We start from the raw sequence: 110,510 nt of genomic DNA on the forward strand, positions 1-110,510 counted from the left end.
AACCAAAGATATAGGGGTAGTTCGGTTAAGTACCAGTACCCGCACATTGAATGAAGTGACGGTCGCCGGGAAGAAAGCCCTAGTGGAAGACAAAGTAGATCGACTGGTCTATAATGCCGATAGCGACCTGGCGGCTAAAGGCGGTGATGCCACCGATATTCTCAAAAAAGTACCGATGCTCTCGGTTGACTTGCTGGGGAACGTAACCCTACAGGGCAGTTCCAGTGTACGGGTTCTGATCAACAATAAACCGTCGTCCATCCTGGCCGGGAATCTGGCCGATGCCCTGCGACAAATACCCGCGGATCTCATCAAAACGGTCGAAGTGATTACGTCACCCTCAGCTAAATATGATTCGGAAGGCAGCGGAGGTATTATTAATATCATTACCAAAAAGAATACGCTCCAGGGTTTGCATCTCGATGTCGATAGCGGCCTGGGCAATCGCAATGCGACGCTGGGCCTGAACGGTAGTTTTCGAAAAGGCAACCTGGGCGTTAATCTCAATGGGAATGGCCGGGTTATTTATAATCCATCGGCTTCTGATTTAAATCAAACGACCTTTCTGGCAGCGGGAGCAGCGCCGGTTCGCACCAACCAGCACATTAAAGCCTTTGACAAAGGCGTATTTGCGCAATATGCCTTAGGGCTGGATTATGATCTGGCGAAAAACCAATCCCTGACGGCGGGCGTTCGGCTGGGTATTCGGAACTTAACGATGGATCAGCACCAAACGACGACGCTGCTCTCCGGCGAACGGCTTAGCTTACCTTCCAAACGGGATGTAAATAGCCAGAATCTATCGAATTCGATTGATGTCAACGTTGATTACCTGCATACATACCCCAGCACGGCAAACCGCGGGAAGAAGGAGTTTAGCCTGTCGTCGCAATACAGCCAGAATAAGCTGACCAACAATTTTGATGCGAATCAACTGGATACTCTTGGTTTGATCAGCTCTCGGCAGAAAAATCTGAACGATGCGACGAATCAGGAATTTATCCTTCAGAGCGACTATCAAATGCCGCTCAGTCAGCGCGTTCAACTGGAGTTCGGGGGGAAAAACACCCTTCGCCAGGTTACCAGCCTCTACCAATATCTGCTGGCCAGTCCCACCTCGGCGTTTGATCCGGATGAAAATCGTCCGTCGGGTTCGCTTCATTACGATCAGAATATTGCAGCGGCTTACCTATCGACTACGTTCACGACGCGCAACAAACTAGCCATTATGACGGGCTTACGGTATGAGTATACCAGCATTCAGGCCTGGACTGGAGGGTCTAAGGCCGGTGGACAGGAGCCCATCTCGATTCCCAATTACGGACGGCTATTACCCAGCATCAACCTGGCCAAGAAAATCAGGGAAAACGCCACGCTAAAACTGGCCTATACCCGGCGTATTCGTCGCCCCTTCATCGATGATTTGAACCCTAACTTCAATACGGTCAATCCCCTCAACATCCGGCTTGGCAATCCGTATTTAAAACCCGAAACCGTTGACCGGATTGAAGTTGGCTATAGTACGCAGCTAAAGAAAACGTATTTGAACTTTACGCTCTACACCCGGCTCAACACCGATGACATTCAATCGATCAGTCAACGCTCGGATACCCTGGTGGGGGCTGTCGTGACGCGCGTAACCAACCTGGGGAAAGAATATAATTACGGCTCCAATGTGTTTGCCACGGTTAACCTAACCCCCCGGTGGAGTGTGAATGCCAATCTGGACGTGATGTACCGGTTTATTCAGGGTCTGGCCCTGGATGTGAACGGTTTATCGACCCAAATCAGCAACCAGGGATTCCGCTGGGGTGGGCGCATAGATACCCAATTGCAACTCGATAAAGACTGGGCCGTGCAGGCCAATATTGGTTATCGGGGCAAGGACATTAATCTGCAGGGCTACCGGATCGGCTTTGCGCAATATTCGCTGGGTGCGCGGAAAGACTTTAGCAATAAACGAGGCAGTCTAGGGTTAGCCGCCGAGAATTTTCTCACCCGGGGCATGGGCTTTACGTCGGTGTTGACTTCGGCCCAGTTTAATCAGGATTTTCGGCAATACATCTATAACGCCAGTGTTCGAGCCACGTTCAGTTATAAGATTGGTAGTCTGAATGGCGCGAAGGTGAAGATGAATAAATCCCTCGGTGATGAGAATTGATTGCCTGTAGTTAAGGGCTCTAGCCTCTGGTTTTAGGCAAGTCCGGATTATCAAATCTGAAGGTGACACTAAAGAAGAATGCAGTTTATAGTTACACGAAAAAATCAAAAACGCCAGATCGTGCCGATCTGGCGTTTTTGATTGAGCTACGATACGTCTCGACGGGAGATCATTTGAAAACCAGCTATCGCTCCTATCAAAAAGGTCAGCATCCCGATGTATACATAGCCGTACTGCCAGTTATTGACCTGAATGGAGCGGTTAAAAAAGGAAACTGGCCATAGATACGGAGAAAACCGGCTTATGGGCAACGACCGGGAGATGGCTCCTGCCATGGTCACCATCAACCCAAAACCCGCCGGAACGATAAAACTACTGAACCTCAAGCCGATATAGAATTGAATGGCACACAGGCCCAGACCACTCAGCAAACCAGCGAAACATCCTTCAGCCAGGACCCAATGGAGCGAAAACAATTGGAAGCCGTATGACGGCTTCAGTACACCCAGCAGATAGCCACCTGCTTCGGCTAAGCCAAACAGCAGCAAGTGACTGAACACGATAAGTCCGGTGAACAAAACCAGTTTGGCTGCATAGATACTCCATTTTGGCATTGGAAGGCTATAGACGGTTTTCCAGGTATTGGACTGGTGTTCGATGGCGTGGACCAAAGCCGACAGAAGACTGACGTAAATGGGAAATACAAATAACGTCCAGCCAATTAGAATATGACCGGAATAGTCCAGCCACGGATTGATGCCCTTTTGATAAAGGTTATGGCCATCAAGGTAACTGGCCATAAAGGCCACTACTGCCACAAAAACCGGTGCCACAAGAGCCAGCCAAACCACCAGCGTACCTTTGAATTTTAGTCTTTCCTGAGAAAGACTTCGGACAAAATAAGACAAGGTCATCATCGGTTAGGGTTCGCGGCTTCAGATTGACGAGTTAAGGTAAAAAATAGATCCTCCAGTGTTTGTTGATTTGTTTGCAAAGCGTAAACCGCCACTCCCTGATCCATCAGTAAGCGGTTAATGGCCCCAATTTGCTGACTATCCTCAATGGAGATAGTCAATTGGTCGGGTCCATGATCCAATAACCGATACCGGGCGCGCTGCAACAGATCACGGGCGAGCTGATTGTTATCCGTTTCGACCGAAAGAACGGGCAACTGAAGGTGCTGCAATTGGGCCATCGTTCCCTGGAATAACAGATGGCCTTCGTTGAGAATGGCCAGGTGGGTAGCGATCTTTTCCATTTCGCCCAGCAAATGGCTCGACACAAAAATGGTTTTCCCGTGTTGCTGGCTCAATTCAACTAGCAATTCCCGAATCTGCCGGATTCCGGCGGGGTCTAGGCCGTTGGTCGGTTCATCCAGAATAAGCAAGTCCGGATTGCCCAGCAAAGCCATAGCGATCCCCAGCCGTTGGCGCATCCCCAGCGAATACTCACGCACTTTCTGACGGGTATTCCCCGTTAGTTGCACCAGCTCCAGCACCTGATCCAATTGCTTTTTCTCCACCTGCCGGGCATACCGGATCACTTCCAGATTGTCGCGGCCCGAGAGGTGATTATACAGAGCGGGTGATTCGATCAGCGCACCAACCCGGCTTAAAATCTCCAGCCGGTGAAGGTTACTATCCTTGCCAAATAACCGGATGGCGTCTTTTCGACTCCGAATGAGACCCAGCAACAACCGGATGGTGGTGGTTTTACCTGAACCGTTAGGGCCCAGAAAACCGAAGATGCTGGCAGAAGGAACCTGTAAATTGAGATCATGCAGCACCGGACGGTGTTTGAAGGCATGGCTGAGGTGATGGGTTTCGATGCTATAAGGGACCATATTTTTTTGTTTCCCAAATCAATGCCCCCTCAATCGGACTAAAAAATAAAATAGACCGAGAACCTTCCTGGCGCATCAGAACCCGGCCTTTCCCGAACAGAAATTTTTGTCGGTAAAAATAGCCGGTCTGGACCCGCCAGAGGCCTTTCTAAGGCAAATCACGGTGAGCAATGGGTTCTTTCGTAACTTGTAGCGATGAATATTACCCCGCAATGGAGCTTCCGGCAAACGCATTGGTCAGCGTGGCTACATGGGGCAATCTGGGCACTTTACGTGGCGGTGATTGTGTATGTGGCCGCTTATCATGGCACCCCGGTTCTGGTATCGCACCCGAGCGTCCACCTGCTTGGGCAGATGGCTATTTTTTATTTGAACTATGGCTACTTTATCCCCCGGTTTTTGGGTCGGATGCACCTGACCCTGTTTTTGCTTTTCAACCTGGGAAGTATTTTTTTGCTGGAAGTCACGACCATTCAGCTTTACCATTCCCTCAGAGCGTGGTATCTGGGCCCGATCATCTCCGATTTTCCGCTGTCGTACCCCAACCAACTGGTGCTGCGGTTTTTTGAATTGGTGTTCTTTGTCATATTGGCGGGTATTGTCCGGTTTACGGGTGATTGGTTTATTAATCAGCGGAAAGCAAAAGAACTGGAAAATGTACAGCTCCGAACGGAATTGGCATTTCTTAAATCGCAGCTGAACCCGCATTTTCTGTTCAACATTCTCAATTCCCTCTATGCGCTCTCGCTTCGGCAGGCCCCCGAAACCTCGCAGGGAATTATGCATTTGTCGCAACTCATGCGCTATATGCTCTACGAAACCAACGAAGAGCGAATTATCCTAAGCAAAGAAATTGAGATCATTCGCCGGTATCTGGATTTACAAAAACTCCGGCTCCCCGCCCACTTTTCGATTCAGTTTGACGTCAATGGGGAGGTGGGGCTAATCCGGCTGGAGCCTTTGCTGCTGCTACCGATTATCGAAAATATCTTTAAGCACGGCGATGATCCGGTTGGCATCCAGGTAGACGTTACGGATCGGTTTGTACAGATGCGCACCGTCAATAGATTACGAAACCGAAAGCCGGAGTCGGTCGGGGGAATTGGTCTGGCGAACCTGCGTCGGCGACTGAACTTTTTGTACCCCAACCGTCACCAGTTGGTTCTGGAAGAACGGGAGGGGTCTTTTTTCACTACCTTTTTGGTAAATTTATAGACGAGTTATGATTCGATGCCTGGTGGTCGATGATGAGGGGTTAGCCATGGAAGTGATGGAAAACTACATCGAAAAGGTACCCTTTCTACAGTTGGTTCAACTTTGCACCAGCCCAATGAAGGCTTTGCAAGTGCTTGCCCAAACCCCAATCGATTTGCTGCTACTGGACATTGAGATGCCGGAACTAACCGGTCTCCAATTTCTGCGCACCCTGAAAGACCCACCTTTTGTCATTTTGACCACGGCCTATCAGGAGTTTGCCCTCGAAGGGTTTGAAGTGAATGCCATCGACTACCTGGTTAAACCCATTCCTTTCGAACGGTTCCTCACCGCGATTCATAAAGTGCAACAGCGAATGATAATACCCGCTAAAGAAATGACTTTACCAACCCCACCGGAAGCTCCTGGAGCGGAAAGCCTCTTCATCAAAAGCGAGTCCCGGACGGTTCGGGTCGACTTAGCGGATATTCTGTATGTAGAAGGACGGAAAGATTACGTACTGGTTCATACCCGGAACCAGAAATGGATGACGCAGCTCTCCCTAAGCCGGTTGGAAGATAAACTGCCGTCCAGTCACTTTGTACGAATTCACCGTTCCTACATCGTAGCCCTGCACAAAATGGACAGCGTTGATCGCAACCGAGTTCAGATTGGCGGTAAGGAGATCCCCATCGGGGATTTTTACCGGGAAAATCTTCTGAAGAGAATTGGTTAAACTGGCTTATCAATGGTGTTCCCGAACGGACGGAAATTCACAAGGACATACTATACGCAGGGAATAGCGCAGTCCAGGCTAAATATCAAACTTTTCCAGTTTCCCTTTGCGAAACACATAGACTTCGTAGTAGTGTTTATTGATCCCGAATACCTCTTCCAGAATGATTCGATCCGCCCCACGGCTTAGAGATTTTACCCGGGCTTTTTGGGCAACCGGCAGGTCGGACAGCGTAATTCGATGCTCGTATTCGAAGCCTTCGTCGTACTCAAATTCCAGTGCAAAGATGCCCTGACGCCATTGCACCTGGGTTTCAATTCCTCCTGAGATTGGCGTATAATTGGTATCTAATTGATTGGCAGCCGCCAGACGGCTGCCCGCTCCGCCAAACAGGCTCAAACCCGACACCACCATTGCCCCGTAACCGATTCGCCGAAACCGGTTTTCACTCAGCCGGGGTAACAGCCATTTCATTCCCCAGGAAGACAGCAAGGCTGCCAGTGCGACTACAGCACCCACTTCAATCGCCTTGCCGGACAGCAATCCAAAAGAAGCATACAGACTCAATTTTACCACATGGAGCAGGAGTTCATTAGCCGCCCGCGTGACTACGATCTGCTCTTTACGGAGCCCATACCGCAGGTAAAATCGGTTGAAAAGCAGGCCAACTGCTCCGGTCAGGCCCGAGACAAAACCGGCAGTTGCACCGATCAGCAGCAAATAGAATTTGGGAAGAGCATGCGGAGTCTGCATCTCAGCGTTTGGCCGAAAGATCAACGGCAGATTTGCCACCAGAAACAGGCCCATTAACAGCTCAATATAAAGGGGATTGACGAAGCTGAGCAACCGGGCTCCCAACCAGACGGCGGGCAAGGCTGGGGGCACGAACCACACGACCAGATCCCAGCGCACCTGCGAACGAAAAACGACAATACGGGAAATCGAACTCGAAACCGTACCAACGGAAAGCGCTGCCGGAACTTGCGCACCGGGCAGCAATGATCCCAATACCGGCATTAGCAACAAACCCGCACCGCCACCACACACCGCACTGAGCGCAAAAGCGACTAATGCACAGACAAACAAAATAAAAAAGGACAATGACATACCGGTCAAAAAACGGAGGTTAAACAAAAACCACCCCAATGGCCCTGATAAATCGGAACGAGGGCGGTCTGTTTTCGGTGAATAACCAAATGCTTCAGCCAGGGATAAGCCAGATAAACGGCTTCCGTTGCCGCCATACCCACGCCCGCCCCAAAAAGCACATCAGCCAGCCAATGGCGGTTTTTGATGATTCGAAAGCCGCCAACCGTGGTCGCAGCTGCGTACCCGGCTACCGTGTACCAGCCACTGCGTCCTCCGTATTCCTTGGCCAACAGGGTAGCTCCCGTAAAAGCAGAGGACGTATGACCCGAAGGAAACGATTCTTGGCCATTCCCATCCGGCCGGGGATAAGCAACCGTATATTTGAGGGTAAACGTAATGCCTTGCGCTACACTGTTCGCCAGCAGGGCCAGCACGAGCTGGTCGTCAAACGGATGTTTTCCTTTTACACCCGCAGCCCCTAAACCCAGCATGACGACCGTTGGAGCGAATTGCAGGTAGTTATCCACAGGTGACGTAAAGCCGGGATAATGGCTCACTACTTCACGCTGAACCCGCTGGCTCAACTGCCCCTGAACCAGCAAACCGGCGGTCATCAGGGTGGCTGGAATAATGAATGCCTTCGGCCGAAAGGTCGATTGGTCAGTTTCAGCCAGAATCTGACTGGGGGATGGTCGTTGGAGGGTACTGGTGGTATCGATCAAAACTGGCGCGACCTGCGCCTGAACGCGGTTATTTAAACTGAAAGAACCAATGAAAAACCAGAGAATAAGTTGTTGCTTCATTCCATGCAAAAACGCAGGCCCGTTGATGAATGCCCGTTTGCCACGAAGGTATTCTTCGATTCTGAAGCAATCCTGAAGGCAGGTTTTGTCCCGGTCAGCTTTAGAAAATCAGCACCAGTGTCCCGCCAATAATCAACCCAGCCCCCAGGGCGGTTTTCAGGGTTAGTGGTTCGCCCAGGACAAGAACCGCTAACCCAATCGTCAAAGCGATACTCAATTTATCAACCGGAGCCACCTGAGAAACCGTTCCCAATTGCAACGCCTTGAAATAACACAGCCACGACAAACCCGTTGTCAGGCCAGAAAACACTAAGAAAGTCCAGGTTGATCCCGTTAGCAGTGGCAGTTGTCGCCACGCGGCCCGGACCAGAACAATACTCCAGGCCACCAGGAGGATAACCACCGTGCGAATGGCTGTTGCCAAATCCGAATCCACGCCGTTAATCCCTAGTTTGGCCAGAATAGCCGTTAGTGCGGCAAAAAAAGCAGACAATAATGCATAAATCCACCACATAGGCCTGATTTGTTAGGGGTAAAATGAACAAAAAGAAATCGGGAAAGTAAATGGTCTGGCATCATTTGAAGTCAACGACTTGCGTACTTCAGAAAGACTTCAGAATTAATTCTTTATTTGGCGGGTAGGGAATCCATTTATGAAGTATGAAAATACTACTGATTGAGGACGAACCTCAATTGTTGTCGAGCATGAAAGCCTACTTGGAAACGGAAGGGTACGTCGTTACCACGGCCTCTACCTTTCGGCAGGGAATGGTGAAAACGTATGATTATGATTACGATTGTGTGGTAGTGGATATCGGATTGCCCGATGGGAACGGTCTGGATCTGATCAGGCAACTGAAGACGACCCATGCACAAACGGGCATTATTATCGTTTCGGCCAAGGACTCACTAAATGACAAACTAACGGGACTGGAGTTGGGTTCGGATGATTATCTGACCAAGCCTTTCCATTTGTCCGAATTAAATGCCCGACTTAAATCCGTACTGCGCCGACGCTTATTTGGCGGGCAAAACCTGATTCATTTTGCCAAAATCACCATTAACGCCCACACCCATCAGGTGAATATCGAGGGTCAACCGGTGATCTTAACTGAAAAAGAATACCAAATTCTCCTGTTTTTTATAGCCAATCCAGACCGTTTGCTCACCAAAGGTGCTATTGCTGAATTTGTCTGGGGAGATCACATGGATTTGGCTAATTCGCACGATTTTCTGTACACACACATCAAAAATCTGCGTAAAAAATTGATCGAGAAAGGTTGTCCGGATTACTTGCGGACCCGCTATGGTGTGGGCTATCTTTTTTCGGCTACGCCATGAAACTACTTCACAAAATGATGCTCAATCTGGTGCTGGTAGCAATACCGGTGGCGATTGGCGGAGTCTGGTTATTTTATACGATGATTCACGCCGGAATTCAATATGAAGTCGATGAACAGCTTAGCAGTGATTTGCTGACCATGAGGCAACAGTTCCAGCGAAGTGGACAATATATCGGAAGAATCAATCCATTTCGGGTCGAAATCGACTCAGCTTCCTTACCCATTCCTGCCACCTTCGCCGATACAACTGAATTTGACCCGCGGGAAAATGAAGTGGTACCCGTTCGTCGGCTCGTAGTGACCGTCCAGGCAAGTGGTAAACCAGGACGTTTGTATCGGATTTCTATCCGTCAACCGGTCGGTGAATTTAACGAAATCGCCCGGCTTTTGTCAATTGGCGTCACGCTTACCTTCCTGGTTCTAGTGGTCGTGCTGATGGCGCTGAATGGCTGGTTAATCCGGCGGCTGTGGCAACCTTTTTACCAGCTAATTGACCAGTTACGCCATTATCGGCTGGAAATCCGTTCCAATAGCGAACACCAACCCGTCTCGTTCTCCGGCAGTACTACGGATGAATTTAATCAGTTAAGTGCTGCCCTCAATACCATGAGCCGGAATTTACAGGAACAATTTATGACCCAGCGGCAGTTTACCGATAATGCGGCCCATGAGATGCAAACTCCACTGGCCATATTGAGTCATGAACTGGAAAACCTGTTGAGCATCGAACCCCTTTCCATGGAGCAAATGACCGGGATTGAACGGGCGCAGGACTCGATTCGTCGTCTGGTTCGACTCAATAAAAGTTTATTGCTGTTAACGCGCATCGAAAACCATCAATTTGCCGATGAGCAAGTCAACATCAGCCCGATTGTGGATGAACTGGCGCGGGTTTACCACGATTTTGCCAACCACCATGAATTAAAATGGGAATACAATCTGGCGCCAGATGTTTACCAAACGATGAATCCTTACCTGGCCGAAGTGCTTTTTAGTAATCTCATGCAAAATGCCGTTCGGTACAGTGAACCGAATGCCAAAGTGGAAATGACTCTGACCCCATCGTATTTTCAGATTCAAAATCCGGGGACACCGCTTCCTTTTCCCTCCCATCAGGTCTTTGACCGGTTTATCAAGAATCCAGCCTTCCCTGATTCAACGGGTTTAGGGCTGGCTTTGGTGCAACAAATCGCCCAGCTTCATGGTATGCGGGTTAACTATGATTATTTGGCCAATACCCAAATCCATCTTTTTCGGGTCGATTTTCCAAAGGCAAACCTATTAAGTACCAATGGATATACCATTACCTAATTTACCTCATCGGTTAAATTAAGTATTATCTTCAGAGGACATATATCAAAAATCAATATAGAGGCTGATAGCCTGTTGCCCAGCACTTTAAATAAGCACGCTTAGCGAAGTTGATCCGATTGCTCCCGATACGAAATTTACCAATCTGATTGGACAAATTGACATCCTTTTTTGCGTGGGCAGGAATTAACCCAACTACGGTCTGGTGGCGACTGGACCGATCAACACCCCTCGATTCAGCTATTTTGAGCTCCGAAGTTCGGATATTAATAGGGCAATTAAATCTAAATGCACTAGTGCTTCAGCCATAAATGATTGACGGGTAAAGGCGTTTGAGTTGTATACGGGCATACGCTGTGGTGAACTGCCAGTCCACTTTCGACGATTTATCATTCCGTTGACCAACCTAGGCGGCAACCTGACGCTCAAATTCAACTCGACTTGCCACACGTTGAGTTAGTCCTTGCCGGGTTAATATAATCAGTTCGATCTCCGCTATGTTCAGCCACGAACCGTGTTTGGGGATGTACACAAACTCGAGCTTATGCAGGATCGCCCGCGCCAGTCTTGGCTCATAGACCTCATAAAGAGCCGCTTTGCGATGCGCCGACAGATTGTCTTCAACCAGCGTGATCCGATCCGCATCGGCGTACCATTCCTCCACCAGGCGGCCCACCACTTTGGCCCATTCTTGGCTGTTATGGCTATCGGTAACGACAACCTCCCGTCGGCCTGCCAACGGCTCAGCGACCATAAAAATCTCGGCAACGCCCTCCCGTTTGTACTAGTAGTCAACGTGTTGTATCCCGTGTTTATCTGTAAAACCGGTTCGGGTTTCGCTCACCAACTGCCGCCGGGTTTCGTCTAAGCAGACCACCGGATGAGCCGGGTTGTAAGCACGTTGGTAAACCTCCCATAAGTCCTCCATCGTGCACACGAACTGGGCCGAGGCTTCGGGGATCACCCATGACTTGACCCGCCAAGGCTTAATTTCGTTTTTTTAAGCATCTTCCGCACCGTCTCCCGCCCGATGGTCTCGACGTAACTTAGTTCAACCAGCTGCTGAGCCAACAAACGTATTGTCCAGCGTGCATAATCCGCCGGGGGCTGGCTACACCGCAAGGACAAAACATGTGCATCGACGGCCCCGTCGAAGATTTTCTCCTTATATTTCTCGCGCTTTTTGCCGTTGAGAGCCATCTCCAGACCCTCCTCTACAAACCGCTCGCGCAAGCGTTTGATGCTGCGAATGCTGATTTGATAGGTCTTTTCAATCTGCTCATCTTTCAACCAAGCGAGTTGGTTTTCGTCAGCAGCCAGCAGGACATAGGCTCGCTTAACAGATTGACTATTTGCTTTCCGTTTGGCGATGATAGCTTTAAGTCGGTCGCGCTCAGATTCGGTCAGGGTGACGTGATATTTTTTCATCTTTGTGAGAGTCAGCACACGAAGATACCCGTCAGACTAATCAAGTCAATACACTAGCCCCAGCATCCATGAAACTGTACAAACTGAAGGATAACTTCACGGAAATCAGAAAATTAACCACTACCGCTTGACAACAGTCTAATAAACAGATACTTGACAGACTCCAGTCGCTTTTAGCTCGGATGATTTACTCTTTTTTTTAAAAATCCTTTCACGTCAGTTCCCGCGAAACTAAGAGTCTTGTACAGCGTTGGTTGGCTCTTGATTCCGAAGATTTTACGAATCTGATCCGTGCTTTGTTGCTTTTTCTCGTACATCTCCCGCACATCCCCTGTAATAAACTCGTAGCGACTACTCAAACCTATAGGTTGTCCACCATTGAGCTCTCCGTAAAATAACATTTTGAGTTAGGTCAACAGCTGACCACCGATATCATGAGTACTTTTCAGATTAGAAGTCGTAGGACATTCTACAAAGTGCTTCGTTAAGCAGAAGCAGCCATCAATCATTTGACAAAGATCGCAAAGAGGGTTAATATTCCTTACCGCCATTCTTTACCGTCAGCGGCTGCGGTCCAATTACTCTAAGAAGCCTGTCCAGCAATGCATCGATTGCCGTTGGGGAGAGCAGCTTGTGCTCCCTGGCGGGTTTGTGATGGGACGGGAGTGATGGTTTGGGATTGCTGGCTCATCAGGAGTAGGGCCAAGGTAGCTCTGAAAACAGCCTTTTTTATCCAAAACTGAATTCACTAACCGTATCCATTTGGAACGAGAACCTCTATTTAACGAATACGTAATCAAAAAAGACTAAACGATTGTTCGGCTTCAGCAACGTAAACCTAAATCTGAATAAGGTCTGCTGAGTAGGTAAAAGTACATTTATTTCACCCGCATAAACTGGAGGCTCCGACCCAGCCACACAAACTTCCAGTACCCCCGCACGCTCAGTTGATCCGACGACACCAGCCTAACGTCTGCATCAAATGTATGACCTGAATTGGGATCATATACCTTACCATCACCCCATTTATCGTGGCCCTGATACGTCAAATTTTCCACCACTTGCAACCCCAGCCAGAGACGATTTCGCAGGGTAGGATCGGGATTTTCTGTGTCCAGATAATACTCCATCGGCGGAGTTCCCGGTGGGCAGTAAAACCAGACCGTCTTGCCAATATAATGGTCTTTTTGTTCCCGTATTTCGATCCGCATATCATGATCAGCCGACTCCCAAATGCCGACAATCCGATCAGCCGAATTAGGATTGGAAAGGCTCATGAGAGTCAGTACCATAGCCGTAAAAAAGAACTGATTTACAATTCGCTTTTTCATGAACATCTTGGTTATAGTTATTTAGAATTGAAGCCGAACCCCGGTATAAATGCCAAAACGGGTAATCCGAACCGCGTCCGCCCCAGTCAAATGATTCAGCCGCCAGATGCAATCCACCGAAAACAGGTTAAAAATATTCTCGATACCCACACCAGCTTCGGCGTACGGCGTCCGGCCTGTGGTCCGGAACGGATTTACCTGATTGAAATCCTGATTGGCCGCCGTCAGATCGCCCCAGAAAAAATTGGCCGTCAGGCGTTCCCGCAGATTAAACCGGTTCAGCAACGGAATCTTATTGAGGATCAAACCACCCAGCGAATACCGGGTGAGCAGGCTCACGTACCGGTCGGCGGCAAATTCGTAGGGACTCATGCCGTAGTAGGCATATTTGTCGGCAATGTAATACGGATTACCGCGGGGAATGTGCAGCAGCAGCAGCGGAACCGTACCCAAAACCGCTCCGCTGGTCAGGTTATAATACAAATTTCCCTTCAGGGGCATCGGCAGATCCTGCGACAAGCTGAGGCTGAATTTCAGGTAATCGAAATACGTATTTTTGAAGAATGGCACCCCACCTGCCACGTGAATTTGCCAGATCGGATACCGGGTAAACACCCGTAGCTTGTCGTAGTTGAGAAAGGTCGTCCGTTCGTTGCGGGCGTACCGAAGATAAAGCCCCGCTTCCGAATTGGTCAGGGTATGCAGCAAAGCCACCGACGAATCGGCAGTATTGACAATATCGTCGGAGGGCGCGTAACTGAAGCGAAAAGTGGGCGCCATTGAACCGTAGCTTAAGTACGTTTTGACGGACCAGTTGGGGCTCAAATCCCGTTCGTGGCTCAGCCGAATCTGCCGTAGAAAATTCTGGTAAACCGGGATCGGCTTGCGCAAGGCCAGGGTAAACAGATTGTCATTGTCCAGTTGGTCGTCATATTCCACCAGGGCGTCATAATCGTTCTTCAACGTCAGTTCATACTTGCGATAGGGAGTCCGACTGGGCACGTATTTGATGCCGACCGTTTCCTTAAAGCGCCGATCACGGGTTCCATAGGCCAGATACCCCCAAACGCTCCAGTGCGGATTAATGCCTTCCATCGACCAGACGCTGGTCCGAAAGCGCATCCCTTCGGTTAGGTTAGAACTTAGCAGGGAGCTTAAGGGACCAAACCGCCAGCGGTTGCCCACGTCCCAGTACCCGCTGGCGATGAAAGCCGCCAACCGGGTCGTTCTGCGAAACTGCTCGTTTTTTTTGAGTGAATCGGCAGCCCGGTAGATAGCCAGTTCGCGGCCTGTAAGCCCCTGAAGCCGGTATTCTTCTTTAAAAGGTTGCGAAGACACTGTAGAGGAGGCCGCTAAGTCGGTGTCGGAAAAATTTCCGGCGGTTACGCCCGGTGGGTTGATCTGATAATGGTCATAAACGCTGGTATTGATCAGACGCAGCGTTCGACCGGTTGAATCCACGCGGGTAGGCAGTCCCAGCAAACCGAGTCCATTCTGAAACTGATAGTTTAGACTGCTTTCCGTTACGGCCCAGGCGGTTCCTTTTTCCGTATCATCCACCGGCATAAAGGCCTGGCGAATCAGCAGGCTCTGGATAAAATTCAGATTGGCACCCGAACTGGTCTGTATTTCGACCCGTCGGAGGGCATAACTCCCCGCATCCACCCACAGGCTACCCTCAAACGTATTCTCATTGCGTCGTTTCGGCTGGAACTTCAATCGGTAGACGGTATTACCGTTTTCTACCAGGGTGTCGGGGATTGCAAAAGCGTAGTAGGCCAGCCCCAGATCCGACACGGGCCCGACAAAAGATTGTTTTAAGATTGGAATTACGCCATCATACAAATTGACTGGTACATTGAACCGATCCAGTTTGGGGGCCAGCCCATCCGTTTTCAATCCCAGATTTTGCTCAGCAACTAAGTAAACTGCATTGCTTTGGGGCAAGCGGGTGTGAAACTCGCGCCAATACTGCTCCCGGAAAAAGATCGGCAATGCGTTGGTCGCCACCGAATCCCGCTGATAGTGCTGATATACCTTCAGCATGGTGCGCATCAACTTCTGGCGCTGATCGGTGGAAAGGTTTTCAATATCCACTTCCGTGCGGACATACCCGTTGCGCATCCAGCGGTTCAGCCGTTGCGGATCGTTGGTTCGTTTGTGAGCAATGATCTGATGCATGAGGGCTTTTCCCGGATCACGAAACCCGGTCACGACCACCTCCTGCAGCTGGCCAGTGGTTGCCTTCATTTTTATTCGAATGGTATCCGCCGGTATCCGACTCAGGGGCATCGTCACGGTTTCGTACCCCACTTCGGACAACAACAATGTGTCGGGTAATGGACCGACCGTTAGGGTTAGCTTCCCGGTTTCGTCGGCAGCATTTCCGGTTTTGCTTCGTTTAAAATATCCGCTGACAAACGGCACAGCCGCACCGGTAGCTGCATCCGTTAATTGGATTTGGATCGACGGAAGTGGCGTCGAACTCCGTTGCGCCCAACTATAGAAGCCGAAGCACAACAGAATAAAGATCAGCAGTCCGCGTATCATCGGAGCGGTTCGGTTGATACCGGTTGGGCATTCACTTCCGGTGCCCAGTCCAACTCCTCTTCCGGAATACCGTCCTGAAAAGGTTGTTGCAGCAGGTGCTGGAAGGATGCGCCGTCGGCGGGTTCGGGGTGCGTATCCAGGCCAAAAACAAGTTCGTTGGCGGGTAATGTGTAGAATGTCCCAAAGAGCCGGTCCCAGATGCTCAGGACATCGCCATAATTGCTGTCGGTATAGGGTAGTTGATGATGGTGATGCACGTGATGCACATTGGGGGTCACCAACACGAAGCTCAGAATCCGGTCGAGTCGTTCGGGTAAGCGGTAATTGGCATGAGCCGCCACATTAGCCACAATCTGAATGAATTGACGGGCCATCAGCGCCCAGAATGTAGAACCACTGATGAAAACCCACACCAGCAGAAACGTCAGTCGGATGAAGGTTTCGCCGGGATGTTCCCGTAAAACCGTCGAAACATCGACGTGCGGATCGGCGTGGTGAACGGCGTGAAACCGCCACAAATACCCGTAGCGGTGCATGACCACGTGGTAGAGATATTCCAGAAAATCAAGAACGACAAACACGGCGATAAAATGGACAACCGGCTGGTTGGCAAACGGCAACTGACGAACCAATCCCCAGTTATGAAACTCGATCCAGTCCAGTTCCCGCAAAAGTGCAAATCCAAGAAGCAACTGAACCAGTCCATCGACCAGCGTAAACCGGGCGTTGGTCAACGCATGCCGCCACCGACGGAAATCGAGCCGCCAGGACTGGCGGTTTTCCAGGTGCCAGAAGAGTCCGATGGTGAGCAGTAAGAGTCCGATCCGGTGCGAATCGGGGACATGAGCGAAATAATTGGTGATGGAAAACATACAATTCGGGGTTAAACTACCGCCGAGATGGCTGGCAATAGGCATAGATATCTTAGGCCAATAAAATATTTGGCTGACTCAGAGTTCTTTATCGATTTTAGCTAGATTTTGATCATTTAAATAAGTCGATCCACACGGAAGCCCGGAATCCCAGGTTGCTGCCTTTGGGCGTATTGATTATACTTCGAAAATCGTACAGGTAGTAAGGCGAAAGTTGAGCGGAAAGGCGCGGCCGGCGGTATTGAACCCCCGCTCCAAACATAAAATTATGAAAGACCCGGGCTTTGGCATCAGTTTCAAACGAATGGCGTCGCTCCTCCGCATTGAGATAGCTCTCGAAATCGACTTGCTGAAAAGCGGATACATCGAAACTGGTTCCGGCTTGAAAAAACAACGAAAAAGACGGTTTCCATGGCAAATAATACTTCAAACTAACGGGCAGACTGATCACCGACGTTCGGATCGAAATATCGGCAATGCGGTCGAACTGGGCGGGCAGATAAGGCCGATACAATTCAATAAATTCCTGCCCGGTAGCCGCGTTGAAATCTTGCAGTGCGTGGAGGTTTTCGCTATTTAATTGACTGGCTTGCAAGCCGATAGAGAGCCCTAAGTTTTCCTCCGGAAAAAATTCAAATGCGGGTCCGGCACCAATACTGCCGCTCAGAAGTCCCATACTTTCAATCCCCACCCGGGGCTTCAACGCCGAGAAACGGAATGGCTGCCGAACCCTGGGTGATGCGATTGCAGCTACTGGCGGTATCGACGCAGATAGTTTCTCGGGGGTAACTGCGATTGAATCCGGTGTGATTTTCGCTACATACACCGAGTCGGTGGACATCCTTTCCGGCGGGTTCGACATCGGGTGGTTTTGAGGCATCCCAGACGAGAACACTGGTGATTGACCGGCGGCACGATCACGGGTTGGAAAGTTGTTTTCCGTCGATTTTTTTGCAGACCTGGCAGATAGTACGGTTTTTTCATTGCTACGTGGATTAGCAGAACGATGACGGTTAGACGCAAACCGACCCGCATCCTGCGACGTGGATTCGCCGGTTCGCCGACTCGCGTTGCCTTCCATAGCTGGTTGAGCCGCTTCTCCCCCAGTCTTCAACGGTTCAGTGGTCCATTGTCCCTGTTCCGACTGGTAATAATGGCGGTGTTCCATCACCGTTCGTTTGACGATATAAACCGTATCGATCCGATTGGTGGATGGTTTGGACGGGGCGTTAGAAACCGGGGTGACCGGTTTATTGAGCATGGCCATTTTGCTGCTCAAGTGCTTCATAACCCGTTGATTTTCAAACAACACATAAAACGTGGTCAGCCAACCCACCAATAAGAGTCCACTGACCACCCAGCCACCATGCTGAATGAATTGTTGCCAGGAACTAGTGGCTGGAAGCGAGCTCCGGATCCGATCCAGCGCCCTGGGCTGGTAGTCCGGTTTAATCGATTCCAGATTCTTCCTGAATAATTTATCGAAACGTTCGTTAGACATAGTTTCGCGGGTTTACCAATGGGGTAGTGTTCCAATTCATAAGCAACTCCTGAAGTTTTACCCGCGCCTTTGTCAGATTGGAGCGGGATGTACTTTCATTGATACCCAATAGCTGGGCAATTTCGGGATGGGTGTATCCATCCACCACGTGGAGCGAAAAAACAGCCCGGTAAGCGGGAGGCAATTGTTGGACGATTGCCAGAATCTCTGCGGCCGAAATTCGTTCAAATAAATGATCCGTTTCCCCCACGTCGTAGGCTTCATCAATATCCGTCAACTTCATTTTGGGCTGGTTCCGGCGATAGTAATCGACGGCCGCATGCACCATGACTGTCCGAAACCAGGCGTCAAATGGCTTCTCCGGATCATAATAATTGATCTTATTGAATATGCGCAAAATACCATCATCGAACATTTCCTCGGCCTCTTCACGGTTCGATGCATAGCGTAAACAAATGCTTACTCCGAAGCTGTAATAAGCTTCAAACAACTGCTTTTGAGCAGATTGCTTCCTGTTTCGACATCCTTCAATAATGTACGGCAGCGACAGCGATTTATTTTTTCGGAAGAGCACAGTGCAATGGTTTAAAATGTCATACGCCAATTCACACACCAATCGCTGCTTAATCAATTGTATTATTTTTTCAGGCAGCGGTTTGTCCACAAATATTCGTATGGCATTCTGAATACATTCTGTACTTCTTCAAATCAATCAACTAATGCGTGCACTTACCCTTTTAGCGGGTCTATTAATGACCACCCTGGCCTACTGTCAGGACAATATCATCCTTCGCAATGGCGCAGAAATCCCGGCTAAAGTGCTGGAGGTGGATCAAACCAATTTAAAATACCGCAAAACGGACAATCCTGACGGGCCCGTTTACACCACTCCGCTTCGGGATGTGCTGTTAATCAAGTATGGAAACGGTACCAAAGACACTTATGGCCCGCAGAATCAGGCTTTAGCCACCCCGGCAACTACCGATTTAATGCATTTACCGGCCTCTCCCACTCCCGGCAGCAGGCCTGCAGGCCTGGGTTACCGCCGAAGTGCGTTCGCCCGCTATTACGTTGATCCTTCCGGTCAGCGCATCAGTTTGTCCCAAGCCCAGGCAGTATTTCAAAACCAGCCCGATGCATTGACGGCACTCGTCCGTGGACGGTCACTGCGCACCTGGTCACTGGTGACAGCCATTCCAGCCGTTGCCGTGATTGGGACTGGTATTGGCCTGGCGGTTTTGGAGCATGGTGGAAGTGATGGCCGGAATGAGTTCATAGGCGGCGCAGACCAGAAAGACCCCAATGACAAAGAAACCGGTTCGGATCGAGGTGGTCGCGGTGGCAACGATGGGTTTAACGAAGTCGGCGCTGTTCTGGCCGGAGGGGGGGTGTTGCTGGGTGTAGCTTCGATCTGGCTCAATCACCAGGCTTCAGTCCAGTTTCGTCGGGCTGCCGACCGATACAATGGGCGGCAGTCAACGAGTTTACAATTCGGCCCGAGTCAACGCAGCTTAGGAGTCGGACTGAAACTAACTTTTTGATCATTGAACGTTCGATTGAATTCCCCAACAAAACCACTGGTCATCAACCTATCATTATGAAAACCATCCTTATTGCGCTGACAATTTGCCTGCTGGCCATGGCTTGCTCAAAGTCGAATGATCCGGCTCCCGATGCGGGTACGCAGGTTGCAGGCACCTACCAGATGAGCCATATCCGATCGGATTCGGCGGGCGTCAATCTCTATGATTTCGTTCTGCCACTCACCCAGGGGACAACCACGTTGTCTGGTACGCTGACCGCCCGGCGCGATTCGGCGGCTGCCGTGTTTCTGACGCAAACCGTTCAGATTACCGGACAGTCTGACCAGACGTCGGTCATCGGTGAAATTCATCTAAAGAGCAGCGGAAGTGCATACGATGTGTATCTGAACAATCAAAAGATTGGCACAGCTGATGGAACTCATCTCAATCTCGACGATCAGTTTACGGATACGCAGACGAATATTACGTACCGCACCGTCATTACGAGCCAAAAAGCGAACTAGGCAAACCGGTTTTATTTTCTGACTATGTCAATCCTCTTCGTTTTTCTGCAGCAGTATTTGCTGATCCACTTTGGTATCCGGCCTGAACTAGTCGGGCTGGATACCAACTTTCGCCATGACCTGAATTTATCGGAGGAAGCAATCGAAAAGCTCCTGGCCACGGTCGGAGCAATGACGGGAACAACGCTTCCGGCGGATGGAGCCCTATACCTAACCGATGTATTCGATTTACTAATCCACGTTCTGCTGCGGTCGAAGGATGTGGAGTTTGACCCCGAATCCGGTAATCCTTCCAAGGATTGCGAATCCGACTGGGACTGGTTTCATTTCCAGTATCAAGGCATGCTGTTTCAGCTTCAAACTCATCTTAACTAAACACCGTATGCGCCTTTTGCCCGGTTTGCTGCTTCTACTGAGTTTCCCGGTACTGGCCCAATCGATCACGTTCAACGGTTATGTTCGGGATGAGCGTACGGGTGAGGTTCTCATCGGAGCCAGCGTAGCCGTTCCTTCACAGAAAATCGGCACGACGACCAACCATTACGGCTTTTATTCCCTACTGGCCCTAACGGCTGACTCCTTGAATCTGGTCGTCAGTTATGTGGGCTATCGGACCTCTAATCTACGGCTGCTGCACCCTACGAGTCAGCAGCTCAACCTGACCTTGACGGAAGCGGCCAGCCAATTGAACGAAGTATTGATTTCCGATCAGGTCACTGATCAAAACATTCGCCAAACGCAAATGGGAAGCCTGAATCTCTCTCTAAAATTAAATAAAACGCTGCCTGCTCTCTTTGGCGAACGCGATATTCTTAAAACCGTTCAACTTCTGCCGGGTGTTCAGGGCGGTCAGGAAGGGACAACCGGGTTTTATGTTCGGGGCGGCAATAGTGATCAGAATCTGGTGCAACTGGATGAAGCACCCGTGTATAATCCCAATCATCTGTTTGGCCTGTTCAGTACCTTCAATACCAATGCACTAAACCGGGTAACGCTGATCAAGGGCGGTTTTCCGGCTCAGTACGGCGGACGTCTTTCTTCTATCCTGGATGTCACCATGCGGGAGGGAAATAGCAAAAAATTCAGCGGACAGGGCGGTATTGGTCTGATTGCTTCTAACCTGACCCTGGAAGGCCCAATTAGCGGGGGACGTGGTTCGTACATGATCTCGGGTCGCCGGACGTATCTGGATCTGCTGCTGAAGCCATTTCTGCCCAAAAATGGAAAGACGAACTATACCTTTTATGATTTCAACGCCAAGATCAATTACCGTCTTGGCGAACGAGACCGACTGTTTCTGAGTGTTTTCACCGGCCGGGACAACGCGCAGTATACCGGAGCCAGCAGCCTGAACTATGGCATCCGGTTTGGCAACAACACCGCAACCTTTCGCTGGAATCACCTGTTCAGCAACACGCTTTTTGCCAATACTTCCCTGATTACCAATACGTATCAATTGAGTTTGTCTACGCTTCAGAGTGGCTACGTGGCTCAAATTTATACGGGTTTACGGGATTACACGCTTAAATCGGATTGGGAGTATTACCCGTCTCCAAAACACACCCTGCGCTGGGGGGGAATTGTAACCAACCACGCGTTCGCACCCCTGGCATCGTCGGCCAGGCTTCCGAAAAGTGGGAAAATACCGGTTTTCCCGACGGACAGCATCACCCGGCAGTATGCGACCGAAGCAGGATTGTATCTCAATGACGACTGGATACTGACTGAGCGGGCCGCGTTATCGGCAGGCCTTCGACTTCCCCTGTTTCGCAATCCTACGGCAACGTATGCCCGGCTGGAACCCCGTCTGTCGGTTCGTTACCTGCTGGGAACCGTCACCTCTCTAAAGGTTTCCTATTCCATCATGAACCAGTTTCTGCATTTGGTTCCCAATTCAACCGCCTCTTTACCCGCCGACATCTGGTTGCCCAGCAGCGCCGTGGTCCGACCTCAAACGTCTCAACAAATTGCCGTGGGCTGGTTTCGTAATAGCCGAAATAATGCCTTCGAAATGAGCATTGAAGCCTATGCCAAGGAGATGCGCGGGCAGGTGCTTTTTCGGGAAGGAACTCAACTCCTGAAATCTTCTGAGATTGAACAGAATCTGGCTTTCGGGCGTGGCTGGAGTATCGGTTTGGAATTCTACCTGCGCAAAAATGCTGGCCGGTTTACAGGCTGGCTTTCCTACACGTTATCAAAGACGATGCAGCAATTTGCCAATCTCAACCGCGGAAAAGCCTTTCCTTTTGCTTACGATCGGCGGCATAATCTGGCTCTGGTGGGCAGCTACGAGCTATCGTCCCACTGGACCGTAGCCGGAAATTTGACGTTCTACACCGGGCGTCCTTACACACTGCCCGTCGGTCGGGTGCAAATTAACGGAGGAAGCACGCTCTATAATGACATCTACGCCGATTACACCAGCCGCAACAATTACCGGTTGCGTCCCTACCACCGGCTGGACGTCAGCGTAACGCACAAGAAGAACAGAACGTGGTTTGGCCATCCCGGCACCTCTGAATGGGTTTTTAGCACTTACAATCTGTATAGCCGCCTGAATCCTTATTTCGTATACGCAACCACCGATGATTTTACCCGTCAGCCGATTGCCCGGGAGGTTTCGCTGCTGCCCATTATTCCTTCTGTTAGCTATCAAATTTCGTTTTAATATGGATCATTCTGCCCGTTTATCCATTAAAGTGGGTTTGCTACTGGTCTTCCTCGGGCTGATCCTGATCGCAATAGTATCCAGTTGTGAAAAAACGATCAACATCCAGGTACAGCCTTACAATGGCCCTGTTTCGATCGAATGTATGCTGGTGTCCGGTGAAGTCCCGATACTGTATCTGAGTCGATCAACAGCTTATTTTTCAGCGCAAACCAACACCCAGGATTTATTCATTCCGGATGCCCGCGTGGTGATTAGCTCATCAGAAAGTCGCGACACGCTCGCCACGGCCATGGCCCGGGACTCATTTCTGTGCCAGCCGACGTATTTTTATCGGGGCAAACTACCGACCAGACAGGGATTGACCTATTCGCTCGAAGTGACGTATCAGGGGCAGGTATACCGCGCCCAAACGACCATCACCCAAACGAAACCAACGATTGCCAAGGTAAAGTACGTTTCGGTTTTTAAGGATCTCTACGGCGAACACGAGGGTGTGGTGGTGGATTTTACCGATACACCGGGTCAGGCCAATGCTTACCGCTTCGAGATGCGCCGGACCATTGACAGCAGTGCCAGAAAAACCGAAACTACTTTCAAGAGCGAATGCAACGGGGCCAATCCATTCGGCGTGAGCGAGGTTGGCCGAGCGATTTATTTTGATACCGGTAGTGGCGATGGGCGCCCCGTGAGTGTCACGACGGAACCAACCTACACGCATCATAAAGGCTCATTTGGCGTGGTGTATCTGCAGACGATGGACCCGGCATCAGGCAAGTTCTACGACCAGTTGGACCGTCAAAAACTGGCCACGTTCAATCCCTTTGTCGAACCCGTCTTTCTAACGTCGAACATCCCGGGATGCATGGGTGTCTTCGGGCATTTCGTCCGCTCCGAACCGGTTTCGTTCGAATTTCCGGAATAATTATTGGTTGTTCCCCTTCAGTAACCCCTTAGTGTAAACCAAAAAGCGAAAGTGCCGGGTGCTGCCCGGCTACTTTTTAGATCTCTTTTTTATCAACTAAAATATGTCGAATCCCAATTACCATCCCATACTACTGATTCTACTAGTTAGTTTGAACAGTTGGGCGCAGTATCCGCAACTCAGCACGTCCCCCGCCAGTCGGGCCAAGCTAACCGAAACCGTCAACCAGATTTATAATTTTCAGTTTACGAAGGCTGAAGCAACGCTGTCAGAACTCAACCGAACTTACCCCGATCATCCGGTTATTCCACTGCTGCAGGCCGTGAACAGCTATTGGCAGTGGTTTCCCGCCCGCACCGACACGCGACTCGAACAACGCATCCGCGACCAATTGAGCAAAGCCGCCAACGATTCGGGGGCCTGGCTGAACCAGCAAAAACGTCGCAATGCCAAGAACAATCCCGAGGCCCTTTATATCTATTTCTCGGCGGAGGCTTTGCTGGCCAAATTAGACAATTTCGCCCATGCCAAGCTCGCATCCGTCGGCCATGCTAAAAACGCTTATCCCTATATTCATACCTGCATCGATTTGCAGCAGCAATACCCGGATTTTTTGCTGGTGGCCGGTTTATATGATTATTACCGGGAAGAATACCCGCAAATCCACCCGTTTTACAAACCGCTGGTGTGGTTTATGAAGCCCGGCGATAAGCAAAGAGGCATTGCGCAACTGACCTCGGCCTCCCGGCAATCGCTGTTTTCACGGGCCGAAGCCGGGTATTATTTAGCGCACGTTTTGGCTGATTTCGAGCAAAAACCGGCCTTGGCGATAGCGCCCCTGCAAGACCTGCTGAAAGTGTATCCAGACAATCACTATCTGCGGGCCAAACTAGCCGAAGTAACGTTAAGTGCCAATCGCCCGGCTCAGGCGCTACCCTATATCAAGGCGTTGCTGGTCGATTCCTTACCCGCATACCGTTTGTTTGGCAAACTTGATCAGGCGCGGTATTGGCTTTTGACCGGCCATTTGGCTGAAGCCCAGGTCGGTGCCCTGGCGATATTGGCGGCCAATCCCAAAGACGAAACCCTGCTCGCTTTCGGCAATCAGGTATTGGCTCAGGTTTGCAAACAACGCGGCCAGAAGGAACAGGCTCGTGCGTATTACCAGAAGGTTATTGATGGATCGGAGTATCCGATCCTGCGTGATGAAGCGGAAGAGTACTTAAAAAACAACTAATCCGTATCTACCATAACAAAATTGATCCCGGTATTCCGGTTCGGTTTCACGCTGATGCTGGCGACTGGCTTGCTGTTGATTTCCTGCAATAAGTCGGTCAATGAGCCGACCACCCATCGAACCCCAATCCCTTACCCAATTCCATGAATTTCTTTGCCTTGGGCGATTGGAGTGTTTACGACCACTTGCATCAGCAGGCCGTAGCCGACCAGATGGAATTGGTCGCGACCGATTTAAATCCAGCTTTTGTGATCATGGCCGGTGATCATTTTTATTCGCGCGGGGTGAGCAGCCTAACGGACACCCATTGGCAACTCTCCTTTGAAAATGTGTACCGGGGAACCCACCTTCCGGCTTCATTTTATGTCGCCCTGGACAATCACGATTACGAGAACCCTTGCAACCAGAACTGGATTACGGCAAATAACGCCCCCGCTGGATTGTGCCTGACCGGTATTACTCCCAAGTTCTTTCGTTGAACGGAAAACCGATGCTGTGGCTGGGGGTGGACGACACCAATCCGTTTGTGCAGGTTTACCGTCAGGCTCAGGCGACCTATCCCGATATTTTGCAGGATACCGGACGGCAGCTTCAGTGGATCGACAATGTGCTGGCCCGCTCGACTGAGATATGGAAACTGGTGGTCAGCCATCATCCGCTTTATTCCGTGGGTAAAGACCACGGCGATCAGGACGAACTGGTTCAATTAGGTCCGCTGTTTCAGAAGTTTGGGTCTCAAATGAATTTATCTGGACATGCTCATACGCTTCAGCATTTGCCACCAGTTGGCCCAACATACTTAGTTATTTCCGGTGGTGGGGGCGCTTTTTCAGGGCCCTATTGCTGATTCTACCCAAGCGAAATTTGCCTGCGCAATGCGCCAGCAAGCAAAGCAAACACGCTAAAGCGGGGGACACATAGATTGGGATTGTTTAACAAAGTTGTGATTCCTTCAGCCCCTATACTGATTTTTCTTTTGGATGGATGTGTACAGAATCAGTCCCGCCAGGATGCCAAATAAGATGAGCGAAGAGCCTTGTGTGCCAAAGCCCAAACCACCTTGTTCGGTTGATTTCGTCAGTAAATCGCCAAAGGTTGCCCCAAATGGACGCGTCAACACAAAGGCAATCCAGAACAGAATCACCGACGAGATTTTCGTAAAATAATGCAATAGAATCACCAGGCCAATCAGGCTACCAATAAGCAGGGCACCCCCGCCAAAACCAAGTCCCGAATCATCGGCCAAAAAATCACCCAGGGCCGTACCAAGCGTGTTTGAGAATAGAATAGCTGTCCAGTAGAATAGTTCGGGCCGGGTGGTTTTGATATCCGTGACCGACAAGGTTCCTTCCCTTCGGTACCAGACCACCAGAATAATTACCAGTATCGTGACCAGAATGGCCGAGCCGGTAGCATAGCCCAAGCCGAGTGTCCGATCCATATAGTCTGACATCGTTGTCCCGGCTGTACTGGTGGCCAGAATTACCGCCCAGTACAAAGCCGGAATATATTGGTTGGTCTTTAACTGGGCAATCAGGGTTAAGGCGAAAATGCCGATTAATAGCAGCGAACTAACCGCATAGCCCACATTCAGGGTTTGGGCCAACAGATCTCCCGCCGTCTCGCCCAGGGTAGTGGCGCAAATTTTCATCACCCAGAACAGCAGTGTGATTTCGGGTACTTTCTTCATATTGATTTTTTTAGACGATTGTGAAATAAGGCCCGCAAGGCCGTTGGAAACACTAACAGCAGTAACGGTAACCCTGCCACAAAACCGCCGATTACCGCCACGGCCAGCGGTTGCTGCATTTGGGCTCCCAGCCCGAAACCCAATGCCAGTGGCATTAGGGCCAGTATCGCGCCGATGGCCGTCATCAGCTTAGGGCGCAACCGCAGGGCAATCGCATAATTGACTGATGCGTCCACTTCTCCGGTGCGGGCCAGCGTGTGCTCAAACTGATTGACCGTGAAAATAGCATTCTCGGCAATAATGCCTACGATCATGATGATGCCCGTGTAGCTGCTTACGTTCAAGGCAATACCCGTCAGGTAAAGTGCCATGATACTGCCCGTAATACCTAGAAGTGACAGAACGAGCACCAGCACCGAGAGCCACCAGTCTTTGAAGAGAAACATCAGTACGGCCAATACCAACAGGGAGGCCAACGTCAGAATCAGTAGTAGTTCGCTAAAGGATTGCTGTTGCTCGGCATAGGCTCCGCCATACCCAATAGTGTAGCCTTGGGGCAGGGGCATTTTCTGAGCCAGTTTGGTTTGTATTTCGGCAATGGCACTGCCCAAATCACGCCCGTCCAGCCGGGCCGTCAGGACTACTGTGGACTTAAGGTCCTCCCGACGCTGTTCCAGTTCCCCACCGATTACACTCACCCGGCAGAAAAACGACAAGGGCCTTGTGGTACCATCCGGCAGAAAAATTAGCACGTTGCGCAGCTGATCCAGATCATTCTGGTCGAAATCGGCAAACCGAAGCACCATCCGGCGCATCTGTTCGCCGTCCTGAAACGAACCCACCTGAATGCCGGCCGTCAGAGCCGCCTGAGCTGGCGAAGGTACGGGCTGGGCCGCGTTGGGCCCCAGTGCAACGCCCCCCATATAAGCGGTTAATTGCAGTTGAAAATCGGTTAACCCTATTTTATATTGACTCAGTTTGGTCTGGTTCGGCTCAAAAACCAGGGACGGCCCGGCTTCAATCAGGCCATCATTCACATCGACTACGCCCGGTACGGTTTCCAGAATCCCGGCCGCTTGTCGCGACAAATTCTGCAGCAAGGCGTAATTGTCGCCAAACAGCTTGATTTCAATGGGTTGGGGAGTACTCATCAGATCGCCCAGCAAATCTGCGATACGTTGCCCAAAGGAAATATCCAGCACGGGTTGCGAGGCACTGATGCGGGTTCGCAGCTCGTCAATCACCTCGACGGTAGATTTGGTGCGGTTGGTTTTCAGTTGAATCGAGTAATCCCCAAAGTTGGCGGGTACGCCCCGAAAGGCCATGCGGATGCCCGTCCGCCGCGAATACGTTGCTACATCGGGATGCGCGACGATGATTTTTTCGGCTTCGCGCAAAATGCGGTCTGTTTCGGCAATGGCCGTACCGGGGGGTGTGAAGTAGTCGAGTACGATTGTCCCCTCGTCTAAATCGGGTAAGAAACCCGTTTCCAGGCGATCGTAGGAAAACCATGCACCCAGCCCCAATAAAGCCACAAATACCAGCGATACCAGCGGCCGGCTAAACTGATTGGTTAGCCAGCGCAATTTGCGGACATTAGCCGCTTCATCGACGGCCTGCGCATTTTTGGCCGAACGCGGCCCCAGTGGTTTAAACCCAATCAACAAATGCAATACGGGCAGCAGCAGCCAGGTGACCAGAAAGGAGCAGATCATCGTAATCTGCATCGTATCGGATAGCTCCCTAAAGAAACTACCCGCCAGCCCGCTCATCAGCCGGAAGGGGAAGTGAATCACAATCGTGCTCAGCGACGAGCCGACCATTGCCGGAAACAGGTTATGAATCGCTTCCTGCACCACGACAAACCGGTTCTTTTCGGGCTCCTCCTCATGAACGCGGTAAATTTGCTCAATAATGACAATGGCGTCGTCGATAATCAACCCGATGGATGCGGCAATGGCACCCAGCGACATGATGTTGATAGTAATGCCTATTACATAGAGCACTAAAATCGTAAACGCCAGGGTAACAGGGATTGTCAGCAGTACGACCGTAGAGGCCCGCCAGGAACGCAAAAACACGATCATAACTAGAATGGCCAGCAACAGCCCTTCATAAATGGTTTTTTCCACGCTGTGGATACTGTCGCCCACGAAAGCGGACTGGTTGTAGTAGGGTTTGAGCCGCATCCCTTTGGGCAGCACCCTGTTGATTTCGACAGCTTTCGCTTCAGCGTTTTTGGCGAAATCAATCAGGTTTACGCCCGGCTGTTTCACCAAATCGATCTGTACGGCATCCTGGCCGTTGGCGTTGATAACCAAAAACTCCTGCTGCTGTTCCTGCACCTCGACACGGGCTACTTCCCCCAGGTGAACCACCCGTATGCCATCGTTTTTGACGATCAGGTCCCGCAGGGCATCGACATCCAGTACCCTAGTATCGGTCAGGGTCAGGTAGAGCCGCCGGTAATCGGCCACGTAGCCGTTGGAGAGTACGTTGTTACTCGCGTTAATGGCCGTCATCAGCGCCGAGATGGACAAATTAACCGAAGCCAGTTTGACCGCATTCGGTAGCACCACAATTTCTTTGGCTTTTCCACCCCGCACGACTACGTTAGAAATTCCCGCTACTTGCGAAAAAATGGGTCTGACCAGCATATTCGCCCGGTCGCGCAGCGCCACCAGACCGTGGCGCCCGCCCGCAGACCGGTCATTTTCCAACGTGTACCCGTAGACAGGAAACAGCGACTGGTTCATGGCCTCGATGGATAGATTCACGCCCGGCGGCAGGAAGTTGCGAATCTCGTTGATGCGGCTTTCGACCTGGGTTTTCTGAGTATAGATGTTTTGGCCCCACTCAAAAAACACATCAATGGTGCAGTTGCCCCGGCTGGTACTGCTCTTGACCACCGTTACCCCGTTAACTTTCTTAACGGCACTTTCGAGCGGCTTGGTGACGGTAATCATCATCCGGTCGCTGGGCTGTTGGCCATTATCGGCGATGATGGAGATGCGTGGGAATAGCACTTCGGGAAACAGGTTGGTCTGCATCCGGGTGAAGGCAAAGACCCCCGCCAGGAGCAGCAATACCCCCGTAAACAGAATCGGGCGGCTAAAAATCTCGAAGTAGGACCGGCGGGGTGGATTCGGCTCATCAGGCCGACTGACCGGAGCCGATACAGAGTGTGGCGGCTGGTCGATCATGGTTTCCGGGGATTTACCTGCACCCGGGCCGTGTCGGGCAGGCCGTAATTGCCCTCAATAATAATGCGGTCGCTAGTCCCGAAAATGGGCGAGCGAACCTCGACCGTCGAGGGGGTGCGCTCACCGAGTTGCACCGGTACTTTCACGGCGGTGCTATCATTGACTAAACGCATCACCCAGAACTCCCGCAACATTTCATCGGTCAGTATGGCCGTTTTGGGCAACAGTTGCGCATGGGCGTTGGCCTGGCTGGTCACATCTACCTGAACCGTTAGGTTTTCGGGTAACGGCACGGGCTGGGTTATCCGGGCCAGTACGCTCTGGGTCTGGGCCAGTGCGTTGACCGTTGTCAGGGGCGTAGTGAAAATGGCCGTGAGCGTTCGCCCATCGGGCAACCGAACCCGGCAGCTTCGACCGGGTCGGGCCAGTGCCTGATATTCATACGGGACGTTGACCTGAACGGCCAGCGCATTGTCTTCCGCGATGGTGCACAGTTGGGTGCCTTCCAGCACGTAGTCGCCGGTTTGCTGTTTATCAAACGTAGTGATCAATCCACCCGAAGAAGCTTGTACCGTTACCCGGCCAATAAGGGCGGAATCCCCCGCAATGGCTAAGGTACCTAAGGCCCGGCGTTCTTTGGTTTCGAGTTCATAGAGCGGTTGCCCAGTCTGCACCCGTGCCCCCAAACTTACGTAGACCTTCGTAATAAAGGCCGCAACCGGCGCAGTAACCGCGTTTCGGCGGAGGTACAACGTGGTGCCAAACAGGGTCAGGCTGTTGCTAATACCCCCGTGTCCCACGGTTTGCACCACGACAGGCGTGCGGGCAATGATCTGCACGGGGGCTGAATCGTTGCTCTCCGAAGAGCCGCAGGCCGACAGCCCCAGTAGCAGAGCGATCCACCCGCTACCAGTTATAATAGTTGTACGCATTGATGAGTAGTTGACGGTTGGATTGCAGCAGCAGCATGTCCCGCCGGACGGCCACCATATTTTTAAGCACGGTGATGTAGTTGATGATGGAGAGTTGACCCTGTAGTAATTCCCGGCGGTAGGACGATAAAACGCTTTCGTATCCAGTCAGCTGCTGACGGAAGACCGTTAATCGTTCGGCCAACCCGCTTAGTTCACCCAACAGCCGTTCCCGGCGTACCCGGTTTTGCGTGTCAATGAACTGACGGTAGTTACCGAAACTTTGCTGCAGAATAGCCGTCCGCTGACTGTTCAACCGTTTCTGGTGACCATCATAAAGTGTCCAGACCAGCGATACCCCCGCGCTGAACCCCAGTCGGCGGGGTAAATCGGGCAAGTACGATGTATTGAGCCCGCCATTGGCAATAAAATTCCACTGGGGCTTATAGCGGAGTTCGAAAATTGTTTGCTGAGCCAACAGGGCTAAACTATCCAGGGCATACCGACGGGTGAATCCTGATTCCAGTGGGCCAATATCAGCCGCTAGGGTTAACTGTAATGGAGCCAGATCGACCAGGGTTGTATCGGCCAGGCCACTCAGCGCATTCAGCTCCAGAATATCGCGCCGGTAGGCTGTCTGGTAACCCACTCGTAGGTTGTGCTGGGTTTGGGTTTCAATATCCACCAGCGTCAAATCGGATTGTTTTAACAAACTCGATTCGACAAATTTTTGCACGATGCCCCGTTGTTCATTCAACAGCCGGAGTAAACTATCCGTGTATTGAACCTGTAAACGATCCTGTAAACACAGGATGTACTGGTCGGTCACGATACGCTCCACATCGTGCTGCCCCAGACCAATGACGGTCTGCCCAATCTGCGAGGCTAACACAAAGGGTTCGGCAAAGGCTTTCGCTCGAAATAGATTGGAAATGGGCTGAGTAACATTGACCAATCCCTGATAGAGCCCCCCGTTGGAAACGGCCAGGTCATACCCATAATAGCGACTGGCCCCTTTCGAGTTAAGCTCGGGCCGTACGCCCCCATTATCCGTGGAGAAAATAGGCGCAAACTGCACTGCCCCCGTTACCTGCACCAGCGGTTTGGTATATAAGGCCTGTAACCGCTTTGCTTCGAGGGCGTTGCCCAGAAGCTGATTCTGGTTGTCGCGAATAAGCGGGCTGCTCTGGCGGGCGTTTTCGAGGTAGAAGGACAACGCCTTTTGTGCTGGCCGGGGTGAATCGGCAATTGGCGGTTGGGCCAATCCGGACACTTGCGTCATCAGCCCCACCAACCCAGTCCAGCAACCGAACCCGGCCGATACGAATCTCATAAGCTATATACGTGAATAAACATAAGGCAAGCTAGGGGGCAATCCTGGAGATAATCTGGAGTCAGCCCATGGTCAGCAGGAACAGGTGTTGACTGGCTTCGTAGCGGTAGCTCAGCGAATAGCCGTTGATATCGGCAACCTTCTTCGCGATGGCCAACCCTAACCCAACCCCTCCGGTTTGAGCCTCCCCTTTCTGAAAACGGGCAAATAACTTGTCGGGGGGAATCGCCAGCGGTTCACCCGTATTAGCGACCGACAAAACCTGCGGCTGTAAATCGACCGTAATCTGGCCGCCGGGTGAGGTGTAACGAATGGCATTGGTAAGCAGATTGGCCAGCAAAATCTCCAGTAAAGACCGGTTTGTCTGCAGGATTGGCCCATCTTTCATTCCAGTTCGCACCAACCCTATCCCTTTAGCCTCTACCGATTCAGCGGATTGATTCAGCAGGTAATCCAACAGTATCGCTGCGTTCACCGATTCGGTCTGACCGTACAGATGATTTTCGATCCGGGCCAGCAGCAACAGACTTTTATTGAGCCGGGACAAGCGAACCGTGACCCCATTGAGTGACCCCAATAAGTCGGCCTGTTCGTTGGTCAGGGGCTGAGTCTGGGAAAGTCGTTCGAGTTTTGCCTGAAAAATGGCCAGGGGGGTTTGCATCTCATGCGCTGCATGTTCGGTAAACTCTTTCTGACCTAAATACGTCTGGTGACTGCGCGATGTAAGCCCCCTAAGGGTCTGATTTAGTACATCGAACTCAACAATGTCGGATGAGGATAGGTGAAGAGGTTCATTTCTATCGACTTCAAATTGCCGTAATTTTCCCAGGGTTACGTAAAAAGGTTTCCAAAGTCTGCGGGCGATACGTCGGTTTAGGAGCAAGAATCCGACGAGCAACAGGGTCAATAGGCCTGCCTGGGTCAGCACAACCGCCTGTAATAGGTCTTCCCGTTCCACTAAGGAAATGCGGGTGATCAGGTGCACCGGATGAGACCGGTAGATCAGCCGGGTTGATAATTCCCGAAAGGGTTCAGGCTCTGTGATATTGGGGGCTACCTGTTCCGTATATACGGCATTGTAAATCGAATCTTGGGCGGGGGTTTGGCCATCGACTGGCCGAAGTATCGTGTTATTTTCCAGGTCGCGCCAGCTAAACAGCACCTGCTCGTTGGTAAATCGTCCCAGTTGTTGTTGAATGGTTTGCTTGCGCAGTAGCAGGGCTTCATCGACATCATCAATGAAGAGTTTTTCGATCACTCCGTAAAAAACAGGTGTGCTGATTAGGATAACCACACCGGAATAAACTAAATAGGTACGCAGGGTGCGGTCCAGGAGTTTCATTTAGCCCTCGAATTTATAGCCCAGTCCATAGATGGTTTTGATGCCATCGGCTTCGCCCCGCTCATTGATCTTACGCCGGAGGTTTTTGATATGGGTGTAAATAATATCCAGTGAATCAGCCTGATCCATGTTATCGCCCCAAAGATGTTCGGCAATAGCTTCTTTGGTCAGCACACGCCCCGGATTGGCCATAAAAAACAGCCATAAATCATACTCCTTCCGGGTTAGTTCGAGCGGTTGATTGCCAATAAGCACCAAATTCTCATCAGGACGAATCGTAATACCCCTTACCACGATTTCTTTTCGCCCGTTAAATTGCCGACGACGGAGAACCGATTGGAGCCGCGCGCTGAGTTCGGCCAAGTGAAAGGGTTTAGTCAGGTAATCGTCGGCTCCTAGCTGCAGGCCGGTCACCTTGTCGGATAAGGCGTCTTTGGCCGAGATGATAACGATACCCGTTAGGTTATTGAACTTCTTTAAGGTACGAACCAGATCCAGACCGTTACCGCCAGGCAGAGTAATATCCACAATGACGCAGTCGTATTCATACAGCACGATTTTTTCAGCCGCCGTCGCGAACGTAGAAGCCAATTCACAACAGTACCCTTCCTGCCCCAGATAAGCCAACACATCCTCCGACAAGTCCAGCTCATCTTCAACCAACAGTAGTTTCATACCCCTAAGATGCCTCTAAATTCTGGAGTATTTCTGGAGCCAATTTAGATAACCTATGACCTTTAGAACAATTCGACTCCAGACGAACTCCACAATTGGTTTTTAGCTTTGAATCGGTTAACCAATTAACCAATCAAACGCAACGAATCATGAAACGTCAACTGTTCACTAGTTTATTCAGTATGCTTACCCTGGCAACGGTTTCTTTCGCGCAGACGGGGTCGGTTCCGACCGCGGCTAAATCGACGTTTGCCAAACTCTATCCCAGGGCTACAGGGCTTAAATGGGATCAAGAAGATGGTGGTTACGAAGCCAGTTTCAAGGACAAAGGGAAAACGATGTCTTTACTCTTTGATGCCAAAGGCCAATTGAAAGAGACAGAAACCGAAATTGCGGTTCTGGAACTACCGGCTGTTGTCCGGGATTACGTAGCCAAACAAATGCCGGGGAAGAAAATTAAGGAGGCTGCTATTATTGTGGATGCTGCTGGGGTAAAAAAGTACGAAGCTGAAGTGGATGATAAAGACCTGATGTTCAGCGCGGATGGAAAACCGATCAAGTAAAAAAGAAGTTATTGATTCGGGCCGAAGCAAATTCTCCGGCCCGAATCTTTGATAATTGCAAGGTTATCATCAGGCTGTTTTTCTTCAATGTCTAGCACTAAGTGTGCCTATTATTGTAAAAGTTCAAAACCATAGCTATCAGTCTATTCTAGGGCGTGTTGACAATTAGGTATAATAGATCTGTCTTGCAACTTTGTTGGATGCGACGATATGAAATTACAAACTAACAATGGTAATGATTGTGCCTATTACTACCCGTAAAACTGGGGAGAGAGGTGGAATATGTTCAATAATGTGTGTCATTTTTTAGACCCTCAGATATGACTTCACTCGGTTACAGTATAAAATAGCCAGTTGCTGCACCGTCAATGACCAATTTGCCAACGGGATGGTCCAGTTTTCGATGATTCGCTGAGTAGTCAAATAGCGTATTTTCACCAAGGCTGTTTCTGCAGGAAATGCGCCTGTTGATTTGCGGGGCCGCCCGCGCTGGCCGATGTGCTGTGACTAGTCGCCAATGGTGAACTTATCATGGCGGTAGCCCGTAAGATGAGGAGAGCATAAAAAAGCCTGGGGTAAATCAGGTTAAGCGGCCATGGACAATGCCGTACCTGATTTACCCCAGGCTTTTTTATGCTCTCCCGTACCCGGCTACCGTGTACCAGCCACTGCGTCCGCCATATTCCTTGGCCAACAGGGTAGCTCCCGTAAAAGCAGAGGACGTATGACCCGAAGGAAACGATTCTTGGCCATTCCCATCCGGCCGGGGATAAGCAACGGTGTATTTAAGGGTAAACGTAATGCCTTGCGCTACACTATTTGCCAGCAGGGCTAGCGCGATCTGATCGTCAAACGGATGCTTTCCTTTTACACCCGCAGCCCCTAAACCCAGCATGACGACCGTTGGGGCGAATTGCAGATAGTTATCCACCGGTGACGTAAAGCCGGGATACCGTTTCACTACTTCACGCTGAACCCGCTGGCTCAACTGCCCCTGAACCAGCAAACCGGCCGTCATCAGAATGGCCGGAATGATGAATGCCTTCGGCCGAAAGGTCGATTGGTCCTTTTCAGCCAGGATCTGACTAGGGGCTGATCGTTGGAGTGTGCTGTTGGTATCGATCGAAACTGGCGCGACCTGTGCCTGAACCCGGTTATTTAAACTGAAGGAACCAATGAAAAACCAGAGAATAAGTTGTCGCTTCATTCCATGCAAGAACGTAGGCCAGTTGATGTATGCCTGTTTGCCACGAAGGTATTCTGCGATTCTGAAGTAATCCTGAAGGTGGGTTTTGCCACCGGCTGCTTTAGAAAATCAGCACCAGTGTCCCACCAATCATCAACCCGGCACCCAGGGCCGTTTTCAATGTTAGTGGTTCGCCCAGGACAAGAACCGCTAACCCAATCGTCAAAGCGATACTCAATTTATCAACCGGAGCCACCTGAGAAACCGTTCCCAATTGCAACGCCTTGAAATAACACAGCCACGACAAACCCGTTGTCAGGCCAGAAAACACTAAGAAAGTCCAGGTTGATCCCGTTAGCAGTGGCAGTTGTCGCCACGCGGCTCGGGCCAGAACAATACTCCAGGTCACCAACAGGATAACCACCGTCCGGATAGCCGTGGCCAGATCGGGATCAACGCCCTTAATACCTAATTTGGCCAGAATAGCCGTTAGTGCGGCAAAAAAAGCAGACAATAATGCATAAATCCACCACATAGGCCTGATTTGTTAGGGGTAAAATGAACAAAAAAGAAACCGGAAATGTAAATGGCCTGGCATCATTTGGAGTGAACGGCTTGCGTACTTCAGAAAGACTCCAGAATTAATTCTTTATTTAGAGCGTAGGGAATTCATTTAATGAATATGAAAATCTTACTGATTGAGGATGAACCTCCGATGTTGTCGAGCATGAAAGCCTACCTGGAAATGGAAAGGAAAATACGGTTGATGAATATGTTAAGCCGATTGAGCAAAATACGTGTGCAAAAATAGTAGTACGCTTCCTGCACACATTCGGAAGCGTACTGCCGGGCGTCGAAAGGAAATCTCACTTAATCAACGTACCCCGTTCATCAAAAATCAGGTCTTTACCTCCCACTCGTGCTTCAAAGGTTTTTTTGCCAGTAGCATCCAGCATTTCGGCGGCTTCTTTGATCTTTTTCCCCGGCATTTTCTTAGCTACGTAATCGCGTATAGCGGCTGGGGTGTTGTCGGTCAGGTGGATAGCCGCCGATGTAGTCATGAGTGTCGCTAAACTTAGAAGTCCAGCAAATAGGATTTTTTTCATGTAATGAGATTGGTTAGTTGATTAGAAACCTTCCCAAACCTACCCCCTGATTCTGAAGCTATTCTGAAGAACGAAATACAGTAAACTACCAGCAGAACGACATACTGGGCAAACTTCAGGAATGCTTCAGATTCTTGTCCTTGTTTTGCCCAACTCAACGGGTACATCTGCCCCTTAACAACGGTATGGAAAAATATCCCCTAAATATACTTTTGTTTAACACGGCTTGGCTGGAGTGGGGCGGTACCACCCTAATTGCCGCTCTGGTGTTTATCGAGACGGGCTTTCTGCTCGGCCTGATTGTCCCCGGTGGAGAAACGCTGCTGTTCACGGCGGGACTGCTGACGGGTGCCCGCACCCTCAACCTGCCCGTATTTGCCCTCATTGGGGTCCTGATCGTTGCCGCCGTAGCGGGCGATCTGACGGGCTACTGGATTGGCCGCAAACTCGGGGACCGGCTCCGCCACCAGCCCGATACCTTCCTCTTCAAACGGCGTTACCTCGATAAGTCCGATGCCTTTTACCAGAAACATCCGAAGTGGGCCTTGCTGGTGGGCCGGTTTCTGCCCATCATCCGCACCTTCAACCCACTACTGGCGGCCAGTAGTGGGTTGCCCTGGCCGCGTTTTCTGCTCCTGACAGCCACGGGTTGTGTAGCCTATATTTCGGTGCTGGTATTGGCTGGGTATTGGCTCGGCCAGCAGTTTCCACAGGTCGGGCAGTATGTGGAATACATCTTTCTGGGCGTGGTGGCGCTGGTCATTGGAACGCTCGTCGTGCAGCGGTTACGGAAGATCGATACCCTACCCCAACCGTAGTGGGTAAGGCCCCGCAAGAAACTCTATGAATTTAGTATCAATCTGTGGTTTTCAATTACTTACTCAATGAAACGATTACTTTGCTTCATCACGCTAATCGGGGGTCTATCTCAGACAACACTGGCCCAGACGACTGATAGTCTCTACACCGACAGTCTTTCTTTTATCCGATCAAAGCGCATGTCGGATGCTGATCTGGCCAAAAAACGGGAAGGCCGGTTCACAACGGGGCTCCCCGACCTCTCATCAGACCCCGTCACGGGTTTTGGAGTAGGTATTCGAACCAACACCTACTGGAATGGCACCCGCGCCAACCCACTCTTTGCGTACACGCCTTATCTGATCAGACTACGAGCTAACGTCGCTTACTACACGACCAACGCCCGCGAGCTTACTGTCGGATGTTCCCTACTACCGAGGTTCCCGCTGGCGTTTCAGAGCGGACTTTAAGGCCCAGCAAAACCCGTCTAACCTTTATTTTGGGTCCAACCAGAGTACGTTGGGTCCGCTCCGCTTACCCTCTAATCCCAACGAAACGTTTGACACGTACGCAGCCTACAATAACGCTCGCAGCGCCCTGCGGCCCGGTCAGGCCGGTGAAGCCGCTTTCGTGAGTGATGCTTTGTCCAATCGGTTCAGGGAAACGGAGTTTATGCTCAACCTCAAAGCCGATTACGCCTTAGGTAAGGGCAAGTGGCGGGTGATGGGTGGATACGAAATCCAATCCCTCGCTTACCGGACCTTTCAGGGAACTCAAACGGATGCGGTAAACCCGGTGAACGGAGAAAAAACGAAAGCACCAAATGGTACCTCATTGCTGGCCCGTGATGCCGAGCAGGGCCTGATTTTTGGCCTTGATGGGGGTCGGGTTTCACTCCTACAGACTGCCCTGATCTACGATACCCGTGACTTTGAACCAGACCCAACCAGGGGTATGTCCTTTGAAGCCGCTAACGAGTTCTCGAACCGGGCCATTGGGTCGAAGTTCAATTTCAACAAGCTGTTTCTACAGGGCCGTGTTTATCAACGGCTGCCAGTGGGTATTCGGACCATACTAGCGGGTCGGATTGGTGCCGGGACTATCTTCGGCAGCAAAGCCCCCTTCTTTGAATACCAGGACCAGTGGAGTCCGGATGGCAGCATCAATGCGTTGGGTGGGCGGCAATCGTTGAGAGGGTATCGCCAGAATCGCTTCCTGGCTCGTTCGCTCGCGTTTGCCAATGTGGAGGTTCGGGTCCGGCTGGCCGATCTGAAAGTTGGTCGGCAAAATTTTGGGTTAGGCGTTGCTCCGTTTTTCGACGCGGGCACCGTCCGTGACCGTTGGCAGGACCTGAATTTCAGCAATATCAAGACATCGTACGGGGCTGGAGTCAGGGTGGCCTGGAACCTCTCGACCATCCTGTTTTTCGACTACGGACAGTCTACAGAAGACCGGCTGTTCTACTTTGGCATCGGGCAGATTTTTTAATCGGACGGCCACGGCACATTACCAAACGGGCGGCCCCGGCTGCCGCGGGACCGTCGCCGATGCGGGGGCGTTTTGGCTTTATTTTGGCCATACCAGCAACCCCACTGAAACTAACCCTCCGCCAATCAGTAATTTCGGTGTAACGGGTTCGCGCAACAGTGTAACCGACAGCAGAACCGTAATCATGATGCTTCCGCATCGGCCAGCCCTAAATCTGAACTGATGCCTCTAAGACCCATTTTGGCGACAACCACCGTCAACCCGGCGAAAAGCATCGAAATGAGACTGTAAAAAACCCAGGTTGGCATTGGTATCGTTAGTTAGGAAAGAAAAGGGTAAAGGTGTGCAGTCGGCCCCGCTCGTCGTAGCAATAGTCAACGGTCATGCCGTAGCGGTCGGCGATTTGTTTGACCAACGCCAGGCCCAAACCGGTTGACTCCGGGCGGGCCGGGTTTTTCACGAAACGGTCGAAGAGTTGGTCCGCCGGAAAAGGTAGCGGAGGGCCAACGTTTGTTACCGTAAATTGCGAGTTGGTCAGGTCCAGTTGGGCGAACGTACTGGGCAATGCATGGGTAAGCGAGTTCTTGAGCAGATTGCTGATCAATACCTCGGCTAAGTACGGATTCATCAACCGGGAAACGTCCGGTTCGATGAGCGTTGTCCAGTTTAAGCCCCGGTGCTGGGCATAGGCGGCAAAGTTGAGATGCAGCCGATTGACCAGTTCGCTCAGGTTTACCCGTTGCTGATCGGCAAACTGGTTATTTTCTATCTTGGTCAGTAGCAACAGGCTTTTGTTTAGTTGTACCAGTCTCCGAACCGACTGTTGAGCCTGTTCCATCAGGTTGACCTGCTCCTCGGTGAGCGGTTCGGTTGTCAGGAGCCGGTCTAACTGCGTCGTAACGACGGCCAGGGGTGTCTGCATCTCGTGGGCAGCATGGTCGGTGAACTCCTTCTGCCCTACGTACTGCCGGTGCAGCGTCAGGCTCATGTCGTTGAGTGCCACGCTCAACTGATCGAACTCGTCAATTCCACTCCGGTCAAATGTGTCCGGGGTACGTTCGTTCAGGCGGTACGTTCTCAACTGATCGATGAGTCGGTAGAACGGTTGCCAGAGCCGACGTGAAATCCAGCCGTTCAGCAGGGTCAGCAGAATAAGCAGGAGGACAAAGGCGACCATAACCCCCAGGGAAAGCAAATGAGCGATTTCTTCAAACTCACCCATCGCCTGCCTGACCACGATCAGGTACATGCGGTCCCCGATCTGGGCCGTTGCCGTTAACCGCCGAACCGGAACGGGTTCCTGCTCCCGCCGGTCGAACTCTACCGTGTCAGAGTACATGCGGCCGATCGGATGTCCCGATGGCAGCAGCGCGATATAGGGATTGTCTAACAGATGGTGCCCCCGGTTCAGGGGTACCCGGGCCGTTTGAAGCTGATGCTGAATGAAAGCCAGATCACTGCTGAGTTGCTCGTCTACTTCATACCGGATGACTCGGTTAATCAGCGTACCAAAAAACCACACTCCACCGAGGGCAACCGGAATGGCCGCCAGCATAAGGTATAGTAACGTTTTGCGGAGTAAGCTCATGTCGTGGTAAACAGGTATCCGGCTCCGTACCGCGTTTTGAGGTAGTCCGGGCAACCCGCGTCCATGAGTTTACGCCGGAGGTTCTTGATGTGGGTGTATAGAAAGTCATGCGAATCCGCCATATCCATGTGATCGCCCCAAACGTACTCGGCAATGGCTGATTTGGTCAGGAGCCGGTTTGAGTTGGCGATGAAGAAGAGCAACAGGTTATATTCTTTTTCGGTCAGCTCAATCCGTTGGTCCGCAACAGTCACCCGATGCGAGAGCGGATCAACGACAATCTCCCCGTAGCGAATCAGGTTGCTGCCACCGAAAAACCGCCGACGCAACACCGACTTGATGCGGGCGTTGAGTTCGGGCAGGTGAAAAGGCTTGGTGATGTAGTCGTCCGACCCCAGTTCCAGGCCCGTCAATTTGTCATCGAGTGAGTCTTTGGCCGATATGATAATGAGTCCGCTTTCTTTATCAGCGGCTTTTAACTGGCGGATCAGGTTCAGGCCGTTGCCGTCGGGCAGGCCGATGTCCACCACCACACAATCATAGTCGTAGTCATTGAGTGCCATTGAGGCTTTGGCGAACGTAGCGGCTGTCGTCATAACGTACCCCTCTTCTTCGAGGTACTGCCGCATGGCCAGCAGCAGGCTTGGCTCATCTTCTACCAGCAGGATTTTCATAGCTAATGCCCGCTATGGGCCAGTTAACCCGATGATTCAAAACTTATGGCTGTATCCGACCCGGAAGACCTGGGTTTCGTAATAATCGGTGCTGACGAAACGGAAGCCTTCCCCTTGTACCTGCCGACGAATCCGCAGGGTGTTGGCAATATCGGTGGCGTTCAAAAACCATTCGCCTTTGCCGCCCTGAACCACTTTCTTTATCCCACCATCGATGGAAAAACGGGAATCGATCCGGCCCTGTGGCACCAGGTCAGGCGCTAAGTAAATGGCCGTCAGTTGAGCCTCCACCTGCTTTTCAAATCGAAGCAGCCCGTTGACTTTGGCGTTGCCCGACAGCAGTTGTTGCCGCCCGGCGGAGAACGTGTTGCGAACGGGGTACAGGTTGGTAACTGCAAAGGCATCGATGGTCGACTGGTAGCCATTCAGATTCACGTTGACGGTAACGCGCGGGCTAAGTTTCTGAGACGCGGCCACTTCCAACCCGGTGTTGCGGCTGCGCCCCGCGTTCTGGAAGATGTTGTAGATCAACGTACTGCCCGGCACCATACTGCCAATCCGGGTGATGGTTGCCTGCATCTCCTTGTGATAAGCCGCCGAGTACAAATACCCCGCGTTCCAGCTTGTCTTATAGCCCAACTCGAACGATGTGGTGAATTGGGGCCGCAGCGCCGGATTGCCAACTTTGATAATTTCAGCATCGTCGTACTTGGGGAAAATGCGGATGTCCACCTCGTTGGGCCGATCCACCCGGCGGTTGTAGAACAGGGAAAAGCGGTTGTTGTCGTCTAATTTGTAGGTCAGCCTGACATTGGGAAACGGCTGGGCGTAGTGGTATCCGTCGCTTTTATACGTGTTGTGGTTTGGGTTGACACGGTATTGCAAATCCACGTATTCGTAGCGCAGTCCGGCCTCCACCTCTACCCGCTTGCTCTCGAAGACATAACTGCCGTAGAGAGCCGGAATCACCTCGCTGTAAGTAGCCTCGCCACCGGCGTTCACATCCAAGGGGGAGTTCAGGCCCGGAAAAAACTGCATATTGGTGGGGATGTAGCGTCGTCGCAGTTTGGCCCCGGCCTCCACACGCCCGTAGCGCAGCGGCTGGACGTAATCAATCGTCAAATCGCCCACGTGTTCGTCCGACAGCAATTTAAACGAGTCGGTGCCGGTGAAGCTGGGCAGACTATTGGTAAAAAAGTACTTCTCGTCTTCGCGGTGAAAGGTGTAGTTCAGCCCTACGTTGAGCAGCCGCCCCGGTTGGCTGAATTTGTGCTGCCAGCCTGCGGAGGCCGTTACGGTGGTCTTTAGCTCATCTTCCAGAAACTGCCACAGCCGCAGCCGCTCGGAGAGATTACCGTTAAAAAACGGCTCGTCGCCCCGATCAATGATTTTCTCACTGCTAAACAGACCGGATACCGAAATCGTGTTATTGGCATTGGCGAACCAGTCAAAGCCTGCTTTACCCGTGATGATGTTGGTGTTCCGGTTACGTTTGAGTTGTTGCCGGATGACCGGTCCCGTGTCGTAAAAACGGTCGGTAAACTCGTTTTTGTTGAGCGTCTGGGTGTAGAGGTTATCACCCTGCAAAAACAGATTTACCTTATTTTTTCGATAGTTGAGCGAAATCGACGGATTCAGCTTGGGAGTGGCCTGGTACTGAGGGCGGATGCCGGGAAAATTCGTGGCTTTTTGCCAAAGTGCCCCAACGCCTACGGCCATGCCTACTTTGCCGTTGAAGCCTTCTTTTTTCTCCTTTTTATAGATGATGTTGATAATGCCCGCGTTACCATTGGCATCGTAACGGGCCGACGGATTGTTGATGATCTCGATTTTCTCGATGGCCGAAGCCGGAATATTCGCCAGCCCCGACTGCCCTCCAAAGCCCGTGAGGGCGGTTTGTTTACCATCGAGCAGCACCATCACACGGTCGTTACCCCGTAGCAGCACCTTCCCGTCCCCATCGACGGTCACGCCGGGGAGGTTTTTCATCGATTCAAGCACCGAGCCGCCCGCCTGACTAATGTTGTCGGCTACGCTGAACGTTTTTTTGTCCATCGTGCCGGCGATGGCTTCCTGCTGAGCCGTCACGACCACCTCCCCCAACTGCGCCACGTCTTCGGTCAGTTCCAGCGTACCGACGTTGAGAAATTCACTCAGTTGCCCCACGCGAACCGCCTGGACACGGGGCCGGTAGCCAACATAGGTAACGCGGAGCAGGTAATCGCCCGGTTTGACGCCCACCATCGAAAACAGCCCGGCTTCATTGGTAATACCCCCGGTCACAAAGGCACTGTCCGCTGGCATCAGCAAGGTGACGTTCACGTAAGGAAGCGGAGCTTTTTGGTCCATTTCTTTAATCGTTCCTGACAGCGTAACCACGTTTGTTTGCGCCGCCACGGCTCCGGCAGCAAGCACGAAAAGAGCAAGAAAGAAGGCTGATTTCATTAGGCAGTTTTTAGGAGTAAACGCACAAAGCTACCGGATAAATCTATAGCAATTCTGAAGTCGAAATAATGCCCTGATCTCTATTTAGGTACGTGCTGATAGAACAGATTGCTTTTTTGGTGAATGATTAGCAAATTGCTCAACACATCCATTTGTCAGGTATCAACCTAGATAGTCAAAGGAAGTAGTTTGTGTTCCGCCGTTCCGTCGGCGTTGGCTACCTGGAGTTTAGAAGCGGAGGGACCAATTCGGTTCATCGGCATAATGGGCTTCTCGCCGACCCCACTTTGGCTAAAGTCGGACTGAGCAGCACCGTTCAAACTCAGTACCTTCAGGAGAGGTAGCAGGAAAGCCAGGGTTGTTTTGGTTTTCATTGCATTATCAGTGTAAGTGTGGCAGAACCGAGCCTACCGCTATACTCCGTTGCACGACTCAGCCCTCACAAGCCAAAAGTAGAATCGGCCCGGTGCGTCCAAAAAAGAATCGGGTTGAATAGCGGGTTTCGCCGGTTAGACAGCACGTTTTAGCGGATGGATACTTGGGTGTTAAATGGCCTGGACCCTGGCCGACTTGATGGAGGTTTCAGACAGGGGAAGTGTCACCGTGAACTCGGTAAACGTTCCGACTTCGGTCAGTACGGTCAGGGTGCCCCCGTAGCCTTTTGTAATGATGTCATAACTGAGCGACAGGCCCAGTCCCGTTCCTTGTCCGGTGGGTTTAGTCGTGAAGAAGGGCTGAAATATTTTGGCCCGAACCGATGCCGGAATGCCCGTCCCGTTGTCCCATACTTTCAAGCTGACCTGTTGTCCCGCACGGCTGGTTTGCACCACAATTTCAGGCTTAAAAGCGTTTGAATCAGTGGTCCGCTTCTGTTCGAGGGCGTAAAACGAGTTATTGAAGAGGTTGAGTAACACCCGACTTATTTCCTGTTGCGCTACGTTAATAGTGCCAATTTGCGGGTCGAATTGGGTAATGAGTTTGGCCTCGAAGGAGCGGCATTTGGCCTGTATTGTATGGTAAGCCATCAGCAAATGTTCCTCAACCAGTCGGTTCAGATCAGTCGGCTCCCGTTCGCCCGTGATGGTTCGGCTGTGTTCGAGCATTCCTTTGAGGATGGTAGAGGCCCGCGCGCCGTGCTGAGAAATTTTTTGCAGGTTCTGCTTCAGGTCAGTCAGTAATTCGGCTTGCAGTTGGTGATCCAGCTTTTCTTCTTCGTGTAGCTGGGTCAATTCCTCCACCAGTTCGGCAGATACTTCGGAGAAATTATTGACAAAATTCAGCGGGTTCTGAATCTCGTGAGCGATGCCCGCTGTCAACTCGCCCAGAGCGGCCATCTTCTCGGATTGAATAAGTTGGTTCTGGGTCGTTTTCAACTCACTCAACGTGGTTTCGAGCGTTTCCTTCTGTTCGTTTAGCTGGCGATTGGCCCTTCTTCGTTGGCGGTTTGCCCGGATCAGCGTGATCGAGAACGCCAGTAGCAGCCCCGCTAAACCCAGCACGGCAAACAACACCTGTCGTTGTTGGCGGGCTTGTTGGTCGCTCAATTGCCGCTCGGTGGTTAGCAGTTTAATCTGCGTTTCCTTTTTCTGAGCCACCTGCCGGAATTGCAGGTCGGCAACCTGGCGGGCCGTGACCTCAGCGGCAAGGTTGTCCTTGTAAGCAGTGTATTGCACGTAATAATTGTACGCCTGTGCATAATCGCCCCGCTGGGCAAATCGCTGACTTAATTGCTGACTGGAGTCCCGTATTTTCTTCTTTTCGGTTAATTGCTTCACATCAGCGGAAGGCTGGTCTCGTCTTCTGACTAAGCTATCGAGCCAACGTTCGGTGAAGTGGCCGGAAGCACGCAAGTTAACCCGTATCACTTCATCGGGTGTCACCCCGGTTCCAAACGTGCGCTGGAAGGGGGATGAGGTAGTCCTGAATGGTATTTTGATACTTTGGGGATTACCCGGTCTGGGTACTCTGTTGCCTTCCCGACCATTGAGGGTAGCCCGGCTCATCGTCTCGCCCAATGCCGCCAGTACCGGAGCCAATTTATCGCCATTTGGCTGGCTCATCAGTTCGCTTAGGCGGGCCATTGCCCAACCCACTTCGCGCTGGTCCTGTAGTTGCGGGACCAGTGCCAGAACTTCGGCCTGAACCGTAGCCGCCTGGGGCTGATTTTCTCGCCAAGCCATACTGGCTAACTGGCTTAAAGCCACCAGTTGCCCGGCTGAATCGTTTAGGCGACGGGTTTCCCGAAGAAGTGAATCGGTTATCGCCCCGTCAGGAAAGCGGTTGTTTTGCTGCAAACTTCTTTTGACTCGTCTGATCTGAGCCATGTCAGAAGCTTTCACTTGTAAGCTATCCGTTCGGGTATCCTGCCCACGTAGCATTGACATCGTCTGAAAAACGACGATCAACGTTAGGAATAGTTTGCCGACGAAGCCCCTTACTTGCATGGCCGCATTGAATAACTTAAGATTTGGGAATGACCAGAAAAGGTACAAAAATTACTTGGAACAATCAGTTGTACAGGGCTTTCACTTGCCCAGCCACTCCTTAAAACTGACAACCTAATTTCAGGATCAGACAAAGTGTAAGGCTATTTCAGTGTAATACAACCACCGGAAAGTTACCCGACTTTATATCTTTACTTATGCCGTTGGGCTGTATTATTGGAGACCATAAAAAAAAGGCTGGGGTAAACATGACCGAAAGGGGGTCAGTACCGTACTATAAAAAGGATTGTTAAGAAAACGAAAGAAAAATAATGTAAACCACTTCGGTGTAATTAGTGGTTTACATTGATAATCATTTCATCTTCATATCCTTATGCTCGTTTTTCATCTGAAGACAGTGCATAGCGCAGGCTCCATACTGCTTATAACTTTCATGAACCAAAAGAACAGTTTTACCATTTTTATCTTTGACTTCACAAATCCCATTCATGGGAACAGATACGGTTAAACTGTCACTGGCACCGCCATTGACATGATAAAGATAGTTACCGTTTTTTGCGGCTTTGCCTAGCTTTTCGCCCGTTGTGGCATCAAATGCATTACCCTGATTATCGATGTGGGCGATTTTTATCCCTGCCGCATTTTTGATTATCCCGTCACTAGTGACCCAGCCAATGTGTTTTCCTTCTGCATCAGTGATCTTTCCCTTCGCATCAACAGACGGTATTGGCTGTTTGTAATTTTGAGCATAGCCGTTTGGTGCAGCTGTTAAAGTGACAACTGCCAGGAAAATAAAAAATAGTAGCTTTTTCATCGGAGAATTTCGTTTATTTAATTTCATACCAAGTTTAAGTGTTTACTAATCAGCAAACTATGATCAAGATCAATAGCAGAGATGACCTAAGCCTGCTTAGGAAGACACACCGAAAATTCAGGAACTCCCGATATCGGTATATCATCACTATAGGCACTATACGTTAGCCGTTTTTTGTTAAACCGGGGTAGCCATTTCTTCACAAGCTTTGGCGCATCTGCGGCACGCTTCTGCACACCGCCGGCAATGATCCATCCCCATAGCGGCGTGTTTTTCGCACTCCTGAGCACAGGCATTACAAGTATCTGCACAAACGCGGCACAAGTGTGCGCTGAAACTACTTCCCAGGCTCATTACTTCGGCGGCACTGCGACAAATCGCGGCACATTCAATATCAAGTTGGATACACTTGGCCAAATGCCCCACGTTTTCTTCACTTAAACAGGCAGTTGCACAATGACTGCAAGCGAGCGCACAGGCTACACAGGCATCAATACAGTCTTTAAATTGTTTATTTTCCATTATTTGACCATTTAAGGATGAATTTATTTACTTCTGTTTACTAATAACCAGGTCTGAAATTGAGCTATTTCTTTATTTTGATCTTCGACGATCATCGATGACAGTGTTTTATATTGTATATTCTTTTCCATCAATAGCTGCATTTGCGCCATTTCGGTAGCGCTCTGATGATGACCAATCATCAGCGTCGCAAAATCCTGATCGATGTTTCCGGTGATGATCTGTAAGTTGGCCTGTTTTCCCATCCGGTCCATTCCATCCATCATTTGCAGGTGAAATTCCATGTTCATCGTTATCGGGGTACTCGTGGCCAGGAAGGAATCAAGCTGGGTAATTTCTTTCTTTTGTGCATCGATAATGGCTTGTGCCATTGCTTTCATTTCACTATTGCTACCTGATTTCAATTCCAGCTCAGCCATTTCAATGGCACCCATATGATGCATTTTCATCATCGTTGCGTAGTCGATATCCGGATCCTGGGTCGTTTTCATCGTTTCCATTTCAGCCATCATATCATGCATCACAGTCATCATTTGATTCTGGTCATGGGCCTGGATTTTAACTGCATCAGCGTCTTATATAGAACATGAAGTTGTAAAAGCAAGGAAAGCAGCGTTAAGATTCTGAAAGTTGTCTTCATCGTGTTTAATTTTAGTATTCTAAAAATATAAACTGGGTATTCTATAAATTCTATTTCACCCGGAGTAGCTTCGCATTTACCGCTACGACAATGGTGGATGCACTCATTAGAACCGCGCCCATGGCCGGGCTGAGCATGAATGTTGGATACAGAACGCCAGCTGCTAGTGGAATTGCGATGACGTTGTAACCAACTGCCCAGGCCAGGTTCTGTACCATTTTCCGGTAAGTTGCCCTTCCGAAGGTGATCATCTGCACCACATCCATTGGATCACTATTAACCAGGATGATGTCAGCGGTCTCAGCGGCAACATCTGTTCCTGAACCAATGGCAATGCCCACATCGGCCTGGGCCAACGCCGGTGCATCATTGACACCATCGCCGGTCATTGCAACGACTTCTCCCTTGTCCTGAAACTCTTTTACCTTGTCCTGCTTCTGATGCGGCAGCACACCCGCCAGATAGCCATCCATGTTCAGTTTTTTGCTTACCGCTTCGGCAATTTTTTCATTGTCCCCGGTTAGAAGAAAAGTTTTAATGTTCATCCTTTTCAAGGCGGCAATCGCCTCAGACGCACGCTCTCTGATGGAATCAGCGAAGGTGATCATGCCTGCCAGCTTTCCATCAACGAGTATAAAGTTTATTGTATCCGTGGCCTGGTCAACCTGATCCGGGATGGCAGGTATTGGTTTGTTTTCCTGATTAAAGTAATTTGGTCCGGCCGCGACTACTTTTTTTCCATTCACAGTCCCCATCACGCCGATACCAGGCATGTACTTAAAATCAGCAGATGCCCAGAGTTGTAATCCTTTCTCGTTTAATTTTCGGATCACCCCGTGCGCGATATGATGTTCGGAGTTTTGCTGAACAGCTGCTGCATATTGCAGGATCTGATCTTGTGAAAACTGCTGGTCCTCAATGATGATCTGCTGGATTTCGTGGGAGCCTTTGGTAAGTGTACCCGTTTTATCGAAAATAATGGTAGTCAGCTTACGTGCATTTTCGAAAGCGGTGCGGTTACGGATTAACAGGCCGTGCGTTGCTGAAAGGGTTGTTGAAATGGCAATCACGAGTGGAATAGCCACGCCCAAAGCGTGGGGACAGGAAGTTACCATCACGGTGACCATTCTTTCCAAAGCAAAAGACAGGCTCTGCCCGCTGGAAAACCAAACAATAAAAGTGACGACTCCGACCGTAATGGAAATTAATGTTAGCCATTTGGCAACCTGATCAGCCAGATTCTGTGTATTGGATTTAGTGCTCTGGGCCGTTTTAACCATACCAATTACCTTTTGCAAATAGGTGTCGTCCCCTGCACCGGTAACGTGGACTTTCAGGACCCCATCGCTGTTAATTGCTCCTCCAATTACTTTATCATCTTTCTTTTTCTGCACCGGCACACTCTCGCCGGTCAGCATACTTTCGTTCACCTGGGAGCTGCCTTCCAGGATCACACCGTCAGCCGGTATCTTTTCGCCCGGCTTAACGAGCAATACATCACCGGAGCGAAGATCTTTTAAAGCAATATCAGTTACCTGGTTATCTTTTTCCACGTGCACGACGGAGGGCAGCAAAGCCACCAATGATTCCAGGGCGCGGGATGCTGCCATTTGGGATTTCATTTCCAGCCAGTGGCCGACCAGCATAATATCAATCAGGGTGGCCAGTTCCCAAAAGAAATCCATCCCTTTCAGGCCAAACACAACCGCTACGCTATACGCATAGGCCGTCGTAATCGCCACGGCCACCAGGGTCATCATTCCCAGGTTTTTGCTTTTGACTTCACTGATCAGGCCCGTCAGAAAAGGCCAGCCCCCATAGAAATAGATGACGCTGCTAAGGATCAAGAGAACATATTTGTCCCCGGTAAATGTCCAGTCAAACCCGGCCATCTGCTGAATCATATGGGAAAGAAGCAGAACCGGTACGGTAAGTACCATGCTTATCCAGAAGCGTTTGAGGAAATCTTCTGTGTGATGCCCGGCATGGATATGCCCCGCATGTTTGTCATGGCCTTGATGCTGATCCATTTGCTTCGCAGCATCATGATGTTCATGCATGGAAGCCTCTTTTGGCATGGGGTGGTGACCGTGGTGATTTTCCATTTTTAACGGATTTATGTGAAAGGGCAAGCCCCTTTATGGATCAGTAATTCATAGTCAATCCTACACCAAATCCCATATCACTATCATAATGCGCGGTAACACCCGCATTTTTAGTGAAGATATATTTGAGTGCCGCCATGTATTCTTTATCGGTATTGACCATCAGGTTCATCCGCAGGCGTTTAGAAACGGGTATATCCATCCGTTCTAATTGAAACCGGACATTGCCGTCGGTAAAGATCTCAGCTTGTGCCGAAACCAGCATGGGCAACGTATAATTTACACCGGCACTCAGGATGGACCGTTTGTCTTTGGTATTTCGTTGACCAAACAGATTGGTCTCCACTTCATCCATACCCATTTTTCTATATCGCCAGTCAAATCCGATGAAAGGCATCAGCCATTGCATTTTGCCGAGATAGCGTCCAACATGCGTTTCTACCTCGTAACCATGGTAGTCGTTATAACCAAGACGCCACTCCGTGCCAATATTCCACCGGGTATTTTGCAGCATGGCTTCTCCATCGTTTCCGTTGGTGGCCACATCGTTTTCAGCCATGAAATGAAATTCACGGTCATCGGCAAAGAGTTTTCGCTGTGCTAAACGGGGATTAGGTATTTCCGGGTTAACCGGTGAATTTTCATAGGAGAAAACAGCACCCATTCCACTCATCATGTGGTAGAGAATATGGCAATGAAAAAACCAGTCTCCGCTTTCCGTAGCCGCAAATTCGAGGGTGTCGGTTTCCATGGGCATGATGTCGATGCTATTTTTCATCGGTGCATTTTCTCCCTGGCCATTGAGTACCCGGAAATCATGGCCGTGAAGGTGCATCGGATGCCGCATCATGGAATTATTGTAGATGATCATTCGAATATTCTGGCCTTTTTTAATCAGGATTTTATCCCTTTCTGAAACTACTTTATTGTCCATACTCCACACATAGCGGTTCATGTTGCCCGTCAGTACGAACCGGAGCTCCTTAACCGGGGCATTTTTGGGAAGCGATGTATTGACAGGCGATTTGAGCATGGCATAGTTCAGGGTCGTAATTGCAGAGAGGGCATTGCTGTTATACCTGTTATGGTCTGTATGACCGCTTTCCGTAAGCTGCTTTTTATTGTCCATTTTCATGCCCTCCATATTGTCCTTCTTTCCCTGTTGACTCGTTTCTTTCATTTTCTTACTTGGCAATGGGCCCGTAATTTCCGGGTACATGACCAGGTTCATATCCATTTGGTTGAGGCTCATATTCATGCCCCTATCATCCAGGTTCCCGTCCATTTTCATCATGCCGTTCATCATTTTCATTCCTTCAAAATAGTTGAGTCTGGGGAGTGGGGTTGCCAGTTGTTTTACGCCTTCACCCAGATATAAGGAGGCCGATCGGGTCCGGTCTTCCGAGGTTACCAAAAACTCATAGGCGGTTGGTTTGGCTCCCGGGTTTACTTGTGGAATGGTAACAATCACATCATAGGTTTCCGAAACGGCGATAATCAACCTATCCACAATCACGGGCTCTACATCATTGCCGTCATTGGCTACCACCGTCATTTTTCCGCCTGCATAGGTGAGCCAGAAATACGTGGAGGCTCCGGCGTTTGAAATTCTCAAACGTACTTTATCCCCTGGCTTGAACTGTGCAAGCTGGCTCTCGTTTTTTCCGTTTATTAAAAACTGGTTGTAATACACATCACTCACATCCATCGCTGTCATCCGTTTCCATTCATTGGCTACTTTGGTTTTTAAGTAGCCTTGTCGGATTGCCTCAGAATAGCTTTGCGTGGTACCCTTTTTGATGGCAAACCAATCACTGGCGTTGTGCAGCATCCGGTGCACGTTTTTAGGGTTCATGTCCGTCCATTCGCTCAATATGATGGGAACCGTGGGAATAACCGGCTCTTTTTTCTTATTGAGGATCATGGATCCATACATGCCAATCTGTTCCTGTAATCCGGTATGACTATGGTACCAATGCGTCCCGTTCTGAATAATAGCAAACCGGTACAAATGGGTGGTATGCGGTTTGATTGGCATTTGGGTTAGATTGGGAACCCCATCATACTGGTTCGGTAAGAACAGTCCATGCCAGTGTAATGAGGTTTCCTCCTTAAGCTCATTATGGACATAAATCTCAGCCGTATCCCCTTCTGTGAACGTTAGCGTGGGCATGGGTATCTGCCCGTTTACCGCGATGGCCCTGCGTGGTTTACCAGAAAAATTCACCGTCGTGTCCTTTACGTATAGGTCATACCGGACAATTTTCTGGGCCTGTCCCAGGTTAGAAAACAGAAGTAAAATAATAATGGAGAAAATAGCCTTTACGCCAGCAATTTTACCAAAATCCATAAGGTGTTTTGCGTTTTAGAACAAGAAGGAATATTCTGCCCAAGCAGCTGGCTGCTTGGGCAGAATTGATGCACGACCTAGCAGGCCGCCTATTATTATTTGATGGTTTCGGTGGTTTTGCCACAGGTTAACATCTGTGCCCCGAAGTATGGATTTTTTATGGCCGGTATCTGGCTGAGCCAGTTGGCCCCTTTACCCTCTTTGGCCATTGGGCAATGCTGGTAATAAACCGTTTCAGAGGGCTTTGCCGATTTGATGAGCTGATACATACTGTCTGAAAGCGAAGAAAAATGATCTCTCTGGTGGCCTATATCCTTGGTTTCAGAAATATGGTCGGCATCAAAATCAAGGTCTTTCATTACTTTCATCCAGATTAAATGCTGCTGTGAACCGAGCTGCTCCATTTTTACCGCTTTGATAGCTTTGACAAGACGGGTAGCATTTGATGAGGCGGCATTGCCGTCGGAATTTACCAAGGCATCTTTAACGGCATAATAGGCCTCCAAAACAGGTTGCAACGGATCGGCGTCGGCAGCTTTCTGTGAACTCGCCACAGCACCGTGCTGATGTTCTGGCATTTTTTTCTCTGCCAAGACTTCATTTTTGACGGTCCGCTCATAGTTGCAGCAATCCGCAAGTTTTGCGTAAGCATCAGCAGGGGCTAAATAGCTTTGATTATCATATCCCGCCAGCGCAACCTTTTTAAGAACCGCATCAATCGACGTTTTCTTGTTGTCGTAGGTGACCAAGGCCATTTTTGTATCCTTGTCCCAGCTGGCTCTAGAAATGTTTTTTTGAAATGCGGCTGCTTCAATGCCTTCCTTGCACAGGGCACATGATCCCGAAATTTTTACATTTTCTGTGGATGTATTTTTTATCTCTGCCGGTGACAGAAAGGAGGATAGCAATAACACGACGGCTATCAATATTTTTATTGATTTCATTTGATTAAACTTAAACTGTTGGTAATAAATTGATCACTCGAAAGCAGGGATACTTTCGAGAAGACGCACTTGTGGCGTCATGCAACTTAACAGCTTATGTTTGGAGGCATCCAAAGCGATAGGTATACCGGTTTGGGAGTAGAGTCTTTGTAAAACCAGACATTAGCCTGACTGATTGTAAAAACAGGATTTTGAAGGAGTCCGGTTTGAGGGGTGTTCAATGCAAACACCGAAGCCGAATGAGCGCAGTCACAGCCGGAGCTGCTGCCATTATGCTCACACATTTCCTTTTTTCCACCGTGCTTCTGGTGGTGATTAGGACGGTCACAACAGGTTTTTTTGTTGGAAGCGTGTTTTGTTTCAGTCTTCACGCAACTATGCTTAGTGCCACAGGCATAACTGTACCCTACCGGCAGGACCAGTAAGCAAGTCATCATCAGTAGCCTAAAAACATACCCTCTCATACGGAACCATACGGTTTTCAACGTTACAAAGATTGCGGATCACTTGACATTATTAGTACATAATTGCGGAAATAACTTACATAATTATGGACTTTTCAATTTTGGAAGAGTACTAGTGGCTACGGTCCGCCGTTCGATTGCACACCTGAATCTCAGACGGACGAGGTACGTAAAACAGCTAACAAAGACTGAAAATGGATAAGGTTGCCGCAAATAGCCGCCCTATTAAAATCAGTTATCCCCGGACAAAAAGCCAGTCTAAGTTGTGCAACAACCACGGGCGTTTAATGAGACACGATAGTCTTTGCGGTATGCAAGATGATGCTCAGGGAGTCGACACTTCCGTTCTCAATACCTTTTTCAAAATCCTGACCGTCCTGGCCCATCGTGTTGGTCAGGTGCGCATAGCAAATCACTTTTTTGTTTTTCGCCATAGCAAACGCATAAAGGGCGGCAGCTTCCATTTCAACGGAAATAACGCCCTGTGTTTTTGCCAATTCTATGGCGGTTTTCGTTTCCCGGTAAGGCGCGTCAGTGGTCCAGCTTCTTCCAACTTCAACCATCAAGGCATTACCGGCGAACGAATTAATCAGTTTTTGCTTTAATACTGGATTGAGCGCTGCGGTCTGGTCAGCGGGAAGATAATGATAGCTTGTTCCTTCATCCCGTAAGGCACTTTCGATCAGGATAAATTTTGTTTCTTTTGCGGGAGTCTGGATAATCCCCGCCGAAGTAATACTGATCAGCAACTCACAACCTGATACAAACATCTGTTCTGCCAATAGGACGGCATAGGAAGCACCCACGGCGCAGCCTACAATCCCAAAATTCAATCCCCCGAACCAAGCATTATAGAGCGTTGAATGATAACAGGCCCAATGGGGGTCCACGTGGCATAGGCCGTTTTTGATCAGGTAGGATACGATATCTCCGTCCGGGTCCAAGACACAGGCAGCGGGTATTTGGCCGGCAGGGATCTGTTTTTGTCTTCGGGCTTCCCGCAACAGGTTTTCAGCCCAAAAAACGGATGGCTCATTAAACCCCTTCCCTGAAATAATGGTCAGCTTCACGATCTCACTGATTTTAGGCTGGCAGATTTAATAATGCGCATTCAAACTGGTTAAATGCGCAAGTTAACTTTTGAGAATTTAACGATCAGTGGGCGGCATTGGCATTGATAAATTGGGAAATTGCTGGACCCATGTCAACCACCTGAAGGAAAGGAAATTGTTTTTTCAGGAGGCTGGCCGCCGCGGCTGACCGGTAACCCGAACCGCAGTGAATCAGTACCGGTTTGGCTGTCGGGATCTGGGATAAGCGGCTCTCTAATTCGTGCAGCGGAATATTCAGGCTATTCTTGAAAACAGGTTGGTTCTTTGCTTCCTTCTCGGTCCGTACGTCCAGGTAAGTGTATTTATTCTCTTCCGGACGGAAGGTATTTTTGTCAAAAGAAGCCAACTTATTTCCGTTGGCAGCATCATACAAAAACGTCCCCAGGACATTGATTTCGTATCCAATGGAAGCGGCTTTTTTCAGCGCCGTTTGCAAGCCGGCGTCATCGGCGGCAATCAGATAAAACTTTGATTCCGGCGCAATCAGGCTGCCTAGCCAGGTCTCCATGGAACCCGTAGCGGGAATGTTGATGGCTCCGGCGATATAAGATGCCTGGAAAGCCTGGGAAGGACGAGTATCAATGATCAATGCCCCGCTTTCCGGCTGGTAGTTTTTCGGCCAGTGTTTGATCCTGGCCAGACTCGGCTTGAAGGCCGGTGCTCCCTGGTTATTCAGGTGAACATCGTGCGCAAAATATTTAGGGATGAACGGCTGATCACTCAACAACACACTGACGAATTCGGCCTTCGTCCGTTTTTCAAACGCATAATTGCTTTGCTTCTCATAGCCAATCGTCGAACTGGTAGCCTTCCGGATCGATTTTCCGCAGAGCGAACCAGCCCCATGTGAAGGATAAACAATGACATCGTCGTCCAATTTGGCAAACTTCTGATGAATGGTATCATACATCATTTCAGCCAGATTTTTTCGTTGCCTGTCACTTTCGCTGGAATAGTCCAATAGGTCGGGACGTCCAACGTCACCCAGAAACAGCGAGTCACCGCTGAACACTATCTTATCTTTCCCTTCCGCATACAAAACCGCTGCAATGTGGTCAGGGGCATGTCCGGGGGTGAACAGGGACCTGAGACCAACCTGATCCGTTAGCTTAATGACCTGGCCTTCGTCGAAAGCAGTGAACGGATAATTGGACTTCGTTAAACTGCTGGCATAAATGGGGACATTCAGGTTTTGGTGGATTTCCAGGTGTGAGCTGACGAAATCAGCATGAGGGTGGGTTTCAATGATGCCAACAATTGAAGCCCCATTCTTCTTGGCAAAGTCGTAGTACACGTCTGGATTCCTCTGCGGATCAATCAAGATGACTTTCTGACCGGCCATCACCGCATAGGAGAAATGCGCCAATCCTTTGTCTTCGAATTGCTCCACCGTATAAGTAGCCGGGCTTTGCAGCGCTTTTCCCATCGATTTAAAATTGCTGGCTAACGAGACAACGCCCACACTAGCGAGGTTAATGATGAAATTTCTTCTTTCCATCGGTTAATTCATATTTGAATAAATTGATTTCTAAAAACGGACGGTGATGGGATTGATAAAGCTATCCTAAGACTATTCGTGAGTCAAACTTACTCAATCTGCACGGTTGACAAAGCAAAAGTACGAGACATATTCAATTATTCAATAATTCTATTGAATAATTGAATAACAACATTACCTTTGTCCCATTCAAAAAGCATCACTATGCAGAAACAGGAATTTAAAACCCGAATCTACACCGAACTAGCGTCCCTGGCGAAAGCGATGGCCCATCCTTTTCGTCTTCAAATCATTGATTTGTTAGCCCAGGGGAGCCGGACAGTCGAGGAGATTTCCGACCAACTGGCGATTAGTATCGCCAACACCTCCCAGCACCTGCAAGTACTCAAAGGGGCGAATCTGGTTAGCCTACACAAAGAAGGGCACTACGCCCATTATCGACTGGCCAACCAGCAGGTGTACACCGCCTGGCAGTCTCTGCGAGATTTGGGCATCGACCGGATGGCCCAGATCGAGCGTACGCTGCGGGAGTTTCGGGAAGAAAGAAATTCGTTTCACTCCGTTTCGATTGATGAACTGCTGCAAAAGATTGACCAGGACAATGTACTGATCCTGGACGTTCGGCCTGAAAAGGAATATAAAGCGGGTCATATTCCTCAAGCTTTGTCCGTACCGATCGACCAATTAGCCCAACGCATTGTCGATCTGCCGTTTGGGAAAGAAGTAGTCGTTTATTGCCGGGGTCCCTTTTGTGTATTTGCCGATGAAGCGGTTGAAGTACTACAGCAACACCGGATTATGGCTTCTCGCCTGGAAGAAGGTTTCCCGGATTGGGCGGCCCTCGGATTCCCCTTTCAAAAAACAATGCAGACTACCTAACTATGAAAGACGATAGCATCACCGCAAACGAACTTCAGCATTTTCTGGATAATAACCGTCCGGTTTATATCCTGGATGTTCGGCCTAAAGAGCAACGGGAAGAATGGCATATTGCTGAAAGTGACCACGTAGATGCTTATAGTGCCTTAAATAATGGGGATGCTTCGGTATTTGATTCAATGGACCTGCCAGACGATAGGCCCATTGTTACGGTTTGTGCAGCCGGTCGAACGAGTCAGCTAGCCGCAGACGCACTCCGCCAGAAAGACCATGAGGTCTATTCGTTGGAAGGTGGCATGAAAGCCTGGAGTACGGCCTGGAATACCGCGCTCATTCCTACGAATAACGACCACGTAACGATTCTACAAATTCGGCGCACCGGCAAAGGGTGCCTTTCGTATATGATTGCCTCTCAAGGAGAAGCCTTAGTCATTGATGCTTCCCTGGATGAGCGGGTCTATTTTGGTTTAGCGTACATGCATCAATGGCAGATTCGTTATGTACTGGACACGCACCTGCACGCCGATCATTTGTCCCGTTCTCGCCAGCTAGCTCAGCGAACCGGGGCCAGACTGTTGCTTCCAGCTTCGGACAAATTTCAGTTTTCTTACGAACCCATCACTGAGCAAACCCGCCTTCCGTTGGGAACGACTACCTTACGGGCCATCCCAACGCCGGGTCATACCCTGGAAAGCGTTTGCTATCTGCTCAATGAGGATACCTTGTTTACGGGCGACACGTTGTTTGTGGATAGTGTCGGTCGGCCTGATCTAAAAGCGGCTCCCGCTGAGTTGATGCAAAAAGCCTCACTACTCTACCAATCGGTTCATCGTCTATTGGCTTTCCCGGCGGCCACGCAGATTTTGCCAGGGCACTCCTCCCAGCCTATTCCTTTCGATGGGCAGCCTATCCTAACGACTCTTGGCCAGCTGGCTCATCGCTTGTCCTGGCTGGCCCTACCGGAGTCCGAGTTTATCGACCGGATACTCGACCATATCCCCCCCACTCCACCCAATTACCTGACCATCAGTGAACTGAACCAACAGGGTAAATTTGCCACCATTGATCCGGTGGAAGTGGAAGCCGGGGCGAATCATTGTGCCATCCGCTAAACTGAATACCTGTGAAAAGCAATCCATCGGCTCCCTTGGCACTGGGCCTTCGCCAAAACTGGGCACAGTTTACCTTATTGGTCGTTGTTAATGTGTGTGTGGGTGGCATGGTGGGGTTGGAGCGAACCCTGGTGCCTTTGGTGGGAACACAGGAATTCGGCATCGGCTCGGATTTGGTGGTATTTTCCTTCATCATTGCCTTTGGAGTCGTCAAAGCCTGTACCAATTTGATTTCCGGCGTGTTAGCGGATCGGTACACGCGCAAGAAAGTACTCATTCTGGGCTGGCTGATGGGGATTCCAGTACCGTTTCTATTGGCATGGGGGCCAAGCTGGAACTGGATTATTCTGGCCAATTGCTTATTAGGGGTAAGCCAGGGACTGGCCTGGTCGATGACCGTCAACATGAAAATTGACCTGGTAGGCCCCTCCAAACGCGGGTTTGCAATGGGCCTCAATGAAGCGGCTGGCTATGGATCGGTGGGCCTGACGGCGTTAGGGACGGGTTACCTAGCCGTTCAGTACGGGCTACGACCGCAACCCTTCTATCTGGGCTTCTTCTTCACGCTGGCCGGTCTACTCCTGTCAGTGGTAGCGATTAAAGATACGAAAGCCTATACCCAACTGGAGTCTACGCAGGGATTAACCAAAGAGGACAATGGAGTGGACCATCAACCGACTTTAGCCTGGGTATTCAGCCAAACCAGTTGGCAAAACAAAAATCTATTCGCCGTCTCCCAGGCGGGGCTGATCAATAACCTCAATGATGGCATGTCGTGGGGGGTTTTTCCCCTGCTGTTTACAGCCGCCGGTGTTAATCTGGAAGGTGTTGGTTGGATCAAAGCTGTCTATCCGGTCGTTTGGGGCGTTGGTCAGCTCGTCACCGGCCCCCTGGCGGATCGGGTGGGCCGAAAACCACTCATCGTTTGGGGCATGCTCCTACAAGCGGTGGCGCACGGGTTGATTGGTCTGGGTGTTCTCCCCGCTCTTTGGTCGGGCCTCATTGGCTCAACACTCCTTGGTCTGGGGACTGCGATGGTTTATCCGGCTTTACTGGCGGCTGTCAGCGACGCGGCTCCCCCGCTTTGGCGGGCTTCGGCCCTGGGGGTATATCGATTCTGGCGGGATATGGGCTATGCCATTGGGGCTTTGATGGCGGGGTTGGTGGCGGCTTGGCTGGGACTGATCTGGGCGGTTCACGCGGCCGGACTGCTCACGCTCTGGTCGGGCCTGTTAGCCTGGCTGCGCTTACAGGAAACCCGGCCTACCTCCTTGGGTCGCACATCCAATAAGGCCCTGATACTTCGACGGGCCCGCAGAACAGCCGCATCCTAAACAGTTCACCAATGGCGTAAAACAGCATCACGGCCACGGCTTCCGGGTATTCTGGATGGCAAAGGAGCCCAGGGTCGCCAGCCCCATCAGGAAAAATTCGGTAAATACCTCCCCGCGAAGGATGTGCTCCACGCCCGCTTGAGCACGGGCCAGACATCGGGTATGTCGTGGCAAACTGATCCAACGCGATACCTCCGGCGTCCCGGCGATAATTTCGAGCATTTGCAACCCATATAGGTAATACCAGGTTTAAGTATACTGCATTAGCCAGGGCAAGCTAGTTACACGATTGTGATCAGTGGTTCGCCGTCTTGTGGTTTTAACCAACCCAAACTATGGAAATGATGGCCTTGATTCGAAAGTTTCCGTTCAAAATTAATACAACTTTCCTCGGCAACGGCGACCAGCAAACCACCGCTGGTCTGGGGATCGGCCAGAATATATTTTTGCCCTTCGGTCAGGGGGCCAACTTTATGTCCGTAGCTATTCCAGTTGCGCTGGGTTCCACCCGGAAAGCAACCCTGATCTAGATAGTAGGGCAACGAATCCATGACGGGTACCTTGTCAAATTCGATCACGGCCGATAAGCCGCTGCCTTCGCAGAGTTCAGAAAGATGGCCAAGCAAGCCAAACCCAGTCACATCCGTCATCGCTTTGACGCAGTCGAGTTGCCCGAATACTTCGCCCAGCTTGTTTAGCGTGACCATACTTTGTAGTGCGATAGCCGCATCCTGTGGTAACAGCAGCCCTTTTTTCTGGGCCGTGGATAAAATACCCACACCCAAAGGTTTGGTTAGATATAACCGGCAAGCCGCTGTTGCCGTTGAATTTTGTTTGAGGTGCTGGATGTTAACTAAGCCGTTGACCGCCAAGCCGAAAACGGGTTCGGGGCAATCAATGCTATGCCCCCCGGCCAGGGTGATGCCCGCTTCGGCGCAAATCGCCCGGGACCCTTCCAGGACTTTTTGGGCGACTTGGGGCGGAAGCTTATCAATGGGCCAACCTAGTATGGCGATGGCCAGCACAGGTTTACCCCCCATGGCGTAGACGTCACTGATGGCATTAGCGGATGCGATGCGGCCAAAGTCATAGGCATCATCCACGATGGGCATAAAAAAATCGGTGGTCGAGATCAGCGCCGTCCCATTCCCCAAATCCAGCACGGCAGCATCATCCCGTTTGTCATTTCCGACCAGCAGGCGCGAATCGAACCGGGGTGCCAGCGGGCTATGCAGGATTTGATCCAGAATGGCTGGGCTAATCTTACAGCCGCAACCGGCACCGTGCGAATAGTGCGTGAGTTTAATCGGTGATCCATTCATTCGATGATGAGCCTGCTTTCGGTTCAAAAATAGTGGCGGTAAACGTTAAAAGTTGGCGGGCATGGCTGGCCACACTCGGGCTGGTAATGTCCACCGAAAATAGCCTGTTGGTCGTGCGCTGGCTTAACGCCGTACGGTAGGTTTTGTCATAGTAAACCAGGACCAGCCGGATAAAATCTTCCATTCGGTTTTCCCGAATGGCCGCAATGGCGCGTGTGGTTTGCTGCGGCCCGAGCCGCTTATGGATTCTCTCGGTAGAGGCTATTAGGAAATCCTTATCCAGTCCACCATATTCCTCAACCAGAGCGGTAATGCGTTGCGCTAAATCAACCTTTAGTTCAATTAAAATGGCGTCCCGCATCTGATACCAGAACGGGTTCGGGATGGAAAGTTTGCCGATGTTCAGGCTTTCGTCCTCCACCCAGATGGTCCGCTGGGGATCTAGATTTTTTAATCCATCCGCCAGATTGTTTTCAAACTGTTCCTGAGTTGGCTGCACCAGTTTATTCATCGTTCCGAAAGAAGAGCCCTGGTGCTGGGCCAGGTTTTCCAGATCGATCACCTGTTCTCCCATGGTCTGGAGTTGGTGCAGAATTTTCGTTTTTCCCGAACCGGTCATACCGCCGATGATCCAAAGCGGATAGGGCGCTGCAAACTGACCACGTACCCAGCTTCGGTATTGTTTATAGCCTCCTTCAATCAGGTAAACGTCAAATCCATAGAGATCCAGTGCCCAGGCCATAGCACCACTCCGCATACCACCCCGCCAGCAATGAACCCCGATCTTTTTATTGGGTGCAATCACCAGTGCCTGCCGGATAAATCCCGACCACTTTGAACCGGTCAGATCGAAGCCCAGTAAAATAGCTTCTTCACGCCCAATTTGCTTATAAGTCGTGCCGACCTGTACCCGTTGCTGGTTGCTAAATAAGGGCAGGTTGAATGCGCCCGGGATATGGCCCTGGGCGAATTCAGCCGGGGTTCTGACATCAGCCAGCGCCATTCCATTTTTTAATCCCAGGAAATCGCTGATAGGTATGTTTTTGATCATTCGTATGGCTTGCAAACGTACGATCCGTCAAAGAGAAGATCGGCAAGACGGACCAAAAAACTCTGACTTAGTAGCCGCATTCAAAAATAAGGTCATTATATGCGCTGGTTTGACAACCTGAAGGTAGTGGGAAATAATCCAGTTAAGGTAACTCGCCAACAAAATTAACCAAATGGAGTAGTTCTGACCTTCAGGGTCGCGGCTGGTTTGCCCGGGCTAGCGTGGGTGGTTCTCTTTTAAGGAAGAGCCGGAAAATTTTTGAAAAATCGAGGAATGCTGCCACTGGTAGTGGTCGCTACTGAACCGTTGCTCGTCGAGAGCGAGATGTGCGATTTTTGGATAGTCACGGACGATTTGAAACGGGTTCAAGTTTTTCTTTTTCAGGCACCAGGCCATTTAAAAAGAAATAAAAAGAGCCAAATGCACCGAAAAGTCGATCAAGCCTAGTCGCAACCGTTCATAAACTTGCTATAAAATTCATGAACTAGTGGACCCCATTATAAAACTTCCCAAAAAACCGGTATCTTACTGACTCTTAGGCCCTATCCAGTGACTGCACTACACTCGATCCGTCGACCGTTAGCGAGCCTGCTCTTCGCGTTTTATGCGTTGATCCTGTTTAATAACGTCTTTTTCCAGCACGCCCATCGGCTGGCGGACGGACGAATTATTGTGCACGCTCACCCCTATTGGCCAACGAAAGGGAACTGTCCTTACCTGCCAAACAATCACACCCGAAACGAGCTGACCTTACTGCAATCGTTCAGCCACGTCAGCTACCTTCCGTACGATTTTCTTCAGTTTGTGATCACTCCGTGGGTGACCGACACGACTATCCTTCGGCTTTTTCAGTATGCAGCCAGCCGTTGGGCACCTGTTTTCTTCACTTTTTCACCGCGAGGTCCTCCGATTCTCTAATTCAGTTTTTCGATCTACTGCTGGACCTTATCTGCATCCTTTTCTGGTGTGGCAAAAAGCCACGTCCTGAGTTGAGGTGGTCCAGACCATTTTGCTGTACCCGGGCAAAAGTCACTCCCGCTTTGTCCGCACTTACCACTATAGCCTGGTTATCCAGTACTCGTATCAAGGGAGAATACCTTATATCGACTCTTTATGAAAACCCTATCCGTTTTGCTCATCTTGAGCAGCCTGTTCTGGTTGGTCAGTGCCTGTGATGCCCTGCTGCCCGGAACACCGGCCGACGACCAATTACTTGACGGTCCGATCGGCGATTTGACTCCCGAACAAAATGCGCAGTTTCTGCGGGGCGATGTCGCCTTCAATAACGAAGTTTTTACGGCGGCCACTGGCCTGGGACCTACTTTCGTGGCCACCTCCTGCGGGAGTTGCCATGCCGGTGATGGGAAAGGTCACCCGTTTACCACCCTGACCCGTTTCGGTCAGATTGATGAAACGGGAAATACATTTATGCAGATGGGGGGGCCACAGCTCCAGAACCGGGCCATTGGCGGACATACGCCGGAAATGATTCCTGCCGGAGCCACCTCTTCTAAATTTACGCCACCAGCCAATACCGGCCTGGGATTATTGGGAGCCTTATCGGACGATCAGATACTGGCCAATGCCGATCCTAATGACCAGGATGGCGACGGTATTTCTGGGGTCCCCAACTGGATCGATGCACCAGTTTATTTTCGGCCCCAAGGGTTTCATAAGCCGCAGACAACGGTTAGCCAGTCAACGCGTTACATCGGACGTTTTGGAAAAAAAGCAGCCGCTGTGGATCTACTGCACCAGACCGTCAACGCCTATAAACAGGATATGGGTATTACCAGCGATTTCGACCCCGTCGATCCGATCAATTACGCGGTATCCGGACAAGCGGGCGACGGTGTTCCCGATCCGGAAGTACCGGGTTCGCGGATCAACGATGTAGTTTTTTACCTGCGGACGCTGCGCGTACCGGTTCAACGCAATGCCGGTGATGCCAACGTGATAGCAGGTAAGCAATTGTTCGTGCAGATTGGTTGCGCCAAATGCCATACGCCGGAGTGGACGACGCCCCAATCGGACGTGGCCGTCTTGTCCAAAAAAACGTTTGCCCCCTACACGGATTTACTGCTGCACGACATGGGTAAGGGGCTAGACGATGGGTATACCGAAGGCACGGCCAAAACCGCCGAGTGGCGAACTCCTCCGCTTTGGGGACTCGGTTTATCGAAAAACTCACAGGGTGGGCAGGAATATCTGTTGCACGACGGCCGGGCCCGGTCGGTAGACGATGCCATCCGTCTACACGGTGGTGAAGCCGCCAAAACCATTGAACGCTACGGCCAACTCGGTGCCGATGATCGTTCAAAACTCCTCCAATTTCTTAATTCACTATAAGCACTCCTAATTGAACCTTCCTATGCAATCAACTCGTACCATCGACCGCCTGACTTTTCTGAAATCCTGTGGTGCCACCTGCGCCGGTCTCATCGGCCTTTCGCTGTTCACGGCGGGTTGTAAAAGCGTGTATTACGCCCAACTCCCGGTTTTAAACGGCAAAATTATCCAGATCAACCGCAAGGAATTTGAAGCCGTTTCCAAAAAAGGCGAAGTCAGCATCCGTCCGTTTATTTTGGTGGAACTCAAAGGCCAGTCGCACCCGATCTACCTGTATCGCCGAAGTGCCGAGGAATACACGGCAGTTTTGATGAAGTGTACCCACCAGGGAAATGAACTCAACGCGCACGATGGTCACCTGACCTGCCCGGCGCACGGCAGTGAATATGACAGCAACGGTAAGGTCACCGAAGGTCCCGCCGAGAAAAATCTGACCGCTTACCGCGTCACCACCGACCCCCAAACTATTTTTATCTACATCGGCTAACCATGAAAACCATTTTACGGCTTATAGTCGGGCTACTGGCGTGGAGCGTGTCGTGGGCTCAGACTGATACGACAAAAACGAACCCAGGGGCACTTGATCAGTTGTTTGGCCGGGATACGACACTGCAAACCGCTAATGATGTTCAGCTCAAACTGAATATGGACGCCACGTATGACCGACCGTTTCTGTCGGTGGGCAAATCGCCCGTGTCGGTCGGTGGCTATCTAGAGGCCAATACACAATACATGCAGACGGACGGCGTCACCGAAGGGCTTTCGTTTCAGATGCGCCGGATGACGATATTCCTGGCTTCGACGATTAACCGGCGGATCAAATTTTTGACGGAACTGGAATTCGAAGACGGAACCAAAGAGATCAACATCGAATTTGCGGCTTTGGACATCGAACTAAATCCGATGCTGAACCTGCGTGGGGGCATCATCATGAACCCCATCGGATCGTTCAACCAAAACCACGATGGCCCCAAGTGGGAGTTCATCGACCGGCCACTTTCCTCGACAACCATTATTCCTTCCACCTGGAGTAACGTCGGATTCGGAATCTATGGGAAAGTGTACCGACGCAACTGGGTTTGGGCTTACGAAGGCTACGTGACCAATGGGTTTGATGACCGGATCATTGTCAACGGTGAAAACCGTACCTGGCTCCCCGCCACCAAAGCCAACGAGGACCGCTTTGAAGAAAGTTTCAACGGGGTACCCATGGTTACGCTGAAAACCGCTCTGAAACGCCGTCGGGTTGGTGAGATCGGCATTTCGTGGATGGGCGGGGTGTTTAACAAATTTCAGGACGATGGTCTGGTACTGGACAAACGCCGTCACGTCGATGTATTGGCAATCGATTTCAACAGCGTTTTGCCCACCAAAACGGTTATCAATGGCGAATGGTGCTGGGCTAGCGTTGACGTGCCGACCACGTTTTCCCAGCAATTTGGGCGGATGCAACAGGGCGGCTGGCTGGATGTGGTTCATCCGATCGTCAGACGCCGGGTTTTTGGCTGGAACACTGCCGTGCTGAGCCTCGCGCTGCGGGTCGAACGGGTAGATTACAATGTCGGGAAGTTCACGGAAACCAACGACCCCATTTTCGATGAACTCTGGTCGGTGGTACCGGGAATCAGCTTCCGGCCTTCACCCACAACGGTCATCCGGGCTAATTATCGCTACCTCTGGCACACGGATTTATTAGGCAACCCACCCGCCCGAACCGCTGGGTTTCAATTCGGCTTTTCGACGTATTTCTAAAATCAGCACGCCCGAAGGATACTCCTTCGGGCTTATTTCCCGGTTGCTACACCATCAATCCTGTCAGATTTATAAGTTTGCAGATTAACTATATGCTGTTCATTAGGATATTATATGAAAGCACTTCTGTTCTTTGCGGTATGCATAACATCCTGTCAACGTGTATCGTTTCATTCCTCTTCCCATTGGTGCGAGAACCCGGTTGAACAATTGAGTTGGCTCCATCAACTTGTGGACAATGTTCAGGCGTATGCCGAGCGGGCTGGTTGGGAAATGCACCAGAATCGGTACAAAGGTCGTGAAGTATTTGTCCTGTACCTGATTATGCCAAGGTCTGAAAAAAGCACATTTGTCATGTACAGTCACCACGGTGAGATTCTCCACCAAGGTCCCTTGGCGCAGAGTACAATCCTGCTAAAATGGGAAGAAGACCGCTTATTAATTGGAGCTAATGGAAAGTTAAATTACAGGTAAGCATGCCATTTGGGATGGCGACATCGATACTCTAACCAATGATTGCAATGGCAGAGAGGTACATTTGTTCCAAAGCAAAAGTGTCAAGCGAAAAAAGATCCCATCGGTCTGGACTTCTGCATTTTGAAAATACGGATACCACAGAGTCGGATCACACCAAAAGTTACACAAATTGCATCAGCGCTTTTTCAGTTATGCGGGGAGGTCAGGTGCAAATTGGACTATTTGGTCCGTAACCACTGAAACGGGCTAAGCGTTCATTATACAGATCGAGGGCAGCATCGCTACCGTTACCCTCCTTTAATCTCTGTTGAATCATTTCCCGTCGTCTATCTTTCTGCTGAGTCGCAACAAGCTCAAAGCCTAATTCACTATTAATCCACTCCATGGACTTATCCAATTCGGTCGCTTGATTGACAATTTCTATAAAAATGGATGCCGCCACGTCAAGATTACCTACTGTAATCCAAAGGCGACCCAAGGTTGTCGCGTATCTGGTAAAGCACCTATAGTTTAGGTCAACCGGATGGTCATTAACAAGCTGCTTAATGATGAGTTTAGCTTCTTCCTGGTTGATGGGTCTAGGTTTATCCTTAGTACGGTTCATTTTGAATGTTCATATTCTTTCCCTTGGTGGTTCGTAATCTACTTACGCTGGTGGTTTAGCTGCTTAAATTCTTCCCATTGCTGCCATTGGCTTTATCAGGCATCTCAAAAGATTCATTTCTAAAAAGCATGAAGGAAAAAATCAGCGTCTCATTCAAACTGTAGGTCCAATAGATTCCATGTCTCAGCTTGTATGACTAAAACTGATTCTTGTAAACCGGCAAACATTGGTTTGAACGGAACTACAATCTGTAAATCTATTTATGAATGTCCGAACATTTCCCCTTTCAGGAAGTTATGGATCAACAACAAAACCTGTTTTATAAAATGGCTCACGATCATCACAAAGAAGCTGCTTACCACTTTGGGGAAGCCGCCAAGCACCACCAGAAAGCCCAACAATTGCACGAATCGGGCGACCACGAGCAGGAAGCCCACGAAGCGTATCAAGCCTACGGTCACCATAACCTGGCGGATCATCATGCGAGTGCCGCTGCCGAACACCACGCGGAAGGGCATGATAAAACCCACAGCGATCCCATTGATTAACCTGCTGGAATGTTCATGAAACAGGGCAGAAAGCCTACCCTGTTTCATGAACGTAAATCGCTTAGCCGCTTCTAACTAGGAAAATGGATGAACACTTTCATGCTCTGGCTACACCATTAGTCAACTTGTAAGGAGAGGGCATGCGCTATTCTCACGACAGGATAATCTTTGCCTTTGTATCGACCGGGCGTTTTATCAATTTGCTCGGTTTCCACAATATACAATCCTGGTCCTGACGAGGTAAAGTGGGCCGTTCCATCATCACCTGTGGTAAGGGTCTTTTCCCAGCCCTTTGGGTTCAATACGGTCAGTTTGGTTTTCGCCAATGGCTGTTGCCGTGCGTAAACAGTTAACATCAGCTGCCCACCTTCATTCCGGGCCAATATGTCCAGATCAGTTTGTGGCTTTGTCTCGTTAGCCGATCTTCCATTGCCAACCAGATAGTTGGCGCGGAGATACGCGATCGGGCGCAAAATGCCCAGACCGTGTGAAGTCAGATCCTGCACTTCGCGGGTGTCGTTTACCCCGAACACCTGGTAAAAACCCGCATCGGTGGGTGTAAACCGACCTTCCCAGCAGGTCTGAGTTTGAACGAGTGGTATAGTCAGCTGCTTCCCGGATGGGTCAATAACATAAGCCCGAAAATCTTTCATTCCAGACAGCCGAACGCCCTGTTCGCGGAGGTTATTTTCGTATTCGCCAAAAAACATTTTCACTTTCACTTCGGAACCTACTTTGCCGGTACCGTCCAGTTCGAGCCAGTAGCCGTGTGCGGTAACTAAAAAGGGGAGAAGAAACAACAAGCCCGTAATTAAACAGTTTTTCATGGTTATAATTGATGGAATTAAGTGAATATTAAATTTTGTACCCCTGTTGTATTCAGTATTGGCCAACTTAACTTGGCTAATACGGCCAAAAGCGTCCGCCTTATCCACCCTTACCAGGACTACCTATTCGCTCGACGCTTGAATCGGCGGGGTGATCGCTTAACCGGTATACTACCAAACCAAATGCACAGGCGGTATAGGCACCATCCCATCACGGCCAGTGTAACGGCCAAACCAAATAAAGCTTTTATCGCCTGAAGGGTCTGGTGCATAATCAGGCGATCATTTTATGGTCTTTATACCACGCATCGGCGATCAACCAGGCGATTGTTTCAATGATATACGGGTAGGCTGAAAATTTTGCCCGTTTCAAGTGATTCTGGCGAAATTCCTTATCAATCTGTGGTAGTAGTGTTGTCTTCATAAAAATAAACAAAAGGCTTCGCTACAATAGACTGGAAACGGTATTAATACTCAAGGCAATAATGAGCGTATTAAACAGGAAAGAGAGCACGCCGTGCAAAAGCGTCAGCCGTCGGATTCGCTGGGAGGTAACGGTTACATCAGAGACCTGACACGTCATGCCCACGACAAACGAAAAGTAAGCGAAGTCCAGGTAATCAGGCGGTACTTTGCCCGGAAAGTCCAGGCCGCCTACCTGGCGGGTATCCTTGGCGTCGTAGTAGTAAAGGTGGGCGTAGTGCATCGTGAAAATACTGTGAATGAGCGTCCAGGCACTAACCACCGTAAAACCGGATAGCACGACGTGCCGGGAGGCTTCTGATGGAGCTACTTGGTTTAAAGAACCAAGCAGTACCACCACGGCAAACAGACTAATCAAAGCGGCTCCGATCGTAAAAAGAAAGATAGCGACCCGACTATTGTCTTCCCGTTGCGCCATTTGTCGTGCATCCGCCCATCCAATGATGTACCAGACAAAGCCCAACACGGTCAGGGCATACCCCAAACACGATAGCAGGAATCGCGTCTGCCAGATAAACCATTCTCCGGTTAGAATCCAGATCAGTATACCAATGACAAGAGCAATTAGCAACCGGTAAAAAGCAGTCAGGGCCGGTCGGCGGTTCGGTTTTTTCTTCATGGCAACAAAAAGTCAGGGGAAATAGGATGAGGCTATATGCCAACTTTACGTTTGATCGTGATCCGATTAGGCTGATGAACCCTCCACAAACCAATCCCAGGCGACTGTCTTCTGGTCCAGGGTGAAGACCCGTAATTCGGCTCGAAAAATGGCCTCCATAACGGGACGGATGAGCGATAGGGTATCCACCGTACCGACCAGGGTGATGCGGGCAAAATCGGCCGTTACCGTCCCATCGAACGGCAAATCCTTCCATTGCCCATCGGGTTTCCAGCCTCGAAAGTAGTCCATCTCCCAATAGAGACGGGCCGTATCGGAACTGTGCAGGGCCGTATCTAAAAGCGGCCGCAGATCGGTATAATCATCGGTCGTAATGTAATCGGCAACACGCAGAGCCAGCCGACCAGGTTCATTGAATAAAATGCGCGTACATAAGCAATCGTTCAACAAGGGCAGCGCCATCAGGCCACCATACCCAGGATTAAAAAAAGTAAGAAGCCCGCAAAAAAGGTTGCTGTCAACCACGGCTTTTCCGGCCCCTCATGGGCTTCGACCAGCAATTCTTCGGTAACGAGAAATAGCAAAGCCGCCAGACCAAAGGACAAGACAATATCCAGGCCCGTTTCGGGTAAATTATGCAGCAGGGTTGCCCCGCCTACGGTACTGGCAAAAAAAAGTGCCGACAAACCCAGCAGCAAGCCAATGATTCGCTGACGGGACATGTTAGCCTCCGACAGGGAAGTGGCGGTAGCCAGTCCCAGCGATAGTACCTCGACGCCCAGCGCCAACGCCAGCAAAATGCCCTCTTTCGCCCCGGCCGCGAAGCCGATCCCCAGCAGTAGCCCGTCAATAAAAATATCCACGCCGATGGTCAGTAAAAACGCTACCGAAAACGACGGAACTGACTGTCCGCGGGGGACAGTAGTGCTATTCGTTACTCCATCGCCGGGGGAGACTTCCCCCGGCGGTTCGGTCAGTCGGCGTATCAGCAACATCAGCCCAATTCCCATTCCAAATCCAACTACGGTCAGGAGTGGATCATGCAAGCGCACCACGTCGGGCAGAATTTCAACGGCTACCACCGAGAAGACGACCCCGGCCGCAAAATGCAGAATAGCCGATCGCGCCTGCAGGCCAAAGCGAATAAACAGAGCCAGCAGGCCCCCACCCGTTAAAGCCAGCGTTGGCAACAGGGCGTACGTGATAATTTGTTGAAACAGAGGAGTCATGGCCGTTCGTCAGATGGGTATCGAAACAGTAAATAAGACACAATTCCCTCTTTATCGTGGTCATACGTGCCATGCCCAATTCGGTAGGCTCCGTTCGCCCCTTTCTGCCAACCCACTTTTTGCAATTCAGCCTCTACTTTCTGATGAATGCCGAAAACGGAGCCATAGATATGAATGGCGACCGTTCCTAACGGATCAAACTTGGCAGGAAGATCGCGCTCCAGCAGAAAGATTCGTACGGTAACGGAATCCGACGGCCCCTGCACACCCGCCGAACGTTGAATGGGCTGAAACTGCGAGGTTGTACACCCGGCCGTTAGGAGAACCAAACTGAACACATAACCTCCTTTGATCAGGATCTTCATTTGCGTGCGTCGTTTAGCATCCTTTCCGGGTTGGTCGTATAGTACAATCGAATCAGGAAATCCACGGGTTCCTGATGCTCCGGTATGGTACTTTTACCACCGGTTCGGTTTACCGCAATTAGTAGGCTCTCCCAAACGGCAAAATCTCGTTCGATCACCGCTACCTGGGGGCTATCGGGACGAGCGAAGCTCGACAATTCTTCACGCCACAGGACCAGGCCCGCTTCGTCCACGACTGCCAGTGACAGAGCCGAATCGGAAGCAAACGGCTGTTCATTTTCCGACACCAACCGGATAATCCGTACCGCCTGGATGTTGTCGCGGGCGTGGAAGTGAACCCGGTCGCCCCAGGGCGTTAGCAGAACGCTGTCTTCCTTGCTCATTTTTTTTGCTGATAGGCTAACAGGCGCAACGCATTAAAAACGACCACCAGCGTAGATCCTTCGTGGGCGATCACGGCTGGTCCTATTCGGGCAATACCCAAAATAGTAAGCGGAATCAGTACGCCAACCACTCCTAAGCTGATGTACAGATTCTGCCGGATAATGCGCCGGGCGGCCCGACTCAATCCAATTGCAAAAGGTAATTTCTCCAGCTGATCGCCCAGCAGGGCAATGTCGGCCGTTTCCAAAGCAACGTCCGAACCGGCCGCTCCCATGGCAATACCAACGGTGCTTTTAGCCATGGCCGGCGCGTCATTGACGCCGTCACCCACCATCGCTACTTTGCCTTCCTGTTCACGCAGTTTTTGAACCGCCTGCACCTTGGCTTCCGGTAGTAAATCACCCTGCGCGTCCGTCAGCCCAACCTGTTTAGCAATGGCATCGGCTACCCGCTGGTTGTCGCCGGTGAGCATAATCATGCGCCGGATGCCCAGCGCCTTCAAATCGGACAGCGTACGCTGCGCTTCGGGGCGGGGGGTGTCCATGACCCCCACTATTCCCAAAAAGGTTTCACCCTGCCTTACGATCATGGCCGTGTTTCCGTCCGCTTCCAACTGGTCAGCTCGCCCGCGCACGGCTTCGGTTAGCGTTTTCTGTTCCTCAAACAACGCTTTGTTTCCAATAAAAATGGGCTGGCCATCCACCTCGGCCTGCAATCCGCGACCGGTTAACGCTTTAATATTTTTAACCTCAGGCAGTGGTTTATCGCCTATTTTTTCCTTGCCGCCCTGGACAATGGCCGACGCCAGGGGATGATCACTTTGGATCTCCACGGCCACCGCCAAGGTCAATAGTTGCTCCTCCGTTCCGGATAGAATAAGTACCTGCGTGAGTTTGGGTTTGCCCTGGGTCAGTGTACCCGTCTTGTCAAAGGCAACGGCCGTCAGCTCACCCAGATCCTCCAGTGGTCTTCCGCCCTTGATCAGTACACCCTCGCGAGCCGCCCGCGCAACGCCACTCAGCACGGCTGAAGGGGTGGATATAGCCAGGGCACAAGGGCTGGCGGCTACGAGCACGGCCATCGCCCGGTAAAAACTGACGGAAAAAGGTTCATCAATCACCAGATAGGCAAAACACAGGGCCACCACCAGGATGAGCACGGCGGGAACGAACCAGCGCTCAAAGCGGTCGGTAAACTGTTGCGTGGGCGACTGCTGGGATTCGGCTTCGTTGACGAGTTTGATAAGCCGGGCCAGGGTAGAATCCTGGGCGGCTTTGCTCACCTTAATTTCCAGGACACTGGTCCCGTTGATGGTCCCGGCAAAAACCCGGCTTTCGGGCTTCGCACGGGCCGGATCGGCATTCGCATCGGATAAGGCCACTTTGTCGACCGGGACGCTTTCGCCCGTAATGGGGGCTTGGTTGACCGATCCACTTCCCTTGACAACAACTCCGTCGGCCGCAATTTTGCTATTCGGTTTGACGATGATAATGTCCCCAACCAGCAGCGCACTAATGTCGACTTCCTCGGTGTTGCCATTTCGCCGGACGGTCGCCGTCTTGGCACTTAAATCGGCCAAAGCAGCAATGGACTTGCGGGCGCGGTTCATGGCGTAGTGTTCCAGGGCATGACCAATACTGAAGAGGGCTAATAGCAAGGCTCCTTCTGCCCATTCGCCCAGAAAACCCGCGCCTGCTGCCGCGACCAGCATGAGAAAGTCAATCTCAAATTTACCCTGTCGGATGGTTTCGACGGCTTCCTTGGCCGTAAAGAATCCGCCGAAAAAATAGGCCAGACCGTAGAGGCTCAGGCTAACCCAGGGTGGCAGGCCGGCCACAAACGATAGTCCGAAGCCGCTGCCCAGACAGACGGCGCACAGACCGGCAAAAATCAGTTCCGTGTTGGGGCCAAAGATACCGCCGTGCTCGTGATTATGCCCATCGCCCGGCGTATGAGCCTGGGCCTCACCACCAGAGGCTTTTTTATTATCTTCGTGGGAGTGACTATGTTTTTCACCCGGGGCGTGCTGATGCTCCTGGTGAGGATGACCGTGTTGATCAGCCGGAGCCGGTGGGAGATCTTTTTCGTTGGTAGGAGCATCGCTTTGTTGATTCCCCTGAGCAGGGGTATTGTTCTGAATTAACCGGTCCAATAATTCCGTTAATTGAATCTCTTGCTGGTCGAACTCCACATGAATCGCTCCCGATGCGGAAACGGCGGCTTCCAGTACCCCGGGCCAGCGTCCAATTTGTTCCGACACGGTACGGGCGTGTCGGGCATGACGGATGCCCGACAAATACCCCACGAAATGACCGTACCGCTGGGTAATGTCAGCCCCGGCCTGCCGGGCCAGTGTCTGCACGCGGTCAAGTGAAATGATTCGAGGATCGTAATGAATACAAAGCTGGCTCCCGTTGGGTTGATCCTCTTCCGCTAACCGGACGTGAACTTTGTCAATGCCGGGTCGATCCTCCAGCAGATCCATTAACCGCTGAACACACTGATCCCGCGCGTCGGGTAAGTCCGGCAGCAGTACGGGCAAATCAAGTTGTAGTTTTTCCATGAGTGTTGGGATTTAAGAGCCAGCGTGACCCCGATTATACCTCACGCTGGCCAACCGGTTAATGCGCGTGACCTTCTTCTTCGCCACCCGCTACCTGAAGTTGCGATAGGACGGCATAAGCCCCCTTGATGACGACCTGTACCTTACTCAGGTCGAGTGTTGCGGGCAACGTAACCTGCGAATACCCTTCCTGAGTAACCCCCCGGCGCACGGGGATTTGCTTAAAGGTCGTACCGTGTTGTTCGGTTTCCCCCGCTTGGTGAGCGTGTTCCTCTTTTTCGGAATGTTGGGCTTCACCTTCCTCATGTTCGTGTTCTTCGGGGGCTTTCTCATCCGTTACCACAAAAATATAATCCTTCCCTTCAGCCGAAACGATGGCTCCTTCGGGCAAGGCCGTTACCCGGCTATTTCCCAGATCTAAACTCGCTTTCAGGAAAGTGTTGGGCGCCAGACGGGCATCGGGCTGATCAAGCCGGGCCACCACCCGCACCGACCGATTGGCGTCAATGATCCGGTTGATGTAGGCGATCCGTCCCGACCGTTCTTTGCCATCCTCGTTGTTGAGCCGGATACTCACCCGTTGTCCCTCCCGAATCTGGGGTAGGTCTTTTTCAAATACGGTCAGTTCAGCATATAGACCCTGACTACTGGTCAGCTGCGCCATGATATCAGCGGGTTGCACGTATTGGCCAACGTTCACCGCGACATGGGTGACCACACCCGCCACCGAAGCCGTTACGTCATAGTAGGCACTAAACTTCCCGTCTAAAGCAGCCTGGGGGGAAATTCCGACCAGTCGAAGGCGCTGGGCCAGACCACCCAGCCGGGAACGGACCTGGTTTCGTTCGGCGGATGTTTGCTGGAATACTTTCAGGGCTCCGACATTCTGTTCGCTCAGTTCCTTTTGGCGGGCATATTCGGCCTCCAGATACGTCAGGCGGCTCTGATTTTCGGCGTACTCCTGCTGGAGACCAACCAGATCCGGGTTTTCAATGCGGGCCAGCAGCTGCCCTTTACGGACCGGCTGCCCCGGAAGTAAGGGAATACTGCGGACAAAGCCACCTTGCAGGGCGGTAATAGCCACCTGGCTCTGAGCAGGAATGGCCAACCGCCCGTTGATCTGGAGCAACTGACCCAGATTGCGGTACTCAACTTTACCCAGGCTAATGGCTCCAATGCGGAGTTGATCGGTGGTTAGTTCCACGACGTCGGCCGGGCCTTCCTCGTGGCCGGACTTTTCCTCCGTAGCCTCGGCAGTGGGTTTAGTCTCCGTGGTGGTAGTGGGGTCTTTTTCAGTGGATTCTCGACAGGCACTGGCTAGCCACAGGAGACTGATACTCAAAAGAATTCGTTTCATGATTGTTATCAGGGTAAGCCCAGAACTTGCTCTAAGCGAATGACGGATTGATTGTATTGACCCAGTACGTCGACGTAACTGGCACGGGTCTGGTAAGCCTGGGTGAGGGCCTGCGAATACTGAAGGTACCCAATATCACCCGCTCGAAAAGCAACCCCTGCTTTATCAGCCAGCAGCCGGGCGGTCGGCAGGCCCGTCTGCTCATAATAGGTCAGGCTGCTTTGCAACTTGCGGATCTCCTGAATTGTCGTCGATAGCTCACCCTGCAAATTGCGCTGGGTAAACGCCAGGGTGGCTTCTCCCAGTTGCTGACCCAGCCGGGCTGCTTCGACGCGCGCGCGCTGGGGTCTGGTAAACAGCGGAACGGCAATCCCCGCGGTGACCCCCTGAAACCGTCTGCCACCTCCATACGCCACTTCTTGGTTGTTTACCGTATAGGTACCGATAAGCGACTGGTTGAAATAGCCCAGCGAAAAACTGGGCAGCAACCGGGCCTGCTCTACGTCCGTTTGCCGGGCGGCAACCTCGATTTGCTGGCGTAAAAAGGCTAATTCAGGGGTTTGGGCCAGCGTTGCAGAGTCCGTGATGCTTGGTAGAGCCCGGCGGGTCAGGATGCTATCGGAAAGGATCAGGGGCTGGTTGGTATTCAGCAGCGTTTGCAGCCGACTCATCGCAATTTGCCGGTCCGCTTCGGTTTGTTCCATTCCGTTACGCACCTCTCCAAGCTGATTGGTGGCCGTCGCCACTTCGATGGCGGTTCCTTCCCCGGTTTTGAGCCGCAGGTCGGTAGCCGACCGGAAGGCGACCAGCAAACTATCCTGTGACCGGAGCAGCCGACGCCGTTCGACTAGATACAGCAGGTCGTAATAAGCGGCCTTTACCTGCGCCCGCAGACCGTTCTGATTAATCCGGGCCTGCCCTTCACTCCCTACCACATTGGCGTCGGCCAGCCGACCGAGCTGGCGAACCAGTTTGGGATTGGGTATACTCTGTGACAGGGTAAAATTATTGTCAAAGTTAGGGCCATTGTACTGCCCTCCCATCCAGGAAAAATTAGTGGGACCCATATCGCGGGCCGCCCGCCGACCGGTCTGTTGCTGACTGATCGTCAATGCGTTGATGCGGGCCGTCCCGTTGTTGGTCATAGCCAACTGGAGGACCCCATCGAGCGACAGCGGCAGGATTGTCCGACTACCCATCGCGGCTTGCGGGCCCTGGGCCTGAACCGATAGAGCCGACCCCATACTCAATGCTCCAATGAGCAGCCAACCCGCTACTTTACCGGCAACTGTGGGCATTCCTGTATTTTTCTTCTTTCCAAAGGCACCCGCGCCCCCGGTAGTCTGTTCCCACCAGTACAGGCAAGGCAATACCAGTAGGGTCAACAGCGTTGCTGAAACCAGTCCACCGATAACGACGGTGGCCAGCGGTCGTTGCACTTCGGCCCCCGCCGTGGTGGCTAATGCCATCGGCAGGAATCCTAAGGAGGCCACCAACGCGGTCATCATAACCGGGCGGAGCCGGGTAGCGGTGCCCTGTAAAATGCGTTCCCGCAGGCTCAGATCCGTTTCGTCCTTGAGGTGGTTGAACTCACCAATCAGTACGATACCATTTAGCACCGCAACCCCGAAGAGAGCAATGAAGCCCACTCCGGCCGAAATACTGAATGGCATATCCCGAAGCCAGAGGGCAATGATCCCGCCAATGGCCGAAAGCGGAATCGCCGAAAAGATCAGCAAACTTTGCCGCACCGACCCGAAAGTAAAGAACAGCAACAGAAAGATCAGTCCCAAGGCAACTGGCACAGCGATACTGAGCCGGTCTTTGGCTTCCTGCAGGTTTTGAAACTGGCCACCGTAGGTCACGTAATACCCCACCGGTAATTTGATTTGCGTATCCAGTTTACCCTGTAGTTCGTTCACCACGCTTTCCACATCGCGCCCCCGTACGTTGAAGGCTACAATAATGCGTCGTTTGGCATCTTCCCGCTGAATCTGATTGATGCTATTTTGAAAGGATACCTCGGCAATCTGACTTAAGGGAACATTCTGGCCGTCTACGGTCGTAACCAGCAGGTTTTGCACGTCTTCCAGCCGTTGACGACTCTGCTGTTGCAGGCGCACGACCAGATCATAGCGTCGTTCGCCCTCGTAAACTAATCCGGCCGTTGACCCGGCAAAGGCCGCTTGTAGATACCGGTTGGCCTCTTCTACCGATAGGCCAAAGCGGGCCAGGGCGTCCCGGTCGTAATTCACCACAATTTGGGGCAGACCCGATACCTGCTCGACATACAAATCTTCCGCGCCCGGTACCGTACTGACCACCCGGCCAATGCGGGCGGCATAGTCGGCTAACACGCCCAGATCCTCGCCATAAAGTTTTACGGCAATATCCTGCTTTACCCCCGAGATCAATTCACTAAAACGCATCTGGATGGGTTGCAGAAACCCGAAACTGACCCCCGGAATTTGGTTGAGCTTATCCTGCATTTTTTCGGCCAGTTCCTCCCGGCTGGTAGCCGAGGTCCAGTCCTTGCGATCCTTCAGAATCACCATCAAGTCCGTGGCCTCAATCGGCATGGGATCGGTTGGAATTTCGCTGGCACCAATTTTTCCGATCACTTCGATTACTTCGGGGAAATGCTCTTTTAACACCCGGCCTGCCAAGATCGAAGCATCGACCGATTGGGACAGCGATGAGCCGGTCATGACGCGGGTCTCCACCGCAAAGTCACCTTCGTCCAACTGCGGGATAAACTCACCCCCCAGTCGACTAAAAATCAACAGTGCCCCGGCGAATAGGGCGACCGATAGCCCGGTAACCCAGCCTTTATGGCCTAACGTCCATCGGATAGCCGGATCGTAGACCCGGTGAAAAACCCCCATGATGCGGTCAGAAATAGTTTTGGTGCCTTCCTTCACGGGTTTCTTGCTCAGGAGCAGTGCCGAAGCCATCGGCACGTACGTCAGGGAAAGAATGAACGCCCCAAAAATGGCAAAAGCCACGGTCTGGGCCATCGGCCTGAACATTTTTCCTTCAATACCGATCAAGGCCAGAATCGGCAGATAGACAATCAAGATGATGATTTCGCCGAAAGCCGCGGAGGAACGGATGCGGCTGGCCGACACATACACCTCTTCATCCATTTCGACTTGCGAAAGGTTGTGCCGAAAATTCTTCAGGGCGATGTGGTGCAGGGTGGCCTCGACGATAATGACGGCCCCATCGACAATTAAGCCGAAGTCGATGGCCCCCAGACTCATGAGATTCCCCGATACACCAAAAAGATTCATCAGACTGACGGCAAACAGCATCGCCAGTGGAATGACGGAAGCCACCACCAAACCCGCCCGCCAGTTACCCAAGAGCAGCACCAGGACGAAGATAACAATCAGCGCTCCCTCAATGAGGTTCTTTTCGACGGTACCAATGGCCCGGTTGACCAGCTTGGTCCGGTCCAGAAAGGCGTGTATTTCGACGCCTTCGGGCAGCGATTTTTTGATCTGCTCAATGCGCTGCTTGACGTTACCGATCACTTCGGACGAATTGTCTCCTTTGAGCATCATCACAATGGCTCCCACCACTTCGCCCTCCCCGTTGCGGGTCATTGCTCCGTAGCGCACGGCCTTGCCGAGTTGAACCTGGGCCACATCGCGCACCAGTACCGGAATACCGTTCGGGGCTCGGCGCACGACAATCTTTCCAATGTCCTCGAGGGTACCGATGAGCCCTTCGGACCGGATGAAGTACGCATTCGGGCGACGGTCGATGTAGGCCCCGCCGGTATTCTCGTTATTGCTTTCAAGGGCGGTGAATAATTCATCCATCGTTACGCCCGACGCCCGGAGCCGCTGCGGATCGACGGCGACTTCGTATTGCTTGAGAAAGCCCCCAAAACTGCTGACATCGGCGACCCCTTTGGTGCCCATCAGTTGCCGCCGAACGATCCAATCCTGAATCGAGCGCAGTTCCATGGCCGGATAACGTTTCTCGAAACCAGGCTTAGCCCGAAGAACATATTGGTAAATTTCACCCAAGCCCGTCGTGACGGGGGCTAATTCAGGATCGCCCGCGTTGGTCGGTATTTGGGAGCGGGCCTGTTGGAGCCGCTCGAATACCTGTTGACGGGCGACATAGACATCAACATCGTCGTTCAGGACGATGGTGACCACCGATAAGCCAAAGCGGGAAATAGACCGGACCTCGACCAAATTGGGCAGCGTGGCCATGGTCTGCTCAATGGGAAAGCTGATGAGCCGCTCGACGTCCAAAGCCGATAGGGCCGGGCTTTGGGTAATGACCTGCACCTGGTTATTGGTGATGTCGGGCAGGGCGTCGATCGGCAGTCGGGTTAGCGAATACCCCCCCCAGATAACCAGGGCAAGGGTGAAAAGCCCGATAATGAGTTTGTTTTGAATGGAAAAACGGATGATGGCATCCAACATGATACGAACTTGCTAAGATGGAACAAGAGAAAGTAGGCGTGCGCTATCCTGCAACAGGGTTGCAGCGAATGGTAAAGACGCACGTATCCAGTCTTAGCTTAATTGGGGCGGTTGCCAGGTCGTGAGCACGACCGAGGGTAAAGCAGGCACAGTCAGCATCGGCACGGTTTGTGCGACGGGTTGCCATTCCTGAAATGTGTGGGGTAAAATAAGGGGCTGATCGAGCACGGTACCACAGCAATCGCAGCTACAAAGGGGAGAACAAAGTTCGCCCGTGGCGGATTTGCTGTCGTGAGTGTGCTGGTCGTTGGTGAGCTGAGTCGGTTGGTCCCCAGCAAGCACATAGGAGTAACCATCGGCGCAGGGCAGCACCGACAGGAACAACACATACAAGCTCATAACGAGACAAAACACCGATTTCATGGGGCAAAGATACGACAAACCCGTTTGCAACAGGGAGTCAAAAATAAATAACTAACTACGGACACCGAATTTTTACTAAAACATGATCTGGCGTCAGGATAGAAAAAATAGTACATTGACCTCACTTGTGTATATCCTGGCAGAACGTTAACGTTGGCTTTTAGGCCCCAATTCCATTCAACGAACTAACAGTCAATAGTTTGCATTTAAGTTTTTAGCAAGTTACTGGCAGCAGCTATTTACATTAATTGTTGTAACTATACTTTCTGTTGGTTGTAGCGTAACCTAAAAGAAAATGCTGGATATTTCGTTGTTCTTTTAACAACCCAATGTATATTATTGTCATCATCCATTCTACAGCACATTCTGGTTTCGAATAAATTATCCACTCTTAAAACGTGATCAATCGACCTAAACTTTTAGCTTTTGGGGCCGTAGTCGGGTTGTTCGTTAGCCTGACCGCCTGCCAAAAAGAGCCCTCCAAGGAAATTACGCCGACGGATCCCTTTCCAACCGAACCGGTTGCGTACAAACCAACGCCATACCCCTGGAAGAAACCGGCTAACTTTCCCGACCCTGCTTACAGCTTTACCCAAAACCCGCTGACTCAGGAAGGGGTTCTGTTGGGAAAAAACCTGTTTTTCGATCCCACGCTGTCCAAGAATGGCACCATCAGTTGTGCCTTTTGCCATCAACAGGAAGTCGCCTTTGCGCATACCGATCATATCCTGAGTCACGGGATCAATGACAAGATTGGACCGCGTAATACGCCGGGTATTCAAAATATGGCCTGGAGCCGGGTGTTCTTCTGGGATGGCGGGATTGTTGATTTGGATCAATTGCCCATTTCGCCCATTCAAAATCCCATTGAAATGGGCGATTCATTGGTTAACGTTTTGCGAAAAGTGCAAAGTAGCGGGCAGTATCGGAGCCTGTTTAAAGCCGCGTATGGTTCGGAAGAAGTCACCTCCGAGAGGTTTTTAAAAGCACTGTCTCAATACATGCTTACCCTCGTTTCGGCCACGTCTAAATACGATAAGTATATCCGAAATGAAGGTGTCCAACTTTCCGAACAGGAACTGAGCGGATTGCAACTCTTCAATGCCAATTGTTCCGCCTGCCACAGCGGTGAATTATTTACGGACCAAAGTTTTCGCAATAATGGTCTCCTTCCCAGCCCTTATGTCCCCATACCGGATCTGGGACGCTTTGGCATCAGCCAGAAACCAGAAGACAAAAACAAATTCCGGGTGCCCAGCCTGCGCAACATTGCGATGACGACTTACTACATGCACGATGGTCGATTTAAAACGCTGGATCAGGTCCTCAACCACTACGCCACGGGCATTCAGGCTGATCCCCAATTAGATCCGATCTTAATGAGAAATGGAAAACCCGGAATACCATTGACCCGGCAGGAACAACAGGATATTATTCTCTTTCTGCAAACGTTAACGGATTACGATTTTATCAATAATCGCCAGCATCACAACGATTAATGGTCGTCTCTTTCCCTTTTATTCAGTTAAGATCATTGAGTGGGGTTTTTGTCTTCTAAAAGAGTCAGATATTCCGCAAACTCTGCACCGGTCATTTCCGAAACTTTCATTGCAAAAAGTTTCTCTTTTAGGGCCTTCCGTTCGGTTGTCAGGTACAAGGCAAGTAAATCGCGAATCATCTCAATATTATTAATGGTCAGCCCAAAGAGTAACATAGGACTGCCTTTGCTATTGGTATGGTACAGCTCGAAATTGTGGGGGGCATCATTGATTTGTTTGGCACCAAATTCCAACAACTTTAGAATGGCAGGGAATACCCGGTCAAAATCGTCTTGAACATAATCCCCCGTTTGCATTTGTTGCTGTAGTTTTCCCTGGCTGGCCCGGGCCATAAAGTGTTCAATGGCCATTACTTCTTCTCGATTGATTTGAGGTTCCATGCTGAATTTGTTTTATTTAGGTTTACTAGTCTTTCGGGAGTGGTGGATGGATGAATTCTAATTCAGTAGTTGGATGATCAGTGGTTTTTGTTCACTCGTTGAACGCATAGAGACATAGTGAAAACGGAGTTTAAGGGTGCTCCAACGTTTGGAGTCGAAGCGAAACGGCAGCACTGTGCCCACTTAACTCTTCGGCTTGGGCCAACCGCTCGACTACCGGTCCGATCGTTTGCAAACCTTCGGGGCTTAGTTTCTGGTACGTAATCTTTTTGATAAAGCTATCCAGCGAGACCCCGCTGTAAGCGGTAGCAAACCCGTTGGTAGGCAAGGTGTGATTGGTGCCGGACGCGTAATCACCCACCGATACCGGGGTCAGGTTTCCTAGAAAAACGGACCCGGCATTGTAAACTTGAAGAGAAACTTTTTCAGCCTCTTCTGTAGCAATGATTAAATGCTCAGGGGCGTATAAATTGGTCAGGGCGATGCCTGCCGTCAGATTGGGAACCAGAATAAGCCTGCCGTTTTCTATCGACTTCCAGATAATGGCATGACGGGGTAAAACAGGCCCTTGCCTGGCAACTTCGCCCGCCACCTGATGCAACAGCAGCTCCGAGGTGGTTATCAGTAGGCACTGACTATCCGGACCATGTTCGGCCTGCGCCAACAGATCGGCCGCAATAAAAACCGGATTGGCCGTAGTGTCCGCCAAAATCAGAACTTCCGAAGGTCCAGCCGGAATATCGATTGCGATCCCTTCCCGATTAATAATCTGCTTGGCGACCGTCACATACGAATTACCAGGGCCGAATAGCTTAGAAACGCGGGGAATAGTTTCGGTTCCGTAGGCCATGGCCGCAATGGCTTGCGCCCCGCCGATTTTATAAATTGTTTCAATACCAATTAACTGGGCCGCGTACAAAATGGCCGGATGAACCGTGCCATCTTTGGCGGGTGGGGTGCAGATAATAATTTCGGAGCACCCGGCCAGGATAGCCGGAATGCCCAGCATCAATACGGTTGAAAATAACGGCGCCGAACCACCCGGCACGTAAAGACCAACCCGATGTATTGGAACCGATCGCCGCCAGCACTGGACCCCGGGCATCGTTTCAACGGTGTGTGTCGCTTCCCGTTGAATTTCATGGAAAGCAGTAATATTCGCCGTAGCTTGCCGAATATCTTTTTTTAATTGCTCATCAACTTGCCCCACCGCAACGTCCTTTTCCTCCTGTGTGACTTCCAGAGCAGTTAGGGACACGCCATCAAATTGCCGGGTAAAGTCATAAACGGCTTGATCTCCCTGGGCTTTTACCGCATCCAGAATGGGCTGAACGCGGTGTTCTAGCTCTCGAATTTGGCTGATTGGACGGGCAATGAGTCGGGGCCAATCCGAGGCCGGAATATTTTTGTGTATCTGCATCGGTATTCTTGAATTAGTAGGGATTTCCGGTACTTCTTTCCTTATTGTATCAGGGAGCTTTAGCAATGTGAGCAGTTGGTTTTGGTCGAAAAACGATGAGGGCAATGACCAGAAGCACCAGCGTCAAAAGCCCACCGTATAGGAAGTTTTGCCCCGGAAACTGACTGCCCGTAAAACCAGCAATTGGGTAAGCAATGGCCCACCATAAATGGGAAAAAGCGAAGTGCGATCCGAATACTTTCCCCTGCTGAGAACCCTCGATCTGTTCGCCAATGAGTGTTTCCGATGGAATTTCGGCCAGACTCTGGCCCAGTCCCGCCAGTACCCACAAGACCAGCAGGAACGAATACCCAATGAAATTTGCTCCGGTGATGGCCAGTCCCAGTAACAACGCTCCGCCAATGAGCGACGCCCGCCGACTCGTTGTTTTGTCGAAGCCTCCGCCAAAGGCCGCCACCGTTGCTCCAATCCCAAAGGCCGTCATTACCCAGCCGTAAGCGGCATCCGTCAGCCCAAGTCCGTCTTTGACATGCCCCACCGTATTGACCAGGATCTGCGCCCCGGCAATGGCAGAAACAAACTCAATGGCCAGGGCAAAACGGATGAGTGGATTCCCAAACAACAGCCGCGCGCCATTGACTACATCGACCCAGGTTGAGAGCAGCTTTTCAGTTGTCGCCGGGGTATAATTCAGTTGAGCACCGGGTAATCCCAGAATCAGAATTCCGGCTAGCACGAAGGTTACTGCGTCGACCAGAAAAATATCGCGGGCACCCAGCCAAACAGCCAGAATTCCGGCCAGGCCCGGACCTAGGACGCCAAGAAGCTGGAACGTAGCGGTTGATAAGCCGATAGCCTCCCGGTAGTAAGCTTTGTCCACCACCTGGGGGATGATCGCTTTATAGGTGGGTGTAAAAAAAGCGTTGAACACATTCAGTAGAAATACCAGCCCGTAAATCTGCCATTCGGCGTTTACAAACGGCAAACATCCTACAATGCCCATGCGTAGGAAGTGAGTGATATAGAGGATTTTTTTGCGGTCTATTCGGTCGGCCAGAACACCGGCAAAGGGTGAAAAGATAATAAAGGCGGTTACCCGAAGCGTCAGCGCAGTGGATAGAATAACCGCTGACCGCTCCCGACCAAACTGGTACGCCAGCAGGGCTAGGCCGACCCAGGTAAAGGCATCGCCCAGCAGACTAATTGTCTGGGCAAAGTATAACCGGGCGAATACCCGGTTACGTAACGCCTGAAGCGGTTCAAGCAAACGGGAAAATACCCGTTGAATCGTTTTCATGATACTCCTTAATTACTTGATTTTGTCGGCCCCCACCGTAACGATCCGGTCGCCGGATTGAAGCCCGCTGGTTATCTTAATACCCTTGCCGGTACGTTTACCCGGTTGAACGACCTGTTTCCTGAAATGCTCCGGGTCTTCCTGCACGTATACGAACAAGACACCGTTGTCGGTCTGAATGGCCGTTTGGGGGACAAATTCGGCTTTCTTTACCTGGGTTACGGTTGCTGTAGCGAAGGTTTCCACCCACGACTTTTCCTTGGGATACCTCACCTTGTCCTTTGGTTCGTTGGCCGGATAGTTGGCCTGACTGGCCAGAGCGGCTGCTTCATCAGCATACACGGTTATCGTATCGATGACAAATTGCTCGGAATAGGTGGGCATTTTAAGCGTAATCGTCACGGTCCCTTTTCCTGCGATCTCTGATTTCACTGGGAAACGATACGTACCAGGAGCAACGGGATGTTGTTGGGTTTGCTGCCAGGCGGTTTTTCCGTCAATCATTAATGTGAATGTCACGACGGCATCCGTATAGGGTTTAAATGACTCACCAACCTGAGTAAGGTGCGCCGTAAAGCGGGCGGGAACGTTGAGCAGAAGTGGCCGAAACTCCGCAAACAGTTCGGAATGTTCGGTGTACTGCGTGCTGGTTATCGTCCGAAAGGGTGAACGGGTGGGTGTCGTTGGGCCTGACTGCGCCGAAGTCAAAGGCGTTTGAGCCCAGGCGGAACCCACTAGACCCAAAAGCAGGGCCATGGCAATCCGGTTTTGTTTCATATAACGGGCTATACGATGCGTGTTAAAGAGCATATTGACCTTTTAATCGGAGGGTAACAATAATGTCTGTTTTGCTCCTGTTTTTAAAATACCAGCCGTGGCGTCCTTCAAAGGGGGCCAGGAAAGTTCCAATCATGTTGTTGGAATTTGCTACCGTGTAACTCTCAAAGTAGGTGTCTTTACCCGGATTGGCCTCTTTAACCTCGCCATGAAAATCGAAATAGAGTACGCCCTGATTGGTTGACCACTCGTATTTTACTTTTCCGTATTTTAGAACAATCATCTTGTATTCAAGACCTTTCCCGGCCGGAACCGGAATCGTAATGCTATCTTCCCGTACGGCATATTGGTGAGCGGGGGCCGGATTATTAGCTTCGGCGGGCATGGGAACTTCAGGCCCGGAACCAGCGTCTTCTAGTTTTAACCGGGGGAAGGCCTGGAGCGCGCCATTTTGAACCACCATCATATCCGTTTGGTCATCCGGTTGGTATAGGCGGCTAAACCCCAATGCCTTTCCGGTACCCAACGGATCTATTCCGTACTCGGCTGGCAGGACGGCAACGACGAAGATGAGGCCCCCTAAAATCAGGGCCGCAAGCGTTGCTTTGATAATTTGTTTTGATTCCAAAAGTGGAGGATTGACATCAGTCATTTTTGTAGAATTTTTATTGAACGAAATAACCCGTGAGTTGATAACCGATTAAAATGAAACCGGCGGCCATGAGCAGTGTGTTGGTCAGGGTGGAGAAGCGTTTGAAGCTGTTGTAGTTTCGCCAGACACTGATGAGTAAAAGGACAAACGTCAGGGCGAGGAACTGACCAATTTCTACGCCCAGATTAAATCCGATCAGATTGGTCACCAATCCCTTTTGCCCGAATTTAAAATCCTGGAGCTTGGTGGCCAGCCCAAATCCGTGAAACAGACCAAAAATCAAAACGGCGGCTTTTGTATCCGGCTGAAAGCCAAATAGCTTTTTGAATCCGCCTAAATTATCAAACCCCTTATACACAATCGAAAAGGCGATGATGGCATCAATCAAGTAGGCATTTACTGAAAGATTACCCAAAACGCCCAGCAGTAAGGTTAGACTGTGGCCGATGGTAAAGAAGCTGACGTAGATCAGGATGTCTTTCGGGCGGTAAAGGAAAAAAATTACGCCGACCAAAAATAGCAGATGATCGTAGCCGGTTAACATGTGATGGGCTCCAATATACAGGAACGGGAAAAAGGCCGGTCCTTCATTCCCCAGCAAAAAGGCTTTGGTTTTGTCATCCACCCCATGGGCGAAAACGCTAGTACCGGTTATTCCCAACAGGAATACAAGACCCGAAAGAATAAGCTTTTTGACATTCATAATTTCTAGATTTACAGCAAAACGGTTCCTAAGAAAAATCGCCTTACTCGGTGGTTGGACTTGATAGTCAGAGCTTGTCGTAACTGCTATAGTGAGTTAGCATAACCCAAATAGTGCTCGGAGTGACTGTATTTCTTCTTGTTTTGATTTTTAATCAACTCTTCTCTTCCATACAAATTGATAGAAGAGAAGAGTTGGTTTGATACGGGTTCGCAAACGGATTAGTGTTTATGACCGTGTTTAATATCAGCCTCCGAAGCGGCCGTATTCTTAAATTTGCTGGAAATGGTTTTCCCTTTTACCGTAAGGGAGACGGTACAGTGAGCGAATAAATTCGCTTTCGGTACATCTACTTGAAAAGCATCTTTATCCCCGGTTTTAAGGGGGAGTTTAGTGGTTGCTTTGCTGGCAAATTCGAACGTTGCATCACCCGTAATTCCCTTATTCGACAGGGTATTTTCTTTGCCATCCAATAAATAGAAGCTCAGCATATTTTCACTGATGACCATTTCAATGTGGTAGTCACCCGCGGTTTGAACGGTTCCCCCGTGCGTAGCCTTGTGTGAATGACCGCTGGTCTGTGCAAAAGAAAGGGTTGAGCCGGCCAGTAGCAGGGCGACAGCCAAGGCAATCGATTTGATCGTTTTCATTTTGATTTGATTTATGGTTCGTACTAAATGGAAATGCAATTATTCTTCCTCTCCGGCATTGATTAATGCGGATAGAATGGCATACGCACCCTTGGTGACGATGATGGCGTCTTGGGCCGATACCGTTGACGGAAGGATGACTTCCGTCAGATTATCTTGTTGGATGCCTTTTTTGACGGGGATCATCTGGTACGTAAATCCCTGATCAGACTGGGCGACTTGTCTAAAAATATAATCTTTGCCTTCGGATTGGACGATCGCTTCAAGGGGCAGAACGGGCACGGTTTGCCCGGCCTTTTCGATCCAGGCTTTGACGTACATGCCGGGCAACAAACCCTGACTCATCGATTTCGGAAAATGGCAATGAACCGGGATCATCCGGTTTTCAGCGGTCGCCTGACCGATTAGAAATACAGTCGCCCTTCGGTTCATTTGAGGGTCGCTGCCCAGACCAAAACGGATCGACTGGCTAACCCGGATCTGGTCGATGTCTTTTTCGAAGACATTGAGTGCCAGGTGAAGCGCATTTTTATTGGCCAGTTCAAACAATACATCGGTCGGGTTGACATACTTGCCGATATTGACGTTGCTGGTTTTTACGTACCCAGTCATAGGGGCGTACAGGCTGGCGGATGCGGATATCTTCCCATCATTCAGCCCCTTTTTGCTGATCCCCGCCATGGTAATTTTAGCTTCGAGGGCGCTTACCCTCGCCTGCATCACCTGGAGATCAGAGGTAACCTGCTGCAGTGTTTTGGCCGCATTGACATCCTGTTTTCTGAGTAGTAGCTGCCGCTCATATTCCTGCTGTAACAACGTAAGTCGGCTACTGCTTTCCAGATATTGCTCCTGAATATTGATGAATTCAGGATTTTCCAGGGTAGCGATGACCTGCCCTTTTCGAATGGCCTGTCCGGGGAGTAAACCAGCACTTTTGACGTAACCACCAAGTGGGGCCGAGATCGTTACCACGCTGGATGGCTCCACGTCGATCATCCCATTTACTTTAATGAGGCTGCTTAAATGGCGCGATTCTACTTTTCCCGTCTGAATACTCGCCATCGTATATTGATCTTTGGAAAAGGTAATCCGATCGGGTGGAGCGGTTTGTTGCGTACTATCCTTTTGAACGGTGTCGTCATCGGCCTTTTCGGGGCTTCGGTTGCAGGCGGTCAGTAGACCAAGGCCAAAGACTAATCTCAAACCGAGTTTTTTGAAATCATTCATATAGTGAAAGTTTTGAAGTCGATGATTAGTAGGGCAAACCGGCCAGCGTTTCTATTTCCTGGATCGCCAAATTGTAGAAATAAAGTTTATCTAGGTAATCGGATTTAATCCGGTTGGCGACCGATAGGCTTTGCAGGAACTGGGGGTAGGATGTTTCTCCGCTGCGAAAACCCTGTTGGGCCTGAACCGTGATCAGCCGGGCTTGCGGTAGCGCCGTATTCTCATAATAATCGACGGCACTCCGAACTTTCGCGTATTCCAAAACCAGGGCTTTGAATTCCCCCGAAAGATTCGTGTTCTCGTATTCGAGTTGCGAATGTGCAATCTGCTCCGAAATTTTTGCGGCACTCGCCGTGGCTCGATAGCCGCCGGGAAACAAGGGAATGGCAACTCCGGCGTGTACGACGGAAAAACGGTCCGAGAGTGTAAAAACTTCCTGATTTCCGGTGGCAATCTGAACACCCCGAAACGATTGATTGGTGTACCCCACAATGATTTCCGGCAGCTTTTTCTGTTTTTCTACCAACACCTGTTGCTGGCCTACGGCGATCTGTTGTTTTAAATACTGTAACAGCGGATTTTTTGCCAGTGGGTTACTGTCGGGCAGTGCAAGGGTGAGCGTCCGTTTAGCAAAGCTCTGCTCAGCCGTAGTAATGGGCTCACGGGTATTGAGCAAGGTTTGCAATTGTTGACTGGCAATGGTCAAATCGGATTGATTTTGCAGGAGCTGGTTTTTGACTTCCATGGCCTGGGCAGCCGATGTGGCCTTTTCCAGTTGATTCGTCTCCCCCGATTGATAGCGCAGCGCACTGGCTTTCTGCAAGCCGCTGTAAATACTGTCCTGTTCAGTGAAAAGCAACTGCTTGGCTTTAAAATAAACCAGCCGGGCATAAGCGGCTTTTACATTTCGGATCAGGTCGTTGCTACGGACGGCCTGTTGCCACTGACTACTCTCTACGCGGGCCATGGCCAGTTTCCGTTGACTTTCATAAAGCGTCGGAAAGGCCAGTCGCTGGGTAATGTTAAACGAGTTGTCGCGCTCCTGGCTATTGATATTCCCCTGGGAATAAAGAAAGTCCGTTTTTGGAAGGTTTATAGCGGCTTTTTTAAGTTCCTTTTCCCGATCCGTTTCAAAAGCCGCTATTTTCTGACCGGTATTATTCTTTAGCGCCAGTTCAATTGCCTGCTCCAGCGTTACAACCCGGCTTTCCGGTAGTCGTTGTTGAACGGACGGTTGGCCCAGCAATGAACCGGAAAATAGGAAAGTAACCAGACCGATGGATGCTGAAACAGCGGACACCTTCGGTTTCTTTGGTTTTAGAGTAGCCAGATAGATGTAAAGGACCGGTAGAACAATCAGGGTAAGCAGGGTTGCGGATATCAAACCGCCAATCACGACGGTTGCCAGGGGGCGCTGTACTTCCGCTCCGGAGCCTTGAGATAGTGCCATCGGCAGAAACCCGAGTGAGGCAACGGCAGCGGTCATCAGTACGGGCCTGAGTCTGATTTGGGTTCCCTGGATCACCCGTTGGTATACCTCTCTTACACCCTCTTTTTCCAGGCGGTTAAACTCACCAATTAAAACGATGCCATTTAAAACGGAAACCCCAAAAAGGGCAATGAACCCAACCCCCGCCGAAATACTGAAAGGCAACCCCAAAAAGTACAAGGCAAACACGCCACCGATGGCCGACAGTGGGATGGCGGTAAAAATCAACAGGCTTTGGCTAATCGAATGGAAGGTAAAATACAGCAACAGCAGGATTAAGGCCAAGGCGACCGGGACCGCTACGGATAACCGTTCTTTGGCAGCCCGCAAATTCTCAAACTGACCGCCGTAGGTAACGTAATACCCTACCGGGAGTTTCATTTTTGTATCGATAATTTGCTGAATATCCCCCACAATGCTTTCAACGTCACGGCTCCGGACGTTGAAACCGAGCGTGATCCGACGTTTTGCATTGTCCCGCTGGATCTGGTTGGGACCTTCCTTGTATTCCACCGTGGCCACTTCCTGTAATGGAATTTGCCGACCGGAAGGGGTGTTCATGTACAGGTTTCGAACGTCCTGGATATCCCGACGGCTCGTCGTATCGAGCCGAACCACCAACGCAAACCGTCTTTCGCCTTCGTAAACCAATCCCGCCTGCTCCCCGGCGAAACCGGTTCGAATAACCTGATTGACATCGTCAATCGTCAGACCATATTGGGCAATTTTGTCCCGGTCAAAATCAATTTGAATTTGCGGTTGACCGGTCACTTCTTCGACATATAGATCCTGTACACCGTCTACATGCCGGATCAACGTTCCGATACGCCCGGCCAGTTGGGAAAGCACGTCCAGATCTTCCCCGTATACTTTCAGCACCACATCTTGCTTGGCCCCCGTGATCAGTTCGTTGAACCGCATTTGGATCGGCTGTTGAAAACCAAAGGTGGCATTGGGAATGACCGCCAGGGCCTGCTGCATTTTTTCAGCCAGCTCTTCCCGGGACGACGCACTTGTCCATTCCGATTTTTCTTTCAGAATAATCATCATGTCCCCGGCTTCAATGGGCATCGGGTCGGTTGGGATTTCGCCGGAACCAATCTTGTTGACCACTTGCTTGACTTCCGGAAATTTCAGAATGATTTTTTGTGCCTTTTTGGATACGTCCAACATCTGGTCAATGGAACTGCCGGTAAGCACCCGGGTTTCCACGGCGAAATCCCCTTCGTCGAGCTGAGGAATAAACTCACCCCCTAGCCGGGATAAAACCAGCAAACTGATGACGAAAAGGCCAACTGCCAGCAGGACGACAACGGCTTTTACCCGCATGGCGGCTCGGAGGACCGGCGTGTACAGACGCTGGAAAAAGTGCATCATCCGATCCGAAATGGTGGGTTTGAGGTTGGTTTTTTTGCTTAATCCCAAAGCCGCCATCATCGGAACGTAAGTCAAAGAAAGAATAAACGCACCCAGAATGGCGAACGAGACGGTTTGGGCCATGGGGCGGAACATTTTACCTTCTATACCAACCAGGGCGCACAGCGGCAGGTACACCATCAGGATAATAATTTCTCCAAAAGCTGCCGAACTTCGAATGTTGACCGTAGCGTGGTAGACTTCATCGTCGATCTCCTGCTGGGAAAGTCGGTGGGTATATTTTTTTCCCACGATATGATGCAGCGTGGCTTCCACAATGATGACCGCCCCATCAACAATTAACCCAAAATCAATAGCGCCCAGACTCATCAGGTTACCTGAAACGCCAAATAGATTCATCATCGAGATGGCAAACAACATGGCCAGCGGAATCACGGAGGCAACAACCAGCCCCGCCCGGAGATTACCCAGAAACAGGATGAGGATAAAAATAACAATCAAGGCGCCTTCAATCAGGTTTTTTCCCACCGTCTGAATGGCGCTATCCACCAGCTTTTTACGGTCCAGGAAGGGTTCAATCGTTACCCCTTCCGGAAGGGTTTTTTTTATTTGCTCAATACGTTCTTTGACGTTGTCGATCACTTCAGAAGAGTTTGCTCCCTTGAGCATCATGACGATGCCGGTCACCGTTTCCCCTTCTCCGTTTCGGGTCGCGGCCCCGTAGCGGACACTATTGCCAAACCGGACCGTGGCCACATCGCGAATGAAAATAGGAGCACTTTCCGTATTTTTGACGACAATCTTGCCCAGATCACCCAGGTTTTTAACCAACCCTTCACTCCGGATAAAATAAGCCGTTGGATTTTTGTTGATATAGGCTCCTCCGGTGTTTTGGTTGTTTTTTTCCAGGGCATTGAAGATGTCCGTGATGGTGACACCCATGCTTTGTAATTTATCCGGATTGACCGCGATCTCATATTCTTTGACATAGCCCCCAAATCCACTTACTTCGGCAACTCCGGGCGTTCCCAGCAATTGCCGTTTGACCACCCAGTCCTGAATGGTTCGAAGCGCCATGGCGTCGTACTGCTTTTCATACCCTTTTTCCGGATGAATCACGTATTGGTAAATCTCACCCAGACCGGTGGTAACCGGTGCCATTTCCGGTGTTCCAACACCGGCGGGTATTTGCTTTCCGGCTTCGGACAGCCGCTCACCGATCTGTTGACGAGCCCAGTAGATATCCGTGTTTTCTTTGAAGACGATGGTGACAATCGAAAGTCCAAACCGGGAAAAAGAGCGCATCTGATCAATTTGCGGGATGCTGGCCATGGTCTGTTCCACCGGAAAGGTGATGAGCCGTTCCACCTCCTGTGCCGCCAGTGTGGGGGTAATGGTAATGACCATCACCTGGTTATCGGTTATATCCGGTACGGCATCGATGGGGAGCTGGGTAACGGAATAGCTACCCCAGGCAATCAATGCCAGGGTGAAAATACCGATAATGAGTTTGTTGTATATGGAGAAATGAATGATTCGATCCAGCATTCTGAACAATTTAATATAGTAAAAAGAATCAATCCTCCCATGATGCAGCTTAGGCACCAGGGAATGAATGGTAATTACCAGAAATTAAATTGTTAGAATTTTGGCGGCTGCCAGATCGAAAAGCTGAACTTCGAAAAGAGACGAGGTTCAAAAAGAAACGTGGGTTTTACAACCACGAAAAAGTGAGGGACTGCAAAGGCAATACGGGTAATAGGTGCCAAATAATAATTGGCAATCAGGTTGGAATGGTTGTGCTGGAATGGAAGATCTTCGTGCCCTGCCGCATTTTTGTGAGTCTGGTCAGCATAATGCAGGCTTAGAAAGTCAAAAAGACTGAAATCATGATCGTGATCAGCATTTTCATGATCATGGTAATGTTCAATGAGGGCCACAACTCCGGAAAGTTCATGCACATCTTGGTTGGGTAAAAAATTTACCAACGCTAATCGAATGCATAAAAGTAAGGCCACTGCTTTCATCGAGTCCAAAAATACTAAAATATTTGTAACAAAATCCTCGACAGCCAAATTTTAGGCAGTGTCTGGTAAACCAGGTCAGGTTTTTTCTGAAATGGCAACAGTATACTGGAGATTTTCTTAACTAACCAAGGATTATACTTTCCGGAGATAAAGCGTAATCGTCCCCTGCCTGATTCGGGTCGGATAAGAATCCAGTTCCCGGTCGATGAGCTTATTATCCTGAGGTACCTGGCGCGTGATGTAGTAGGGATCAACGAAAATGATATTCAGGCGTTCAATGTGATTTCCTTCCAATCGTTCGGTGTGTTTCAATAAGTGCTCGGTTCCGGAAGCGGCCTGTGTTTTATCCTCATCTTCAAAGAACCGGTAGGAGCAATACCAGTACTTGTAGTAGTGATGGTAGTTACTAAAGCAGTATTGGTACGCTTCAGGGTTGTCCCTGATCTGCCGCAGCAGGTCATCCGTTTCCTGGAGTTCCTTTTGCTCTCTAATACTAAGCACACTAGTTAGAGATTTATTGAGCAGATCCTCGCGGTGCTCTCTCAAGTGCCGCATGACCTCCTGGGGGTCGATATCCCGTTTAATTTTGTACTTATGTTTGAAATAGAAGGAAAGGGAAATAGCGGGTCGCTCGTAATTGATGAGTTTTAGGTTTTTAAGTGGCTGCCCCGGGCGATGGTAGGGCTGGTAAAATTTCATAAAGTCGGCGGGCACGAAATAATATTCCAGATCGGCATCAACGGGCAAAGCTGAAACCTGGTTGATGACCGGTTGCAGGGTTATGGCCTGATCTTTCAGCGCTAAGCGAATAGCAGCCAGCGGAGCTGAATCAATGCGTTTGGTCATAGTTGCTAAGGGATTGAATGTTTAGAGTAGATCGAACTGGTTCCTACTCTACCGAAAGATTGATAGCATAAATTATTATTTCTATTACTAGGGTTAGTATAACAGCTAAATACTGTATTGTTTACCGTAAAAGTAAACAAATATATTCTTTTTGAACCTCTTTCCCCTTTCCAATAAGTCACTTTTTTGATTTTTAATCTTTATCTTTTTTATTTGATTGATTTAGAAAGCTTATAAAGCCTTGAATTTCAGTAGCTTCTGAAGAGAAAAGTGAGGTTTAGTAGGTAGCAAAGTGAGGTTTGGTAGGTTTTATAGCGTTCATAAAGTGAGGTTCAGTAGGTCATAAAGTGAGGTTTGGTAGGTCACAAAGTGAGGTTTAGTAGGTAGCGACCTAGAAAAGTGAGGTTTGGTAGGTTTCGCTCCTTTTAATGGATTTTGATAGAAAAAAATGCCCTTTAGGCTCCTTAACTCAACCTATTTGTACATCAGTAATCACTGCTGTTTATTAGAAAAGTGAGGTTTAGTAGGTCTAAAAAATTACACAAAGTGAGTTTGCAATATTAAACTCACTTTTATACATTTATGCCTCATTGAATCATAATCAATCATGAGACTATGGAATCTACCCAAGACCCTGCAAAATTACTCAGTACACCAATTTTTAGTAAAAACCCTACCAACTATCAGCCGAATCTCTTTACGGAATCTCGACAGGAATTTACAGAACTGGAAAAAAAGATTGTTGCCCTGGTAATCAACCAGATCGGTAATATGAGTTTGAAAGGGGATATAAAGCCTGGTGTTAACATTAAGTTTCAGATTCCCTATTCCGAATTAACAAAGCAGCGTTATGATCAGATTAGCGCGGCCGCAGAATCACTTCAGTCAAAACGGCTGATGTACCGTAATAGTGAAGATGAGAGTTTTGATTTTATTACTCCTTTTCCGCGTGTACGTTCACAAATGGCCGATGGCAAAAAAGTCATTGAGATTACAATGTTTGCAGAGGTTGTGCCTCACTTTGCAGAGCTAGGCCAGCGGTATACCAAGTACGATATTGATATTATGCTTTCCCTGAGCTCTGTTTATGCCCAGCGAATGTTTGAGATCGTCAGCATGTTTTATAATCGTGGCCAGCGCCAGTTTACCTATACCGTTGACCGGTTAAGAATGCTTCTCAACTGTCCGGATACTTACCGATATGTTGAATTCAAAATCAATGCACTGGAGGTAGCACAACGGGAGCTAATGCAGAAAGCTAACATCGTTTTGGATTGGGAGCCCAGTAAAAAGGAGGGTAAACGCATTTTAGAGCTCCTTTTCACGATTAAAACTGACCGGCAACTAGCTGCTGAAGGTGTTGAACAGGATCGGCAGGCATTACGGGGGCTCTCCATGGAAGAGGCCATTCGTCTGGCGTGGCCACTGTTGGCCAAGTATAAATTAGTCGCCTGGCAGAAGGATTTGATTATCTCTGACTTTAATTTACTCGACACTTTTTACCGAATCCATTCGGAATTGACCAACGGCCTACGCCCAGGTGTAAAGAATCCAACGGCCTATCTTATTAAATCGCTTGGCATTGATCAAGTTAAAAAACACAAATTAAAGGCAGTATCTGATACGCCCTTATTTCCAGATTCGATTTCCCGTTCAGGCTCCTTACAATCGATTGGATCTATATTTGAAAATATGGCCAATAAAGGGTGAGTCGACTCCTATTTGAAGAGCAACTATTATAATTTCAGACGTTTCAAGACTTCAATAACCGCAATCATTTGATCAGCCTTCCATAGCTCTGGCTTTTGCACTCGTAAGTAATACTGAGTATAAGGGAGACCAGCTTGTTCGATCACCAAACCGACGCGTGAAGTCTCTTTCAGACGTTCTGTTAACGCGCGCTGCGCATCGCCAAGATCAACGATAGCCTTTTTATCGACGACCGATCCATGCGTATTGATTATCCGTTCGATATCCTACTGAGATAAAGGCTGATGCCCATACCGCTTTAACTCAATCGTGCCCAGTGTACCCGCCAGCAACTCATTAGCCACCTAGGTAATAACTCATTGGCATGAATGGCCGCGGCTAGGTCAACTTTAGCCACCTGATTTATGTATTCTTCGATTTGGCTCAAGGCGGTACATTCAACTGATTCTGTAGGAGCCAAATCTACGAAATAGTTTGCCATCGGTTAATAAAATCAGTTCGTTCATGTAAAAACATTTACGAGGAAAGTACCGTGCCAACTATTCTTTATCAGGATAATTGGCCACCAGTTGAGCCCGTACCTGGCTGCTCAGTTCAGGATCTACAATTGGATCAACTTCAGCATCAACGGCCGTCTGGTCGCACTCAAGGCCATACAATCGAAATAGGATCATGCGAGCCTGGGCAACCGTATACCCTTTGCGGATCCGGTATTGTTTGAATCGCTTTTTATTAAATTCTTTAAGCTGATCAGGGATGGCCATGGTTGAATCATTGTTAGTAAATAGGGATACGCAGAAACAACAGCGATGATGATTCAGAACCCGTTCACCCAAAAATAGGATTTCCGGCTCACGGATATTTCCAGCCATCCGTTGGAATTGGAACTGCTGGAAAGTTTTTAAGGCGGTTAAAAAATTAGGTACTTATTCAGGTTGATCGAACCGCTCCCAGTCTCGACAATCCTCAGCAGTCCATCACCGTGGAGGGTGGTTTTGTTGCTCTAAACCAGATCAATTTCCAGCAGGTGAAATTCCTGATTGAAAAGCTGATTCTAACCGAAGAGGGGGTTGTTTTAGTAAACGGACCGTGCGACGTCCGCAAAGAATTACGCTAAAGCTTTTTCGCCTCGCGCCGACCCCGGCTTATCGGTGTAACCACCACGCTAGCATAACGCAACACTTTGTAAAGTATACATCGGCTTCTAATCTGGAAGTAGCTCATAATCTGAGTCGTAGACTGATCACCCGATTCGTAGAGATTCTTTTCTGCCGGGGCAATCTTCTGATACTTGGCCGCTAATTCCTTTGGCCGACCGCCGTTCCGGCCCCGAAACCGGGCCGACTCCAGACCCGCCTCGTCCGCTGGATTTTACGATTGAACCTAATTATAAATGACGGGATTGCTCAAACGCGCAGGCGCTCCAAAACATCAATAATAGCAATCATTTGGCTGGGTGTCCATCGCTCCGGAAGGCTCTGTCTTTGGTAGTACTGATCGTAAGAAATCTTCGCCTGCTTGAGAATCAAACCAATGACGGGGTTTCCTTTCAATCGATCATTCAACGTGCGCTGAGCGGCCGGAAATTCAGCAACCACCGCCTTTTCCTCGTCCGTGCCCAGTGCGGTGATGATCCGCTCAATGTCTTCCGTGGCCAGCGGCTTATGCCCTAACTGCTTCAAATAAACATAGCCAGGCGTACCGGCTGCCAGCTTATTAGCCGTCTCTTTGCCAACCTCCGCTAATAGCGTTTTTGCGCGTTCTGAGGCACTTACGTACTGACGGGCAGTATTCCTTATGTAATCTTCTAACTCGGCCAATGAGGTATCATTTTGGGCCAAATCTACTGAAAATGTTTCCATGATGGAACGGTGTTGGCTTGTGGTGTGTACTAATTGATCAAAATAGACAGGACAATCATTGCCGAATCTTCAGCGATCGTAATCTCCCTGTATTCTGCGATGGCGCCGATGTGGATCTGCTCCTTGATTTGTTCCAGGCTGAACCGTAAAGCGGGAGCATTAAGGGCAACGGCAGGCAAAAAGTTACTTCGCTCCCACCGGGTACGATCCTAGCCATGGATGGCGCAATTCGATTCATGGTAAAGATTCCACCATCCTTTGACCAGGTACCGAAGTGCCGTCTCTGGCCGCTGGGTGAATGAATAGGGAACATTCCCAAAAGCCCGGCGTCTTGACAGCTCCACCTCAACCGAATTAAAAAGGACTTCAATTTGCGATTGCTTCCAGCTGATCATGGCTTTGCTCTTTAGACTCTGTACTTATCCATTGCGTATCTATGGGCATGCTGAGAAACATTGGTCCGTTTCCAGTCAATAGCCAGTGAAGGTTGATCGGAAAGGCTTCAGAAATACGTTGCAGTATCTCCATCTTGGGTTCATATTCGCCGGTCAGGTATCGATTATACTTCACGCGTAGGTCTTGTTTTTTGTCGACAACCTCCGCAAGGGTGGTGGGCGTTAGATCAAGATGTTTCATGAATGCTTTAAAGCGGCTTGGGAAGCCTTCGGGGGTTCTATATTTTTGAGTTGCCATGGCTCTGATCTTAAATGATGGTTATGAAAATTTTGTTAATAGTTGCCGATTGGCTACCAGCTAGGTGAACAGGGTTGATTGAATAGCCTCTGTCGAATGTGCGGGGTTCCCTGCCTCCAGAGGTGCAAAAACACCCCTCTGCAAGTACAGTTCGATCTGAACCAATCCATGTATACCGGCAACCCGATCACCCTCTACGCGGGTTTTCATCAGGTAAGCTTGTACGGGCGTGCAGCGTGAGTATCGGGCGTTAGCCCTCAGCACAAGGCTGTGCAAATGGGCGTGAAATTCGGCGGGGTCTTCAACGGCTAAACCGTCCAGTTTGGCAACCTGTTGCTTGAGATAGGTCTGTAGGCTATTTTTCGGGCTGTGCAGCGTGGTGATTTTTGAGAAGTACATTTGGAAAGGGGATAAAGGACGGGTCACCACTGGGGCAACCCGTCGGAATGATTAGGCTAGTTCGGGGTGAAGCGGAACAACTTTTCCTTTGGCGGAATCCTCTTCGGATATAACATCGACGAGGTGAATACCCTTGTCGTACACCTCCTGCAAAAACTCGTCAGATTCGTCCCCTTTTACGATGTAATCAATCTGCTGCGGGCAAAAAGCAGTAAAGATGCCGGGCCTAAAATCCGTACCCGTTAGCGTTTCAAAGGGGCATTTGCGGTGCGCCAGCAGAATCCAGTCCATACCAACATTAAAACCCTTCGGGATAAATGGCAGACGTTTTGAGATACCCATCCGGGCCGTTTCTTCCGTAAAATACGCGGGTGTTTTATAGTACTTCTCTCCTACCCACATTAAGCCGTAACGCTTCATAACCTTGAAAGGAAAGCAATCTGAACAGCCACTGATCCGGCAGGACTGCTGCTCGATGAGGGCTGATGATACCCACGAAAATCCACGGCTAAACTGGATACCCTGACAACAGCAAGGGCAGGTACTAACCTCGATCGGTAATTTGCCACAGGGGCGGGACGATTTGCCAGCTACGAAGTAATAGCCTCCCTTTTGCCGGAATCCACAACCCCGACGGCCTTCTATGCTTGATTCGATCTGATATGACATGACAGTGAAAGTTTGGGGTAGGCCACCCGTGGCAGCCTACCCGGTGAGATTAAAAAGAAGTGACTCTTAGGTAAGGCGCGGTGTAAGCAGCACCCAGCCAGTTTACCAGTTTCCGGGCCTGTTCAATGCCCATTCTTGGCTCTGTAGTCTCCCCTTCCTCATCACTGCCACTCAGAACGGCTATGCCGTGAATGGGTCCGTATCCCCCAAAGGAAAAGGCCAGTGGTTGCGGTCGCTGAAATAAGACTTCATCGTCTACCGTGAGGGCGTCGCCATCACCCTGACGGGCGCAAACGTCGATCATCCGGCAGCCAATGATCTGATAAAAATCGCCGAGGGTTGCAGTCGTTTCGATGACCTCAATGGTCTGGGCTGCGGGGTCAATCTTGATGAGTTTCATAGTTGTTATATCTTAAATGCTTGCTTAAAGATACACACTATTTACTAAATAAACAAGTTTAAAAATGTAAAAAAGGTAATATTTTGTGCATAAATAAAACCTCTTTCCCCTTTCCAACCCCTTTTGTAACTTTGTGGGAATATTATATCTTAAATGTGGAAGAGGTCAGCCGTTATTCGACTGACCTCTCTTGTTTTGGTAGGGTAAACTGGCTTAGGCAGCTAACCATTGTTGGTCTGGTTGGTCCTGTACCTCCGGTTGATCAAATGGATTGTGCCAGTTATAGGTAGACTTGATCGATGCTCGGGGCGTAGTGGAATCTTGCCGGAACAATCGCTGTGCATTGGCGTACTGCTTATACACTTTGGTTTGTTCCGCGTCGGCCAGCTTATAGGAGAACGATGCAATGTAATAAACACCCTTTGGCTGAATCTTGGTATTTTCTTTCTTCTCAGCAACTGCGGTAATGACCACATCCGCCAGTGTAAGGTTATCGTAAAATAGTGGCTCGATCAGCCTGAATACATTATCAATCGAATAGCCGTGAAAGAGTACAGCCGAAACACTGTTGCTATTGTCAATGAAAAAGATTTCAATCCAGTTCTTTGGCCCCATGTTCAAAATGTCATCCACAAAAATGCGCCATGCAATCGGCTGGAAAGTGATGGTGCTACCCTGTGATTCTGTGCCGTTGATATTAAACTGGCCCTTCTTGGCATCAAAGCGGTATTGACGAGGGCGACCTTCGAGGTATTTAAACACGTCGGACACCTCGCCCGAATCGGTGTCTAGTTGTTGGTAAGGCAAAAGGGCAACCTGGTTGTTGGAATCGGGGGCGACTACTTCAATTGTAGCGTTTGCATCAGCCTTGGCTTTAGCGTTCTGGGTGCTTTTCATGATGATTATATCTTAAATGTTTACCCAAAGTAAGCATAATTTACTTAATAAACAATTTTATAAACGTAAAAAAGGTAAGAAAGTGTAATAAAGTGCCACCCCTTTCCCCTTTTCAACAAAAAAAGCCCCCTATTCAGGAGGCTGGTATTGCTTCATTGTCTCAGAACTACTTTTTGGGCGGACTGGACTGGTCTTTTCTGCGCTGCTCGAATTCCCTTCGCTCAACAGCGTAAAGTTTACACGAGCACGAAAATCTTTTTCTGAGGCTGTCCAGGTTCTTTACCACCTGGTTGTGATTTTTGAGTATCACCGGACTGTCGGGCCTGGGTGAGTCCAGGGGGATGCAATCATTGGCTTCGTTAAAGAAGAACTCCCGTCCGGTAGCATCCGTCAGATTAATTACAAATGACATCTTAAGGGGTTGGGGTTTACTAAAAAGGTTACTTAAACAAAGCTAATCTTCGGACGGGCTGATGTGTTTCGACCGTCGGGCCTCGAACTCTTTACGTTCTATGACATACACCATGCAGATGGCGGGATATTCCGCTTCCAGTGCTTCCCGCTTTTTGATGATCTGTTTATCGGTCTTAAAAATCATGGGCTTATCCCCACCTTTTGCGTCTAAGGCAATAGCGGTGCCGCTTTCGCTAATAAAGTATTCGCGTCCGGCACCATCCTCGATATTGATAACATAAGACATTTGATACTCTTCTTGTTCGGTGTCAAGGTTACTCATTGCGGCTTGATCTTTATCGAAGCAGATTTATGGCTGGAATCTACTTCAGGTTTGGCTGCAACTTCCTGACGCTTTTCAGCTACCTGTTCGGCATGTCCACTCTTTTCTACCAGAACTTGTTTCTTGAAATCAGGCAATTGTGATGCACTAACTACCTTCCCATCTTTTATGTTTAAGTGGGCTTGTTGTTTGAGCCAACCGTCTGGTTGCTGCTGCTGAACCGTAAAGGTTTTGGTCCCCCCCTCCCCTGTATATTGGTGTTGTAAGTGGATTAACGCCCGTTGAATCGTTACGGCTGAGCTACTGGTGTAGCATGATTTGCCACTCTCGTCCGTGATGCTATAGGCGAACTTCTTTCCTCTTTCTACGTGCCGCTTCAGATCATCAGTAAAGTCTTTACTACAGGATTTATCTATCAGAATGCGATTCGATAAGCCGGTAATATCCAAAAGACTGCTGCTTACTGTTTTCATGGCAGCAATCGTGCTAGGAATGTGCAGGGATAGCTGTGCATTGGCCTGTGTTGCGATGTTTATCAGTTGACAACTCAACTCCTTTTTAGTTACATCGTCGCTTTCTGGCGCCTGTATCTGGCCACGAATCGTATTGTTGAAAAGCTCCATCCGTTTCAGCAAAGCATCTACGGCCGGGCGGTGCGACTCATCGGAGGGTAAGACCAAACCAATGCGGTCACCGGTAGCCACCGCAGGTGACATAGGGAAATGGGGGGATACAAGTTGCTGAACAAACTGGAGGTCGAACTGATGGCCCTTCAAATCATTGTCAAACGCCAATACAATCTTCCAGCCTTCGCCTTTACTTAGTCCCACTGCGTACCGGGTGATGGTGTTGGTCTGTTCCTGGGTGAGCTGGCCACCCGTTGAAAAGTAAACCGAATCAAAAGCGTCATCGCCCCGAATAGATCGAAGTTGTTTATGCGCCATCGCGTCGAGAACGCTTTCCAGTACAACGAAATGAACCGGCTTTTCGGGAATATTGGAAAGGAACACACTTTTATACCGATCGCTACCAGCTGCATGCTGCTTTAGGTTTTCGTTGCGCAACTCAAGGCCCATGACTTCCGCAGAGAGTCCGTTATAATACGGGAAGGCCACGTTGTGAAACGTAATATACCTCCGATCCGGGTGTGCTTTTGCGGTCAGGAAATCTTCCGTGTGTCCTGTTTCTGCGTTGAGGTAAGATACCTGGGTGAACACCTTCCCGGCAAACTCCGGGCCGTTGATAATCCGCGGATCAATGTTGCGTTTTAGAAGATAGTTATCCTTCACTAAAGGACGTAAATCAAATAAGTCTCGGGTAAATGATTGCCTTTGACCCTCACTGGCCTTGATATCGATCACCTTTCGGTTTTGCGCTACCTGGGTAGGATCAATACGCAGATAATCATAGAGGACATTGGTAATACTTCTAAATTCGTTTTGCCCGGGCCGATTGAACATTGAAAACACGGTCGGCAGGCGGTTGCGAATAAAGTCAATGATGGTTCCAGAATCCGAGAAGTCGCCAGCACGCTGGTAGACCTGCTGGCTGGCATCCTGTGGGTTTTTGATAATGATCGTGTCGCCGTGCTTAGGGTGCTGAAGGACGGGACGACCTAGCCCCTTTTCGGGCTTTGGCTCATATCCGTATTGTGCCGCCAGTTCAACGATTGAGACGTTAGCCCGAAGTTCTGGTACCGGTATTAAATTGGGATAAAGCTGTTTCAGCTCATCAAACTTAGTCATGACTTCGACGTAACTTTTGAGTGTGTTGAGGGATCTCCTTTTCGGGGTCCATCAGGCGCTTAATGGTTTCGGTTTGTCCAGTGTTGATGATTGTGTGCCCTGTTTTTTCTTCCAGACCTTTGATTTGATCCGTCTTGGCTCCTTCGTTATTCTGAGCCAATTGATTACGGTGCTTCTCATCTGGCTTTATGGTCATTTCCGGGCGGCCTATATCATTGAATTGAAGTCCTTGTTTGCCCGCCGAAACAGACACGGTAGCGTCGAACGGTTCCCCCTGCTTGTCTTTTAAGCCACTTAGTTTGATGGGGTGGCCGCACACCAGGGCAATCTGCTGATCGCGCGTTAAATCAATTCCTAACAGCTTTGAAGGCAGTGTTTCGGGACGAACCCGCCAGAAGTCCACGGTATTGGTTTGATTGTCGACGTGCAAAAAGCCCGAAACAAAGCCCCCGTTCTCAGGGATAGTAATGGACCGATCAACGTACCCTTTTTGCTCCAGCTCGCTACGCTCCTGCTGGGTTAACTTCAGCTCACCTACTTTATCCGGAATGGATAGCTCTGAATGCACCGGAGTGATCCGAAGCTGAGGGCCGTTCTCGGTGACCGCTATACGCAACCTGCCTTCCAGCTTCAACTCATTGGGCAAATCAATAGTCAGTACGGGAGTGGACTTTCCGGAAAATAGGACTCGTTCCACATCGGGGTTTGCGGCCAAATAATCGCGGGTTATACCGACCTCATCCAGTTTCTTTTGAAGAACTTGTCGTTCGGTAGCGATCTGACGCAACACAGCCTCCTGCTCGGAAGAGCTTAAGAAGTTGTCGGTTACAGCATATTGTGATGCTGCTGCGGCTTGCTGCTGAGTTGGAGTAATGTTGTCAAGGCCATCAGCCTGGGTTCGGGCGTACTCATTGGTTTGCATGGGAGGAGGTAGTTCGTAGTGCAAGATAAACTTCGCAAGTAAAACTATACTATTGTGGTTAATTATCTACATAATTTGCATTTTTGTTTATCAAACAGCAACAGAATATGTTTTTGATTGAGCAAAAAGTGTGCCTAATCGCCTTATTCCTTTTTGGATTTGTTGCATCGGTTACGGGGCAGGCATCCTACCCTCAAGATCCCCTAAGGCTTGTTCTGGATTCACTGGAAGTTGAAATCCTGAAAACAACCCGGAGCTATGAGCAGGTAGATCGATTGATTCAGACCATACCCCTGAATTCTGAATACCTGGATCACGTCCCTTCGATATTGCCCGTTGCGGTAGCAATTCAAGAGTTTAGTATAACGTCGCCCTTTGGAGTTCGCCGGCACCCGATCCACAAACAGACCCAGTTTCATGGCGGCATTGATGTGCGGGCAAAGTCGGGAATGCGAGTAAAGTCCACCGCGCCGGGGATTGTAAAGCAAGTGGGGTATGATCCAGCCTTGGGAGCCTTCGTGCAGATTTTGCACGGCTTCGGATTTGAAACGATTTATGGCCACCTGTCGGGCTACTGTGTGCAGCCAGGCCAAAAGCTGTGTCGAGGTGACGAGATTGGAAGGGTTGGGCAAACGGGACTTTCAACCGGACCACATTTGCATTATGTGATCAGCAAGAATGGGCAGGCTGTTGATCCCCTGCATTTTTGTTATCTGCTCAGAAGGCGACTATACCTTCTTCAAAGAGGACTTGAATCAGGAACAATCAGCTCTTCGGTGGACACCCGGCTTTCGTCGGACGAATGAAGACCTAACTTGCGTAGCTGTACCGTGAGTTGATTCTTTTTAGCGCCAACACACTCCTCGATTTCAGTTAGTGTCTGACTGATTGCCATCAGGTCGCGCCCCGGCGGGATAATCATGGGGGTTGACTGGTTGTCATCCTCCAGTATCCAGTCCTGATTGTAGCCATGCTTTCGGTAGTACCGGAGCAGGATGACCAGCGACTCGGTACTACCCCTGAGCTTATCTTCAAGTCGATTTAGGGTATAGTCGGCAAGTCCACACTGGTGAGCAACCTCCTTTGCCGTCAGGTCTTCGCCCAGGCGATTCCCCAAGTGTTTGCGAACAGTAACCAGTCGCTGAGCAACCTTTTCTTTAATCACGGCTTGCCTTGTTTTTTGGTGGATGACAGGGGGATACCGTGTTCCGCAGCGATCCGGACAGTCTCTAATTCAATAAACGACTTTATGTCAGCCTTGATTTGCAGGTAGTTGTCTTCTATCATTTGCTTCAGGTCCTCCTCCTTAGCAAAATTAGAAAAATTAGGCAGTTCTTTATGTTTCTGCTCCGCTTTAAAATCGGCCTCATCGACCAGCACTTTCGCTCTGACTGCCTTCAATTCACTAGGCTGCTCTGCGGTGTCCGCAATCACGCCCACGAACTGCCCCTGGCTGAGCTGGTTAATTTTAGAAACCGGTGCAATAAAATTCATTTCCGTCGAGATGCCGTGCGTCGTATCTTCCGATTGAATGTTGATGTTCTCTTTTTGCTGCACATTCTTGCCTAGCCGGTTTTGCATCGCTTCGGCGGTGGCTCCCGATGATTGCCCACAAAGCACGGTGCCGCAACTGTTTTTGATCACATCAGCCTGTAACTTCCCGTATTCGGCATCCAATTGAGAGTAGTCCTGCAAAGCCAGGGTAACGGCAACCTTATTGGATCTACCCGTATTGATCAGATCGCCGATGCCCTCGAAAAACATAGTAGGTATCTCATCGATCACAATGCCTGCCGGGCGCTTACCCTTCTGGTTGACTTGGTGAAGAATGCGGCCATTGTAAAGACTCAGGGCGGCCCCGTAAATCTTCTTTTTCTTGCTGTTATTACCGATACAGACAATTTTGGGCTCGTCGGGATCATTGATGTCGAGCATAAAATCATTGCCGCTCATCGTCCAATAGAGACTGGGGCTGGATAGTTTGGCCGGGCCGCTTCGGGCGCTGGACATTTGTCCCTCCAGCTGCTCCATGGCACCACCTTCAAAAGCCGAAACAAAGATTGAGGCCCGCGTTTCCAGATCCGGCCGATTCACCAGCAACGGAAAAACTTTTTTGTAATCCACACAAAGCAGTTCAATTACGTGTGGAAAGGTGCAGTATATGCCCTCTTTGTAGGTTCTCAGTAGCCAGATCACACAGGTAACATACGAAATGGGCGTATCAACGAAGAACTTGCCCTCCTCCCCTATCCACTTTTTGTTGAGGTTCAACATCACCATTTTGGCGCTTTCCTCGGCATCTTCAATGCTCGGCAGGTAAACCGGATGTAACGGATTGCAGCGGTGCGACTTGGCAGGATTGTCAAAGTTGATGCAGTAAAATCGCATATTCTTGGGCTGGTTCTTCCGGTTGCGCATAAGGGCATTGAAGGCGACAATCGATAGATCCGCAAACTTGAAATCATAGATGTACATCGAAAACCCCTTGGCGATTTGCTGCCGGATGATGGCATAAATCAGGCTGAACGTCTTACCCGAGCCCGCACTACCTACAATTATCAAGCCCCGGAATGGGTTGACAATGTTGATCCACCCGCGCCGCAGCCGTTTTTTGTAAGTGAACTCGGTGGGAATGTTCACGGAGTACTCATTGGTGAGCAGGCGCTCCTCCTGGGGAAAGGTTTCATTTTCAACGTTAAAGGGGTCTTTGCCTAACGGGGAATTCATCAGCCGGTTAATACCCTGTCCACCTTTGATCAGATACAGATAGCCGAACATCGACAAGGCAAAGTAAGCCACGGCCGTCCAGAAGATTCCGATTGAGTTAACAACCCATAGTCCGGTATCCCGGAGCATAAACGTGCTTCCAAAAAAGAAAGTAAGGCCAATAAGCAGGGTGACAAAAACCGTTATCGGCTTAAGTGAAAGTGACTTAACGCCCCGATTGGCACCGGCATAGATGAGGATCGTTACCCCGGCTACGGTCTTTAATAACCATGGCGTGCGAAGTATACCGGAATTGGTGATGATGCGACCTAAAAGCGTTTCGACGAACGGTTGAGTAAAACCGAATAATTTGAATACATCATAAAGCTCCAGGTATAGATGAAGAAAAAAGATGCCAGTCGATATCCACAGGAAAATCTCCAGTTGGTTGTTTAACTCTCTACGTTCCGTTTTCATAATCTTGGCTTTAGTTTTCTGGTCATCTTTTTTAACTCCTGTTCACTCTCCTGTTGATCATCCATGTAGACTGCTGCATACAAAAGTCGGCGGATTAGTGAGGTGTCCGAATCCGGCACCGGTTCCTCGGCGGGCGTTTTGTGCTCAATTTTAGGCTGTATGACGCGTTCAGCCTTTGGCTTGATATCTTCCTTGGGTAATACCACGAAGCGGTCACTAAAACGATTTTTGAGCGATCCAGCGGACAAATCCTTGCTCAATTCACTTCCGCTATAGATCATTTTCTGTTTGGCGTCAATAAAACTGATACCAAACAGGTTGCCATCCTTGCCCTGGTGAGGCAAGATGAGGATATTCATTCGGTGTAGCTTCTGTTGAAACTCAACCCACGAGCCGCCATCCGTCAGGCGCTCCTCGATCAGTCTCCGCATTCGGGGAGCCGCATCCTGCTTTGCCTTCTTTCCTGCCTTAATCCGGCGCTCAACCGTTTCCCGGGTGGGTTGCTGGCGCAGGCTACTGGACTTAAACGCAATGCCTTCCCGCTCCTGCTCTTTGGCAACGGTGTACACCATGCCGGGCTTCTTGCCTTCCAGTGGCACCTCCACAGCCTGTACATTATACAGGTTCAGCAATTGATTATACTGGGCAAAGCTGCTAAACCTGAAGTCATTGAGAACCGTCAGCACGACATTGGTTATAGCCTGCTTGAGATCGCCCTGCCCATAGTGAACCGGCTTGAGATGCGGCAATGATTTCTTTAGGGCGACCTTCTCGGCCTCGACCAGGTTAAATTCCTTCTCGATCTGCTGCCGCAACTTATTGGACCGCTCCCGTTCAAACTTATCGGGCACCTTGTCCCCTTTCTCATTAACCCGAATCGAAACGACGTGAACGTGGGTATGATCCGTATCGAAATGCTGATAGACCGCATACGGCTGTCCACCGTAACCCATGCCATCCATATACCGGTCGGCAATTGCCAGTAGCTCCATAGCATCCGGCTTTTCTCCCGGTGCCAGTGAGAGACTCACGTGAAAGGTGGGCTTCGAAATACGCGGGTTCAGGGCGGCTTGCTGTTCCAGCATATAGGCAACCTGCTGCTTTTGCATCAGATCCGGATCGATGAGGATTCCGACGTAATTGCGTAATGCCAACCTTTCCGCTTCTCCCTGCTCCACTTTCATTTCGTTATAATAGACTGCCCCCTTGGGATTACTGCCGCTACTGATCCGTGTCACCATTGCCCGCCACTAATTGAGGCCCAAAGTTGGCCAGTAAGCTATTGAAGTGCTGTTCTATTGCGACGACTTTTTCACTTAAAAGTAAGGTTTCGCGTTGCAGGTCCTGATAGTCAGTTGTGCTGTTAATGCGCTTGGATGACTGGTTAATGTTGACGCCAATCCGCACCAGGTCAATCCGGATTTCCCGTAACAATGAAAGCATTTTCTCATCTTGCGTTGATACCTCGTTCTTAAAAAGCAAGGGTTTTTCCAGGCAAACCGAACGCACAAAGTCGGATAGGCTCCGCGCTGTGGTGGTCAGTTTTCGGGCTACCAGACGATTGTACTCTTCGGGTTCCCATCGCACCTGAAGAATTCTTATGGCTTTCTTGCCCTCCTCTTTTTCGGGCCTTCCCCCTTTATTTCTGGTCGATCCTTCCATCGTCTTTTGTTTTATTCAGCCGACTTCGGAGGCTGAATCATGGTTCGTACCGCCAAAGTACGAAACAGTTTTTGTATTGACAAAAACACATCTTGCTTTTCTCAATCGAGGAACTTTTTTGATGTACATAGATTGCTGTTTTAGTGGATAAATTAATGGATTAACAAATTA

98 protein-coding genes and 3 pseudogenes (1 of these 101 only partly in view) are annotated in these 110,510 nt (G+C 50.1%); 27 read left to right on the forward strand and 74 right to left on the reverse strand.

What is annotated here, in order from left to right; all coding sequences use genetic code 11:
- Positions 1 to 2,161: the 3' portion of a TonB-dependent receptor gene (locus FH871_RS25410; protein WP_229317559.1), read on the forward strand. It extends 350 nt beyond the left edge of the window; only the last 2,161 of its 2,511 coding nucleotides appear in the window; its start codon lies beyond the left edge, outside the window; it ends in the stop codon at positions 2,159 to 2,161.
- Between the two features lie 146 nt (positions 2,162 to 2,307).
- Here the strand turns inward: FH871_RS25410 and FH871_RS25415 are convergent, their stop codons facing one another.
- Both FH871_RS25415 and FH871_RS25420 read right to left on the reverse strand, forming a co-directional pair.
- Positions 2,308 to 3,078: an ABC transporter permease gene (locus FH871_RS25415; protein WP_138994233.1), complete on the reverse strand. Its 771-nt coding sequence runs from the start codon at positions 3,076 to 3,078 to the stop codon at positions 2,308 to 2,310.
- On the reverse strand, positions 3,075 to 4,004 hold the full coding sequence (locus FH871_RS25420) for an ABC transporter ATP-binding protein (RefSeq protein WP_138994234.1): 930 nt from the start codon (positions 4,002 to 4,004) through the stop codon (positions 3,075 to 3,077). Before FH871_RS25420 ends, FH871_RS25415 begins: the two co-directional genes overlap by 4 nt.
- 195 nt (positions 4,005 to 4,199) lie before the next feature.
- Between FH871_RS25420 and FH871_RS25425 the strand changes: the two genes are divergently transcribed.
- Positions 4,200 to 5,219 carry a sensor histidine kinase gene (locus FH871_RS25425; RefSeq protein ID WP_138994235.1) on the forward strand — a complete coding sequence of 340 codons (1,020 nt, stop codon included), beginning with the start codon at positions 4,200 to 4,202 and terminating at the stop codon, positions 5,217 to 5,219.
- Between the two features lie 7 nt (positions 5,220 to 5,226).
- A complete protein-coding gene (locus FH871_RS25430) occupies positions 5,227 to 5,934 on the forward strand; it encodes a LytTR family DNA-binding domain-containing protein (protein WP_138994236.1) in 708 nt (235 codons plus the stop codon).
- Positions 5,935 to 6,012: 78 nt separating this feature from the next.
- Here FH871_RS25430 and FH871_RS25435 read toward each other — a convergent pair whose 3' ends face one another.
- From FH871_RS25435 to FH871_RS25445, 3 genes are all read right to left on the reverse strand, one after another.
- Positions 6,013 to 7,041, reverse strand: coding sequence for a sulfite exporter TauE/SafE family protein (locus tag FH871_RS25435; RefSeq protein ID WP_138994237.1), 1,029 nt, complete (start codon positions 7,039 to 7,041; stop codon positions 6,013 to 6,015).
- 5 nt (positions 7,042 to 7,046) lie between these two features.
- Positions 7,047 to 7,826, reverse strand: coding sequence for a phosphatase PAP2 family protein (locus FH871_RS25440; protein WP_138994238.1), 780 nt, complete (start codon positions 7,824 to 7,826; stop codon positions 7,047 to 7,049).
- Positions 7,827 to 7,926: 100 nt separating this feature from the next.
- A complete protein-coding gene (locus tag FH871_RS25445; RefSeq protein ID WP_138994239.1) occupies positions 7,927 to 8,340 on the reverse strand; it encodes an EamA family transporter in 414 nt (137 codons plus the stop codon).
- A 146-nt stretch (positions 8,341 to 8,486) separates the two neighbouring features.
- Between FH871_RS25445 and FH871_RS25450 the strand changes: the two genes are divergently transcribed.
- A complete protein-coding gene (locus FH871_RS25450; RefSeq protein WP_138994240.1) occupies positions 8,487 to 9,167 on the forward strand; it encodes a response regulator transcription factor in 681 nt (226 codons plus the stop codon).
- Positions 9,164 to 10,480 carry a HAMP domain-containing sensor histidine kinase gene (locus FH871_RS25455; protein ID WP_138994241.1) on the forward strand — a complete coding sequence of 439 codons (1,317 nt, stop codon included), beginning with the start codon at positions 9,164 to 9,166 and terminating at the stop codon, positions 10,478 to 10,480. The genes FH871_RS25450 and FH871_RS25455 overlap by 4 nt, the downstream gene beginning before the upstream one ends.
- A gap of 301 nt (positions 10,481 to 10,781) precedes the next feature.
- Here FH871_RS25455 and FH871_RS25460 read toward each other — a convergent pair.
- The 6 genes and pseudogenes from FH871_RS25460 to FH871_RS25485 form a co-directional block, all read right to left on the reverse strand.
- Positions 10,782 to 11,908 (reverse strand): annotated as a pseudogene (locus tag FH871_RS25460) (IS630 family transposase).
- Positions 11,909 to 12,786: 878 nt separating this feature from the next.
- Positions 12,787 to 13,200 carry a DUF2147 domain-containing protein gene (locus tag FH871_RS25465; RefSeq protein ID WP_171062948.1) on the reverse strand — a complete coding sequence of 138 codons (414 nt, stop codon included), beginning with the start codon at positions 13,198 to 13,200 and terminating at the stop codon, positions 12,787 to 12,789.
- 60 nt (positions 13,201 to 13,260) lie between these two features.
- A complete protein-coding gene (locus FH871_RS25470; RefSeq protein ID WP_138994243.1) occupies positions 13,261 to 15,789 on the reverse strand; it encodes a DUF5686 family protein in 2,529 nt (842 codons plus the stop codon).
- Positions 15,786 to 16,661, reverse strand: coding sequence for a sterol desaturase family protein (locus FH871_RS25475; protein ID WP_138994244.1), 876 nt, complete (start codon positions 16,659 to 16,661; stop codon positions 15,786 to 15,788). Before FH871_RS25475 ends, FH871_RS25470 begins: the two co-directional genes overlap by 4 nt.
- Positions 16,662 to 16,773: 112 nt before the next feature.
- Positions 16,774 to 18,162: a porin family protein gene (locus FH871_RS25480; protein ID WP_138994245.1), complete on the reverse strand. Its 1,389-nt coding sequence runs from the start codon at positions 18,160 to 18,162 to the stop codon at positions 16,774 to 16,776.
- Positions 18,155 to 18,736, reverse strand: coding sequence for an RNA polymerase sigma factor (locus FH871_RS25485; protein WP_138994320.1), 582 nt, complete (start codon positions 18,734 to 18,736; stop codon positions 18,155 to 18,157). The genes FH871_RS25480 and FH871_RS25485 overlap by 8 nt, the downstream gene beginning before the upstream one ends.
- Before the next feature lie 145 nt (positions 18,737 to 18,881).
- On the opposite strand from FH871_RS25485, the gene FH871_RS25490 reads away from it, so the two are divergent.
- The 8 genes from FH871_RS25490 to FH871_RS25525 all read left to right on the forward strand — a co-directional run bounded on the left by FH871_RS25490 (position 18,882) and on the right by FH871_RS25525 (position 25,886).
- Positions 18,882 to 19,703 carry a hypothetical protein gene (locus tag FH871_RS25490; RefSeq protein ID WP_138994246.1) on the forward strand — a complete coding sequence of 274 codons (822 nt, stop codon included), beginning with the start codon at positions 18,882 to 18,884 and terminating at the stop codon, positions 19,701 to 19,703.
- A gap of 56 nt (positions 19,704 to 19,759) precedes the next feature.
- Positions 19,760 to 20,209 carry a hypothetical protein gene (locus FH871_RS25495; protein ID WP_138994247.1) on the forward strand — a complete coding sequence of 150 codons (450 nt, stop codon included), beginning with the start codon at positions 19,760 to 19,762 and terminating at the stop codon, positions 20,207 to 20,209.
- 24 nt (positions 20,210 to 20,233) lie between these two features.
- Positions 20,234 to 20,584 carry a hypothetical protein gene (locus FH871_RS25500; RefSeq protein WP_138994248.1) on the forward strand — a complete coding sequence of 117 codons (351 nt, stop codon included), beginning with the start codon at positions 20,234 to 20,236 and terminating at the stop codon, positions 20,582 to 20,584.
- Positions 20,585 to 20,591: 7 nt separating this feature from the next.
- Positions 20,592 to 22,877 (forward strand): TonB-dependent receptor, encoded by a 2,286-nt coding sequence (locus tag FH871_RS25505; RefSeq protein ID WP_138994249.1) that lies wholly within the window; start codon positions 20,592 to 20,594, stop codon positions 22,875 to 22,877.
- Between the two features lies 1 nt (position 22,878).
- Complete coding sequence (locus tag FH871_RS25510) at positions 22,879 to 23,802, forward strand: DUF4249 family protein (protein ID WP_171062949.1); 924 nt, start codon at positions 22,879 to 22,881, stop codon at positions 23,800 to 23,802.
- 103 nt (positions 23,803 to 23,905) lie between these two features.
- Positions 23,906 to 25,039, forward strand: coding sequence for a lipopolysaccharide assembly protein LapB (locus tag FH871_RS25515; RefSeq protein ID WP_138994251.1), 1,134 nt, complete (start codon positions 23,906 to 23,908; stop codon positions 25,037 to 25,039).
- A gap of 143 nt (positions 25,040 to 25,182) precedes the next feature.
- Positions 25,183 to 25,518: a hypothetical protein gene (locus FH871_RS25520; RefSeq protein ID WP_138994252.1), complete on the forward strand. Its 336-nt coding sequence runs from the start codon at positions 25,183 to 25,185 to the stop codon at positions 25,516 to 25,518.
- 11 nt (positions 25,519 to 25,529) lie between these two features.
- Positions 25,530 to 25,886, forward strand: coding sequence for a metallophosphoesterase (locus FH871_RS25525; protein ID WP_138994253.1), 357 nt, complete (start codon positions 25,530 to 25,532; stop codon positions 25,884 to 25,886).
- 105 nt (positions 25,887 to 25,991) lie between these two features.
- Here FH871_RS25525 and FH871_RS25530 read toward each other — a convergent pair whose 3' ends face one another.
- The 6 genes from FH871_RS25530 to FH871_RS25555 all read right to left on the reverse strand — a co-directional run bounded on the left by FH871_RS25530 (position 25,992) and on the right by FH871_RS25555 (position 34,193).
- Complete coding sequence (locus FH871_RS25530) at positions 25,992 to 26,729, reverse strand: hypothetical protein (RefSeq protein WP_138994254.1); 738 nt, start codon at positions 26,727 to 26,729, stop codon at positions 25,992 to 25,994.
- Positions 26,726 to 29,932 carry an efflux RND transporter permease subunit gene (locus tag FH871_RS25535; protein ID WP_138994255.1) on the reverse strand — a complete coding sequence of 1,069 codons (3,207 nt, stop codon included), beginning with the start codon at positions 29,930 to 29,932 and terminating at the stop codon, positions 26,726 to 26,728. Before FH871_RS25535 ends, FH871_RS25530 begins: the two co-directional genes overlap by 4 nt.
- Positions 29,929 to 30,864: an efflux RND transporter periplasmic adaptor subunit gene (locus tag FH871_RS25540; protein ID WP_138994256.1), complete on the reverse strand. Its 936-nt coding sequence runs from the start codon at positions 30,862 to 30,864 to the stop codon at positions 29,929 to 29,931. Before FH871_RS25540 ends, FH871_RS25535 begins: the two co-directional genes overlap by 4 nt.
- A complete protein-coding gene (locus FH871_RS25545) occupies positions 30,839 to 32,176 on the reverse strand; it encodes a TolC family protein (RefSeq protein ID WP_138994257.1) in 1,338 nt (445 codons plus the stop codon). Before FH871_RS25545 ends, FH871_RS25540 begins: the two co-directional genes overlap by 26 nt.
- A gap of 61 nt (positions 32,177 to 32,237) precedes the next feature.
- The gene (locus FH871_RS25550) at positions 32,238 to 33,518 is read right to left on the reverse strand and encodes a HAMP domain-containing sensor histidine kinase (RefSeq protein WP_138994258.1); all 1,281 of its coding nucleotides are present in this window, start codon (positions 33,516 to 33,518) and stop codon (positions 32,238 to 32,240) included.
- Complete coding sequence (locus FH871_RS25555; protein WP_138994259.1) at positions 33,519 to 34,193, reverse strand: response regulator transcription factor; 675 nt, start codon at positions 34,191 to 34,193, stop codon at positions 33,519 to 33,521.
- A gap of 149 nt (positions 34,194 to 34,342) precedes the next feature.
- On the opposite strand from FH871_RS25555, the gene FH871_RS25560 reads away from it, so the two are divergent.
- Positions 34,343 to 34,756, forward strand: a complete 414-nt coding sequence (locus FH871_RS25560) for a PepSY-like domain-containing protein (RefSeq protein ID WP_138994260.1) — start codon at positions 34,343 to 34,345, stop codon at positions 34,754 to 34,756.
- Between the two features lie 631 nt (positions 34,757 to 35,387).
- Here FH871_RS25560 and FH871_RS25565 read toward each other — a convergent pair.
- The 3 genes from FH871_RS25565 to FH871_RS25575 form a co-directional block, all read right to left on the reverse strand.
- Positions 35,388 to 35,963, reverse strand: coding sequence for a PAP2 family protein (locus FH871_RS25565; RefSeq protein WP_138994261.1), 576 nt, complete (start codon positions 35,961 to 35,963; stop codon positions 35,388 to 35,390).
- A 100-nt stretch (positions 35,964 to 36,063) separates the two neighbouring features.
- On the reverse strand, positions 36,064 to 36,477 hold the full coding sequence (locus tag FH871_RS25570; protein WP_138994262.1) for an EamA family transporter: 414 nt from the start codon (positions 36,475 to 36,477) through the stop codon (positions 36,064 to 36,066).
- 331 nt (positions 36,478 to 36,808) lie between these two features.
- Positions 36,809 to 37,048 carry a hypothetical protein gene (locus tag FH871_RS25575; RefSeq protein WP_138994263.1) on the reverse strand — a complete coding sequence of 80 codons (240 nt, stop codon included), beginning with the start codon at positions 37,046 to 37,048 and terminating at the stop codon, positions 36,809 to 36,811.
- A 185-nt stretch (positions 37,049 to 37,233) separates the two neighbouring features.
- On the opposite strand from FH871_RS25575, the gene FH871_RS25580 reads away from it, so the two are divergent.
- From FH871_RS25580 to FH871_RS25585, 3 genes are all read left to right on the forward strand, one after another.
- On the forward strand, positions 37,234 to 37,866 hold the full coding sequence (locus FH871_RS25580) for a DedA family protein (RefSeq protein WP_138994264.1): 633 nt from the start codon (positions 37,234 to 37,236) through the stop codon (positions 37,864 to 37,866).
- Between the two features lie 66 nt (positions 37,867 to 37,932).
- Complete coding sequence (locus tag FH871_RS33495; RefSeq protein ID WP_212768264.1) at positions 37,933 to 38,316, forward strand: DUF5982 domain-containing protein; 384 nt, start codon at positions 37,933 to 37,935, stop codon at positions 38,314 to 38,316.
- Positions 38,317 to 38,365: 49 nt separating this feature from the next.
- Complete coding sequence (locus FH871_RS25585) at positions 38,366 to 39,334, forward strand: BamA/TamA family outer membrane protein (RefSeq protein WP_369008808.1); 969 nt, start codon at positions 38,366 to 38,368, stop codon at positions 39,332 to 39,334.
- 182 nt (positions 39,335 to 39,516) lie between these two features.
- Here FH871_RS25585 and FH871_RS34020 read toward each other — a convergent pair whose 3' ends face one another.
- The 14 genes from FH871_RS34020 to FH871_RS25655 all read right to left on the reverse strand — a co-directional run bounded on the left by FH871_RS34020 (position 39,517) and on the right by FH871_RS25655 (position 56,934).
- Entirely contained in the window at positions 39,517 to 39,642 is a 126-nt protein-coding gene (locus FH871_RS34020; protein WP_255516975.1) for a hypothetical protein, read from the reverse strand.
- Positions 39,643 to 39,650: 8 nt separating this feature from the next.
- A complete protein-coding gene (locus FH871_RS25595) occupies positions 39,651 to 40,922 on the reverse strand; it encodes a HAMP domain-containing sensor histidine kinase (RefSeq protein ID WP_138994265.1) in 1,272 nt (423 codons plus the stop codon).
- Positions 40,919 to 41,596, reverse strand: coding sequence for a response regulator transcription factor (locus tag FH871_RS25600; protein ID WP_138994266.1), 678 nt, complete (start codon positions 41,594 to 41,596; stop codon positions 40,919 to 40,921). Before FH871_RS25600 ends, FH871_RS25595 begins: the two co-directional genes overlap by 4 nt.
- Positions 41,597 to 41,632: 36 nt before the next feature.
- Positions 41,633 to 44,041 (reverse strand): TonB-dependent receptor, encoded by a 2,409-nt coding sequence (locus FH871_RS25605; RefSeq protein WP_138994267.1) that lies wholly within the window; start codon positions 44,039 to 44,041, stop codon positions 41,633 to 41,635.
- Positions 44,042 to 44,208: 167 nt separating this feature from the next.
- A complete protein-coding gene (locus FH871_RS25610; RefSeq protein ID WP_138994268.1) occupies positions 44,209 to 44,415 on the reverse strand; it encodes a hypothetical protein in 207 nt (68 codons plus the stop codon).
- A 171-nt stretch (positions 44,416 to 44,586) separates the two neighbouring features.
- Positions 44,587 to 46,221, reverse strand: a complete 1,635-nt coding sequence (locus FH871_RS25615) for a sensor histidine kinase (RefSeq protein WP_229317560.1) — start codon at positions 46,219 to 46,221, stop codon at positions 44,587 to 44,589.
- A 616-nt stretch (positions 46,222 to 46,837) separates the two neighbouring features.
- Positions 46,838 to 47,299 (reverse strand): hypothetical protein, encoded by a 462-nt coding sequence (locus FH871_RS25620; RefSeq protein ID WP_138994270.1) that lies wholly within the window; start codon positions 47,297 to 47,299, stop codon positions 46,838 to 46,840.
- 177 nt (positions 47,300 to 47,476) lie between these two features.
- Positions 47,477 to 47,821 carry a four-helix bundle copper-binding protein gene (locus tag FH871_RS34080; RefSeq protein ID WP_138994271.1) on the reverse strand — a complete coding sequence of 115 codons (345 nt, stop codon included), beginning with the start codon at positions 47,819 to 47,821 and terminating at the stop codon, positions 47,477 to 47,479.
- Positions 47,822 to 47,844: 23 nt separating this feature from the next.
- Entirely contained in the window at positions 47,845 to 48,378 is a 534-nt protein-coding gene (locus FH871_RS25630; RefSeq protein WP_255516976.1) for a DUF305 domain-containing protein, read from the reverse strand.
- Positions 48,379 to 48,511: 133 nt separating this feature from the next.
- Positions 48,512 to 50,566 (reverse strand): heavy metal translocating P-type ATPase, encoded by a 2,055-nt coding sequence (locus FH871_RS25635; RefSeq protein WP_138994273.1) that lies wholly within the window; start codon positions 50,564 to 50,566, stop codon positions 48,512 to 48,514.
- 40 nt (positions 50,567 to 50,606) lie between these two features.
- Positions 50,607 to 52,916, reverse strand: a complete 2,310-nt coding sequence (locus FH871_RS25640) for a multicopper oxidase domain-containing protein (RefSeq protein WP_138994274.1) — start codon at positions 52,914 to 52,916, stop codon at positions 50,607 to 50,609.
- A 95-nt stretch (positions 52,917 to 53,011) separates the two neighbouring features.
- A complete protein-coding gene (locus FH871_RS25645) occupies positions 53,012 to 53,860 on the reverse strand; it encodes a DUF3347 domain-containing protein (protein ID WP_138994275.1) in 849 nt (282 codons plus the stop codon).
- Positions 53,861 to 54,608: 748 nt separating this feature from the next.
- Positions 54,609 to 55,394 (reverse strand): nucleoside phosphorylase, encoded by a 786-nt coding sequence (locus FH871_RS25650; RefSeq protein WP_229317561.1) that lies wholly within the window; start codon positions 55,392 to 55,394, stop codon positions 54,609 to 54,611.
- 85 nt (positions 55,395 to 55,479) lie between these two features.
- Positions 55,480 to 56,934, reverse strand: coding sequence for a rhodanese-like domain-containing protein (locus tag FH871_RS25655; RefSeq protein WP_138994277.1), 1,455 nt, complete (start codon positions 56,932 to 56,934; stop codon positions 55,480 to 55,482).
- A 204-nt stretch (positions 56,935 to 57,138) separates the two neighbouring features.
- Here FH871_RS25655 and FH871_RS25660 point away from each other — a divergent pair, with 204 nt between their 5' ends.
- The 3 genes and pseudogenes from FH871_RS25660 to FH871_RS25670 form a co-directional block, all read left to right on the forward strand.
- On the forward strand, positions 57,139 to 57,813 hold the full coding sequence (locus FH871_RS25660) for a metalloregulator ArsR/SmtB family transcription factor (protein ID WP_138994278.1): 675 nt from the start codon (positions 57,139 to 57,141) through the stop codon (positions 57,811 to 57,813).
- Between the two features lie 2 nt (positions 57,814 to 57,815).
- Positions 57,816 to 58,925: an MBL fold metallo-hydrolase gene (locus tag FH871_RS25665; RefSeq protein WP_212768265.1), complete on the forward strand. Its 1,110-nt coding sequence runs from the start codon at positions 57,816 to 57,818 to the stop codon at positions 58,923 to 58,925.
- Positions 58,926 to 59,032: 107 nt separating this feature from the next.
- A pseudogene (locus FH871_RS25670) lies at positions 59,033 to 60,157 on the forward strand (MFS transporter); the annotation flags it as partial.
- A gap of 32 nt (positions 60,158 to 60,189) precedes the next feature.
- On the opposite strand, the pseudogene FH871_RS33825 reads toward FH871_RS25670, so the two are convergent.
- The 3 genes and pseudogenes from FH871_RS33825 to mnmH form a co-directional block, all read right to left on the reverse strand.
- A pseudogene (locus FH871_RS33825) lies at positions 60,190 to 60,411 on the reverse strand (heavy metal translocating P-type ATPase); the annotation flags it as partial.
- A gap of 129 nt (positions 60,412 to 60,540) precedes the next feature.
- On the reverse strand, positions 60,541 to 61,581 hold the full coding sequence (selD, locus tag FH871_RS25675; RefSeq protein WP_138994279.1) for a selenide, water dikinase SelD: 1,041 nt from the start codon (positions 61,579 to 61,581) through the stop codon (positions 60,541 to 60,543).
- Positions 61,562 to 62,632: a tRNA 2-selenouridine(34) synthase MnmH gene (mnmH, locus tag FH871_RS25680; RefSeq protein ID WP_138994280.1), complete on the reverse strand. Its 1,071-nt coding sequence runs from the start codon at positions 62,630 to 62,632 to the stop codon at positions 61,562 to 61,564. The genes selD and mnmH overlap by 20 nt, the downstream gene beginning before the upstream one ends.
- A gap of 1,113 nt (positions 62,633 to 63,745) precedes the next feature.
- Here mnmH and FH871_RS25685 point away from each other — a divergent pair.
- The 3 genes from FH871_RS25685 to FH871_RS25695 are packed head-to-tail and all read left to right on the forward strand — an operon-like array spanning position 63,746 to position 66,733.
- Entirely contained in the window at positions 63,746 to 64,981 is a 1,236-nt protein-coding gene (locus tag FH871_RS25685; RefSeq protein ID WP_138994281.1) for a di-heme oxidoredictase family protein, read from the forward strand.
- Positions 64,982 to 65,003: 22 nt separating this feature from the next.
- The gene (locus tag FH871_RS25690) at positions 65,004 to 65,468 is read left to right on the forward strand and encodes a ubiquinol-cytochrome c reductase iron-sulfur subunit (protein ID WP_138994282.1); all 465 of its coding nucleotides are present in this window, start codon (positions 65,004 to 65,006) and stop codon (positions 65,466 to 65,468) included.
- 2 nt (positions 65,469 to 65,470) lie between these two features.
- Positions 65,471 to 66,733 carry a hypothetical protein gene (locus FH871_RS25695; RefSeq protein ID WP_138994283.1) on the forward strand — a complete coding sequence of 421 codons (1,263 nt, stop codon included), beginning with the start codon at positions 65,471 to 65,473 and terminating at the stop codon, positions 66,731 to 66,733.
- A gap of 679 nt (positions 66,734 to 67,412) precedes the next feature.
- Here FH871_RS25695 and FH871_RS25700 read toward each other — a convergent pair.
- The gene (locus FH871_RS25700; protein ID WP_138994284.1) at positions 67,413 to 67,814 is read right to left on the reverse strand and encodes a hypothetical protein; all 402 of its coding nucleotides are present in this window, start codon (positions 67,812 to 67,814) and stop codon (positions 67,413 to 67,415) included.
- A 296-nt stretch (positions 67,815 to 68,110) separates the two neighbouring features.
- Between FH871_RS25700 and FH871_RS25705 the strand changes: the two genes are divergently transcribed.
- On the forward strand, positions 68,111 to 68,362 hold the full coding sequence (locus FH871_RS25705; RefSeq protein WP_229317563.1) for a hypothetical protein: 252 nt from the start codon (positions 68,111 to 68,113) through the stop codon (positions 68,360 to 68,362).
- Positions 68,363 to 68,478: 116 nt separating this feature from the next.
- Here FH871_RS25705 and FH871_RS25710 read toward each other — a convergent pair whose 3' ends face one another.
- The 11 genes from FH871_RS25710 to FH871_RS25755 form a co-directional block, all read right to left on the reverse strand.
- Complete coding sequence (locus FH871_RS25710) at positions 68,479 to 69,297, reverse strand: nickel transport complex, NikM subunit,transmembrane (RefSeq protein WP_229317565.1); 819 nt, start codon at positions 69,295 to 69,297, stop codon at positions 68,479 to 68,481.
- Positions 69,298 to 69,463: 166 nt separating this feature from the next.
- Positions 69,464 to 69,613: a hypothetical protein gene (locus tag FH871_RS33500; protein ID WP_212768266.1), complete on the reverse strand. Its 150-nt coding sequence runs from the start codon at positions 69,611 to 69,613 to the stop codon at positions 69,464 to 69,466.
- A 21-nt stretch (positions 69,614 to 69,634) separates the two neighbouring features.
- Positions 69,635 to 70,291, reverse strand: a complete 657-nt coding sequence (locus FH871_RS25715) for a DUF1345 domain-containing protein (RefSeq protein WP_138994285.1) — start codon at positions 70,289 to 70,291, stop codon at positions 69,635 to 69,637.
- A gap of 66 nt (positions 70,292 to 70,357) precedes the next feature.
- Positions 70,358 to 70,753 (reverse strand): STAS/SEC14 domain-containing protein, encoded by a 396-nt coding sequence (locus FH871_RS25720; protein WP_138994286.1) that lies wholly within the window; start codon positions 70,751 to 70,753, stop codon positions 70,358 to 70,360.
- A complete protein-coding gene (locus FH871_RS25725) occupies positions 70,753 to 71,520 on the reverse strand; it encodes a ZIP family metal transporter (RefSeq protein WP_138994287.1) in 768 nt (255 codons plus the stop codon). The genes FH871_RS25720 and FH871_RS25725 overlap by 1 nt, the downstream gene beginning before the upstream one ends.
- The gene (locus tag FH871_RS25730) at positions 71,517 to 71,885 is read right to left on the reverse strand and encodes a hypothetical protein (RefSeq protein ID WP_138994288.1); all 369 of its coding nucleotides are present in this window, start codon (positions 71,883 to 71,885) and stop codon (positions 71,517 to 71,519) included. The genes FH871_RS25725 and FH871_RS25730 overlap by 4 nt, the downstream gene beginning before the upstream one ends.
- A complete protein-coding gene (locus FH871_RS25735) occupies positions 71,882 to 72,268 on the reverse strand; it encodes a hypothetical protein (protein ID WP_138994289.1) in 387 nt (128 codons plus the stop codon). The genes FH871_RS25730 and FH871_RS25735 overlap by 4 nt, the downstream gene beginning before the upstream one ends.
- The gene (locus FH871_RS25740) at positions 72,265 to 74,832 is read right to left on the reverse strand and encodes a heavy metal translocating P-type ATPase (protein ID WP_138994290.1); all 2,568 of its coding nucleotides are present in this window, start codon (positions 74,830 to 74,832) and stop codon (positions 72,265 to 72,267) included. The genes FH871_RS25735 and FH871_RS25740 overlap by 4 nt, the downstream gene beginning before the upstream one ends.
- Before the next feature lie 58 nt (positions 74,833 to 74,890).
- The gene (locus FH871_RS25745; RefSeq protein ID WP_138994291.1) at positions 74,891 to 76,189 is read right to left on the reverse strand and encodes an efflux RND transporter periplasmic adaptor subunit; all 1,299 of its coding nucleotides are present in this window, start codon (positions 76,187 to 76,189) and stop codon (positions 74,891 to 74,893) included.
- A gap of 8 nt (positions 76,190 to 76,197) precedes the next feature.
- Positions 76,198 to 80,634 (reverse strand): CusA/CzcA family heavy metal efflux RND transporter, encoded by a 4,437-nt coding sequence (locus FH871_RS25750; protein WP_138994292.1) that lies wholly within the window; start codon positions 80,632 to 80,634, stop codon positions 76,198 to 76,200.
- 93 nt (positions 80,635 to 80,727) lie between these two features.
- Positions 80,728 to 81,057, reverse strand: a complete 330-nt coding sequence (locus FH871_RS25755) for a DUF6660 family protein (protein ID WP_138994293.1) — start codon at positions 81,055 to 81,057, stop codon at positions 80,728 to 80,730.
- Positions 81,058 to 81,455: 398 nt separating this feature from the next.
- Between FH871_RS25755 and FH871_RS25760 the strand changes: the two genes are divergently transcribed.
- Positions 81,456 to 82,556, forward strand: a complete 1,101-nt coding sequence (locus FH871_RS25760) for a cytochrome-c peroxidase (protein ID WP_229317567.1) — start codon at positions 81,456 to 81,458, stop codon at positions 82,554 to 82,556.
- 32 nt (positions 82,557 to 82,588) lie between these two features.
- Here FH871_RS25760 and FH871_RS25765 read toward each other — a convergent pair whose 3' ends face one another.
- The 11 genes from FH871_RS25765 to FH871_RS25815 form a co-directional block, all read right to left on the reverse strand.
- Entirely contained in the window at positions 82,589 to 82,996 is a 408-nt protein-coding gene (locus FH871_RS25765) for a hypothetical protein (RefSeq protein WP_138994294.1), read from the reverse strand.
- 130 nt (positions 82,997 to 83,126) lie between these two features.
- A complete protein-coding gene (hisD, locus tag FH871_RS25770) occupies positions 83,127 to 84,416 on the reverse strand; it encodes a histidinol dehydrogenase (protein ID WP_138994295.1) in 1,290 nt (429 codons plus the stop codon).
- Positions 84,417 to 84,465: 49 nt separating this feature from the next.
- Entirely contained in the window at positions 84,466 to 85,713 is a 1,248-nt protein-coding gene (locus tag FH871_RS25775) for an MFS transporter (RefSeq protein ID WP_138994296.1), read from the reverse strand.
- Between the two features lie 12 nt (positions 85,714 to 85,725).
- Positions 85,726 to 86,490, reverse strand: coding sequence for a hypothetical protein (locus FH871_RS25780; protein ID WP_138994297.1), 765 nt, complete (start codon positions 86,488 to 86,490; stop codon positions 85,726 to 85,728).
- A 22-nt stretch (positions 86,491 to 86,512) separates the two neighbouring features.
- Positions 86,513 to 87,142 (reverse strand): hypothetical protein, encoded by a 630-nt coding sequence (locus tag FH871_RS25785; RefSeq protein WP_138994298.1) that lies wholly within the window; start codon positions 87,140 to 87,142, stop codon positions 86,513 to 86,515.
- 13 nt (positions 87,143 to 87,155) lie between these two features.
- Positions 87,156 to 87,848, reverse strand: coding sequence for a HupE/UreJ family protein (locus FH871_RS25790; RefSeq protein WP_369008809.1), 693 nt, complete (start codon positions 87,846 to 87,848; stop codon positions 87,156 to 87,158).
- Between the two features lie 218 nt (positions 87,849 to 88,066).
- A complete protein-coding gene (locus FH871_RS25795) occupies positions 88,067 to 88,495 on the reverse strand; it encodes a hypothetical protein (protein WP_138994300.1) in 429 nt (142 codons plus the stop codon).
- 39 nt (positions 88,496 to 88,534) lie between these two features.
- Positions 88,535 to 89,722: an efflux RND transporter periplasmic adaptor subunit gene (locus FH871_RS25800; RefSeq protein WP_138994301.1), complete on the reverse strand. Its 1,188-nt coding sequence runs from the start codon at positions 89,720 to 89,722 to the stop codon at positions 88,535 to 88,537.
- 25 nt (positions 89,723 to 89,747) lie between these two features.
- Positions 89,748 to 94,136, reverse strand: a complete 4,389-nt coding sequence (locus FH871_RS25805; protein WP_138994302.1) for a CusA/CzcA family heavy metal efflux RND transporter — start codon at positions 94,134 to 94,136, stop codon at positions 89,748 to 89,750.
- A gap of 92 nt (positions 94,137 to 94,228) precedes the next feature.
- A complete protein-coding gene (locus FH871_RS25810; protein ID WP_138994303.1) occupies positions 94,229 to 94,663 on the reverse strand; it encodes a hypothetical protein in 435 nt (144 codons plus the stop codon).
- Positions 94,664 to 94,747: 84 nt separating this feature from the next.
- Positions 94,748 to 95,461: a hypothetical protein gene (locus FH871_RS25815; protein WP_138994304.1), complete on the reverse strand. Its 714-nt coding sequence runs from the start codon at positions 95,459 to 95,461 to the stop codon at positions 94,748 to 94,750.
- Between the two features lie 615 nt (positions 95,462 to 96,076).
- Between FH871_RS25815 and FH871_RS25820 the strand changes: the two genes are divergently transcribed.
- Positions 96,077 to 97,171: a replication initiation protein gene (locus tag FH871_RS25820; RefSeq protein WP_138994305.1), complete on the forward strand. Its 1,095-nt coding sequence runs from the start codon at positions 96,077 to 96,079 to the stop codon at positions 97,169 to 97,171.
- Positions 97,172 to 97,710: 539 nt separating this feature from the next.
- Here the strand turns inward: FH871_RS25820 and FH871_RS25825 are convergent.
- The 10 genes from FH871_RS25825 to FH871_RS25870 all read right to left on the reverse strand — a co-directional run bounded on the left by FH871_RS25825 (position 97,711) and on the right by FH871_RS25870 (position 105,494).
- Positions 97,711 to 98,043 (reverse strand): hypothetical protein, encoded by a 333-nt coding sequence (locus FH871_RS25825; RefSeq protein WP_138994306.1) that lies wholly within the window; start codon positions 98,041 to 98,043, stop codon positions 97,711 to 97,713.
- 534 nt (positions 98,044 to 98,577) lie between these two features.
- The gene (locus FH871_RS25830) at positions 98,578 to 99,033 is read right to left on the reverse strand and encodes a hypothetical protein (protein WP_138994307.1); all 456 of its coding nucleotides are present in this window, start codon (positions 99,031 to 99,033) and stop codon (positions 98,578 to 98,580) included.
- A gap of 366 nt (positions 99,034 to 99,399) precedes the next feature.
- Entirely contained in the window at positions 99,400 to 99,726 is a 327-nt protein-coding gene (locus FH871_RS25835; RefSeq protein WP_138994308.1) for a helix-turn-helix transcriptional regulator, read from the reverse strand.
- 60 nt (positions 99,727 to 99,786) lie between these two features.
- Positions 99,787 to 100,125: a hypothetical protein gene (locus FH871_RS25840; protein WP_138994309.1), complete on the reverse strand. Its 339-nt coding sequence runs from the start codon at positions 100,123 to 100,125 to the stop codon at positions 99,787 to 99,789.
- Positions 100,126 to 100,176: 51 nt separating this feature from the next.
- Complete coding sequence (locus FH871_RS25845) at positions 100,177 to 100,794, reverse strand: hypothetical protein (protein WP_138994310.1); 618 nt, start codon at positions 100,792 to 100,794, stop codon at positions 100,177 to 100,179.
- Between the two features lie 49 nt (positions 100,795 to 100,843).
- Complete coding sequence (locus FH871_RS25850) at positions 100,844 to 101,194, reverse strand: hypothetical protein (RefSeq protein ID WP_138994311.1); 351 nt, start codon at positions 101,192 to 101,194, stop codon at positions 100,844 to 100,846.
- 213 nt (positions 101,195 to 101,407) lie between these two features.
- Positions 101,408 to 102,091 carry a hypothetical protein gene (locus tag FH871_RS25855; RefSeq protein WP_229317569.1) on the reverse strand — a complete coding sequence of 228 codons (684 nt, stop codon included), beginning with the start codon at positions 102,089 to 102,091 and terminating at the stop codon, positions 101,408 to 101,410.
- Between the two features lie 454 nt (positions 102,092 to 102,545).
- Complete coding sequence (locus tag FH871_RS25860; RefSeq protein WP_138994312.1) at positions 102,546 to 102,827, reverse strand: hypothetical protein; 282 nt, start codon at positions 102,825 to 102,827, stop codon at positions 102,546 to 102,548.
- Positions 102,824 to 104,572: a toprim domain-containing protein gene (locus FH871_RS25865; RefSeq protein WP_138994313.1), complete on the reverse strand. Its 1,749-nt coding sequence runs from the start codon at positions 104,570 to 104,572 to the stop codon at positions 102,824 to 102,826. The genes FH871_RS25860 and FH871_RS25865 overlap by 4 nt, the downstream gene beginning before the upstream one ends.
- Positions 104,565 to 105,494: a DUF3945 domain-containing protein gene (locus FH871_RS25870; RefSeq protein ID WP_138994314.1), complete on the reverse strand. Its 930-nt coding sequence runs from the start codon at positions 105,492 to 105,494 to the stop codon at positions 104,565 to 104,567. The genes FH871_RS25865 and FH871_RS25870 overlap by 8 nt, the downstream gene beginning before the upstream one ends.
- A 449-nt stretch (positions 105,495 to 105,943) precedes the next feature.
- Between FH871_RS25870 and FH871_RS34220 the strand changes: the two genes are divergently transcribed.
- Positions 105,944 to 106,300 (forward strand): M23 family metallopeptidase, encoded by a 357-nt coding sequence (locus tag FH871_RS34220; protein WP_369008810.1) that lies wholly within the window; start codon positions 105,944 to 105,946, stop codon positions 106,298 to 106,300.
- Here FH871_RS34220 and FH871_RS25880 read toward each other — a convergent pair.
- The 4 genes from FH871_RS25880 to FH871_RS25895 form a co-directional block, all read right to left on the reverse strand.
- The gene (locus FH871_RS25880; protein ID WP_138994316.1) at positions 106,234 to 106,659 is read right to left on the reverse strand and encodes a hypothetical protein; all 426 of its coding nucleotides are present in this window, start codon (positions 106,657 to 106,659) and stop codon (positions 106,234 to 106,236) included. The genes FH871_RS34220 and FH871_RS25880 overlap by 67 nt on opposite strands.
- The gene (locus tag FH871_RS25885; RefSeq protein WP_138994317.1) at positions 106,656 to 108,677 is read right to left on the reverse strand and encodes a YWFCY domain-containing protein; all 2,022 of its coding nucleotides are present in this window, start codon (positions 108,675 to 108,677) and stop codon (positions 106,656 to 106,658) included. The genes FH871_RS25880 and FH871_RS25885 overlap by 4 nt, the downstream gene beginning before the upstream one ends.
- Positions 108,674 to 109,831, reverse strand: coding sequence for a relaxase/mobilization nuclease domain-containing protein (locus FH871_RS25890; protein ID WP_171062953.1), 1,158 nt, complete (start codon positions 109,829 to 109,831; stop codon positions 108,674 to 108,676). The genes FH871_RS25885 and FH871_RS25890 overlap by 4 nt, the downstream gene beginning before the upstream one ends.
- 67 nt (positions 109,832 to 109,898) lie before the next feature.
- On the reverse strand, positions 109,899 to 110,339 hold the full coding sequence (locus FH871_RS25895; RefSeq protein ID WP_138994319.1) for a MobC family plasmid mobilization relaxosome protein: 441 nt from the start codon (positions 110,337 to 110,339) through the stop codon (positions 109,899 to 109,901).
- Positions 110,340 to 110,510: the final 171 nt, after the last annotated feature.

Source organism: Larkinella sp. C7 (assembly GCF_006149005.1).
In the GTDB taxonomy this organism is placed as follows: domain Bacteria; phylum Bacteroidota; class Bacteroidia; order Cytophagales; family Spirosomataceae; genus Larkinella.

Bases quoted from the DNA above. Each gene is read 5' to 3' on its own strand.
- FH871_RS25555 (WP_138994259.1), bottom strand. From the start codon at position 34,193: ATGAAACTACTGTTGGTTGAAGATGAGCTGGACTTGTCGGAGGATGTG.
- FH871_RS25530 (WP_138994254.1), bottom strand. From the start codon at position 26,729: ATGAAGAAAGTACCCGAAATCACACTGCTGTTCTGGGTGATGAAAATT.
- FH871_RS25665 (WP_212768265.1), top strand. From the start codon at position 57,816: ATGAAAGACGATAGCATCACCGCAAACGAACTTCAGCATTTTCTGGAT.
- FH871_RS25655 (WP_138994277.1), bottom strand. From the start codon at position 56,934: ATGGAAAGAAGAAATTTCATCATTAACCTCGCTAGTGTGGGCGTTGTC.
- FH871_RS25490 (WP_138994246.1), top strand. From the start codon at position 18,882: ATGCGTGCACTTACCCTTTTAGCGGGTCTATTAATGACCACCCTGGCC.
- FH871_RS25455 (WP_138994241.1), top strand. From the start codon at position 9,164: ATGAAACTACTTCACAAAATGATGCTCAATCTGGTGCTGGTAGCAATA.
- FH871_RS25495 (WP_138994247.1), top strand. From the start codon at position 19,760: ATGAAAACCATCCTTATTGCGCTGACAATTTGCCTGCTGGCCATGGCT.
- FH871_RS25870 (WP_138994314.1), bottom strand. From the start codon at position 105,494: ATGCAAACCAATGAGTACGCCCGAACCCAGGCTGATGGCCTTGACAAC.
- FH871_RS25535 (WP_138994255.1), bottom strand. From the start codon at position 29,932: ATGATCGACCAGCCGCCACACTCTGTATCGGCTCCGGTCAGTCGGCCT.
- FH871_RS25520 (WP_138994252.1), top strand. From the start codon at position 25,183: ATGAATTTCTTTGCCTTGGGCGATTGGAGTGTTTACGACCACTTGCAT.
- FH871_RS25640 (WP_138994274.1), bottom strand. From the start codon at position 52,916: ATGGATTTTGGTAAAATTGCTGGCGTAAAGGCTATTTTCTCCATTATT.
- FH871_RS25835 (WP_138994308.1), bottom strand. From the start codon at position 99,726: ATGGCAACTCAAAAATATAGAACCCCCGAAGGCTTCCCAAGCCGCTTT.
- FH871_RS25660 (WP_138994278.1), top strand. From the start codon at position 57,139: ATGCAGAAACAGGAATTTAAAACCCGAATCTACACCGAACTAGCGTCC.
- FH871_RS33500 (WP_212768266.1), bottom strand. From the start codon at position 69,613: ATGAAGACAACACTACTACCACAGATTGATAAGGAATTTCGCCAGAAT.
- FH871_RS25850 (WP_138994311.1), bottom strand. From the start codon at position 101,194: ATGAAACTCATCAAGATTGACCCCGCAGCCCAGACCATTGAGGTCATC.
- FH871_RS25415 (WP_138994233.1), bottom strand. From the start codon at position 3,078: ATGATGACCTTGTCTTATTTTGTCCGAAGTCTTTCTCAGGAAAGACTA.
- FH871_RS25430 (WP_138994236.1), top strand. From the start codon at position 5,227: ATGATTCGATGCCTGGTGGTCGATGATGAGGGGTTAGCCATGGAAGTG.
- FH871_RS25700 (WP_138994284.1), bottom strand. From the start codon at position 67,814: ATGAACCGTACTAAGGATAAACCTAGACCCATCAACCAGGAAGAAGCT.
- FH871_RS25695 (WP_138994283.1), top strand. From the start codon at position 65,471: ATGAAAACCATTTTACGGCTTATAGTCGGGCTACTGGCGTGGAGCGTG.
- FH871_RS25600 (WP_138994266.1), bottom strand. From the start codon at position 41,596: ATGAAAATCCTGCTGGTAGAAGATGAGCCAAGCCTGCTGCTGGCCATG.
- FH871_RS25775 (WP_138994296.1), bottom strand. From the start codon at position 85,713: ATGAAAACGATTCAACGGGTATTTTCCCGTTTGCTTGAACCGCTTCAG.
- FH871_RS25435 (WP_138994237.1), bottom strand. From the start codon at position 7,041: ATGTCATTGTCCTTTTTTATTTTGTTTGTCTGTGCATTAGTCGCTTTT.
- FH871_RS25685 (WP_138994281.1), top strand. From the start codon at position 63,746: ATGAAAACCCTATCCGTTTTGCTCATCTTGAGCAGCCTGTTCTGGTTG.
- hisD (WP_138994295.1), bottom strand. From the start codon at position 84,416: ATGCAGATACACAAAAATATTCCGGCCTCGGATTGGCCCCGACTCATT.
- FH871_RS25860 (WP_138994312.1), bottom strand. From the start codon at position 102,827: ATGAGTAACCTTGACACCGAACAAGAAGAGTATCAAATGTCTTATGTT.
- FH871_RS25525 (WP_138994253.1), top strand. From the start codon at position 25,530: ATGCTGTGGCTGGGGGTGGACGACACCAATCCGTTTGTGCAGGTTTAC.
- FH871_RS25635 (WP_138994273.1), bottom strand. From the start codon at position 50,566: ATGGAAAATCACCACGGTCACCACCCCATGCCAAAAGAGGCTTCCATG.
- FH871_RS25715 (WP_138994285.1), bottom strand. From the start codon at position 70,291: ATGAAGAAAAAACCGAACCGCCGACCGGCCCTGACTGCTTTTTACCGG.
- FH871_RS25575 (WP_138994263.1), bottom strand. From the start codon at position 37,048: ATGAAAAAAATCCTATTTGCTGGACTTCTAAGTTTAGCGACACTCATG.
- FH871_RS25885 (WP_138994317.1), bottom strand. From the start codon at position 108,677: ATGAAAACGGAACGTAGAGAGTTAAACAACCAACTGGAGATTTTCCTG.
- FH871_RS25515 (WP_138994251.1), top strand. From the start codon at position 23,906: ATGTCGAATCCCAATTACCATCCCATACTACTGATTCTACTAGTTAGT.
- FH871_RS25510 (WP_171062949.1), top strand. From the start codon at position 22,879: ATGGATCATTCTGCCCGTTTATCCATTAAAGTGGGTTTGCTACTGGTC.
- FH871_RS25445 (WP_138994239.1), bottom strand. From the start codon at position 8,340: ATGTGGTGGATTTATGCATTATTGTCTGCTTTTTTTGCCGCACTAACG.
- FH871_RS34020 (WP_255516975.1), bottom strand. From the start codon at position 39,642: ATGCCAACCTGGGTTTTTTACAGTCTCATTTCGATGCTTTTCGCCGGG.
- FH871_RS25480 (WP_138994245.1), bottom strand. From the start codon at position 18,162: ATGTCTAACGAACGTTTCGATAAATTATTCAGGAAGAATCTGGAATCG.
- FH871_RS25740 (WP_138994290.1), bottom strand. From the start codon at position 74,832: ATGGAAAAACTACAACTTGATTTGCCCGTACTGCTGCCGGACTTACCC.
- FH871_RS25500 (WP_138994248.1), top strand. From the start codon at position 20,234: ATGTCAATCCTCTTCGTTTTTCTGCAGCAGTATTTGCTGATCCACTTT.
- FH871_RS25580 (WP_138994264.1), top strand. From the start codon at position 37,234: ATGGAAAAATATCCCCTAAATATACTTTTGTTTAACACGGCTTGGCTG.
- FH871_RS25800 (WP_138994301.1), bottom strand. From the start codon at position 89,722: ATGAATGATTTCAAAAAACTCGGTTTGAGATTAGTCTTTGGCCTTGGT.
- FH871_RS25570 (WP_138994262.1), bottom strand. From the start codon at position 36,477: ATGTGGTGGATTTATGCATTATTGTCTGCTTTTTTTGCCGCACTAACG.
- FH871_RS25735 (WP_138994289.1), bottom strand. From the start codon at position 72,268: ATGAGCAAGGAAGACAGCGTTCTGCTAACGCCCTGGGGCGACCGGGTT.
- FH871_RS25545 (WP_138994257.1), bottom strand. From the start codon at position 32,176: ATGAGATTCGTATCGGCCGGGTTCGGTTGCTGGACTGGGTTGGTGGGG.
- FH871_RS25895 (WP_138994319.1), bottom strand. From the start codon at position 110,339: ATGGAAGGATCGACCAGAAATAAAGGGGGAAGGCCCGAAAAAGAGGAG.
- FH871_RS25450 (WP_138994240.1), top strand. From the start codon at position 8,487: ATGAAAATACTACTGATTGAGGACGAACCTCAATTGTTGTCGAGCATG.
- selD (WP_138994279.1), bottom strand. From the start codon at position 61,581: ATGAATGGATCACCGATTAAACTCACGCACTATTCGCACGGTGCCGGT.
- FH871_RS25470 (WP_138994243.1), bottom strand. From the start codon at position 15,789: ATGATACGCGGACTGCTGATCTTTATTCTGTTGTGCTTCGGCTTCTAT.
- FH871_RS25645 (WP_138994275.1), bottom strand. From the start codon at position 53,860: ATGAAATCAATAAAAATATTGATAGCCGTCGTGTTATTGCTATCCTCC.
- mnmH (WP_138994280.1), bottom strand. From the start codon at position 62,632: ATGATCAAAAACATACCTATCAGCGATTTCCTGGGATTAAAAAATGGA.
- FH871_RS25855 (WP_229317569.1), bottom strand. From the start codon at position 102,091: ATGAAAAGCACCCAGAACGCTAAAGCCAAGGCTGATGCAAACGCTACA.
- FH871_RS34080 (WP_138994271.1), bottom strand. From the start codon at position 47,821: ATGGAAAATAAACAATTTAAAGACTGTATTGATGCCTGTGTAGCCTGT.
- FH871_RS25690 (WP_138994282.1), top strand. From the start codon at position 65,004: ATGCAATCAACTCGTACCATCGACCGCCTGACTTTTCTGAAATCCTGT.
- FH871_RS25475 (WP_138994244.1), bottom strand. From the start codon at position 16,661: ATGTTTTCCATCACCAATTATTTCGCTCATGTCCCCGATTCGCACCGG.
- FH871_RS25605 (WP_138994267.1), bottom strand. From the start codon at position 44,041: ATGAAATCAGCCTTCTTTCTTGCTCTTTTCGTGCTTGCTGCCGGAGCC.
- FH871_RS25725 (WP_138994287.1), bottom strand. From the start codon at position 71,520: ATGACTCCTCTGTTTCAACAAATTATCACGTACGCCCTGTTGCCAACG.
- FH871_RS25755 (WP_138994293.1), bottom strand. From the start codon at position 81,057: ATGAAATCGGTGTTTTGTCTCGTTATGAGCTTGTATGTGTTGTTCCTG.
- FH871_RS25820 (WP_138994305.1), top strand. From the start codon at position 96,077: ATGGAATCTACCCAAGACCCTGCAAAATTACTCAGTACACCAATTTTT.
- FH871_RS25845 (WP_138994310.1), bottom strand. From the start codon at position 100,794: ATGTCATATCAGATCGAATCAAGCATAGAAGGCCGTCGGGGTTGTGGA.
- FH871_RS25420 (WP_138994234.1), bottom strand. From the start codon at position 4,004: ATGGTCCCTTATAGCATCGAAACCCATCACCTCAGCCATGCCTTCAAA.
- FH871_RS25780 (WP_138994297.1), bottom strand. From the start codon at position 86,490: ATGAAACAAAACCGGATTGCCATGGCCCTGCTTTTGGGTCTAGTGGGT.
- FH871_RS25830 (WP_138994307.1), bottom strand. From the start codon at position 99,033: ATGGAAACATTTTCAGTAGATTTGGCCCAAAATGATACCTCATTGGCC.
- FH871_RS25565 (WP_138994261.1), bottom strand. From the start codon at position 35,963: ATGAAGCGACAACTTATTCTCTGGTTTTTCATTGGTTCCTTCAGTTTA.
- FH871_RS25825 (WP_138994306.1), bottom strand. From the start codon at position 98,043: ATGGCTGGAAATATCCGTGAGCCGGAAATCCTATTTTTGGGTGAACGG.
- FH871_RS25615 (WP_229317560.1), bottom strand. From the start codon at position 46,221: ATGGCTTGGCGAGAAAATCAGCCCCAGGCGGCTACGGTTCAGGCCGAA.
- FH871_RS34220 (WP_369008810.1), top strand. From the start codon at position 105,944: ATGCGAGTAAAGTCCACCGCGCCGGGGATTGTAAAGCAAGTGGGGTAT.
- FH871_RS25785 (WP_138994298.1), bottom strand. From the start codon at position 87,142: ATGACTGATGTCAATCCTCCACTTTTGGAATCAAAACAAATTATCAAA.
- FH871_RS25560 (WP_138994260.1), top strand. From the start codon at position 34,343: ATGAAACGTCAACTGTTCACTAGTTTATTCAGTATGCTTACCCTGGCA.
- FH871_RS25425 (WP_138994235.1), top strand. From the start codon at position 4,200: ATGAATATTACCCCGCAATGGAGCTTCCGGCAAACGCATTGGTCAGCG.
- FH871_RS25705 (WP_229317563.1), top strand. From the start codon at position 68,111: ATGGATCAACAACAAAACCTGTTTTATAAAATGGCTCACGATCATCAC.
- FH871_RS25840 (WP_138994309.1), bottom strand. From the start codon at position 100,125: ATGTACTTCTCAAAAATCACCACGCTGCACAGCCCGAAAAATAGCCTA.
- FH871_RS25745 (WP_138994291.1), bottom strand. From the start codon at position 76,189: ATGAAACGAATTCTTTTGAGTATCAGTCTCCTGTGGCTAGCCAGTGCC.
- FH871_RS25730 (WP_138994288.1), bottom strand. From the start codon at position 71,885: ATGAAGATCCTGATCAAAGGAGGTTATGTGTTCAGTTTGGTTCTCCTA.
- FH871_RS25750 (WP_138994292.1), bottom strand. From the start codon at position 80,634: ATGTTGGATGCCATCATCCGTTTTTCCATTCAAAACAAACTCATTATC.
- FH871_RS25465 (WP_171062948.1), bottom strand. From the start codon at position 13,200: ATGGTACTGACTCTCATGAGCCTTTCCAATCCTAATTCGGCTGATCGG.
- FH871_RS25620 (WP_138994270.1), bottom strand. From the start codon at position 47,299: ATGAAAAAGCTACTATTTTTTATTTTCCTGGCAGTTGTCACTTTAACA.
- FH871_RS25550 (WP_138994258.1), bottom strand. From the start codon at position 33,518: ATGAAACTCCTGGACCGCACCCTGCGTACCTATTTAGTTTATTCCGGT.
- FH871_RS33495 (WP_212768264.1), top strand. From the start codon at position 37,933: ATGAAACGATTACTTTGCTTCATCACGCTAATCGGGGGTCTATCTCAG.
- FH871_RS25540 (WP_138994256.1), bottom strand. From the start codon at position 30,864: ATGCGTACAACTATTATAACTGGTAGCGGGTGGATCGCTCTGCTACTG.
- FH871_RS25595 (WP_138994265.1), bottom strand. From the start codon at position 40,922: ATGAGCTTACTCCGCAAAACGTTACTATACCTTATGCTGGCGGCCATT.
- FH871_RS25815 (WP_138994304.1), bottom strand. From the start codon at position 95,461: ATGACCAAACGCATTGATTCAGCTCCGCTGGCTGCTATTCGCTTAGCG.
- FH871_RS25865 (WP_138994313.1), bottom strand. From the start codon at position 104,572: ATGACTAAGTTTGATGAGCTGAAACAGCTTTATCCCAATTTAATACCG.
- FH871_RS25505 (WP_138994249.1), top strand. From the start codon at position 20,592: ATGCGCCTTTTGCCCGGTTTGCTGCTTCTACTGAGTTTCCCGGTACTG.
- FH871_RS25610 (WP_138994268.1), bottom strand. From the start codon at position 44,415: ATGAAAACCAAAACAACCCTGGCTTTCCTGCTACCTCTCCTGAAGGTA.
- FH871_RS25795 (WP_138994300.1), bottom strand. From the start codon at position 88,495: ATGAAAACGATCAAATCGATTGCCTTGGCTGTCGCCCTGCTACTGGCC.
- FH871_RS25765 (WP_138994294.1), bottom strand. From the start codon at position 82,996: ATGGAACCTCAAATCAATCGAGAAGAAGTAATGGCCATTGAACACTTT.
- FH871_RS25720 (WP_138994286.1), bottom strand. From the start codon at position 70,753: ATGGCGCTGCCCTTGTTGAACGATTGCTTATGTACGCGCATTTTATTC.
- FH871_RS25805 (WP_138994302.1), bottom strand. From the start codon at position 94,136: ATGCTGGATCGAATCATTCATTTCTCCATATACAACAAACTCATTATC.
- FH871_RS25440 (WP_138994238.1), bottom strand. From the start codon at position 7,826: ATGAAGCAACAACTTATTCTCTGGTTTTTCATTGGTTCTTTCAGTTTA.